Below are 113233 nucleotides of genomic sequence, written 5' to 3'. Positions count from 1 at the left end.
TGATGAAGCAGCTCAATGTCATTAAGCGCTTTTTACATGACGCAAGCGAAGTGATTCACGCGGGAGACCCGGATCGCGAAGGGCAACTGCTGGTGGACGAGGTGCTGGATTATCTGCAACTGTCCCCGGAAAAACGCCAGCAGGTGCAGCGTTGCCTGATCAACGATCTTAACCCGCAGGCGGTGGAGCGTGCGATTTCCCGGCTGCGCGCCAACAGCGAATTTGTGCCGCTGTGCGTCTCCGCGCTGGCGCGTGCACGCGCCGACTGGCTGTACGGCATTAACATGACCCGCGCGTATACCCTTCTCGGGCGCAACGCGGGCTACCAGGGCGTGCTCTCGGTAGGGCGTGTTCAGACACCGGTTCTCGGGCTGGTGGTTCGCCGCGATGAAGAGATCGAGAACTTCGTCGCCAAAGATTTCTTTGAAGTGAAAGCGCATATCGTCACGCCAGCTGAGGAGCGGTTTACCGCCATCTGGCAACCCAGTGAAGCGTGCGAACCGTATCAGGATGAAGAGGGGCGTTTGCTGCATCGTCCGCTGGCGGAGCATGTGGTGAATCGTATTAACGGTCAGCCCGCGATCGTCACCAGCTATAACGATAAACGGGAATCAGAATCTGCCCCGTTGCCGTTTTCGCTGTCTGCGTTGCAGATTGAAGCGGCAAAACGCTTTGGCCTGAGTGCGCAGAACGTGCTTGATATCTGCCAGAAGTTGTACGAAACCCACAAATTAATTACCTATCCGCGTTCCGACTGCCGCTATCTGCCGGAAGAACATTTTGCCGGACGCCATGCGGTGATGAACGCCATTGGCGTACATGCCGCGGATTTGTTGCCGCAGCCGGTGGTTGACCCGGACACGCGAAACCGCTGCTGGGATGATAAAAAAGTTGACGCTCACCACGCGATCATCCCGACTGCGCGCAGTTCATCAATTTTCCTCAGCGACAATGAAGCGAAGGTGTACAACCTGATCGCACGCCAGTACCTGATGCAATTCTGCCCGGACGCGGTATTTCGCAAATGCGTCATTGAACTGGAGATTGCGAAGGGGAAATTCGTCGCCAAAGCGCGTTTTCTGGCGGAGGCCGGATGGCGAACGCTGTTGGGCAATAAAGAGCGTGACGAAGAGAACGACGGTACGCCGTTACCGGTGGTGGCGAAAGACGACGAACTGCTGTGCGAAAAGGGCGAGGTCGTTGAGCGTCAGACCCAGCCGCCACGCCATTTTACCGATGCTACGCTGCTGTCCGCCATGACCGGGATTGCCCGTTTCGTGCAGGATAAAGATCTGAAAAAGATCCTGCGAGCGACTGACGGACTGGGAACCGAAGCGACGCGCGCGGGCATTATCGAACTGCTATTCAGGCGCGGATTCCTGACCAAGAAAGGGCGTTACATTCATTCAACGGATGCCGGGAAAGCCCTGATTCACTCGTTACCGGAGATGGCTGCCCGACCGGATATGACGGCGCACTGGGAGTCTGTCCTGACGCAAATCAGTGAAAAGCAGTGCCGCTATCAGGATTTTATGCAGCCGCTGGTCGGCACGCTTTTTCAGTTGATCGATCAGGCTAAACGCACGCCGGTACGTCAGTTCCGGGGCATTGTCGCGCCAGGCGGTGGCGGCGAGAAGAAAAAGAGCGCGCCCCGTAAGCGAGCGGCGAAAAAAAGCCCGCCGTCAGAAGAGGCGAGCGTATAACGCACAGGCCGGATAAGGCACTTACGCCGCCATCCGGCAATGCCTGATGGCGCTGCGCTTATCAGGCCTACAACGCTTATCAGGCCTGCATGCCACGGAAAATCAAATCACACCCTGCGCCAGCATCGCGTCGGCCACTTTGACGAAGCCTGCGATGTTCGCCCCGCGAACATAGTTGGTATGTTTGTTTTCGCCGCCGTATTCCACGCAGGCATGATGAATATCCAGCATGATGTGGTGCAGACGCGCATCCACTTTCTCGGCTTTCCAGCTCATTCGCGCGGCGTTCTGCGCCATCTCCAGACCGGAGGTCGCCACGCCGCCAGCGTTGGCCGCTTTACCCGGCGCGAACAGCACGCCAGCTTCGAGGAACAGATCGGTGGCTTCAATGGTGGTTGGCATATTGGCGCCTTCCGCCACTGCTTTCACGCCGTTGGCGATTAGCACGCGCGCGGCGTCCACGTCGAGTTCGTTCTGCGTTGCGCACGGCAGGGCGATATCAACCGGCACTGACCACGGCTGTTTGCCTTCCATATAGGGCAGGCCAAACTCGCGGGCGTAATCCGCCACGCGACCGTCACGGCTGGCTTTGATTTCGCACAGGCGCGCCAGTTTTTCTTCGGTGAAGCCGCTCTCATCAACGACGGTGCCGCTGGAGTCCGAAGCCGTCACCACACGAGCGCCGAACGCCATTGCTTTCTCGATAGCGTACTGCGCCACGTTGCCGGAACCGGACACCGCCACACGCATACCCTCAAAACCCAGACCGTGGCGTTTGAGCATCGCTTCGGTAAAGTACACCAGGCCATAACCGGTGGCTTCCGGGCGAATCAGGCTACCGCCAAACGAGAGGCCTTTCCCGGTGAACACGCAGGCGCTGTTGTTGGAGAGCTTACGCATCATGCCGGCCATAAAGCCCACTTCACGTCCGCCCACGCCGATATCGCCAGCAGGTACGTCAGTGTCTGGCCCTAAATGGCGATAGAGTTCTGTCATCAGCGCCTGACAGAAACGCATCACTTCGCCTTCGCTCTTGCCTTTAGGATCGAAATCGCTGCCGCCTTTACCGCCGCCCATCGGCAGCGTGGTCAGCGCATTTTTAAACGTCTGCTCGAAGCCGAGGAATTTCAGTATTGAGAGGTTAACGGAAGGATGAAAACGCATCCCGCCCTTATACGGGCCGATGGCGGAATTAAACTGTACGCGCCAGGCACGGTTAACCTGCACCTGGTTACGATCGTCCACCCACACCACGCGGAACTGGATCACGCGTTCTGGCTCAACCAAACGTTCCAGCAATGACATCTGACGATAACGAGGATTTTGCTCAAGGAAAGGCCACAGCGTGGTCATTACTTCACGAACGGCCTGCGCGAACTCGGTCTGATTGGGGTCACGCTGTTGAACATGGTTTAGAAACGACTCCAGAGAACATGTCTGATCCATAGATATAAGAACCTCTTATGTATTGATATGGTTATATTTATAATGTTGTGTTTCGTGTTTATGCAGTTTTTGACTATACCACCAGCTGTGTGACGGTAAGCAAGAAAAAAAAATGGCGTGCCAGGGAAATTAATAACGGCGCGCGCGTCATAATAAAAAGCGATGGATGGAGTGGCTAAAGTTTCAGTCGCTTACGACCGTTATACTGAAGGTAGGCTTCATAACAAGGAAACGCTATGCATCGTTTATTTATCGCGGCAGCAGCGGCGATGGTCTCTTTTGCCGCGCTGGCGAATCAGCATTATCGCCCGGATGTGGAGGTTAACGTCCCGCCCGAAGTGTTCAGCTCCAGCGGGCAGCGTGCGCAGCCCTGCAATCAGTGCTGCGTCTACCAGGATCAAAACTATTCGGAAGGGGCGGTGATTAAAGCCGAAGGCGTGCTGCTGCAATGCCAGCGCGACGAAAAAACGCTCAGTACGAATCCGTTGGTCTGGCGTCGCGTAAAGCCATAAACGCCTCTAACAGCGGAATGTCCGCAGGCGCAAGCGGGTAACGCAGCGCCTCTTTTGGCGAACACCAGATCATGTTCTGGTGATAATGCGCGGTGACGGCGCCGGTAAACGCCGGGACGTGCCAGGCGTGCAGATGGATCAGCCGGCCAGAGACTTCGCGCTGATGGCTGGCGATATAGCGCCCGACAACCGCTTCAATACCCAACTCTTCACGCAGTTCGCGAATCAACGCCTGAGGTTGCGTCTCACTGGACTCCACTTTGCCTCCGGCAAACTCCCACATACCCGGCTGATCGGCGTGTTCCGGGCGTTGAGCCAGCAATATTTTGTCGTCACGCTCAATGATTGCGGCGACGACATCAATGGTTTTCATCATATTCATCAAGATTCAACAACGGAAAGTGACATACTATCCTTATCTTTGCGTGACCTAAAGTCTTCAGGAGCAAGCGTTGAACGATCCACAACCCTGGGTTAGCCCATTGACCCATATCCCTTCCAGTCTGAAACCTCTCGTCGCTACGCAGAAAAAACATTACGGCGACGTTCTGCACCCCACGCGCTGGTGGGGGCGAATGCCGTTTCTGTTCTGGCTGGTGGCGCTGTTTGTCGGGTTTCTGGAACGTAAGCGCGCGCGGGTAACGCCGGTGATGCGCGCGTTGTTGATGACGCGCGTTTCGCAGGTGTGCCATTGCGCCTTCTGTGTGGATGCCAACAGTTTACGTCTGGCCGAACGGTGTGGGGCGCTGGATAAAGTACAGGCCGTTGCCGGGTGGCAATCGTCCACGCTATTCAGCGAGGAGGAGCGTGTCGCACTGGCTTATGCCGAGGCCGTGACCGCCACGCCGCCGCAGGTTGATGAGGCGCTCAAGGCGATGATGAAACGCTATTTTACTGACGACGCGATTACCGAAATGACGGCGCTGATCGCCTTTCAGAACCTGTCGGCGCGTTTTAATGCCGCGCTGGATATTCCTTCGCAAGGGCTGTGTGACGCATTGAAAGGGGCGCCACATGTTTGATCGGCATCTGCACCCACGGGTTAAACCGCTCCTGCACCGCGGTGCTGCGTATCTCGATAAACCGGCGATCACCCCGGACGGCCTGACGCTGTTCGGATTTGCCATTGGTGTGCTGGCGCTGCCGTTTCTGGCGCTGGGCTGGTATCTGGCCGCGCTGGCGGCCATTGTGCTGAATCGCCTGTTCGACGGGCTGGATGGCGCGCTGGCGCGGCGCAGAGGGTTAACCGATGCGGGGGGATTTCTTGATATCACCCTCGACTTTCTGTTTTACGCGCTGGTTCCGTTTGGCTTTATTCTGGCCGCACCGGAACAAAACGCGCTGGCAGGGGGCTGGCTGCTGTTTGCGTTTATCGGTACGGGCAGCAGTTTTCTGGCGTTTGCGGCGCTGGCGGCGAAGCATCAGATTGATAATCCGGGCTATGCGCACAAATCGTTTTACTATCTGGGCGGGTTGACCGAAGGCGCCGAGACAATATTGCTTTTTGTTCTGAGCTGCCTGTTTCCGCGCTATTTTCCCGTTCTGGCGTGGGTATTTGGCGCGTTTTGCTGGATGACCACCCTGACAAGGGTCTGGAGTGGCTACCTGACGCTGAAGGTTATCCGGCCTGGAAAAAGATCCTCCCTGTAGGCCTGATAAGCGTAGCGCCATCAGGCATCAGTATGGCACGGCGCTTTCCCGTAGGCCTGATAAGCGCAGCGCCATCAGGCGCATTACGACTACTTACTGCTGTCCGGGCCGCGCTCGCCGGTGGACACCGGATTTTTCGGATCGCTGCTCCATTCGTACCAACCGCCGTCATACACGGCGACGTTTTTCCAGCCCATCGCCCGCGCGTACATAAACGTTTCGGAGGCGCGCCAGCCGGTGCCGCAATAGAAGGCAACGTGCTGATCCGGCAGGATATCCCACTGCTTCCACATGGCGGCGATATCCTCTGCGCTGCGCATGGTGCCGTCCGGGTTATGGAAATCCTCCATATGCGTGGAGTCGCTGCCCGCATGTCCCCAACGCGCGCCGGCAATTTCGCCTTTTGGCTTGATATAGCTGTATCCGCTGGTGGTGCCGATAAATTCCGGCCAGGAACGGATACTGACCAGCGATGCGTCTTGACGGTGCAGCAGGGCGCGGGCCTGTTCCATATCCAGCATTAACTGCGGCTGCGCTGGGATCGCCACGCCAAAGTCGGGTTCCGGCTTCACGTCAGCGGGCATGCCGCGTTCAACCGGCAGGCCCGCATCGGACCAGGTTTGCCAGCCGCCGTCGAGCAGACGAACGTCCTTCACGCCCGCATAGAGCATAATCTGCGCAACGCGCGCCGCAGCGTATACGTCGCGGCCATACAGAATAACCGTCGTGTCATGGCGAATACCGTGTTTCGCCAGCATCGCTTTCAACTGCGCGTCAGAGACTTTATTCCACAGCGGTTCGCTTTCCACCTCATTGGTGTCGATGTATCCGGCGCCGGGAATGTGGCTGAGTAGATAATATTTCGGCGCGCCCCAGCCTGCTTCAATCACCTTCCAGTCTCCCGCTGGTTTAGCCGTAACCGGCTGGTTTTGTTGAAGGGCATGCAACCACTGTGGGTATGCTAATTGCTCGAAGTGAGGGAGCTTTTGCAGTCGGGAAGGATCGGTCAGCGCATCGCTCAGCGTAGCAATCTGGCTGAAGCCTGTCTTCTGTAAACGTGATTTCACCGCCTGTACGCCACTGTCATTGCCATACAGCGCCAGCGGGGCGTCTTTCCTGAGCTGATGCCGTTGCAGCCAGGCGGCGAGCTGCTCGTCGCTCATTTTATCGAGCCAGGAGGCTGACAGATTCAGTGCGGAAGGTTCGTGACCGGAAGGGCCATTAAGGGTTTGCGGCCAGCCGTTGTAGAAAGCGCTCTGGCGCGTATCAATTGCGGCGCCCTGTTTTTGCTGTAGCTGGCTGAAGGTAAGCGACTGCGCCATATCAGCAGCCCAGGAGGAAGCGCAGGCGAGTCCTGAAGCCAGTGCCAGCGCGGTTATTTGAGAAACACGTTTCATCGAATAGCCCGACGTTAAAATAAGAGGGCGCCATTCTCTGCTGGCTGGCAGGGAAAAACTTTGCGTTAACGCAGTTTGTCGGCATATTCACGCCCACGCCTCCATCTGGAGCACCGTGCCGCCGGGAGGGACATCCTGGATATCGTGCGTCACCTGTACCACCGGAATATTTTGTTGCCGTACTTCGGCAAAGACCCACCGGCGGAAGGTGTCGCGGCGCCCGGCGTCCAGTCGGCTGAACGGCTCATCCAGCAGTAATGCCTGCGGTTGCGCCAGCAGCGCGCGAAGCAGGGCCACCCTGGCGCGCTGGCCGCCGGACAATGACGCCGGATCGCGGCGGCTGAACCCGTCCAGCCCGGCGCGCTCAAGAGCATGCCGCACTTCCGTTTGTCTGGCCGCCCCTTTTATTGCGGCAGGCAGCGCCAGCAGTAGGTTCTGCCCGACGCTGAAATGGTCAAACAGCAGGGCATCCTGAAACAAAATACCGATTTGACGTTGCGCGGTGGGGAGCGTATCGATGCGTCGTTCGTTGAGCCAAAGCTCGCCGGAGGCCTGAAACTGAGACGGCAGTACGCCGACCATCCACGAAAACAGCGAAGACTTTCCGCTACCGGAAGGCCCCATTAACGTGACAATGTCACCTTTTTTGACCTGAAAGGCGACCTGATTCAATAAGCGATGATTGCCCAGGCGCAGCGTGAGATGTTGAACGATGAGCATTAGCGGAGTCCTTGACGATAGTGGCCAATGACGCGTGAACATAGCGCCGTCAGCACGAAAACCAGCAGGGGTAACAGCAGTTGCCATAGCGCCTGCGACGCAAGAATTGTGGTACTGCCGCCGCTGCTGAGCGCCACGGCTTCTGTGGTGAGCGTAGGATAGCGTCCGGCGCCCAGCCAGAGTGTCGGCATATATTGGGCGATGCTGACGGAAAAGCCTACCGCGAAGGCAAACAATGCGGGGCGCAGTAAAAGTGGGCACTTGATGCGCCAGAAGATACGAACCCGCGTCCAGCCCAGCGTTTGCGCGATCAGCACCAGCCGTGGGTCAATGCGCTGCCAGGCGGGTTTGAGGACGAATAACATCCACGGGATAACCCATAGCAGGTGCCCCCAGATAACGGTAGCGTACTGGCCGTCTTGCCCGGTGAGCAGCGCCAGGGTGTATTGCCCGGCGACCAACGGCAGCGCAGGCAGCAATATTGGCAGCCAGACCCAGCGGTGCCCGGTTTGCGGCCCCCATTCCAGCCATAAGAACAGCGTCATCAACCCCAGCACGGCGGACGCCAGCCCCATTTGCAGGCTGTTCACCAGCGCTTCGCGGTTCACCGACGCGGGTTCAGCCATACAAGCCAGCAGCGCCACGCATAGTATGCCGCTTAACGGCAGCGTTAGCGCCAACGTTTTTCCGCTTCTGCCTGATAAGCGCTGGCGGCGAAGACCGTTGATGGCAGGAAGGGTACGTTGCCATCCCCGCCAGATGAGATAGCCGAACAGAGCAAAAAGCATAAGCAACGCCACGAGCAGTAAACTGGCGAGAGCGCCTTTGGCCTGTTGGTCGGCGTCGCCCTGGCTCAGCCATTGCCAGCTTAACACTGCCAGCGTAGGTGGATTGCCCGGCCCCAGAATCATCGCGACATCCACTGCCGATAATGACCAGGCGACAATCGCCAGCATCACCGCGCCTAATCCTGGCGCAACGGCGGGTAACAGCAGCCAGCTCAGGCATTGCAGACGGCTGTAGCCCAGGGTATCCAGCACGATGACCTGCTGCGAAAGCTGTTTTTCACTTAATAATGCCGACAGGACCCAGAGCAGAAAGGCGCTCTCTTTGACGGCCAGCGTGAGCCCAAGCCCGATGCCATAGCGATCCATCTGCGGCGTGAGCGAGGGGAAAAGGCGATAAAGCATCCCGCCTTCGGCAAAAAGCAGCAGGGCGCTGGCGGCAAAGGCCACATGAGGAATGGCCAGTAGCCAGGGGAGGCGGGCGCAAAGACGCGCCCATTTTGCGCCAGGCCACAACGCGACGACGATCGTCAGCGCAATAGCCAGCGCGCCGGTTGCCGCCAGGGTGACGGAGACCAGCGTTGCCCGCAGCGCCTGCGGAAGCTGTGGATCGCTAAACAGCGCCAGCCAGTGCGTAGCGGAGAACGCGGGCGTGATAAGCGTGAATGCGGCAGGAACCAGCGGCAACCAGATGACCGCCATCACGCCCCAGACCAGCAGGGTTACTGCGTACCGTAGCGGCGTAGCCATGCCTGTTCCAGCGCGTTCACCCATGCGGAATGCGGTTCCGCCAGCGTAGGCGGCAACCCGTCAGGAATGCGCGACCGTAACGCTTCCCGCTGCCCGGCGGGCAGCTTATGCGGGTCAAGCACGGAAGGATCGCCCCAGAACGCCGGATCGGCTTTGCGCAACTGCGCATCGGGGGAAAGCAGGAAATTGGCAACCACCTTTGCGCCTGCGCTGGCGCGGGCGTTCGCCGGGATCGTGACAAAATGCACGTTGCCAATCATGCCTTGTGAAAAACCGAAACTGTAGCTGGTTTTGGGCAGTTCGCCGCTGGCGATCTTTTGCTGCGCATGAGCGGGATTAAACGTCAGAGACAGGCGCAGCGAACCGGCTTGCAGCAGCGCGTCCATCCGGGCGGGAGAGGGAGGGAAGTCTTTTCCCTTCCGCCACAGGCTGGGATGCAGCGCATCAAGATATGCCCATAGCGGCGCGGTGACGGAATTGAACGTCGCGTCATCCGGCGCGACCTTGAGCGCATCCGGTTGAGGGGTTAACGCCAGTAACAGCTGTTCCAGAAACGCCGTCCCGGTAAAATCCGGCGGCCGTGGGTAGGTGACAGTACCGGGATGGGCTTTCGCAAAAGCGAGTAGCGCCTGCGGGCTTTGCGGCGGCTGCGGCGTAATATCCCGGTTAGCAATGAAGGTTAACTGCGCGCCGCCCCAGGGTGACTCCGCCCCTTGCGTCGGCATGGAAAAATCCTCGCGTACCGGTTTGCGCGTATCGACATAGCGCCAGTTTGGCAGCGTTTCCGCCCAGTGGGTTTGCAGCAGTCCGGCTTCTTTCAGCGTGCGGAAGTTTTCGCCATTTACCCACAGCAGATCGACGGAACCATCGGTTTTACGCCCGGCGGCGGACTCAGTCTGAATGCGTTTCACGGCATCGGCGGCATCCGCAAGCCGGACAATCCTGAGGTTAATGGCGTAATGCGTTTTCATCTCGCCGCTGACCCAGTCGAGATACTGATTAACGGCATTGTCGCCGCCCCAGGCGTTAAACCAGACGGTCTGGCCTTTGGCTTCATCTTTCACCGCCTGCCAGTTTTCGACGGCTTGCACATGGCCCGTCAACAGCAGACCCGCCAGTAATAGAGTACGACGCATGATCGCTCCTGAAATTAGGATCGTAAAAAACGCTTAACCAGCCAACGGGAGGCCAGTGGTAACAGCCCCAGCAGGGCAAAGGCCGCCAGCATACCGGGGGAAATGATGTCGCGTATTGATGTCAACTGGCTGAGCTGGCGTCCGGCGTTGAGATAAATCACCGTTGCCGGAAACATGCCCGCCTGACTGATCCACCAGTATTGACGTACGCGGATTGACGTCAACCCGGCGAGTAAATTAACGAGAACAAAGGGAAACAGCGGCATTACGCGTAGCGCAAACAGATAAAAGGCGCCGTCGCGCGCCATACCATGATTTACGGTTTGCATCTGGCGTGCGAACCGGCGGGAGATCCACTCCCGCAGCAGGTAGCGGCTGGCCAGCATGGCGAGCGTAGCGCCGAGGGTTGACGCGAAGGAGACCAGCAGCGTTCCTTGCCAGAGTCCGAATAGCGCGCCGCCGAGCAGCGTCAGCAGCGCAGCGCCGGGAATCGATAAGGCCGCCACCAGCGTATAGACCAGAAAATAGAGACCGGCGCTCAGGAATGGCGACTGTTGCTGCCAGGCCGCCAGCATCGTGTGATAGCGTTTCAGGGTATCAAGGGAGAGAAAACCGGGGGGCAAAGCCCACACCACCCCGGCGATACAGATGATTAAAAAACCTGAGAGCAGTCGTTTTTTCGCGTTCACCTGCGTTTATCAGACCCGGAATTTTGCCCAGACGGGCGCATGGTCGGACGGTTTTTCCATGCTGCGGATTTCATAGTCAATGCCGGTTTCAACGCAGTGTTCGGCCAGCGGATTGCTCGCCAGCAGCAGGTCGATGCGCAGCCCCCGGTTGTCGTCGAAACCTTTTGAGCGGTAATCAAACCATGAAAATTTATCGACCGTTTCCGGGTGCGCGTGACGGAAGGTATCCACCAGCCCCCAGTTAATCAGGCGATCCATCCACTCGCGCTCTTCCGGCAGGAAGGAGCACTTACCGGTACGCAGCCAGCGTTTGCGGTTCTCTTCGCCAATGCCGATATCCAGATCGGTTGGGCTGATATTCATATCCCCCATGATCAGCACCGGATTGTCGCGTTTCAGTTCGTTGTCCAGGTAGTTTTGCAGGTTCTGATAAAACTGCGCTTTTGCCGGAAATTTCAGCGGGTGGTCACGGCTTTCGCCCTGCGGGAAATAGCCGTTAATGACGGTGATACTGCCCAGCGGTGACGGGATCTCCGCCATGATGATACGGCGCTGCGCCTCTTCGCCGTCGTCGGGAAAACCACGGCGCACAGAAACAGGCGTCTCTTTGGTCAGTAGCGCGACGCCGTAATGGCCTTTCTGTCCGTGATAGAAGACGTTATAGCCGAGCTTTGCTACCTCTTCGAGAGGAAACATATCGTCGTGAACTTTTGTCTCCTGCAAGCCGATCACGTCAGGCTGGTGCTTGTCGACAATGGCTGACAGTTGATGAGGACGGGCGCGCAGGCCGTTGATATTAAAAGAGACAAATTTCATAGTCGCTGCCACTTTGCAAGGTGAATAGTGCAAGGATGGTAGCAGAAATTAGACGGGCTGACTGCCACTTGTCGCGGGAATCAAACGATAACTGCCAATGGCCTTAACGATGGAGCAAAAACTGCACTGTTTCAGGGCGGAGTGCGTCATAACGATGCAATAATTTCCGATAAATTTCGTCTACGATCACAATTCCAGAATTATATTTGGCAACTGAATAATATTTCGATTTTTCCTCTTATTTGTTCTTTTCTTCGCAAATATATTCACTTTTTATGCAGTAATAGTGAATGCCGTCGGGTTGTAACCCGTTGATTTTTCGTTTCCAAAACCGGTTTATGCATTTTTTCCTCTGGCTGGCACGAACAGTGCAATCTACATTTACAGCGCAAACACTCATTTTATTAACATATAAATAACTTTTTATTTACCGGAAGAGGTCGCTATGTCTCTGTCAATTACGCGTGAAAATTTTGATGAATGGATGATGCCGGTCTATGCCCCGGCACCTTTTATTCCGGTTCGTGGAGAAGGCTCACGCCTGTGGGATCAGCAGGGGAAAGAGTATATCGACTTCGCCGGGGGAATTGCGGTGAATGCGCTCGGCCATGCGCACCCGGCTTTACGCGAGGCGTTGAATGAGCAGGCGAGCAAATTCTGGCATACCGGAAATGGCTACACCAACGAGCCGGTGCTGCGACTGGCGAAAATGCTGATTGACGCCACCTTTGCTGAACGCGTCTTCTTCTGTAACTCCGGCGCGGAGGCCAACGAAGCGGCGCTGAAACTGGCGCGTAAGTATGCGCACGATCGTTTTGGCACGCATAAAAGCGGGATTGTGGCATTCAAAAATGCCTTTCATGGCCGCACGCTGTTTACCGTCAGCGCAGGCGGGCAGCCCGCGTATTCACAGGATTTCGCTCCGCTGCCGCCGGATATCCGCCATGCCGTGTATAACGATCTCAACGCGGCCAGCGAACTGATTGATGACACGACATGCGCGGTGATCGTGGAGCCCATGCAGGGCGAAGGGGGCGTGCTTCCGGCCACGAAAGCATTCTTACAGGGGCTGCGTGAATTGTGCGACCGACACAATGCCTTGCTGATTTTTGATGAAGTACAAACGGGGGTTGGGCGTACCGGCGAGCTGTATGCCTACATGCATTATGGCGTCACCCCCGATCTGCTCACCACTGCGAAAGCGCTGGGCGGCGGTTTCCCCATCGGGGCGCTGTTGGCCACTGAAAAATGCGCCTGCGTGATGACGGTAGGCACTCACGGAACCACCTACGGCGGCAACCCGCTGGCTTCTGCGGTGGCGGGAAAGCTGCTGGAAATCGTCAATACGCCGGAAATGCTGAACGGCGTTAAGCAACGCCATGACTGGTTTGTCGAACGCCTGAACGCCATAAATGAACGCTTCGGATTGTTCAGTGAAATTCGTGGACTGGGGCTGCTTATTGGCTGTGTTCTGGAGGCTGAGTTTGCCGGAAAAGCTAAACTTATTTCACAGGAAGCCGCAAAAGCCGGAGTGATGGTGTTGATTGCGGGCGCTAACGTGGTGCGTTTCGCACCTGCGTTAAACGTCAGCAAAGAGGAAGTGGCAACCGGGCTGGATCGCTTTGCGCTGGCCTGTGAACGCATCAAAGCAGGAGGTTCGTCATGATGGTGATCCGCCCCGTCGAACGACGTGATGTCAGTGCGTTGATGCAGCTTGCCAGTAAAACCGGCGGCGGCCTGACCTCTCTGCCAGCAGATGAAGCGACGCTGACGTCGCGTATTGAGCGCGCGCTAAAAACGTGGCGTGGCGAACTGCCGAAAAGCGAACAGGGTTACGTGTTCGTGCTGGAGGACAGCGATACGGGAAGCGTTGCGGGAATTTGTGCGATTGAGGTGGCCGTGGGGTTGAACGATCCCTGGTACAACTATCGCGTTGGCACGCTGGTGCATGCTTCTAAAGAGCTGAATGTCTATAACGCGCTGCCGACGCTGTTCCTCAGTAACGATCACACCGGGAGCAGCGAACTGTGCACGCTGTTCCTCGATCCCGACTGGCGTAAAGAGGGCAACGGCTATTTACTCTCTAAATCACGCTTTATGTTTATGGCGGCGTTTCGCGACAAATTTAATGAAAAGGTTGTGGCGGAAATGCGTGGCGTGATCGACGAACACGGCTACTCGCCGTTCTGGGAAAGCCTGGGAGAACGCTTTTTTTCTATGGAATTCAGCCGGGCAGACTATTTATGCGGCACCGGGCAGAAGGCGTTTATTGCTGAGCTGATGCCGAAGCACCCTATTTACACCCATTTCTTATCGGAAGAAGCGCAGGCGGTGATTGGCGAAGTACATCCGCAAACGGCGCCGGCCAGAACGGTACTGGAGAAAGAAGGTTTCCGCTACCGCAACTATATCGACATTTTCGACGGCGGCCCGACGCTGGAGTGCGACATTGATCGGGTTCGGGCAATCCGTAAAAGCCGCCTGCTGGACGTGGTGGAAGGCCAGCCCGCACCGGGCGAGTTTCCGGCGTGTCTGGTCGCCAATGAAAATTATCATCACTTTCGCGCCATGCTGATTCGTACCGACCCGGATACGCAACGTCTGGTGCTGACTGCGGCGCAACTTGATGCGCTCAAATGCCACGCGGGAGATCGCGTTCGTCTGGTACGTCTTTGCGCTGAGGAGAAAACCGCATGACTTTATGGATAAATGGCGACTGGGTAACTGGTCAGGGGGAGCGCCGGGTCAAAACGAATCCGGTGAATGGCGAAGTGCTCTGGCAGGGCAGCGACGCGGATGCGACACAGGTCGCTGAGGCAGGGCGTGCGGCGCGTGCGGCGTTTCCGGCCTGGGCCAGGCTGCCTTTCGCCGCGCGACAGGCCATCGTGGAAAAATTTGCAGCCTTGCTGGAGGTTCATAAAGCGGAGTTGACGGCAATTATTGCGCGAGAAACCGGGAAGCCTCGCTGGGAAGCGGCGACGGAAGTGACGGCGATGATCAATAAAATCGCTATCTCGGTGAAGGCATACCATGCCCGGACGGGAGAACAACAAAGCGAATTACCGGACGGGGCGGCGACATTGCGCCATCGACCGCATGGCGTGTTGGCGGTGTTTGGCCCATACAATTTTCCCGGCCATTTACCCAACGGCCATATCGTTCCGGCGCTGCTGGCCGGAAATACCCTGATTTTTAAACCGAGCGAGCTAACGCCGTGGACTGGCGAAGCAGTGATGAAACTGTGGCAACAGGCGGGGTTGCCGCCTGGCGTACTCAACCTGGTGCAAGGAGGGCGCGAAACGGGACAGGCGCTCAGCGCGCTGGACGCGCTTGACGGCCTGCTCTTTACCGGCAGCGCGAATACGGGATATCAGTTGCACCGTCAGTTATCCGGGCAACCGGAAAAAATCCTGGCGCTGGAAATGGGAGGGAATAACCCGCTCATCATTGAGAATCCAGAGGACATTGATGCGGCGGTACACCTCACGATTCAGTCGGCGTTTGTCACCGCCGGACAGCGCTGCACCTGCGCCCGCCGTTTGCTGGTGACACGCGGGGAACAGGGCGACGCGTTTCTGGCGCGCCTGCTGGAGGTGAGTCAGCGTTTAACGCCGGGTGAGTGGGATGATGAACCGCAGCCGTTCATCGGCGGGCTGATTTCCGAACCGGCTGCGCGTCATGTGTATGAGGCCTGGCAGCGTCTTGAGGCGATGGGTGGACGAACGCTGCTGGCCCCACGTATGCTGAAAGCGGGAACGTCCTTGTTAACGCCGGGCATTATCGAAATGACCGGCGTGAAGCAGGTCCCGGATGACGAGGTGTTTGGCCCGTTATTGAGCGTCTGGCGCTATGAGCGCTTTGATGAAGCCATTCGTATGGCGAATAACACCCGCTTCGGTTTGTCGTGCGGGCTGGTGTCTCCCGATCGTAAGCAGTTCGACCAGCTACTGCTGGAGGCGCGTGCGGGTATTGTTAACTGGAACAAACCGCTGACCGGAGCGGCCAGCACGGCGCCGTTTGGCGGCGTTGGCGCGTCGGGGAACCATCGCCCCAGCGCCTGGTATGCGGCAGATTATTGCGCCTGGCCGATGGCGAGCCTGGAATCGCCGACGCTTGTACTGCCCGATTCGCTCAGTCCGGGGCTGGACTTCTCTCGCGAGGAACCGGTATGAAAGCGCATGAAGTGAATTTTGACGGTCTGGTGGGGTTAACCCACCACTATGCCGGGCTGTCCTTTGGTAATGAGGCGTCGATACAGCACCGCTTTCAGGTGTCGAATCCCCGCCTGGCGGCGAAGCAGGGCTTACTCAAGATGAAAGCGCTGGCGGATGCGGGATTCCCTCAGGCGGTCATCCCCCCGCACGAGCGGCCGTTTATTCCCGTGCTTCGTCAGCTAGGTTTTAGCGGGCAGGACGAGCAGGTGCTGGAGAAAGTGGCGCGCCAGGCGCCTCACTGGCTCTCCAGCGTCAGCTCCGCTTCGCCGATGTGGGTGGCGAATGCGGCGACGGTATGTCCCTCAGCGGACGCGCTTGACGGCAAAGTGCATCTGACGGTGGCGAACCTGAACAACAAATTTCACCGCGCGCTGGAGGCGCCGACCACGGCGTCTTTGTTGCGGGCCATCTTCCGCGACGCGCAGTTTTTCGCAGTGCACGACGCGCTGCCGCAGGTGGCGCTGCTGGGGGATGAAGGCGCTGCCAACCATAACCGGCTCGGCGGTGATTATGGCGCGCCGGGCATTCAGCTGTTTGTCTATGGGCGTGAAGAGGGCGTCGACACGCGTCCGGTGCGCTATCCGGCGCGGCAAACCCGCGAGGCCAGTGAAGCGGTGGCGCGTCTTAACCAGGTGAATCCGCATCAGGTTATCTTTGCCCAGCAGAACCCAGACGTTATCGATCTCGGCGTATTCCACAACGATGTGATTGCGGTGTCGAACCGCCAGGTGCTGTTTTGCCATGAACAGGCGTTTGCAAAGCAGGGCGAGCTGATGCGCCAGCTCCGGTCGCGCGTGGCGGGATTTATGCCGCTTGAGGTGCCAGCCAGGGAGGTTTCCGTGCAGGATGCCGTCGCCACGTACCTGTTTAATAGTCAGCTTTTAAGCCGCGATGACGGCTCGATGGCGCTGGTTCTGCCGCAGGAGTGCCGGGAACATGCCGGTGTGTGGCGGTATCTTAACGCGTTGCTGGCGGCTGATAACCCCATCAGCGATCTGCGCGTGTTCGACCTGCGCGAAAGTATGGCGAACGGCGGCGGCCCGGCCTGTTTACGCTTGCGCGTGGTATTGACCGAGGATGAGCTGCGGGCGGTGAATCCGGCGGTGATGATGAACGATACCCTGTTCAGCACGCTCAATGACTGGGTGGATCGTTATTATCGCGACCGCCTCACCGCCGCCGATCTGGCCGATCCGCAATTGCTGCGTGAAGGGCGGGAGGCGCTTGATACGCTGACGCAACTGCTTAACCTGGGGTCGGTGTATCCCTTCCAGCAGGAGGGAGCAGGGAATGGATAACTTTCTGGCGCAGACGCTGGCAGGAATATCCCCCGATATTACGCAAGGGGAAACGGAGAGCTTTCACTGGCGCTGGCAGATGCCTGGTGTGCTTGAACTTACGCCTGCCGTTGAGGTTGACTGCGCTCTGGTGCTCTCTGCGGGCATCCACGGCAATGAAACGGCGCCTGTGGAAATGCTGGACGCACTCCTTTCGGCGCTGTTTGAAGGGAAAATCCCCCTGCGCTGGCGATTGCTGGTGATTCTGGGGAATCCTCCGGCGCTGGCCGAGGGGGTACGCTATTGCCATAGCGATATGAACCGTATGTTCGGCGGGCGCTGGCAGATGTTCGAGGAGAACGGGGAAACGCTGCGCGCCCGCGAGCTGGAACAATTGCTGGAGGATTTTTATTCCCGCCGCAAAACGCGGATACGCTGGCATCTTGATCTGCATACTGCGATTCGCGGCTCCCGCCACGTTCGGTTTGGCGTTTTGCCGCAACGGTCGATCCCCTGGGATGAACACTTTTTGTCATGGCTGGGGGCGGCAGGGCTGGAGGCGCTGGTTTTTCATCAAACGCCGGGCGGCACCTTTACGCATTTTAGCTGTGAGCATTTTGGCGCGTTGTCCTGCACGCTGGAGCTGGGCAAAGCGCTGCCGTTTGGGCACAACGATCTGACGCAATTTACCCCCACCGCGCAGGCGCTGGCGACGTTGCTGGCGGGAGAAAAGCTGATGGAAGGGGGAACGAGGCCGGTTCACTATCGCGTGGTGGCGCAAATTACACGCCGCAGCGATGCGTTTGTTCTCTATATGGATAACCAGACGCTGAATTTCACGCCGTTCAAAGAAGGAACGCTACTGGCGCAGGATGGCGATGAGCGGATGATCGTTACCCATGATGTTGAATATGTTCTCTTTCCTAACCCTAATGTGGCCTGTGGTTTACGTGCTGGCCTGATGCTGGAAAAACTCGCGTAATTATTTCCCCCTCAGGCGAACGTCTGAGGGTCTTATTTTTGTGTGCTATCGCGATTTATTACGGATTAATCCTGGTAAACTGCTTTATTAATAGTCACCGGTCAGGTATAGTTCTTCATATTTCCTGCAAAATCATCCGCTTGCAATAAAATATTGCAACTCTCCTCGATTTATTCTTTTTTTCTTCATAATTGACGAAAAATTGTTTTTTACACTTTCATTGTTTTACCGTTGCTCTGACTAATTGACGATTAAGGCGGTAAAGTTTATCTCGTCAACACGGCGCTACGCCGAAAGAATAACTGAAAGGAAGGACATAGATTATGCGTAAATTAACTGCACTGTTTGTTGCCTCTACCCTGGCGCTGGGCGCTGCGAACCTGGCTCACGCGGCTGATACCACTACCGCTGCTCCGGCAGATGCGAAGCCGATGATGCACCACAAAGGCAAATTCGGTCCGCATCATGACATGATGTTCAAAGATTTGAACCTGACCGACGCGCAGAAGCAGCAAATCCGCGACATCATGAAAGGTCAGCGTGACCAGATGAAACGTCCGCCGCTGGAAGAGCGCCGCGCAATGCACGATATCATCGCCAGCGACAGCTTCGATAAGGCGAAAGCCGAAGCGCAGATTGCGAAGATGGAAGAACAGCGCAAAGCCAATATGCTGGCGCACATGGAAACGCAGAATAAGATCTACAACATTCTGACGCCGGAACAGAAAAAACAGTTTAATGCCAATTTTGAGAAGCGTCTGACAGAACGTCCGGCGCCGGAAGGTAAAATGCCAACACCACCTGCTGAGTAATCCCTCAGCGTTACGCTAACGCATTCAAGACCGCCGGTCCTGTTCACAACATCTCTTCTCGATGTGGACAGGATCGGCGGTTTTTCTTTTCTTCTCGTTAAGGTAAATCTTCACTGCTGCCGATAACAACAATGTGCCATATTATGGCGCTGCGTCCTTCTCGGGAGTGATAATGGAATACTTTGATATCCGTAAAATGCCGGTAAACCTCTGGCGCAATGGTGCGGGCGAAACGCGCGAGATTTGTTGTTTTCCTCCGGCGACGCGGGATTTTCACTGGCGCGCCAGTATTGCGTCTATCGCCGGGAACGGGGAGTTTTCCCTTTTTCCAGGGGTTGAGCGCGTTATTACGTTACTGGAAGGCGGAGAGGTGATGCTGGAAGGCGTGAATACGTTTACCCATACCCTCAAGCGACATCAGCCGTTCACGTTTGCAGGCGATAGCGTTGTGAAAGCCACACTGTCGGAAGGGCAAATGTCGATGGATCTCAATATCATGACCCGACGCGATCGCTGTAAGGCGAAGGTCAGGGTTGCCGATCGCACGTTTACGACCTTCGGTTCGCGCGGTGGCGTTGTGTTTGTTATTAGCGGCGCCTGGCAACTGGGAGACAAGCTCCTGACCGCCGATCAGGGCGCCTGCTGGCATGACGGGAAACACACGTTACGGTTGTTGAAGCCAGAAGGACAGCTGTTGTTTAGCGAGATTACGTGGTTGCCGGGTTATACGCCGGACACCGTCCAGTAAATGCAACAGGACAGCGCCCGATGGCGCTTCGCTTATCGGGCCTACGGGAGTTATGCAGCGATGTAGGCCGGATAAGGCGGTACGTTCGCGCCCGATGGCGTTTCGCTTATCGGGCCTACGGGCGTTATGCAGTGATGTAGGCCGGATAAGACGGTACGTTCGCGCCCGATGGCGCTTCGCTTATCGGGCCTACGGGAGTTATGCAGCGATGTAGGCCGGATAAGACGGTACGTCGCCATCCGGCGATTATGATCTCTTCCAGAAATCGTCAAATACCGTAATGGGTGTGCGACGCTTGTGTTCCGTTCGGATATACCAACCTTCGATGATTTTCGCGATGCTGGCATCCAGCGTTTTCCCTTCCAGATAATCATCAATGTTGTCATAGGTGACGCCCAGCGCCGCTTCGTCCGGCAGAGAAGGGCGATCGTCTTCGAGATCCGCCGTTGGCGCTTTCTTATATAAATGTTCCGGGCAACCCAACGCGGCGAGCAGCTGTTTTCCCTGGCGCTTGTTCAGACGGAAAAGCGGGTTAATATCGGTACCGCCATCGCCATATTTCGTGAAGAAGCCCGTCACCGCTTCGGCGGCATGATCGGTGCCGACCACCACACCGTTGGTCATTCCGGCGATACTGTACTGCGCCTTCATGCGTTCGCGGGCTTTTTCGTTGCCGCGAACAAAATCGCTTAACTCAATGCCTGCTTCACGCAACGCCTGCTCGCTGGCCAGAACGGCGCCTTTAATATTGACGGTCAGGACTCTGTCCGGCTGAATAAACGCGATCGCATCCTGACAATCCTGCTCGTCGGCCTGCACGCCGAATGGCAGACGCACGGCAATAAATTGCAGAGCGTCGTTCCCTGTCTCTTCACGCAGTTCAGTAATTGCGGTCTGGCACAATTTGCCCGTTAGCGTCGAATCCTGCCCTCCGCTGATACCCAGTACCAGGGATTTCAGGAAGGGATATGTTTTCAGGTACGCTTTCAGGAAATCTACGCTGCGGCGAATTTCCTCTTCTGCATTAATGTGCGGTTTTGCGCCAAGCGCCCGGATTATCTCTTGCTGTAGCGTCATTTAACCCCTCCGAAGATTTTCAGAATAAATATACTGCGTTAAAGCTAACGCTTTGCTCTCTAAACGACAAGACTCCACGGCCTGAGTGGCGCAATTTACGGCATTAAAACGACATCGTTTTGTTTAATTGGAATTTTCTGAAAGATTTGTTGCATCGATTGTGGGCTTGAAAAAAGCTCTGATGTATTCCAGGCTTATATAACACGCTGATAAACAAGAGGACGGAAAATGAACAAGAATATAGCAGGAATTCTGAGTGCAGCGGCGGTAATGACTATGCTGGCAGGGTGTACGGCGTATGATCGTACAAAAGACCAATTTGTCCAGCCTGTAGTAAAAGATGTGAAAAAAGGGATGAGCCGGTCGCAAGTTGAGCAGATTGCCGGTAAGCCATCATCTGAAGTGAGCATGATTCATGCGCGCGGTACTTGCCAGACCTACATCCTGGGTCAACGTGATGGTAAAGCTGAAACCTATTTTGTCGCGCTGGATGATACTGGACATGTGATTAACTCCGGCTACCAGAGCTGTGCAGAGTATGACACCGATCCGCAGGCTCCGAAGCAGTAACAACTGTATATTGCCTGAGCATATGTATGAACCGGCCTGTGTGCCGGTTTTTTTGTTCCTGGGATAATCTTATTTATTGTCGCGAAATATTTGCCTGAAATGTGAGAGGGGTCATAACACCAGGTCAATGAGAGACAATTTTGTTAGTCAAAGAAATACCATCCGCCAGTTCTATCCCGTATACTCATTTCAGACACCTAAAAAAGTAAATTCGGTTACGCAAGTTGTCCAGTGCATGGATGCAGGTTAAGGCTTGCGGAATGGCTGGCTAACAGATAATCGCATATGAGGATCGTTTTTATGGAAAAGAAACACATTTATCTGTTTTGTTCTGCGGGCATGTCGACTTCTTTACTGGTATCGAAGATGCGCGCTCAGGCTGAGAAATATGAAGTGCCGGTTATTATTGAAGCATTTCCTGAGACGCTGGCAGGAGAAAAAGGTCTTTCAGCGGATGTCGTGTTATTAGGCCCACAAATTGCTTATATGTTACCCGAAATTCAACGTTTGTTACCCAACAAACCTGTGGAAGTGATTGACTCGCTGCTGTACGGCAAAGTCGATGGTTTAGGCGTGCTTAAGGCTGCTGTCGCAGCAATTAAAAAAGCCGCCGCAAATTAATTTTTTGTTTTAATTTTTCCCGTCAAAGAGTTATTTCATAAACATTCACCGCAATATTTTATTGCGGTATTTAAGGGTATTTTTCTATGAGTAACGTCATTGCTTCACTTGAAAAGGTACTCCTTCCTTTTGCTGTTAAAATAGGAAAGCAGCCGCACGTTAATGCAATCAAAAACGGCTTTATTCGCTTAATGCCGTTAACCCTTGCGGGGGCCATGTTTGTATTAATCAACAACGTTTTCCTGAGCTTTGGGGAGGGGTCGTTTTTTTATTCTTTAGGCATTCGGCTTGATGCTTCCACCATTGAAACATTGAATGGTTTAAAAGGCATTGGCGGAAACGTCTATAACGGTACGCTCGGTATTATGTCGTTAATGGCGCCGTTCTTTATCGGAATGGCGCTGGCGGAAGAGCGTAAAGTTGATGCGCTGGCGGCGGGGCTGTTATCCGTGGCGGCATTTATGACCGTTACGCCATATAGCGTAGGCGAAGCTTATGCGGTTGGCGCGAACTGGCTGGGCGGTGCGAATATTATCTCCGGTATTATTATTGGTCTGGTCGTGGCGGAAATGTTTACCTTTATTGTGCGCCGCAACTGGGTCATTAGATTACCGGACAGCGTCCCGGCGTCGGTTTCCCGTTCATTCTCGGCGTTAATTCCTGGCTTTATTATTCTCTCCATTATGGGGATCATTGCGTGGGCGCTGGCGAACTACGGTTCTAACTTCCACCAGATCATTATGGATACCATTTCTACGCCGCTGGCATCGCTGGGCAGCGTGGTTGGCTGGGCCTATGTGCTGTTTGTTCCGCTACTGTGGTTCTTTGGTATTCACGGCTCGTTGGCATTGACCGCGCTGGACAGCGGTATTATGACCCCGTGGGCGCTGGAAAACATCGCCATCTATCAGCAGTTTGGTTCCGTGGATGCGGCGCTGGAAGCCGGGAAGACGTTCCACGTCTGGGCGAAACCGATGCTCGATTCCTATATTTTCCTCGGGGGGAGTGGCGCGACGCTGGGTCTGATTATCGCTATCTTCCTGGCCTCGCGTCGTGCGGATTACCGCCAGGTAGCAAAACTGGCGCTGCCGTCCGGTATCTTCCAGATTAACGAACCGATTCTGTTCGGCCTGCCGATTATTATGAACCCGGTGATGTTTATCCCGTTCATTCTGGTTCAGCCGATTCTGGCCGCCATTACGCTGATTGCGTATTACCTGGGGATTATCCCGCCGATTACCAACATCGCGCCGTGGACGATGCCAACCGGTCTGGGCGCGTTCTTTAACACCAACGGCAGCGTTGCCGCTCTGCTGGTCGCACTGTTCAACCTGGGCGTCGCGACGCTGATTTATCTGCCTTTCGTGGTTGTCGCCAACAAAGCGCAGAATGCAATTGAGCAAGAAGAAAGCGAAGAAGAAATCGCTAACGCACTGAAATTTTAAATTTAATCCGGCATGGTCTTCCCATGCCGGGCTGAACCAGAGGAAAACGTATGTTGGATCTCGAAAACGTAGCGGGTACGCCGTCAGAGGCTGAAGAACTCGAAGAAGTGGTGATGGGGCTTATCATCAACTCCGGTCAGGCGCGCAGCCTGGCTTATGCGGCGCTGAAACAGGCCAAGCAGGGCGATTTTGCTGCGGCAAAAACGATGATGGAGCAGTCGCGGATGGCGCTCAATGAAGCGCATCTCGTGCAGACGAAACTGATTGAAGGCGATCAGGGCGAAGGTAAAATGAAAGTCAGCCTGGTGCTGGTTCATGCTCAGGATCACCTGATGACGTCGATGTTAGCGCGGGAACTGGTTACAGAGTTAATCGAGCTTCACGAGAAGCTGGAACAGTGAGGGATAAATGATGCAGCTACAGGTTAACGCACCGGAGATCGCCACTGCTCGTGAGCAACAGCTTTTTAACGGCAAGAATTTCCATGTGTTTATCTATAACAAAACTGAGAGCATCAGTGGGCTGCATCAGCATGATTATTATGAATTTACCCTGGTGTTAACGGGGCGCTACTATCAGGAAATCAACGGTAAACGTGTGCTGCTGGAGCGTGGTGATTTCGTGTTTATCCCGTTGGGATCGCACCACCAGAGTTTCTATGAGTTCGGCGCCACGCGTATTCTTAACGTTGGTATCAGTAAGCGTTTTTTTGAACAACACTATCATCCTTTATTACCGTTTTGTTTTGTTGCGTCTCAGGTATACCGGGTCAACAGCGCTTTTCTGACTTATATTGAAACGGTTATCGCGTCGCTGAACTTCCGGGGAAACGGGTTAGATGAGTTTGTAGAAGTGGTCACCTTCTACATCATTAACCGACTGCGCCATCACCGTGAAGAGCAGGTGATTGACGATATTCCGCAATGGCTGAAAGCGACCGTGGAGACAATGCACGACAAAACGCAGTTTGGTGAAAACGCGCTGGAAAATATGGTGCACCTGTCCGCAAAATCTCAGGAGTATCTGACCCGCGCAACGCAGCGTTATTACAGCAAAACGCCAATGCAGATTATTAATGAGATCCGTATTAATTTTGCGAAAAAACAGCTGGAAATGACCAACTACTCCGTAACGGATATAGCGTATGAGGCGGGTTACAGTAGCCCAAGTCTGTTTATTAAAACGTTTAAAAAGCTGACCTCATTTACACCGAACAGTTATCGTAAAAAATTAACTGAATTTAATCAGTAAACAATATTGACCTGACAACACGATTTTATCGCTTGCCCTGAATAGCGCGGGACGCCCGCGCCATACCTGACGAACGGGCAGAGCGTAATACACGCCAGTGTTTTTACACTGAAGGGAGAAAGTATGAGCCAGAAATTAAAAGTCGTCACGATTGGTGGCGGGAGCAGCTACACCCCTGAATTACTGGAAGGTTTTATTAAGCGTTATCATGAATTGCCGGTTTCTGAATTATGGCTGGTGGATGTTGAAGACGGAAAAGAGAAACTGGATATTATTTTTGACCTCTGCCAGCGCATGATCGACAAAGCCGGTGTCCCGTTGAAATTATACAAAACGCTGGATCGTCGCGAAGCTTTGCAAGGGGCAGATTTCGTCACTACGCAACTGCGCGTGGGCCAGCTGAAGGCCCGTGAACAGGATGAACGCATTCCGCTAAGTCACGGGTATCTGGGGCAAGAGACCAACGGCGCAGGCGGCCTGTTCAAAGGGCTGCGCACCATCCCGGTTATCTTTGATATCGTGAAAGATGTTGAAGAACTGTGCCCGAACGCGTGGGTCATTAACTTCACGAACCCGGCAGGCATGGTGACAGAAGCGGTTTATCGCCACACCCACTTTAAGAAATTCATCGGCGTATGCAATATCCCTGTGGGGATGAAAATGTTCATCCATGACGTGCTGGCATTGCAAGACAGCGACGATCTGTCGATCGACCTGTTTGGCCTCAACCACATGGTGTTTATTAAAGACGTACTGGTGAATGGCGAATCGCGCTTTGCTGAACTGCTGGATGGCGTGGCGTCCGGGCAGTTAAAAGCGTCAACGGTGAAAAATATTTTTGACCTGCCGTTTAGCGAAGGGCTTATTCGCTCGCTGAATATGCTGCCGTGTTCCTATCTGCTTTACTACTTCAAGCAAAAAGAGATGCTGGCGATTGAAATGGGCGAATACTATAAAGGCGGCGCGCGCGCTCAGGTGGTGCAGAAGGTTGAGAAACAGCTCTTCGATCTTTATAAAAATCCAGAGCTGAACATCAAACCGAAAGAGCTGGAGCAGCGCGGCGGGGCTTACTATTCCGACGCCGCATGTGAAGTGATTAACGCTATCTATAACGATAAGCAGACGGAACACTACGTTAATATCCCACATCATGGTCATGTGGATAATATCCCTGCTGACTGGGCGGTGGAGATGACCTGCACATTAGGGCGGAATGGGGCGACGCCGCACCCGCGCATCACGCATTTCGATGAAAAAGTGCTGGGCCTCATCTATACCATCAAAGGGTTTGAAGTCGCAGCCAGTAAGGCGGCGCTGAGCGGCGAGTTCAATGATGTGCTGTTAGCGCTTAACCTGAGCCCGCTGGTGCACTCCGATCGCGATGCGGAAACCCTGGCGCGGGAGTTGATTCTGGCTCATGAGAAGTGGCTGCCGAATTTTGCGGAATGCATCGAGAAACTCAAAGGCGCACAACACTGACAGAGGTTGGGTATGGAACGCTTATTGATTGTGAATGCGGATGATTTTGGCCTGAGCAAGGGACAAAACTACGGCATTGTCGAGGCTTGTCGGAATGGCGTTGTGACGTCCACAACGGCGCTGGTCAATGGTGAAGCCATCGACCATGCGGCGCAATTGTGCCGTGACGTGCCGAAACTGGCGGTGGGGATGCATTTTGTACTCACCTTAGGGAAGCCGCTGACGGCGATGCCGGGCCTGACGCGTGAAGGGCTGCTGGGAAAATGGATCTGGCAAATGGCCGAGGAAGAGACCTTGCCGCTGGATGAAATTTCGCATGAGCTGGAGTGTCAGTATCAGCGTTTTATCGACCTTTTTGGCCGTGAGCCAACGCATCTGGACAGTCATCACCATGTGCATATGTTCCCGCAAATTTTTCCCATTGTGGCACAGTTTGCGGCAGAACGCGGCGTTGCTCTGCGTATCGATCGTCAGTCGGTGCTTAATGCTGACGATCTGCCGGTAGCGTTACGCAGCTCGCAGGGATTCAGCAGCGAGTTTTACGGCGACGCTATTTCAGAAGCGCTGTTTCTTCAGGTGCTGGATGCCTCTGCTGACAGAGGCGAAAAGTCACTGGAAGTGATGTGTCATCCGGCGTTCATCGACAATATCATCCGTCAGAGCGCCTATTGTTACCCCCGCTTGACTGAGCTTGACGTGCTGACGTCTGCGTCGCTGAAGTATGCGATTGCGGAACGTGGGTATCGTCTCGGCAGTTTTCTTGATGTCTGACTCCTGAGTTTGCGGCGCATTGCTGCGCCGCATTTTTTATGCCGTCAGCCTGACGGCGCTTGTTTTACCCGCCCGTGACCAGACGCGGTGCGTCGCCATCAGTGTAAACCGCACATGCAAGGCGGGACGAACGGGGGCAAAATCAGCTAAGATAGTGTTTTTCTGATTTTTAGCATTTGCCTTTAGTGAAACAACTGATGATGAAACCTCTTCGCCAACAAAATCGCCCGGTTATCAGCTATGTTCCACGCGTGGAGCCCGCGCCGCCAGAACATGCGATAAAAATGGACGCGTTTCGTGACGTATGGATACTGCGCGGAAAGTATGTCGCCTTTATCTTAATGGGGGAGGCATTTCAGCGATCGCCTGCATTTACCGTTCCTGAGTCGGCGCAGCGATGGGCGAATCAGGTTCGCCAGGAAAATGAGATAGCCGAATAATTCGCATAAAAAAACCGCCTGATTAAGGCGGTTTTTTCATCACGCGGGATCAATGATGTGCCAGTTCGGCATCGTCTTCACTGTCCAGAAGGGTTTTGTCCGTCTGCTTCAGCCACTGGCTGGTCAGCGTACCGGCAGTCATTGAGCCGCTCACGTTCAGCGCGGTACGACCCATATCGATCAGCGGTTCAACGGAAATCAGCAGCGCGACCAGCGTGACCGGCAGGCCCATCGCAGGCAGGACGATCAGCGCAGCGAAGGTGGCGCCGCCGCCGACGCCCGCGACACCGGCAGAGCTGACGGTCACAATACCGACCAGGGTGGCAATCCAGACCGGATCAAGCGGGTTAATACCGACAGTCGGCGCAACCATCACCGCCAGCATAGCCGGGTACAGGCCTGCACAACCATTCTGACCAATCGTCGCGCCAAAAGAGGCGGAGAAGCTGGCGATGGATTCCGGTACGCCCAGACGACGCGTTTGCGCTTCCACGTTCAGCGGAATGGACGCGGCGCTGGAGCGGCTGGTAAAGGCGAACGTCAGAACCGGCCATACTTTACGGAAATATTTCAGCGGGCTGACGCCGTTGACGCCCAGCAGGATACCGTGCACCACAAACATGATGATCAGGCCAAGATAAGACGCGACCACGAAGCTACCCAGTTTGATGATGTCCTGTAGGTTAGACCCTGCGACGACTTTGGTCATCAGCGCCAGTACGCCATATGGCGTCAGTTGCATTACCAGGCGCACCAGCTTCATCACCCAGCTTTGCAGGGTATCGATAGCGATTAACACGCGTTCGCCTTTCGGCGCGTCGTCTTTCAGCAGTTTCAGCGCCGCGACGCCGAGGAATGCCGCGAAGATCACCACGCTGATGATGGAGGTCGGGTTTGCGCCGGTCAGGTCAGCAAACGGGTTTTTCGGCACAAACGACAGCACCAGTTGCGGCACGCTGAGGTCGGCGACTTTGCCGACATAGTTGGTTTCGATGGCGTTCAGACGCGCGGTTTCCGCGCCGCCCTGCACCAGACCTTCCGCCGTCAGACCGAACAGGTTGGTGACCAGTACACCCACCAGTGCGGCAATCAGGGTAGTGAAAAGCAGCGTGCCAATGGTCAGAAAGCTGATCTTACCCAACTGAGACGCGTTATGCAGACGCGCAACGGCGCTGAGAATAGACGCGAAGACCAGCGGCATGACGATCATTTGCAGCAGTTGTACATAGCCGTTGCCGACGATGTTGAACCACTGAACGGAGTCTTTTAGTACCTGGCTGTCAGACCCGTAAACGGTGTGCAGGGCGAGACCGAAGATCACGCCCATCACCAGACCGACCAGCACTTTTTTTGCCAGACTCCACTGTTTGTGGCGAGTTTGCGCCAGCACGAACAGCAGTGCAACGAACACCACGATGTTCGCGATTAATGGAAAATTCATCCCCGTTCTCCTGATTTTTTTATACGTATCGCCGTGTGACAGCGATCCTGTTGGCGCAAGGTTAGCAGAACTGTGACCGACCTCTTATATTCAAATGGAATTGTTTATGCCAAAAATGACATTTATGCTGGTTTACTCAGCAATCTGGTGATTTATAAAGCGATCGAACTGCATTTGCAGCATATTAATCATCTGCGACGACCAACGCACTGCACTGTTTTCGGGCATTGTCTGCGGCATCCAGATAGCCCACACGAATAACGCCATGCATAAAAAACGCTCCAGTTGATTGCCTTTTTGCGGAACGAGGATCGGCAGACGGAAGCGCCAGCGGCAGGGCCAGAGCAGGGGAACGCCCGCCGGGGTCAGCATATCGGCCAGAATATGGCTTAAATAACCGAGCACCATTCCTTGCAGGGCATCGGCCGGAATAATCCAGCTCTCCGGCACTTTCAGGTAGAAAAGGGCAAGCATAGCGAACACGGCGAACAGGCTGTGCGTAAACCCGCGATGGCCGAACGCGCGCGCGACAGGTTTTGATATCCATTTCAGACGCTGGCCAAGAAATGATTTTGGATGATCAATATCGGGCAGCAGGCAGGTCAGGATGGCCGAAGGGACAATATGCCACCAGTCGCCCTGAGCGAGAACCGGCGTCAATTCCGCATTTTTGGCAAACACTGCGCAGGCAATGGAAAAAAGAAGGTGGCCTTCCGCCGTCATGATAAAACCCAATAAACTGTCAATTCATACAGTATAGGGTTTTTATACAGTAGGCGGAAGAGGTGACGTTGTAACTCTATGTCACAAATGACATGAATTAGCGCGCCAGCCAGCCGCCATCGACGGCGAGGGTATAGCCGTGAACGTAATCAGACGCCGAAGAAGCGAGAAAGACAACCGGGCCTTGCAGATCGGCAGGTGTGCCCCAGCGTCCGGCCGGAATGCGGTCAACAATCTCTTTGCTGCGTGCGGCGTCATCCCGCAGCTGCTGCGTATTGTTCGTCGCCATATAACCGGGAGCGATGGCGTTCACGTTGATGTGGTGCTCCGCCCATTCGTTCGCCAGCAACCGCGTGATGCCCAATACGCCGCTTTTCGACGCAGTATAAGAAGGAACGCGAATGCCGCCCTGGAATGAAAGCATTGAGGCGATATTAATAATCTTCCCGCCATCACCTTGCTTCAGGAATTGCCGTGCGACGGCCTGAGAGAGAAAGAACACGGATTTGAGATTCAAATTCATCACATCGTCCCAGTCTTTCTCGCTAAACGACAGCGCGTCTTCGCGGCGGATCGTCCCGGCGTTGTTCACCAGAATGTCGATTCGGTCAAACTGTTCGACCGTTTGCGCGACAATAGCCGGGATAGCGCGTTGCTGGCTCAGGTCGGCCTGGATCGCCATAAAACGGCGTCCGAGCGCCGCCACTTTTGCTGCCGTATCGTGGGGGACTTTGCGATTAACGCCGACGATGTCGCAGCCTGCTTCCGCCAGCGCCAGCGTCATTCCCTGCCCAAGCCCGGTATCGCATCCGGTCACTATCGCGACTTTACCTGCAAGACTAAACGCATCCAGAATCATGTTCACCTCGGCTATCGGTTTTTATCAGTTTTTTGCCCTGAGAAAAGGATAGAAGAGGCGGTGAAGGAATACAATAAAAAATGAAACAGTGTTTTATAAAACAGATGTGCGTAGCAAAACGGGCAATGTCGCCACCGCCCGTCGCTATTTAACCGCGCAGATGCGCTGCGGTCAGTTCAGCCAACGAAGTCAGTTTGACGTTGGCAAGGGCAAAGCGCGGGTCGTGCTGGCCTTCTTCCGCCGGAACAACAATTGAGCGCATTCGCGCCGCTTTTGAGGCGACCATGCCGTTGACGGAGTCTTCCAGCGCAACGCAGGTTAACGGGTCAACGCCCAGTTTGGCCGCGCAATCGAGGTATACCTGCGGATGCGGCTTGCTGTAAGGCAGTTTTTCCGCAGAGGCCAGGGCATCGAAACTTTCACGCAGATCAAACATGGTCAGCACCTTTTCCAGCATATGCAGGGGGGAAGCGGAGGCCAGACCGACCATTAACCCCTGAGATTTGCACAGCGCAACCGCTTCGCGCACGCCGGGGAGCAGCGGGCGAGTTTCTTCAACCAGTGAGATGGCGCGGGTAATGATTCGGTCAGTAACCGCCTGACGGTCTGGCCCATTCCACGGTTGTTGGGCGTACCAGAGGTCAACAACCATATCGATGCGTAAACCCAGCGTATCCGGGAGTTCATGGCGGCGGGTAATATCTACGCCTAAACTTGCCATGACCTCCAGTTCAGCTTGATCCCAAAGCGGTTCGGAATCGATCAGTAGTCCATCCATATCGAAAATTGCAGCAAGAATCTGACGCGGGGTTGACATTACAACCTCTCCTTTTGAGGTAAGAACACAATGGATTAAGCGCTTATTATGGCTAATGACGTATCATAGCGCCTTTAAAGAACAGGCGAAATTGGTTATCAGCAGGTAGACTTAGGCCAAAACGACGCGTCTTTATCAAGGGGAACTCATGACGTATCAACAAGCTGGACGCATTGCTGTCTTAAAAAGGATTCTGGGATGGGTGATTTTTATCCCCGCGCTTATTTCCACACTGGTTTCATTGCTGAAGTTTATGTATGAGCACAGCGAAAAGCAGGAAGGGATTAACGCGGTGATGCTTGATTTTACTCACGTTATGATTGATATGATGCGGGCGAATACCGCGTTCCTGAACCTGTTCTGGTATAACTCGCCGACGCCGGATTTTCAACACAGTCTGAACATTGTTTTCTGGGTGATTTTTGTGTTGATTTTCGTTGGCCTGGCATTGCAGGACTCAGGCGCCAGGATGAGCCGCCAGGCGCGTTTTCTTCGCGAAGGGGTTGAAGATCAGCTTATTCTGGAAAAAGCGAAAGGCAGCGAGGGGTTGTCACGCGAGCAAATTGAGTCGCGCATCGTGGTTCCGCATCACACGATCTTCTTACAGTTTTTCCCGCTTTATATCCTGCCGGTGATTATCATCGTGTTGGGCTACGTTTTCTTTTCGCTTCTTGGATTTGTGTAGCAATGAAAAATGCCCGATAGCGCTTCGCTTATCGGGCCTGTGGTTCAGTGCATTTGTAAGCTGTCATCCGGCACAATGGCTATGCCGCCAGCAACCTTTCCATCGCTTTTTGCGCCACCACCAGGTGTTGCCCGCCAAACAGTCTCGCCCGATTGAGCAGGGTATAGAGCTGATAAATCGGCTGGCGATCCAGAAAATCCAGCGGTAGTGGAGAAACAGACTGGTAGCCATCATAGATCTGCGGAGGTTGGTCGGTATGCAGCGGCAGCATGGCCAGATCGCACTCCCTGTCGCCCCAGTAACAGGCGGGATCGAAAATGTAGGGGCCATCAGGCCCAAGCGCGCAGTTTCCTGACCATAAATCGCCGTGCAGCAGCGAAGGCTGCGGCTGATGCGAGGCCAGACGCTGCTGAACATGCTCAACGATCGCATCGATATTGCCAAATGCGATGCCTTTTTCTGCCGCCAGTTCGAGCTGCCAGCCAATGCGTTGTTCGGCAAAAAATGTTGACCAGCGTCGTTGCCAGGCATTGGGTTGAGGCGTGGTGGACAGGGCGTTATCAAAATCAAGGCCAAACTGGGGCTGGTCGCTCCATTCATGTAAATGGGCAAGTTGCTGACCGAGGATAAAGGCGTTGTGGGCATCCAGAGGACGGGGAGGAAGATAATCCATCACCAGAAAACTGTAGTCTCTGTCTGAGCCCTGCGCCCAGACTTTCGGGACGGTGACGGTTTTACTGCGCGAAAGCAGTTCCAGTTGGTCAGCTTCCGCCGTAAAGCCGGGAAGGAGCTCTCTTTCATCACATTTGACGAAAAAATCGCGTCCCGCATAGCGTAAATGCCATGCGGCATGGATCTCTCCGCCGGGCAGTTCATTACGCAGTTCGATTTCGCCTTCACCTAATTGCTCGCTTAAAAGACGACTGATAGCCTGCCACATGATGTCTCTCCCCATGTTGTCTGCCAGATCATAAGGTTAGCGCATAAATGCGGTGAAAAAACACGAGCTAACGCACACCGTAGACGCGTTTTTGCACAATGGCACTGATATTATCGGTCTTTAGTCCACTCCTCCCATGTCATGACCGATATTTCTGGTTTCTTATCTAAAGCGCTTTCCGCCAGCCCGGCGGTAAGCGCGGCGATCTCATCTTCGCTCAGGGCGCTGATAAAACCAAATGTATTGGTACCCAGTTCATGTACATGCCCTTGCTCGTCGGTCATGGTGAGCAGAAAACCGCACCGCGTCAGATGGTTGTTCAACTCGTTAATTTCTGTCAGCGAGTCTTCATGAAATTTCACGGTTATGACATAGCGGATGACATCACCACTGGCCATAAATCACCTCTTTGTAATCACATGATTTTTTAGCATAGTCGGTTAATTCGTATGCTGATAGCTTTGCCGCTGAAACCCCCTCGTAATAAGGAGGGGGATGGCCCGATCACTGAGAAAGCCAGGCGTAGATTTTCTGCGTATCGTCCCGGGAACACAGACGTGTTCCTTGATTCAACGTCGCCGCGCTGCCTGCCGAGACGCCGAAACGCACCATCTCTTCCAGCGAGGCGTTTTCCGCCAGTTTTAGCGTCATTGCGCCAACCATGCTGTCGCCCGCGCCGACGGTACTTTGACTTCTGACGGGAGGGGGAACAACCTGGACGCAGCTTTCGCTATCTACCGCCAGCGCCCCCTGCGGCCCCAGAGACACAACGACGCGGCGCGCTTTGCCGCTCTTCACGATTTCCTGCGCCGCTTGGCGCACATCGTCAGGCTGCGTGAGTTCGCGATTAACCAGCGCGCTCAGCTCTTTTTGGTTCGGTTTGACCAGTTCAATATTGCCGAGAGATAACGCCGCGTTGAGCGCATCGCCCGAACTATCAATAATGCAGCGGATGCCCTGTTTCTGCGCGGCGGCAATAAGCTGCGTCAGTTTTTCCAGCTTGACGCCGGGCGGCAGACTCCCGCTGATAACCAAAATGGCGCCGGATTCGATCTCCAGAACCTGTTCTTCAATCTGGCGAAATTCGTCATCGTCGAGTGCGGCGCCGGGCATGACAAAGCGATATTGTTCCCCGCTGGACTCCACATGAACATGCAGGTTTTGTCGCGTCCAGTCTTTGGCGTCGATGGTGACGACGGGGACGTTTTCATCGGCCAGAAGTGCGACCAGATGTTCGCCGGTCGCGCCGCCTGCGGGGAAAATCGCGGTTGCGGTTCCGCCAAGATGGGCAATCGCGCGGGCAACGTTGATTCCGCCGCCGCCGGGTTCAAAAACGGGTGATGAACAGCGAAGTTTCCCTTCGGGATAGAGTTGTGGGGTGATTGTTGCGCTATCGAGAGAGGGCGCAAGTGTTAACGTATAGATACGTATCATCTTTACCTCCTGTTAGGCTGACTTCAGTCTGGCACTGAATGCCCGGAAAGGGAAGTAATTAACAATATGATTTACTGGATATTTATTTAAAATTACCGGGAGAAAGATATATAAATAAATATCTGCTTTGGGAACTCTCTTATTCAAAAAATGAAATAAGAATTCATTGCTATGTTATTCGAGCCTTTTTATAATTTGTTACCTTTCCTGGATCGTTTGTCATTGATCCTTATGAAAGTTTCCGGGACCGTAACGGTCTCTTTTTTTGTTGTACGGACTCTTTATAAATGAAGCTTTTGAAGACAGTACCCGCTGCATTAATGTTGGCAGGGGGCGTATTTGCGTCAATGCATGCCGCTGCTGATGATTCCGTTTTTACTGTCATGGATGATCCCGCCACTGCGAAGAAACCCTTCGAAGGTAACCTGAATGCGGGCTACCTTGCTCAGTCAGGCAACACGAAAAGTTCTTCTTTAACGGCTGACACCACGATGACCTGGTACGGTGCAACCACCGCCTGGTCGCTGTGGGGGAATGCCAGCAATACATCCTCCAACGATGAGCGCTCTTCGGAGAAATACGCGGTAGGCGGCCGTAGCCGTTTCAATATGACCGACTATGATTACCTGTTTGGCCAGGCAAGCTGGCTGACAGATCGTTACAATGGTTATCGTGAGCGTGACACACTGACCGCCGGTTATGGCCGTCAGTTCCTCAACGGGCCGGTGCACAGCTTCCGTTTTGAATTCGGTCCTGGCGTACGCTATGACGAACATACCGATGGCAAAACCGAGACCCAACCGCTGGGCTACGCTTCCGGTAGCTACGCCTGGCAGATGACGGATAACACCAAATTTACGCAGGGCGTGTCCGTTTTCGGCGCTGAAGATACCACCCTCAACTCAGAGACGGCGTTGAATGTCGCGATCAACGAGCATTTTGGTTTAAAGGTGGCTTATAACCTGACCTGGAACTCCGAACCGCCCGCAACGGCGCCGGAACATACCGATCGCCGCACGACGGTATCGTTAGGGTATAAGATGTAATCGCCTGCCGGGTTGTTTTAAACACGACCCGGCTTTTTAAATTAGCGTTTTTATCGCGATTGCGCGCTAAGTGAAATTATATTTATATTTTCCGTGGCGAATGCCATTCATAAAAACGCGTTGAACGTGCATATTATTGATGCTTTCTATTCATTCGCAGGAATTAACTTTCGGCGAACGCTTCGGATATTAGCCCCAAATCATCGCCGCCCAGCGGAGCAGCAACATTGCGCCGCAAATGAGGAGCAATACGACAACCATCTTCCAGTGTTTTTTGGCAAAGCGGTTTGTTGGCATTTTCTCTCTTCCTGTCAAAATCGGACTGATGCTCCCAGTGTAACAAAAGCGATGGCGCGTCAGGGAATTGATTTACATCATACAGTTCGGCGTGATTGCGGCTTTGATCGGCAGTCAATGCCGTGTACACTGTCAAACGGTGTTATCAAAAAACGGGTGTAGGTCCAGTCTCGCCATTCAGGCGGGCCGTGACATATTTCGCAGAGTGAAGCGGGAATCAGCCCATAACTTTTTGATAATTTTAAATATTGAAACTTTGTATGTGATCTTTCGTGTGGGTCACCACTGCAAATAAGGATATAACATGCCTGTTATTACTCTTCCTGATGGCAGCCAACGCCATTACGACCACGCTGTAAGCCCCATGGATGTTGCGCTGGACATTGGTCCAGGACTGGCGAAAGCCTGTATCGCAGGTCGCGTTAATGGCGAACTGGTTGATGCGTCCGATCTCATTGAACACGACGCTCAACTGGCAATCATCACCGCGAAAGATGAAGAAGGTCTGGAGATCATTCGTCACTCCTGCGCGCACCTGTTAGGGCACGCGATTAAACAACTTTGGCCGAACACCAAAATGGCTATCGGTCCGGTTGTCGATAACGGTTTTTACTATGATATTGATCTCGACCGTACGTTAACCCAGGAAGATGTCGACGCGCTCGAAAAACGGATGCACGAGCTTGCTGAGAAAAACTACGACGTCATTAAGAAGAAAGTGAGCTGGCACGAAGCGCGTGAAACCTTCGTGAAGCGTGGCGAAACCTATAAGGTTTCTATTCTTGATGAGAATATTGCGCATGATGACAAGCCGGGCTTGTATCATCATGAAGAATATGTCGATATGTGCCGTGGCCCGCACGTGCCGAACATGCGTTTCTGCCATCACTTCAAACTGATGAAAACCGCAGGGGCATACTGGCGTGGCGACAGCAACAACAAGATGCTGCAACGTATTTATGGTACGGCGTGGGCGGATAAAAAATCCCTGAACGCCTATCTGCAACGCCTTGAAGAAGCCGCCAAGCGCGACCACCGTAAAATCGGTAAGCAGCTTGACCTGTATCATATGCAGGAAGAAGCGCCGGGTATGGTGTTCTGGCATAACGACGGCTGGACTATCTTCCGTGAACTGGAAGTCTTTGTGCGTTCTAAGCTCAAAGAATATCAGTATCAGGAAGTTAAAGGCCCGTTCATGATGGACCGTGTGCTGTGGGAAAAAACCGGGCACTGGGAAAACTACAAAGATGCGATGTTCACTACCTCTTCAGAGAACCGTGAATACTGCATCAAGCCGATGAACTGCCCGGGCCACGTGCAGATCTTCAACCAGGGTCTGAAGTCCTACCGCGATCTGCCGCTGCGTATGGCGGAATTCGGTAGCTGCCACCGTAACGAACCGTCAGGCGCCTTGCATGGCCTGATGCGCGTACGTGGTTTCACCCAGGATGATGCGCATATCTTCTGTACTGAAGAACAGATTCGCGATGAAGTGAACGCCTGTATTCGTATGGTCTACGATATGTACAGCACCTTTGGCTTCGAGAAAATCGTCGTCAAACTTTCCACTCGCCCCGAAAAACGTATCGGTAGCGATGAAATGTGGGATCGTGCTGAGGCGGATCTGGCCGTTGCGCTGGAAGAAAACAACATCCCGTTTGAGTATCAACTGGGTGAGGGCGCATTCTACGGTCCGAAAATTGAATTTACCCTGTATGACTGCCTCGATCGTGCATGGCAGTGCGGTACGGTACAGCTGGACTTCTCTCTGCCGTCTCGTCTGAACGCCTCTTATGTTGGCGAAAACAACGAGCGTCAGGTGCCGGTGATGATTCACCGCGCGATTCTTGGGTCAATGGAACGTTTCATCGGTATCCTGACTGAAGAGTTCGCGGGCTTCTTCCCGACCTGGCTTGCGCCGGTTCAGGTAGTGGTGATGAACATTACCGATACTCAGTCTGAATACGTTAACGAATTGACGCAGAAACTACAAAATGCGGGCATTCGTGTAAAAGCAGACTTGAGAAATGAGAAGATAGGCTTTAAAATCCGCGAGCACACTTTACGTCGTGTCCCTTACATGTTGGTCTGTGGCGACAAAGAGGTAGAAGCAGGCAAAGTAGCCGTGCGTACCCGTCGTGGCAAAGACTTGGGCAGCCTGGACGTAAATGAAGTTATCGAGAAGCTGCAACAAGAGATTCGCAGCCGCAGTCTTCAACAACTGGAGGAATAAAGTATTAAAGGCGGAAAACGAGTTCAAACGGCGCGTCCTAACCGTATCAATGGCGAAATTCGCGCCCAGGAAGTTCGCTTAACAGGTCTGGAAGGCGAGCAGCTTGGTATTGTGAGTCTGAGAGAAGCTCTGGAAAAAGCTGAAGAAGCTGGAGTAGACTTAGTCGAAATCAGCCCTAACGCCGAGCCGCCGGTTTGTCGTATAATGGATTACGGCAAATTCCTCTATGAAAAGAGTAAGTCTTCTAAGGAACAGAAGAAAAAGCAAAAAGTTATCCAGGTTAAGGAAATTAAATTCCGTCCTGGTACAGATGAAGGCGACTATCAGGTAAAACTCCGCAGCCTGATTCGCTTTCTCGAAGAGGGCGATAAGGCCAAGATCACGCTGCGTTTCCGCGGTCGTGAGATGGCCCACCAACAGATCGGTATGGAAGTGCTTAATCGCGTGAAAGAAGATCTGGCTGAACTGGCAGTTGTCGAATCCTTCCCTACGAAGATCGAAGGCCGTCAGATGATTATGGTGCTCGCTCCTAAGAAGAAACAGTAAGGCCTTCAAGTAGCAATTCCTGTGGAGCCTTCGGGCTTCACAGATTTTGTTCGCCTGGGTTTCGTTTATTAACAATGCGAAGTGGAAGTTATTAAAATGCCAAAAATTAAGACCGTACGCGGTGCTGCTAAGCGCTTCAAAAAAACCGGTAAAGGTGGTTTTAAGCACAAGCACGCTAACCTGCGTCATATTCTGACCAAAAAAGCGACCAAGCGTAAACGTCACCTGCGCCCGAAAGCCATGGTTTCCAAAGGCGATCTGGGTCTGGTAATCGCGTGCCTGCCGTACGCATAAGCCGTTAACGTTTTTTTTAACTTTTTTATGCCCGATAGATTTCGCATGTCGCAAGGCGGTTAACGCCGCGAAAATGTGAAAGATGAAGGGCGAATCAGAATAGATACAGGAGAGCACTATGGCTCGCGTAAAACGTGGTGTAATTGCACGCGCACGTCACAAGAAAATTTTGAAACAAGCCAAAGGCTACTACGGTGCGCGTTCTCGCGTATACCGCGTTGCCTTCCAGGCAGTTATCAAAGCTGGTCAGTATGCTTACCGTGACCGTCGTCAACGTAAGCGTCAGTTCCGTCAACTGTGGATTGCGCGTATCAACGCAGCAGCACGTCAGAACGGTATTTCTTACAGCAAATTCATCAACGGCCTGAAAAAAGCCTCTGTTGAAATCGACCGTAAGATCCTGGCTGACATCGCAGTATTCGACAAAGTAGCGTTCACCGCTCTGGTTGAAAAAGCGAAAGCAGCTCTGGCATAAGCCAGTGAAAAGAGGGAGCCTGGCTCCCTCTCTTTTATTTGTAGTGCAATCAATCAGTTGACAATTTATCCGTAACCCTTTTCAATAAAGGTTGTCCGGTTTTACCACACAAGGTAACGCAAGCATGAATGCTGCTATTTTCCGCTTCTTTTTTTACTTTAGCACCTGACTCCAGGAGGCTAGCGCGTGAAAGAAGAAACGAAAAACAGCGCGAAAAAGCCTCCTGATGGAGGCTTTTTTTGTACCTGAAATCGAGAGATTAAGTCCAACGAACCGGTGTCTTCACCGACACAATGAGGAAAACCATGTCACATCTCGCAGAGCTGGTTGCCAGTGCGAAGGCAGCCATTAACCAGGCGTCAGATGTTGCCGCGTTAGACAATGTACGCGTCGAATATTTGGGCAAGAAAGGGCATTTAACCCTTCAGATGACGACCCTGCGTGAATTGCCGCCAGAAGAGCGTCCGGCAGCCGGCGCGGTTATCAATGAAGCAAAAGAGCAGGTACAACAAGCGCTGAACGCGCGCAAAGCGGATTTAGAAAACGCGGCGCTGAATGCACGTCTGGCGGCGGAAACCATCGACGTTTCTCTGCCTGGGCGTCGTATTGAGAACGGTGGTCTGCATCCGGTAACACGTACCATTGATCGTATTGAAAGTTTCTTCGGTGAGCTTGGTTTTACCGTGGCGACTGGCCCGGAGATCGAAGACGATTACCACAACTTCGATGCGCTGAACATTCCAGGCCATCACCCGGCCCGCGCTGACCACGACACTTTCTGGTTTGATGCCACCCGTCTGCTGCGTACGCAGACTTCCGGCGTGCAGATTCGTACCATGAAAGAACAGCAGCCGCCGATCCGTATTATTGCGCCGGGCCGAGTGTACCGTAACGACTACGATCAAACGCACACCCCGATGTTCCATCAGATGGAAGGGCTGATTGTTGACACCAACATCAGCTTCACCAACCTGAAAGGCACGCTGCACGACTTCCTGCGTAACTTCTTTGAAGAAGACCTGCAAATCCGTTTCCGTCCTTCTTACTTCCCGTTCACGGAACCGTCCGCAGAAGTGGATGTAATGGGCAAAAACGGCAAATGGCTGGAAGTGCTGGGTTGCGGGATGGTGCATCCGAACGTTCTGCGCAACGTGGGCATCGACCCGGAAATCTACTCTGGCTTCGCGTTTGGTATGGGGATGGAGCGTCTGACCATGCTGCGTTATGGCGTGACCGATCTGCGCTCATTCTTCGAAAACGATCTGCGTTTCCTCAAACAGTTTAAATAAAGGCAGGGTAAAACAATGAAATTCAGTGAACTGTGGTTACGCGAATGGGTGAACCCGGCAATCGACAGCGATGCGCTGTCGGATCAGATTACGATGGCGGGCCTGGAAGTGGATGGCGTTGACGCCGTCGCCGGTGAGTTCAACGGCGTGGTTGTGGGTGAAGTGGTGGAGTGCGGCCAGCACCCGAACGCAGATAAACTGCGCGTTACGAAAGTGAACGTGGGCGGCGAACGCCTGCTGGATATCGTCTGTGGCGCGCCTAACTGCCGTCAGGGGCTGAAAGTAGCCGTTGCAACTATCGGCGCGGTTCTGCCGGGCGATTTCAAAATCAAAGCCGCTAAACTGCGCGGCGAGCCGTCGGAAGGGATGCTGTGCTCCTTCTCCGAACTGGGGATTTCCGACGACCATAGCGGCATCATCGAATTGCCGGCGGATGCGCCGATCGGAACCGATATCCGCGAATACCTGAAGCTTGACGATAACACCATTGAAATCAGCGTGACGCCGAACCGCGCCGACTGCTTAGGGATCATCGGTGTGGCGCGTGATGTCGCTGTCCTGAACAAAATCGCGCTGGTTGAGCCGGAGATCGCACCTGTTGCAGCCACCATCAATGACACGCTGCCGATCGCGGTTGAAGCGCCGGATGCCTGCCCGCGTTACCTGGGGCGCGTGGTGAAAGGCATTAATGTTAAAGCGCCTACGCCGCTGTGGATGAAAGAGAAGCTGCGTCGCTGCGGCATTCGTTCCATTGATGCTGTCGTTGACGTCACCAACTATGTACTGCTTGAACTGGGTCAGCCGATGCATGCCTTTGACAAAGACCGTATTGAAGGCGGTATTGTCGTGCGTATGGCCAAAGAGGGCGAAACCCTGGTGCTGCTGGACGGCACAGAAGCGAAGCTGAGCACCGATACGCTGGTGATCGCGGATCACCACAAAGCGCTGGCGATGGGCGGTATCTTTGGCGGCGAGCATTCCGGCGTGAATGAGGAAACGCAAAACGTGCTGCTGGAATGCGCGTTCTTTAGCCCGCTGTCTATTACCGGTCGTGCGCGTCGCCACGGTCTGCATACCGATGCTTCCCACCGCTATGAGCGTGGTGTGGATCCGGCGTTGCAGTACAAAGCAATGGAGCGCGCCACCCGCCTGTTGATCGACATTTGCGGCGGCGAAGCCGGCCCGGTTATCGACGTCACGAATGACGCCACGCTGCCGAAACGCGCGACCATTACGCTTCGTCGTAGCAAGCTGGATCGTCTGATCGGGCATCACATTGCCGATGAACAGGTGAGCGATATTCTGCGTCGTCTGGGCTGCGAAGTGACTGAAGGTCAGGACGAGTGGAAAGCGGTCGCGCCGAGCTGGCGTTTCGACATGGAGATTGAAGAAGATCTGGTCGAAGAAGTGGCCCGCGTGTATGGCTACAACAACATTCCTGATGAGCCGATTCAGGCGGGTTTAATCATGGGGACTCACCGTGAAGCCAACTTGTCGCTGAAGCGTGTGAAAACCATGCTCAATGACAAAGGCTACCAGGAAGTGATCACCTATAGCTTTGTCGATCCGAAGGTTCAGCAACTGCTGCATCCGGGCGAAGAAGCGCTGTTGCTGCCAAGTCCGATCTCCATTGAGATGTCGGCGATGCGTCTCTCACTGTGGACCGGCCTGCTGTCAACGGTGGTCTATAACCAGAACCGTCAGCAGAACCGCGTTCGTATCTTCGAAACCGGTCTGCGTTTCGTGCCGGATACCCAGGCAAATCTGGGCATTCGTCAGGATTTGATGCTGGCAGGGGTGATTTGCGGCAACCGTTATGACGAGCACTGGAATCTGGCGAAAGAGACCGTTGATTTCTATGATCTGAAAGGCGATCTGGAAGCGGTGCTGGATCTCACCGGCAAACTGGCCGACATTCAGTTCAGGGCGGAAGCGAATCCGGCGCTGCATCCTGGGCAGTCCGCGGCGATTTATCTGAAAGGTGAACGCATTGGTTTTATTGGGGTTGTTCATCCTGAGCTGGAACGTAAACTGGATCTGAACGGTCGCACTCTGGTGTTTGAACTGGAGTGGAATAAGCTCGCAGACCGCGTGGTGCCTCAGGCGCGCGAGATTTCGCGCTTCCCGGCTAACCGTCGCGACATCGCGGTGGTGGTCGCAGAAAACGTTCCCGCAGCGGATATTTTATCCGAGTGTAAGAAAGTTGGCGTAAATCAGGTAGTTGGCGTAAACTTATTTGACGTGTACCGCGGTAAGGGTGTTGCGGAGGGTTATAAGAGCCTCGCTATCAGCCTGATCCTTCAGGATACCAGCCGTACACTCGAAGAAGAGGAGATTGCCGCTACCGTCGCCAAATGTGTAGAGGCATTAAAAGAGCGATTCCAGGCATCATTGAGGGATTGAACCTATGGCGCTTACAAAAGCTGAAATGTCAGAATATCTGTTTGATAAGCTTGGGCTTAGCAAGCGGGATGCCAAAGAACTGGTCGAGCTGTTTTTCGAGGAGATTCGTCGTGCTCTGGAAAACGGTGAGCAGGTGAAACTCTCTGGTTTTGGTAACTTCGATCTGCGTGATAAGAATCAACGTCCGGGACGTAACCCGAAAACGGGCGAAGATATTCCCATTACAGCACGGCGCGTGGTGACCTTCAGACCCGGACAGAAGTTGAAAAGCCGGGTTGAAAACGCTTCGCCCAAAGAAGAGTAATCTGATCTAACTAAAAAGGCCGCTTTGCGGCCTTTTTTCTTTCCTGCGATGGTTACGCACCGTAAAATCAACATCATCCCTTTTCAGCTGAATGGAAAACATGCTGACTTTTGCCTGCCAACAACAGCGCCGTAATGTGCGCTGGTTATCCAGTCTGTCGGTGCTTATGCTGCTGGCAGTGGTATTAAGCCTGTGCGCCGGAGATCAGTGGATAGGCCCTGGCGACTGGTTCAGCGCCCGTGGTGAACTGTTTGTCTGGCAGATACGACTCCCTCGCACGCTTGCTGTTCTGCTGGTAGGCGCCGCGCTGGCGCTGTCAGGCGCGGTAATGCAGGCGTTATTTGAAAACCCGCTTGCCGAGCCCGGATTGCTTGGCGTCTCCAACGGCGCTGGCGTGGGCCTTATTGCCGCGGTGCTACTGGGGCAAGGTCAGTTACCCGGCTGGGCGCTGGGGTTTTGCGCTATTGCCGGCGCGCTTATCATCACACTTATTCTCCTGCGATTTGCCCGTCGACATTTATCAACCAGCCGCCTGCTGCTGGCGGGCGTTGCGCTTGGCATTATTTGCAGCGCGATGATGACGTGGGCCATCTATTTTTCAACCTCCTTCGACCTGCGCCAGTTGATGTACTGGATGATGGGCGGATTCGGCGGGGTGGACTGGCAGCAGGCCTGGCTGATGATTGCCCTGATCCCGGTTTCACTCTGGATTTGCTGCCAGTCGCAGCCGATGAATATTCTGGCGCTGGGCGAAACGTCCGCGCGTCAGCTGGGGCTGCCGCTGTGGTTCTGGCGCAATTTGCTGGTGGTCGCCACGGGCTGGATGGTCGGCGTTAGCGTTGCGCTCGCGGGTTCAATTGGGTTTATCGGCCTGGTGATCCCACATATCTTACGGCTTTGCGGTCTGAGCGATCATCGCGCTTTGCTGCCGGGCTGCGCGCTGGCGGGGGCGATAGCTCTGCTGCTGGCGGATGTTATCGCCCGTCTGGCGCTGGCGTCGGCGGAACTGCCTATCGGCGTAGTGACGGCGACGATGGGGGCGCCGGTCTTCATCTGGCTATTATTAAAATCCAGGCGCTAGCCAAAATGAGAAACGAGGAAGTCATTAGTATGTGGCAACGGATGAAATGGGGTCTGTGTGTGCTGGCAGCACTCAGCGGTTCTGCGATGGCCGCACCGCTGACGGCGCAATACGTGTCGGCTATCGCGACGCAGGAAGAACAGCGTCTTCATGCCCGGATTGGCATTGCGGTACTTGATACGGCGACCAACAGTATCACCCATTATCGGGGAGAAGAACGGTTCCCGTTAAACAGTACGCACAAGCCGCTGTTATGCGCAGCGTTATTACGCGAAGTCGACAGGAAGGCGCTGGCGCTTTCTGCTTCAACGCAGTTTGAACCCTCACAACTGGTGGAGTATTCGCCGATTACTGAAAAACATGTGGCGCCAGACGCCATGAGCTGGGCGCAATTGTGCAGCGCGGCGGTAAGCTACAGCGATAACACGGCCGCCAATCTCATCGCCAGGAAGCTCAACGGGCCGCAGGCCGTCACGCAGTTTTTGCGTGATTCGGGGGATACAATAACCCGCCTCGATCGCTATGAGCCTGAACTGAACAGCGCCATTCCCGGCGATGAACGCGACTCCACGACGCCTGTCGCGATAGCGCAGACGCTCAATACGCTACTGCTGGGGAACGTGTTGCAGCCATCCTCAAGAGAGCAGCTTATGCAATGGATGCGGGACGACAAAGTGGCTGACAGTCTGCTGCGTTCGGTCTTGCCGGACGGCTGGAAAATCGCGGATAAAACCGGGGCGGGCGACAACGGCTCGCGTTCTATTGTTAGCGTTGTCTGGCCGACATCACAAAAACCTCTGCTCGTGGTTATCTATATTACACAAACTCCGGCGACAATGGCGCAGCGTGACGCCGCGATTGTCCGCATCGGGGAGTCGCTGTTTTCAACACTCGCAGTCTATGATTAAAAGCTGATATTTGATCACTCACATCCGCCTGTTATATGGGAGACGCTATGCAAGATACCATTCTCAACACTGAAGTGACGACGATCGACGGGGATGTCACCACGCTTGAGAAGTACGCCGGAAACGTACTGCTGGTGGTTAATGTGGCCTCGAAATGTGGCTTAACGCCACAATACGAACAGCTGGAGAATATTCAGAAAGCCTGGGCCGACCAGGGCTTTACGGTGTTAGGTTTTCCCTGCAACCAGTTTCTTGGTCAGGAACCTGGCACTGAAGAGGAGATTAAAACCTATTGCAGCACCACCTGGGGCGTCACATTCCCGATGTTCAGCAAGGTTGACGTCAATGGTGAGAACCGCCATCCACTGTATCAGAAGTTGATTGCCGCAGCGCCTGCCGCCGTTGCGCCGGAAGGTAGCGGTTTCTATGAGCGCATGGCGAGTAAAGGCCGCGCGCCGCTTTACCCGGACGATATTTTGTGGAACTTTGAGAAGTTTTTAATCGGCAGGGATGGACAGGTCGTACAGCGTTTCTCACCGGACATGACGCCTGAAGATCCGGGGATGGTGGAAAGTATCAAAATCGCGTTGGCAAAATAATGATCTCGTTGATGCAGTTACAGGATGTTGCCGAAACGACGCGTCTGGGGCCGCTTTCCGGCGACGTTAAGCCTGGCGAGATTCTTCACCTCGTGGGGCCGAATGGGGCAGGGAAAAGTACGCTGCTGGCGCGTATGGCGGGCTTAACCTTCGGGGAAGGCACTGTCATATTCGACGGCGCGTCGCTGGAGACATGGCCTGCGGCGAAACTGGCTCAACATCGGGCCTATCTCGCGCAGCAGCAGAATCCCCCATTTTCAATGCCGGTCTGGCATTTCCTGATGCTGCATCAACCTGATAAAACGCAAACGAACCTGCTGAATGACGTTGCGCAGGCGCTTGGGCTGAGCGACAAGCTGGGGCGGAGCGCGAATCAACTCTCCGGCGGCGAGTGGCAGCGTGTACGTCTGGCGGCGGTGATATTGCAAATTCACCCTCACGCTAACCCGCACGGGCAGCTTCTGCTACTGGATGAACCGATGAACAGTCTGGACGTTGCGCAACAAAACGCGCTGGATAGGCTGCTGAGCCAGCTATGCAGCCAGGGTATCGCCATCGTGATGAGCAGCCATGACCTTAACCATACTCTGCGCCACGCGCATCGCGCCTGGTTGCTGAAACAGGGGAAATTGATCGCCAGCGGGCGGCGTGACGAGGTGCTGACGCCGCCAAATCTGGCCCGGGCATACGGCATGAACTTCCGTCGGCTGGACGTTGAAGGCCACAGAATGCTCATATCAACCACTTAAGTTAAATGGGTTCTTGAAAAACACATAATTTCCACGCTAAATAGAAGCAAGAATAAAAAGATAGAGGATTCGTCCTGAATGCGCTTTTGGCTTCTTCTTATCGCAGCACTGTTTTTGGCAGGGTGTAGCAGCCATCGTGCGCCAGCACCTAACGCCAGGCTTTCGGATTCCATTATGGTTATCGCGGGCCTGAACGATCAGCTACAGTCCTGGAGAGGTACACCGTATCGCTATGGCGGAATGAGCCGTAGCGGGGTGGACTGCTCGGGATTTGTGTTGATGACGATGCGCGACAAATTTGATTTACAACTGCCGCGTGAAACGCGCCAACAGTCAAAAATTGGTACGGAAATCGACAAAGATGAACTGCTGCCCGGCGACCTGGTCTTTTTTAAAACCGGATCGGGGGAAAGTGGTTTGCACGTCGGCATTTATGATACCAACAATCAATTTATTCATGCGTCTACCAGCCGCGGCGTGATGCGCTCATCGCTCGACAATGTCTACTGGCGGAAAAATTTCTGGCAGGCGAGACGTATTTAATGCTATCGATGGTAAAGCGGATACCCAGCGGCCGCTTCATCATCTATATTTAAGAAATTGATTTTTCATTGTCTGAATGCCAGGGCTATCGTGAGTTATCAGAAATAGTTTTAACCCTACATTTTGCAAAAGTATTTTTAGTCAAAATGATTTATCCGGCGTCTTGCGGAAAATGCAAAACTGGATATTGGTTTATAATCGAGATAAGCTAAAAAAAGGACCCGGTTTACCGGCTAAAAAGGAAAAAATGAAAGCACCTCCAGTCGTATCAGAAATGACATCTTTCTTCGTTCTTTCTTACAGGATGCCGGATTACACCCATGCAGCGGGGCTGGCACAATGATTGTTTCACTGGATAACTTTTATCATTCTCACCTTTATTTTGTTCCTGCCCGAACCGAGAAAGAGAAACTCGTCGGCCTGGAGATTGTTGCAAACTTTGTCACTGAAGACGGTAATGTCCGTATGCCGACGGAGCTGGTCATGCCGCGCCTGTCAGCAGAAGAACAGCGTTGTCTGTTCGAAGAAAAACTCGCATTGCTGGAAACGTGCCAACATTTTTTTATTCAACATAAACTTATTGCCTGGATTAATTTAACGCCAGCCGTCGTCGCATCATTATTATCGGACGGCGAGTTTGTATCCCATGTAAGGCGCTTTCCATTTTTGGAACTGATGATTAATGAGAATTATCCTGAATTAAGTCTCGGGAAAGAGAATCAAATTCTGGCTGAGTTAGCCGGACGATTTCCCCTCATCCTTGCCAATTTCGGCGCTGGCGATACATCGATAAAAGCGATCTTTGATGGTCTCTTCAAACGCGTCGCGCTGGATAAAAACTTTGTCCAGCAAAGATCCGCAAGTCTTTCTTTTGAACCCTTTATGCAGGCTATTATTTCGCAGATATCACCGTGCTGTGATTCGATAATGATTGCGGGTATTGATACTGAAGAGATGCTGGCGCGGATATCATCAATGGGATTTAGCGCGCTGCAAGGATGTTTATGGCCTGCCGTACCAGCGAGCCAGGTTACGACGCTGGTTCAGGGATAACCTTTTTATTTGCTGGTGTTTAAGCGGGTATTAACCGTCTACACTACAGGCAGGAGGCCCTATGACCCTGTCTTTTACATCCCGCTGGCGTGACGAACTGCCAGCCACATATACAGCACTTTCTCCAACTCCTCTGAGTCATGCCCGCCTGATTTGGCATAACGATGCGCTGGCGCAGCAGCTGGCGATACCACCTTCGTTGTTTGCTATGGAAAACGGCGCAGGCGTGTGGGGCGGCGAGTCATTACTGCCCGGCATGTCGCCTCTGGCTCAGGTTTATAGCGGCCATCAGTTTGGCGTCTGGGCCGGCCAGCTCGGTGATGGACGCGGTATTCTGTTAGGCGAACAACTGCTGGCGGACGGCAGTACGCTTGACTGGCACCTGAAAGGCGCCGGACTAACGCCATACTCCCGCATGGGCGACGGGCGAGCAGTGCTGCGCTCAACGATCCGTGAAAGTCTGGCCAGCGAGGCGATGCACTATCTTGGCATCCCCACAACGCGGGCGCTGTCTATCGTCACCAGCGACACGCCTGTTTACAGGGAAACGGTTGAATCCGGCGCGATGCTCATGCGTCTGGCGCAAAGCCATATGCGTTTCGGTCATTTCGAACATTTTTACTATCGGCGTGAGCCGGATAAAGTCCGTCAGCTGGCCGATTTTGCGATTCGCCATTACTGGCCGCAATTTCAGACGGAAGAGGACAAGTATGCGCTCTGGTTCCGGGACGTAGTGGCGCGCACGGCGAGGTTGATTGCTGACTGGCAAACGGTAGGTTTTGCGCATGGCGTGATGAACACCGATAACATGTCTGTACTGGGGCTGACGATAGATTATGGTCCTTTCGGTTTCCTGGATGATTATCAGCCAGGGTTTATCTGTAACCACTCCGATCACCAGGGGCGCTATAGCTTCGATAATCAACCGGCTGTCGGATTGTGGAATCTGCAACGCCTGGCGCAAACCCTGTCGCCGTTTATGCCGGTCGATACGCTGAATGATGCGCTGGATGGCTATCAGCTGGCGTTGCTCACGCACTACGGGCAGCGCATGCGGCAAAAACTGGGCTTCTTTACCGAACAAAAAGAGGACAACGCGCTTCTCAACGAGCTTTTCGCCCTGATGGCACGCGAAGGCAGCGATTATAGCCGAACGTTCCGTATGTTGAGTCAGACTGAGCAACAGAGCGCGGCATCGCCGCTGCGTGACGAATTTATCGATCGCGCGGCCTTTGACGGGTGGTTCAGCCGTTACCGGGCGCGTTTACAGCAGGAGCAGGTGGATGATGCAACGCGTCAACAGCACATGCAGCGCGTGAATCCTGCGGTGGTGCTGCGCAACTGGCTGGCGCAACGCGCGATAGCCAGCGCTGAGCAGGGGGATATGGGCGAATTACATCAACTGCATCAGGTTCTGCGCGACCCCTTTACCGACAGAGATGACGATTATGTCAACCGTCCGCCGGACTGGGGTAAACGGCTGGAAGTCAGTTGCTCAAGCTGATTGCTACTTGGTCAACAGCAACTTACCTGCCTGCGTCTTGCGCAGCAGGTATTCCTGGCCGTCATGATCGATGATGACTTTGCCTTCAGGGCCTAACAATGTCTGGCTGCTGATACGCCGCTCGGCAGCAGGGGAAGGGGGCACGCTGTCTCTTTCCTTAAAATGAAGTAACTCAATGTCGTCCATAAGTGGCATATCGATAATTAATAATAATCAGTTTAACAATGATTATTATTATCAATATTGTGTATGGCGACAGCAAGTGTTAATTCTGGTAGCAAATCAGGCGAGTGGGGAATGCGTGGAGGGGAAAGAAGCGCGCCCATCCCCGCGAGGATGGGCATGATGTCAAAAACGGCTATCAACCGCTGAGGCAAGTTTTTCTAACAGTAATTCAGTATCTTCCCAGTTCAGGCAAGGGTCGGTAATGGACTGACCGTACACCAGCGGCTGACCACTGACGATTTTCTGCGTACCTTCACGCAGGAAACTTTCGGCCATGATCCCGGCAATTGCGGTAGAACCGTTACGGATTTGCTGGCAGATATCATCACAAACTTCTAACTGGCGGCGATGCTGCTTCTGGCAGTTACCGTGGCTGAAGTCCACCACCAGGTGTTCCGGCAGACCAAACTCATGCAGCGTATCGCAGGCGGCAGCGATGTCTTCCGCGTGGTAATTCGGTTTTTTACCGCCGCGCATGATGATATGGCCGTACGGGTTCCCGCTGGTCTGATAAATCGTCATCTGGCCAGTTTTATCCGGCGAGAGGAACATATGGCTGGCGCGCGACGCGCGAATCGCATCAACGGCGATGCGCGTGTTGCCATCGGTCCCGTTTTTAAACCCAACCGGGCAGGAGAGCGCGGAAGCCATTTCACGGTGAATCTGGCTTTCCGTCGTGCGCGCGCCAATGGCGCCCCAGCTGATCAAATCGGCAATAAACTGGCCGGTGACCATGTCGAGAAATTCGGTGGCGGTGGGGACTCCCAGCTCATTGACCTGCAACAGCAGCTTGCGCGCCAGTTCGAGGCCATGATTTACGCGGTAACTGCCATTTAAATCGGGATCGGAGATGAGGCCTTTCCAGCCCACAACCGTGCGCGGTTTTTCAAAATAGGTGCGCATAACGATTTCCAGACGCGCCTGATGCGTGTTGCGCAACGTTTGCAAGCGCGTTGCGTATTCCATCGCAGCGTCCAGATCGTGAATCGAGCAGGGGCCGATGATCACCAGCAGGCGGCGATCTTCACCATTTAATATTTTTTCAATCCGGCGTCGGGAGTCAGTAACGTGGCTGGCGACGGAGGATGATACAGGATGACGTAGCGCTAGCTCAGCAGGGGTGACCAGGCTGTCAATACGCGCGGTACGCAGTTCGTCGGTTCTGTTCATTACAAGTCTCAGAAATTTGTTGCTTCAACGGCAGGACTACCGGGAAGTGATGGGCATCACAATAACACACTTCAACCTTCACCTGCTGATTTCAAATGCGAGGCGTTTCACACCTCGCAAGCAGAGCGGCATGATAGCAAAAAATTGAACTCTTGCACTAGTTTGTTAGTACATTCGACGATTCAGCCCCATGATGTCGAGAATCTTGGTGGCAATTTCTTCTACCGAATAGTTAGTACTGTTCAGGCAAGGGATCTGATTTTTACGGTAGAGCGCTTCAACTTCCGCAACCTCCATCCGGCACTGGCGTAGCGATGCGTAGCGGCTGTTTTCACGGCGTTCCTCGCGGATTGCCGCCAGACGTTCCGGGTCAATGGTCAGGCCAAAAAGCTTATGCTGTAGCGGTTTAAGCGACGTGGGCAACACCAGGTTATCCATATCGTCAGCAATAAAGGGGTAGTTCGCCGCCCGGATGCCAAACTGCATCGCCAGATAGAGGCTGGTCGGCGTTTTTCCGCAGCGTGAAACCCCCAGCAGGATCACCTGCGCCTGATCCAGATTGCGCAAGGAGATCCCATCGTCGTGCGCAAGGGTATAGTCGATTGCCGCGATACGCGCGTCATACTTGTTGAGGTTCCCGGGGTTAAGCCCGTGGGTGCGATGCGCGATTGGCGTTGGGTCGAGCTTCATTTCCTGCTGTAGCGGCGCCACCAGCGCCTGCACGATGTCCTGACAGAACCCTTCGCTTTGTAAGATGATGGCGCGAATTTCTGGCAGAACAATCGAATAGAACACCAGCGGACGCACGCCAGTTTGCTGATAAATCGCGTCGATCTGATCTTTCACGGCCCTGGCGCGGCTCTCGTTTTCAACGAACGGCAGCGTAATGCTGCTGATGGTCACAGGGAATTGCGACATCACCGCGTGACCCAAAACCTCGGCGGTGATGGCCGTACCATCGGAAATATAAAAAACATGGCGATCAACAACATTATCCATTTTGTTTATCCTGAGGAGCAAACATAATTATCTGAAAGCATAAATTAAAATTTGCCAGAAGCGTATATCACAGTGCTTATTTTATAAAATGAAACGCTATTTTTATATTAAGTGAAAAGTGCATTTCATTTTTCGGAACTTATGTTTATACCGACAGTTTTTGGGGAGATCGCCCGTCGCCCGTGGGTTTGCGCAAATGCGTAAACAATCTGAAAAAATAAAAAATAAATCTGCTTGAACGATTCACCGTTTTTTTCAGGGGTTTAAATATGCAAAGATAAATACGCAATAATGTAGTTTCTAAACTCGTTCATTTATCACAAAAGGATTGTTCGATGTCCAACAATGGCTCGTCACCGCTGGTGCTTTGGTATAACCAACTCGGCATGAATGATGTAGACAGAGTTGGGGGCAAAAATGCCTCCCTGGGTGAAATGATTACTAACCTTTCCGGTATGGGTGTTTCCGTACCGAATGGTTTTGCAACGACCGCCGATGCGTTTAACCAGTTTCTGGATCAAAGCGGCGTAAACCAGCGTATTTATGAACTGCTGGATCAAACGGATATTGACGATGTCACCGCGCTGGCGAAGGCCGGCGCGCAGATCCGCCAGTGGATTATCGACACTCCTTTCCAGCCAGAGCTGGAAAACGCGATTCGCGATGCCTATGCACAGCTCTCTGCGGATGATGCGCAGGCGTCTTTCGCCGTGCGCTCGTCCGCAACGGCTGAAGACATGCCGGATGCCTCTTTCGCCGGTCAGCAGGAAACCTTCCTCAACGTGCAGGGTTTCGATGCGGTGCTGGTGGCGGTGAAACATGTTTTTGCCTCGCTGTTTAATGACCGCGCTATCTCTTATCGCGTTCACCAGGGGTATGACCATCGCGGCGTCGCGCTCTCCGCTGGCGTACAGCGGATGGTGCGCTCCGACCTGGCCTCGTCCGGGGTTATGTTCTCTATTGATACCGAGTCCGGTTTCGATCAGGTGGTGTTTATCACTTCAGCCTGGGGTCTGGGCGAGATGGTAGTGCAGGGCGCAGTCAACCCGGATGAATTCTACGTGCATAAACCGACGCTGGCGGCGAATCGCCCGGCGATCGTTCGTCGCACGATGGGGTCGAAAAAAATCCGAATGGTTTACGCGCCAACCCAGGAGCACGGCAAGCAGGTCAAAATTGAAGATGTGCCGCAGGAACAGCGCGACATCTTTTCGCTGACCAACGAAGAAGTGCAGGAACTGGCGAAACAGGCCGTACAGATTGAGAAACACTACGGTCGCCCGATGGATATCGAATGGGCGAAAGACGGTCATACCGGCAAACTGTTTATTGTACAGGCTCGCCCGGAAACCGTCCGTTCTCGTGGTCAGGTAATGGAGCGCTACACGCTGCATGCGCAGGGGAAAGTGGTCGCGGAAGGCCGCGCCATCGGACATCGCATTGGCGCGGGGGCGGTTAAAGTCATCCACGACATTAGCGAAATGAACCGTATCCAGCCTGGCGACGTGCTGGTGACTGACATGACCGACCCGGACTGGGAACCGATCATGAAGAAAGCGGCGGCCATCGTGACCAACCGTGGCGGTCGTACCTGCCACGCGGCCATTATTGCCCGTGAACTGGGTATTCCGGCGGTTGTCGGCTGCGGCGACGCGACGGAACGCATGAAGGATGATGAAAACGTCACCGTTTCTTGCGCCGAAGGCGATACCGGCTATGTCTACGCAGACCTGCTCGACTTCAGCGTCAAAAGTTCAAGCGTGGACACCATGCCCGATCTGCCGTTGAAAGTCATGATGAACGTCGGTAACCCGGATCGCGCCTTTGACTTCGCCTGCCTGCCGAATGAAGGCGTTGGCCTGGCGCGTCTCGAATTTATTATCAACCGAATGATTGGCGTGCATCCTCGCGCACTGCTGGAATTTGATGACCAGGATGCGAAACTGCAAAACGAAATCCGCGAGATGATGAAAGGCTTCGATTCACCGCGTGAGTTCTATGTCGGTCGTCTGACAGAGGGCATTGCGACGCTGGGCGCGGCATTTTATCCGAAACGCGTTATCGTGCGCCTGTCGGATTTCAAATCGAACGAATACGCCAACCTGGTGGGCGGCGAGCGTTACGAACCCGATGAAGAGAACCCGATGCTGGGCTTCCGTGGCGCCGGTCGCTATGTCTCTGACAGCTTCCGTGATTGCTTCGCGCTGGAATGTGAAGCGGTGAAACGCGTGCGCAACGATATGGGACTGACCAACGTGGAGATCATGATCCCGTTCGTACGTACCGTTGAGCAGGCGAAAGCGGTAGTTGACGAGCTGGCGCGTCAGGGGCTGAAGCGGGGTGAGAACGGGCTGAAGATCATCATGATGTGTGAGATTCCGTCCAACGCCCTGTTGGCTGAACAATTCCTGGAGCACTTTGACGGCTTCTCGATTGGTTCTAACGACATGACGCAGCTGGCGCTGGGTCTGGATCGCGACTCCGGCGTGGTTTCTGAACTGTTCGATGAGCGTAACGAGGCGGTGAAAGCGCTGCTGTCGATGGCGATCCGCGCCGCGAAGAAACAAGGCAAGTATGTTGGCATCTGTGGTCAGGGGCCGTCCGATCACGAGGACTTCGCCGCCTGGCTGATGGAAGAGGGAATCGACAGCCTGTCGCTGAACCCGGACACCGTCGTACAGACCTGGTTGAGTCTGGCTGAACTGAAAAAATAAGCGTCAGTGCTGATCCTAATCCGCAACGGCTCCCGTAAAAAGGAGCCGTTTTTTTTTGCGATGCGCGCTATCCCGCCCGACGTCATGCGTGGGCATATCAGAATTGTTGGCGGTGGAGAAAAGGGGTGTGAGGGCAGGCACTTAAAAAAAGGCCCATCGTGGGAGATGGGCAAAGACTACACACAGCAATTCGTTGTTTCACTCAGGGGATTTCCATGCTTATAAATCAAGGCGTTGATTTATAACCGTGCCCTAATAGTAGGCGTGGAGATTTTTTGCGTCGATCAGATTCGTCCCAATAGTTTAAAAACTATGAAGAATTTGCGACGTAAATGAATTACGTAAGGAGGATTACGCCATAAGGCAGGTTGGTCAGGATGCTAATTGATGAGCAATGCTAAAGTATCGGCCGACCGAATGCGTCGATCGGCCGATGGGGTTTATTTATGGCTGTCCTCAATCTCCCCCAGTTCTTCGAGGAGTTCGTCAGGGTCGTTTCCCGGCGCGGGCACTTCATGCACCCATGCGGAGAACAGACGCCAGGAAACCGCCAGCAATACCGGGCCGATAAACAGACCGATCATTCCAAAGGCAATCAGCCCGCCGATAACGCCAGAGAGAATCAGGATCAGCGGCAGGTCAGCGCCCATACGAATCAATACCGGGCGAATCACGTTATCCAGCGTACCGACCACGCAGCTCCACACCAGCAGCACCGTGCCCCAGGTCGTATCGCCCGTCCAGTACAGCCAAATGATTGCCGGGATTAACACCGGTAACGGCCCCAGTTGCACCAGGCAGGAGAGGATCATGACGACCGTCAGCAGCGTTGCGTAAGGCACGCCGGAAATGGCGAGGCCAATCCCGCCAAGAATTGCCTGAACCAGCGCGGTGACAACCACACCCAATGCAACGGCGCGGATGGCCTGGGCCGCCAGCAGCACGGCGGCATCGCCGCGTTTCGCGGCCAGACGACTGGCGAAGTGGCGGATGCCCAATGCCACCTGTTCGCCGCGCCAGTACAGCAGGGCGCTGAACAGCAGCATCAGACCACAGTGCATCATAAAGCGACCGATATGCGCGGCCTGACCCACAAACCAGGTCGTGGTGGTGCCAATATAAGGACGCACTTTCGCCATAATCGCCGTGCCGCCCATATCCAGCAGGTTGTGCCACCCGGCATACAATTTGGCGCCAATCAGCGGAATACTGTTTAACCAGGCCAGGTCGGGCAACGTCATGTCGCCGGCGGTGACGGCGTGGATGAGCGGGCCGCTACCGTCCACGATGCTGTTGACCAGCAGGGCGATGGGAATAATGAACAGCAGAACCAACAACAGCGTCATAACCAGAACGGCCAAAGAACGGCGGCCCCAGAGTATTTTCTGTAAACGTAATAAAACGGGCCAGGTCGCAATAACGATCGTTCCCGCCCATGCAAAACCAAGGACAAAGGGACGCACAATCCACAAGCAGGCCACGATCATGATGGCTAAAAACAGCACCGACAGCAGCACTTGCGCGATATCCCTGGGCTGACGAAGATTTACCATAAATACCTTTTCACCTTTTCTGTGCGTCAGAACGTTGACGCGACGCGAACATGCGAACCTTACCCCATAATGATGAGCAATTTCAGCGGTTTTTAACAGGCGGATTCTGCCTGTAATTCTGCTGGGCGTGTAAGAAAAAAATGTGATACAACAAACAGAGCAACACGCAAACGATTAAATTCACAATACAGACCGCAGGAAAGGGTCACTATAATGATTCCACAGATTTCTCAGGCACCTGGCGTCGTTCAGCTGGTGCTCAATTTTTTGCAGGCGCTGGAGCAGCAAGGGTTTACCGGCGATACGGCAACGAATTACGCCGATCGTCTGACAATGTCGACAGATAACAGTATCTATCAGCTTCTTCCTGATGCTGTGGTTTTCCCGCGTTCAACGGCGGATGTGGCGCTTATCGCCCGTCTGGCGGCAGAGTCGCGCTTCGCCTCATTGATTTTTACCCCGCGCGGCGGTGGCACCGGCACCAATGGTCAGGCGCTGAACCAGGGCATTATCGTTGATATGTCCCGCTATATGAGCCGCATTATTGAAATTAACCCGGAAGAGGGCTGGGTGCGGGTCGAAGCCGGGGTGATCAAAGATCAACTCAATCAGTATCTGAAGCCGTATGGCTACTTCTTTGCCCCGGAGCTTTCGACCAGCAACCGTGCGACCCTCGGGGGCATGATCAATACCGATGCGTCCGGTCAGGGGTCGTTAGTTTACGGTAAGACATCCGATCATGTGCTGGGCGTTCGCGCGGTATTGCTGGGGGGCGATATTCTGGATACCCAGGCAATGCCGGTCGAACTTGCGGAAACGCTTGGTAAAAGCAACACCGCGATCGGTCGCATCTATAACACCGTATACCAGCGTTGTCGGGAAAACCGACAGCTGATTATTGATAAGTTTCCCAGACTCAACCGCTTCTTAACGGGCTACGACTTACGCCATGTCTTTAACGATGAGATGACGGAGTTCGACTTAACGCGCGTGCTGACCGGTTCTGAAGGCACACTGGCGTTTATCACGGAAGCGCGTCTGGATATTACTCCACTGCCTAAAGTTCGCCGTCTGGTGAACGTCAAATATGACTCTTTTGATTCCGCGTTGCGTAACGCGCCCTTTATGGTCGAGGCGCGGGCGCTCTCGGTGGAAACCGTCGATTCTAAAGTGCTTAATCTGGCGCGGGAGGACATCGTCTGGCATTCCGTCAGTGAGCTGATTACTGATGTGCCTGATAAAGAGATGCTGGGCCTGAACATCGTCGAGTTCGCCGGGGATGACGAAGCGGCTATTGATGCTCAGGTGAGCGCGTTGTGCCAGCGTCTGGATGAGCTGATTGCTCGCCAGGAAGCCGGAGTGATCGGCTGGCAGTTGTGCGCGGAGCTGGCGGGCGTGGAGCGTATCTATGCCATGCGGAAAAAAGCGGTTGGTCTGTTGGGTAATGCCAAAGGCGCGGCCAAACCGATTCCGTTTGCGGAAGATACCTGCGTGCCGCCGGAACATCTGGCCGACTATATTGCTGAATTCCGCGCGCTGCTCGACGGTCATGGCTTAAGTTATGGCATGTTCGGGCATGTTGATGCCGGGGTGCTGCACGTCAGACCCGCGCTGGATATGTGCGATCCGCAACAGGAAATTCTGATGAAGAGTCTTTCCGATGATGTGGTGGCGCTCACCGCGAAATATGGCGGTCTGCTGTGGGGCGAGCACGGTAAAGGTTTTCGCGCTGAATATAGCCCGGCGTTTTTTGGCGAGCAGCTTTATGGCGAACTACGCAAAGTGAAGGCGGCGTTCGACCCGCAAAACCGCCTGAACCCCGGAAAAATTTGTCCGCCGGAAGGCATTGATGCGCCGATGATGAAGGTCGATGCGGTGAAACGCGGTACTTACGATCGGCAGATTCCACTGGCGGTGCGTCAGGTCTGGCGCGGGGCGATGGAGTGTAACGGCAATGGCCTGTGCTTCAACTTTGACGCCAAAAGTCCGATGTGCCCGTCAATGAAAATCAGCCTGAATCGCATTCACTCTCCCAAAGGGCGTGCGACGCTGGTGCGTGAATGGTTGCGCCTGCTGGCCGACCGTGGGGTTGATCCGCTACAGCTGGAAAAAGATCTGCCGGAAAAACGCGCCAGTCTGCGGACGTTAATTGCCCGTACCCGCAACAGCTGGCACGCTCGTAAAGGCGAATATGATTTCTCCCATGAGGTGAAGGAGGCGATGTCGGGTTGCCTGGCGTGCAAAGCCTGCTCGACACAATGTCCGATTAAAATAGACGTGCCGGAGTTCCGCTCACGCTTCCTGGCGCTTTACCACACGCGCTACCTGCGTCCGCTGCGCGATCATATGGTGGCGACGGTCGAAAGCTATGCGCCATTAATGGCGCGGGCGCCGAAAACCTTTAACTTCTTTCTCAATCAGCCGTTGGTGCGAAACCTCGCGAAGAAACATATCGGCATGGTGGATTTGCCGCTACTTTCGACGCCGTCGCTGCAACAGCAAATGGTCGGGCACCGTTCCGCCAATATGACGCTGGAACAGCTTGAACTCCTGAGCCAGGAGCAAAAAGAGCGTACGGTGCTGGTGGTGCAGGACCCGTTTACCAGTTACTACGATGCGCAGGTGGTGGCGGATTTTATCCGGCTGGTGGAAAAGCTCGGCATTCAGCCTGTATTGCTGCCGTTCTCGCCAAATGGCAAGGCCCAGCACATCAAAGGGTTCCTTAACCGATTTGCGAAGACGGCGAAGAAAACGGCCGAATTTCTCAATCGGGTGGCGCAGTTGCGTATCCCGATGGTCGGTGTCGACCCGGCGCTGGTGCTTTGCTATCGTGATGAATACAAACAAACCCTCGGCGAACAGCGTGGTGATTTCCACGTACAGCTGGTGAATGAGTGGCTGCCGACGGTGCTGGCGTCCCGACAGCCTCTTGCCGTGAGCGGTGAGCCCTGGTATTTCTTTGGGCATTGTACCGAAGTGACGGCATTGCCTGGCGCACCGGCGCAGTGGGCGGCCATTTTTGCGCGCTTAGGGGCGAAGCTGGAGAGCGTCAGCGTAGGCTGCTGCGGCATGGCGGGTACTTACGGCCATGAAGTGAAAAATCATGAAAATTCGCTGGGGATCTATGCGCTGTCGTGGCAACAGGCGATGGCGCGACTGCCGCGCAATCGCTGCCTGGCGACCGGTTACTCTTGCCGCAGCCAGGTAAAACGCGTTGAAGGCACCGGGGTTCGCCATCCGTTACAGGCACTACTGGAGATTATTGGATGATCTGGAAACGTAAAGTCACGCTCGAAGCGCTGAACGCTCTGGGCGAAGGGAACATGGTGGGGCTACTGGATATTCGCTTTGAGCATATTAGCGACGATACGCTGGAAGCAACAATGCCGGTGGATAGCCGTACAAAGCAACCTTTTGGTCTGCTACACGGCGGCGCGTCCGTTGTGCTGGCTGAAAGTATCGGCTCGGTTGCGGGCTATCTGTGCACGCAGGGCGAACAGAAAGTCGTGGGGCTGGAGGTGAATGCCAACCACGTTCGCTCAGCGCGCGAAGGGCGCGTCAGAGGGGTGTGCAAAGCGCTGCATACCGGCTCTCGTCATCAGGTCTGGCAGATCGATATTTTTGATGAGCAGGGGCGGCTGTGCTGTTCTTCACGTCTGACAACCGCCGTTGTGTGACATTGTCACAAAATATCTTTATCGCAGACTGCTTTTGGTCAAAATGTGTGCAGAAAAAAGTGTTATACTGTGCACGTTTTGAACATAAGCGAGGATGATATGTCTACCGATTTAGACCCAACCCAACTGGCAATTGAATTTTTACGCCGTGATAAAACCGAGCTTTCTCCAGCCCAGTATTTGAAGCGCTTAAAACAATTAGAGCTGGAATTTGCCGATTTACTCACGCTCTCTTCCTCTGAGCTAAAAGAAGAGATTTACTTTGCCTGGCGTCTGGGCGTTCATTGATTCCGCACTGTTTTATCGCTCGGTGAATTAACACTAACAGAAAACCCCGACACGCTCTGCCGGGGTTATTTTTTGGGCTATGAGCGGCGGTTTACCACTTCATTTCACCGGTATTCACTTTCGCACTCAGCGTCAGGGAACTTTCGTCAGCGAGGCCAGGCCAGGCGGCGGTCATCGTTTTGATGACATACTCTGACCCTTTTTTCGCCTCAAGCGCTTGCTCAAAGGATTGCAGGTAATCCTGCGTGAAGCGTATAGCGGCGTCGCCTGCTGGACGTTCACCGATATAGTGACCCGGAATCACCTGGGTCGGCTGCAAACTGTGCATCTCTGTCAACACATGACGCCAGGCCGCACGCTGCTCAGGAGACTGGGTATCCGCCGTCCAGACATGGATACCGGATGCGATTCCCGTTCCGCCAAGTATTGCGCGGTTAGCCGGGACCCAGACGTAAGCGGCGTAATCGTTCGGGTGGCGCAGTTCCAGCGTTTCCCCATCAATCGTAAATTGTGTCTCGGTGGTTGCCTGCGGGATGGTGAGCGCCGCTGGCGCGCCATCTTTCATTTGCGGGCCCCAGTATTGCAGTTTGGCGTCTTTCGTTGCGCGAATGTGTTCCACCACATGCGGCGTCGCCAGAACTTTCACGTTCGGGAAGGCTTTTACAATCGGTTCCAGACCAAAATAGAAATCTGGATCGCCGGAGGTAATCACGATGGCTTTCAGCGATTTGCCGCTCTTTTTAATCATTTCGACCAGCTTTTCCCCGTCTTTGGTACTGAACTGTGCGTCGAATAAAATGGCTTCTTTAGGGCCAGAGACCAGCGTGGAAGAGACCGGGAAAATCGCGTTTTCCTGCGGATTATAGACGTCGAGTTGCAGCGGGGCGGCGAACAATGGCGCGCTAGTCAGCGACAGCAGAAGTGCCAGCGTTTTGATTTTCATTCTGAGTGACCTTATCGGCAGATGATGTTGATTTATTTACGTGGCTTATTTTAAGCAAATCTCGATCTGTTAAAATTCCTCTATCAGGACATGCTGAGTTTCATAAAACGATCGGATGGAAGGTTATGGACAGAGTGATGGCGGCAACGGTGTTTAACCATATCTGCGATTTGGGTAGCCTGAGCGCGGCTGCGCGCGCATTAGGGATCTCCAGGCCGATGGTGAGCCGTTATCTGGATGAAATGGAGAAATGGGCCGGAGCCAGACTTATTCATCGTTCGTCGCGCCGCCTGACGATCACGCCTGCCGGAGAAGACGCGTTGATGAAAACGCGAACGCTGGCGCGGCTTTCCCTGGATATTGCGGGGGCGACCGGGCGAGAGGTGCCGTCCGGCACGTTGCGCGTCGCCTGCGCCCATTTCACCGCGATGCATATTCTTGCCCCGATGCTGCCCGCTTTTTTAGCGCGTTATCCTGAATTGCGCATTGAAGTGGAGATTAATAATCAGCCTGTCAGTTTAGTGGGGGAGCGTATTGATGTGGCGATACGCATTACCGATAACCCTGAGCCAGGGACAATTGCGCGTCGGCTTGGTGACTGTGAGTCTGTGCTCTGCGCGTCTCCTGACTATCTGCATCGCTATGGCACACCGCAGACGCCGGAGGCGCTGGCGCAACACAATTGCCTCTATTACAGCGGATTTGCTGGAAAATCCTGGCATTTTCTGGATGAGCAGGGAGAACCTATCTCCGTTGCGATCAAGGGCAACCTGAGCGCCGGAATCTCTTCGCTTTTGTGTGAAGCGGCGCTGGCAGGGATGGGGATTGCGCTGGTGCCGGAAAAAGAGGCGCGAGAGGGGCTGGCGCAGGAGAAACTGGTTCGTTTGTTGCCCCATCTACAACCGCGGCAATTGGCCGTATACGGGTTATACCTTTCCCGTGAGCATCAGCCCGCCGCGCTACGCCTGTTTCTTGAGGCGGTGCAGGGCGCGATGCGCGACGGTGAAGCCTGTTCCTGACGCAGCATAAGGCGTATAAAAATTGTGCAGAAAGCAAGATCTGTTAAATACGCGATGCAAACTTATGAGAATATTCTTACACCCCTTCAAGAGCTAAGCCTGAAATGAGTGCCGGAGATAAGCGCCGGGTGGGGCAACGAACGATCGGTGTTATGCATACAACACCGATCGTTCGTTGTTAATTACTCCGTTCTTTCTTTTTCACGTTAGTGGATTTGTTAATCCGACGGCTGTTTGAGCTATTGTTTAGCACCGTCATCGTCCGCTTTTGATCCCCATTTTTATTGATAACCCTATCTCAAAAATAGGCATTTTCGATACATATTTAATTTTTTAACCTGCCGCGCTGTTTACTCTTCTTAAATGCTTTATCTATCAATGTATTGAATAAAATAATCCATCACTGATAACCCTCGTAACAAGGTCTATGCTTAGTAAAAGTGGTCAAAAAGGGCGGTTAACCCGAATGACCCTTCTGTCAGAGGGTTGAAGTGATAATCATTATCACTAACATGGTGTTATGCCCTGGTGGCTCATTACACGAGGTGGACCTATGGAATTGCATTCAGGAACATTTAATCCAGACGATTTTGCATGGCGTGGCCTGACGCTAACGCCTGAGGCGGCGGCGCATATTCGTGACCTGGTCGCGAAGCAACCCGGTATGCTTGGCGTACGTTTAGGCGTGAAGCAGACGGGGTGCGCGGGATTTGGTTACGTGCTGGATACCGTCAGCGAGCCGGAAAAGGACGATCTGTTGTTTGAAACGGAGGGCGCGAGGTTGTACGTGCCGCTTCAGGCCATGCCGTTTATTGACGGGACAGAGGTCGATTATGTGCGCGAAGGATTAAACCAGTTATTTAAATTTCATAACCCGAAAGCCCAGAACGAATGCGGCTGTGGCGAAAGCTTCGGGGTATAGGCGGTACTATGTCTCGTAATACTGAAGCAACTGACGATGTCAAAACCTGGACCGGTGGTCCACTGAATTATAAAGAAGGCTTCTTCACCCAGTTACAGACTGACGAGCTGGCAAAAGGCATCAGCGAAGAGGTCGTGCGTGCGATTTCCGCCAAGAGAAATGAGCCGGAGTGGATGCTGGAGTTTCGCCTTAATGCGTACAAAGCCTGGCTTGAGATGGAAGAGCCGCACTGGTTGAAAGCGCACTACGATAAGCTGAATTATCAGGATTACAGTTATTACTCTGCGCCATCGTGCGGTAACTGCGATGAGACGTGCGCGTCAGAACCGGGTGCAGTACAGCAAACCGGTGCGAATGCGTTTCTCAGCAAAGAGGTGGAAGACGCCTTCGAACAGCTTGGCGTACCGGTACGTGAGGGTAAAGAGGTGGCGGTGGATGCCATTTTCGACTCCGTTTCCGTTGCCACTACCTACCGGGAAAAGCTGGCGGAACAGGGCATCATCTTCTGTTCGTTTGGCGAGGCGATTCACGATCACCCTGAGCTGGTGAAGAAATATCTGGGCACCGTGGTGCCGGGTAATGACAACTTTTTTGCTGCGCTGAACGCTGCGGTAGCGTCTGACGGCACCTTCATTTATGTGCCGAAAGGCGTTCGTTGCCCGATGGAGCTGTCAACCTATTTCCGAATCAACGCGGAAAAAACAGGGCAGTTCGAACGCACCATTCTGGTGGCGGATGAGGGCAGCTACGTCAGCTACATCGAAGGGTGTTCTGCGCCAGTGCGCGACAGCTACCAGCTGCACGCGGCGGTGGTAGAGGTGATCATCCACAAAGATGCCGAAGTAAAATATTCCACCGTGCAAAACTGGTTCCCCGGCGATAACAACACCGGCGGGATACTGAACTTCGTCACCAAGCGCGCGCTGTGCGAAGGTGAAAACAGCAAGATGTCGTGGACGCAGTCCGAAACGGGGTCGGCCATCACCTGGAAATACCCGAGCTGCATTCTGCGCGGCGATAACTCCATCGGTGAGTTTTACTCTGTGGCGCTGACCAGCGGTCATCAGCAGGCCGACACCGGCACCAAAATGATCCACATCGGTAAGAACACCAAATCAACCATTATTTCAAAAGGGATCTCCGCCGGGAATAGCCAGAACAGCTATCGCGGGCTGGTGAAGATTATGCCGACGGCAACCAACGCCCGTAACTTTACCCAGTGCGACTCAATGCTGATTGGCGCGGACTGCGGCGCGCACACCTTCCCGTATGTCGAGTGTCGTAATAACAGCGCCCAGCTTGAGCACGAGGCGACGACGTCGCGGATCGGTGAAGATCAGCTCTTTTACTGCCTGCAACGCGGCATCAGCGAAGAGGATGCCATCTCGATGATTGTTAATGGCTTCTGTAAAGACGTCTTCTCTGAACTGCCGCTGGAATTTGCCGTTGAAGCGCAAAAATTGCTGGCAATCAGCCTTGAACACAGCGTCGGTTAAGTATTAAGGAAAGCACATGTTAAGCATTAAAGATTTACAGGTCAGTGTGGAAGATAAAGCGATTCTGCGCGGTCTGGACCTCGACGTCAGACCCGGAGAAGTGCATGCCATTATGGGGCCGAATGGTTCCGGGAAGAGTACGCTTTCCGCGACGCTGGCGGGCCGTGAAGATTATGAAGTGGTTGGCGGCTCTGTCGAATTTAAAGGCAAAGATTTACTGGAACTGTCGCCAGAGGATCGGGCGGGCGAAGGCATCTTTATGGCGTTCCAGTATCCGGTAGAAATTCCTGGCGTCAGCAACCAGTTTTTCCTGCAAACAGCGCTGAATGCCGTGCGCAGCTATCGTGGTCAGGAGTCGCTGGATCGTTTTGATTTTCAGGATCTGATGGAAGAGAAAATCGCGCTTTTGAAGATGCCGGAAGATTTGTTGACCCGTTCGGTAAACGTGGGCTTCTCCGGCGGTGAGAAGAAACGTAACGATATTCTGCAAATGGCGGTGCTGGAGCCGGAACTGTGCATTCTTGATGAGTCTGACTCCGGGCTGGATATTGATGCGCTGAAAATTGTCGCGGAAGGCGTCAACTCGCTGCGTGACGGTAAACGTTCGTTCATTATCGTGACGCACTATCAGCGTATTCTGGACTACATCAAACCTGATTACGTCCACGTCCTGTATCAGGGGCGGATTGTGAAGTCCGGCGATTTCACTCTGGTCAAACAACTGGAGGAGCAAGGATATGGCTGGCTTACCGAACAGCAGTAACGCGCTGCAACAATGGCACCATCTGTTTGAGGCGCAGGGCGAATCCCGCTCGGCGCATGCGCAGCAGCATTTACAACAGATGCTGCGCCTGGGGCTGCCGACGCGTAAGCATGAAAACTGGAAATACACGCCGCTGGAAGGGTTGGTCAGTAGCCAGTTTGTCAGCCGTTTTGCCGAGGTTACTCAGGAACAGCGCGACGCACTGGCGCTGGATATCGACGCTGTGCGTCTGGTGTTTGTTGACGGCCAGTTCAGCCCGCAGCTTAGCGACAGCGCTACAGACAGCGGTTTCGACATTGCGATCAACGACGAACGTCAGGCGCTGGCCGCACCGGTTCAGCCGGAGGTTTTCCTGCATCTGACGGAAAGCCTGGCGCAGAGCGTGACGCACATCAGCGTTAAGCGCAACCAGCGGCCCTCTAAGCCGTTGCTGCTGATGCACATTACGCAGGGGCTGGAAGGCGATGAGGTCAACACTGCGCACTACCGCCACCACCTGGAACTGGCGGAAGGGGCAGAGGCGACGGTGATAGAGCACTATGTCAGCCTTAACGCGGCACGGCATTTCACCGGGGCGCGTCTGACCATGAACGTGGCGGCGAATGCGCATCTGCACCACATCAAACTGGCGTTTGAAAACCCGGTGAGCCACCACTTTGCCCATAACGACATTCTGCTGGCGGCGGATGCAAGCGCGCACAGTCACAGTTTCCTGTTGGGCGATGCCGTGCTGCGACATAACACCAGCACCCAGTTAAACGGTGAAAACACCACGCTGCGGATTAACAGCCTGGCGATGCCGGTGAAAAACGAAGTGTGTGATACCCGTACGTGGCTGGAGCACAACAAGGGTTACTGCAACAGCCGTCAGTTGCATAAAACCATTGTCAGCGATAAAGGTCGGGCGGTATTCAATGGCTTGATCAACGTGGCGCAGCACGCCATTAAAACCGACGGACAAATGACCAATAACAATCTGCTGCTCGGTAAACTTGCCGAGGTGGACACCAAACCGCAGCTGGAGATTTACGCCGATGACGTGAAATGCAGCCACGGGGCGACGGTAGGACGGATTGATGACGAGCAGATGTTCTACCTGCGTTCACGCGGGATTGGAGAGCAGGATGCCAGACAGATGATTCTCTACGCGTTTGCCGCTGAGTTGACGGAAGCCCTCGGCGATGACGCGCTTAAACAACAGGTGCTGGCGCGAATAGGGCTTCGCCTGCCGGGAGGCATAGCATGACATTTCCCATCGAAAAAGTGCGGGCTGATTTTCCCGTCCTGACGCGTGAAGTCAACGGGCTGCCGTTGGCGTATCTGGATAGCGCGGCCAGTGCGCAAAAGCCCAACCAGGTGATTGACGCTGAGGCAGAGTTTTACCGTCATGGCTATGCGGCGGTGCACCGGGGCATCCATACGCTGAGCGCGCAGGCTACCGAGAAGATGGAAAATGTGCGTAAACAGGCATCGCTGTTCATTAACGCCCGTTCAGCGGAAGAGCTGGTGTTCGTGCGCGGGACGACAGAGGGCATCAACCTTGTTGCCAACAGCTGGGGGCCGGAGAATGTTCGGGCTGGCGATAACATCATCATCAGCGAGATGGAGCACCACGCCAATATTGTCCCCTGGCAGATGCTGTGCGCGCGTACAGGGGCGGAACTGCGCGTCATTCCGCTCAATACGGACGGCACGTTGCAGCTGGATACGCTCCCGTCGCTGTTTGATGAGCGTACCCGACTGCTGGCTATCGCGCATGTGTCGAACGTGCTGGGAACGGAAAACCCGCTTCCTGAAATGATCGCGCTGGCGCATCAGTATGGCGCGAAAGTGCTGGTTGATGGCGCGCAGGCGGTAATGCACCATGCGGTGGATGTTCAGGCGCTGGATTGTGATTTTTACGTTTTCTCCGGGCATAAGCTGTATGGCCCCACCGGTATCGGCGTGCTGTATGTCCGGGAGGAACTGCTTCAGGATATGCCGCCGTGGGAAGGCGGCGGTTCGATGATTGCGACCGTTAGTCTGACGGAAGGGACGACCTGGACCAAAGCGCCCTGGCGTTTTGAGGCGGGGACGCCGAACACGGGCGGGATTATCGGCCTTGGCGCCGCCATTGAATACGTTTGCGCGTTAGGGCTGGCGGAAATCAGCGAATATGAACAAAACCTGATGCACTATGCGCTGGAACAGCTGGCGGATGTGCCGGAGTTGACGCTATATGGCCCGGCTAACCGGCTGGGGGTCATCGCCTTTAATCTGGGCAAACACCACGCCTATGACGTGGGCAGCTTCCTCGACAATTACGGTATCGCCGTACGAACCGGCCATCACTGCGCAATGCCGCTGATGACGTATTACAACGTTCCCGCCATGTGCCGGGCGTCGATAGCAATGTATAACACCCATGAAGAAGTGGATCGTCTGGCAACCGGGCTAAAACGTATTCATCGCTTACTGGGATAACAGGGAGACGCTATGGCTGCGCTACCAGATAAAGAAAGATTGCTGCGTAATTTTCAGCGTTGCGCCAATTGGGAAGAAAAGTATCTGTACATTATTGAACTGGGGCAGCGTCTGGCGGAATTAAATGAGCAGGATCGTCGCCCGGAAAATAGTATTCAGGGATGTCAGAGTCAGGTATGGATTGTTATGCGTCAGAACGCTGATGGCGTTATTGAATTGCAGGGCGACAGCGATGCAGCAATAGTAAAAGGGTTAATTGCCATCGTCTTCATTTTGTATCATCAGATGACGCCACAGGATATTGTGAATTTTGATGTGCGGCCGTGGTTTGAAAAAATGGCGCTGACGCAACATCTCACGCCCTCCCGTTCACAAGGACTGGAAGCAATGATTCGCGCGATCCGCGCCAGAGCCGCAACTCTTAGCTAAACTGAAAAGACGTAGAACGCCAGATGGCGTACAGCTCTACGTGACTCGTAGGCCGGATAAGGCATTTAACCGCCATCCGGCAAAACGCCAGGGGGGTGGATATGAAACGTGCGTCTCTCATTGCAGTTACACTTTTCGGCGCTTACAGCGCATTTCAGGCGGCCTGGGCAGTGGATTACCCCTTGCCGCCAGCAAACAGTCGCCTTGTCGGGCAGAATCAAACCTATACCGTGCAAGCGGGGGATAAAAACTTACAGGCGATTGCCCGGCGTTTTGATACTGCCGCAATGCTGATCCTGGAGGCAAATAATACCATCGCACCGGTCCCTAAACCGGGGACGCCGATTATCATTCCATCTCAACTGTTATTACCCGATGCGCCGCGTGAAGGCATTATTGTGAACCTGGCGGAGTTACGACTCTATTATTTCCCGCCGGGTGAAAATAGTGTTCAGGTTTACCCTATCGGTATTGGTTTAGAGGGGCTGGAAACGCCGGTAATGGCGACGCGCGTCGGGCAAAAAATCCCGAATCCGACCTGGACGCCGACGGCAGGTATCCGCAAACGCTCGCTTGAACGCGGCATTACGCTGCCGCCGGTGGTGCCCGCCGGGCCAAATAACCCGTTAGGACGCTTCGCCCTGCGCCTGGCATACGGCAACGGTGAGTATCTCATTCACGGCACCAATGCCCCGGACAGCGTCGGGTTACGCGTCAGTTCCGGCTGTATTCGGATGAACGCGCCGGACATTAAAGCGCTGTTTGCGCAGGTCAGAACGGGAACGCCAGTACGGGTGATTAACGAACCGGTGAAATTCGCCGTGGAACCAAATGGAATGCGTTACGTTGAGGTACATCGCCCGCTGTCGCCTGAAGAGGAGCAAAACGTACAGACGATGCCGTATGTGCTGCCAGCAGGCTTTACGCAGTTTAAGGCGACTCAGGAGGTGGATGAACGTCTGGTGGAAAACGCGCTGTATCGCCGGGCGGGATATCCGGTTGCCGTTACATCAGGGCAGGCGCCGATAGCTTCTGGTCGCTCTGTGGTGGAGTCCGCGCAAAACAGCCAACCCGGAAGCGGCGTTGAAACCCGGGCAACGCAGTAGCAGGGAAGGGAAAACACAGGCAAAAAAAATGGCGCACAATGTGCGCCATTTTTATTACACAGGTACTATTACTTACGGTATTTAGTAGCCTGGTTGTCCAGACGCTGGTTAGCGCGAGCTGCGTCGTCTTTAGCAGCCTGAACGTCGGAACGCATTGCGTTCACGTCGTTGCTCAGCTGGTCAACTTTAGCGTTCAGAGTCTGAACGTCAGAAGACAGCTGATCGATTTTAGCGTTGCTGGAGCAACCAGCCAGCAGAGTAGAACCCAGGATTACCGCGCCCAGTACCAGTTTAGTACGATTCATTATTAATACCCTCTAGATTGAGTTAATCTCCATGTAGCGTTACAAGTATTACACAAACTTTTTTAGGTTGAGAATATTTTTTTGACGGGAATGCACTTATTTTTGATCGTTCGCTCAAAGAAGCATCGAATTGAGCTAAAATGGCTAAAAAACCGAGTGAAAACAGAATCCTTCCATCGGATTCGTCTTAGATAATCTGCGATTAGATAGTGAAATCCGATTTGATTTTTTATTAAGAGTGGCTATCGATTAAATAAAAAAAGCGCCGCGAGGGCGCTTTTTATTCAGAAAATTAATTCACACAGGAATTATTACAGGACGTGAACAGATGCGGTGTTGGTCGTGCCGCTCGGTACCAGCGCGCCGGAAACCATGACCACAACGTCGCCTTTCTGGCCCAGACCGCTCTGTAGAGCGACTTCTTTACCCAGACGGTAGAAGTCGTCAGTAGAGTTAATTTCTTTCACCAGCTGCGGCACAATGCCTTTGCTCAGCACCAGCTGACGCGCGGTCACTTCGTTGGTGGTCAGCGCCAGGATAGTGGCGTCCGGGAAGTATTTACGCACTGCGCGAGCAGATTTACCGCCCTGAGTCGCAACGACAATGACCGGCGCTTCCAGTTTTTCGGCAGTTTCAACCGCGCCGCGGCACACCGCTTCGGTGATGCGCAGTTTACGGCTGTCGTTATTGAAGTCCAGACGGCTGGTCATCACGCGGTCAGTACGCTCGCAGATGGTCGCCATGATGGTGACGGCTTCCAGCGGGTATTTTCCTTTTGCGGATTCGCCGGACAGCATCACTGCGTCGGTGCCGTCGAGGATGGCGTTCGCCACGTCGCCAGCTTCTGCGCGGGTCGGACGCGGGTTCTTGATCATGGAATCCAGCATCTGAGTCGCGGTGATAACGACTTTACGTGCGCGGATACATTTTTCGATGATCATCTTCTGCGCGAAGATAACTTCTTCAACCGGGATCTCAACGCCCATGTCGCCACGAGCAACCATGATGCCGTCAGACGCTTCGAGGATCTCATCGAAGTTGTTCAGGCCTTCCTGGTTTTCGATCTTGGAGATGATCTGGATGTTCTCGCCGCCGTGCGCTTTCAGGTGCTCACGGATTTCAACAACGTCAGAACGCTTACGGATAAAGGACGCGGCAACAAAGTCAACGCCTTGTTCGCAGCCGAAGATCAGATCCTGTTTGTCTTTTTCAGCCAGTGCTGGCAGCGCGATGGAAACGCCCGGCAGGTTAACGCCTTTGTTTTCGCCCAGGTCGCCGTTGTTCAGCACTTTACAGATAACCTTGTTACCTTCGATCGCGGTGACTTCCATGCCGATCAGACCATCGTCGACCAGTACGGTGTTGCCTACGGACAGGTCAGAAGTGAAACCTTCGTAAGTGACGGCAACCATTTCGCTGTTGCCGATAACGGATTTGTCCGTTGTGAAAGTGAAGGTCTGGCCCGCTTTCAGGGAGACGTCATTACCACCTTCCAGCTTAATGGTACGGATTTCCGGGCCTTTGGTATCGAGCAGGATTGCGGCTTTTTTACCGGTTTTGCTCATTACGTTGCGCAAATTCTTGATGCGCTGACCGTGTTCTGCATAGTCACCGTGAGAGAAGTTCAGACGCATAACGTTCATGCCTGCGTCCAGCATTTTGGTTAACATCTCTTCAGATTCGGTTTTCGGACCGATGGTGCAAACAATTTTCGTCTTTTTCATGACAGTCTTAGTCTTTAAGTTGAGAAGGATATGGAAATCTGGCTTCAGGGGCGCACGGCCTTGAAGCTAAACCTGTGTTGCGAAAGTGGTGTTGCCTCGCTCTAAGGATAGGTGACATCGAAAGAGCGTGCAGAGGAATGTGTGCTCGTGTTTCAGCCCAACGGGATGGCGTGTTTTTTAGTCGTTGAGTTTTGCAGTCCAATGCGCTGAAACCATTCAAGAGACAATTGGCGCGCATTATACGCTGAAATTTACACAAAAGGAAAATGAAAACAGCGTTTCAAAAAACATCTGTGCAGATTCACAACAAATTGTTATTAAAGCGTTAATTATGATCCTTGCGTTGTGCCGCCCGGGAAAGGGCGGCGTTGCGCAACTACCCGGCGAGCGCCTGAGCTAAATCGTCCTGCAAATCCTGAACATCTTCAATGCCCACTGACAGGCGAATCAACTGTGGGGTGATGCCATTCGCCAGACGCTGCTCAAGCGGAATAGAGGCGTGAGTCATGGTAAACGGCTGGCTGACGAGGCTTTCAACACCGCCCAGGCTTTCCGCCAGGGTGAATAATTTCAGCCGCGTGATAACGTCAGTGGCGCGCTGGTCATCGCCTTTTATGACGATAGAGATCATCCCGCCGAACTGTGACATCTGCTGGCGCGCAAGGGCGTGCTGAGGATGCGACGCCAGCCCCGGATACCAGACGTGTTCTACCGCCGGATGTTTTTCCAGCCATTGCGCCAGCGTCAGCGCATTGCCGCTGTGCCGCTCAATTCGCAGGGCCAGCGTGCGAATACCGCGTAATGTCAGAAAACTGCTAAATGGGTCCAGTACGCCGCCGACGGCGTTTTGCAGATAACCCAACTGTTGTGCGAGCGCCGGGTTGTCCCCGACGACCGCCAGTCCGGCGACGACGTCTGAATGGCCGTTCAGGTATTTCGTCGCGGAATGCACCACGATATCGAACCCCAGATCAAGAGGACGATGGATCAACGGCGAAGCGAAGGTGTTATCGGCCACGCTGATAAGCTGGTGGCGACGCGCGATATCGGCAATGGCCGCCAGATCGGCCAGTTTTAGTAACGGATTTGTCGGCGTTTCTACCCAGATCATGCGGGTATCAGGACGAATCGCGGCTTCAATACCGGCCAGATCGTCAGGTTTTACCCAGCTAACCTGTAGTCCGGCGCTGCGACGACGCACATTTTCAATCAGTCGATAGGTGCCGCCATAGACATCGTCAATCGCCACCAGATGGCTGTCTTTATCGAGAAGTTCAAGCACGGTAGCGATGCCCGCCAGACCGGACGCGAAGGCATAACCTTGCGTACCGCCTTCCAGCTCGGCAATGGCGGTTTCCAGCGCATGGCGCGTCGGGTTGCCGCTGCGTGAATATTCATATCCGGTATGCTGACCCGGCGCGGGTTGCGCAAACGTCGATGTCGCATAAATCGGCGGCATAACGGCGCCGTGCGCGTCAGAAAAGGTTCCGCTATGGACGCTAAGTGTGGAATACGATTTCATGAGAGTTCCTTATTTATCCAGGCGGTTGCGCCAGTGGGTGAGCACATCGCTACGGGTGACCAGACCGAGGAACTGGTCGTTGTCGACAATCACAGCCACCTGGCCGCGATCAAAAATAGGTTTCAGCGCGCTTTCCGGTTCACGTTTATCAAGCCGGACTACCTCGCGCGTCATCGCTTCTTTTACCGGGAGGGAAAAACGCGGGTTATCGCCCTGAATATGCGTAATCAGGTCCCATTCGTCGATAATGCCGATAAGCTGATCCTCCTGAAGAACCGGCAACTGCGAAATATCGTACAGGCGCATACGCGCCAGCACGGTCGCCAGCGTATCGTCCGGCGCGGCGGTTACGGTTGCCCCTTCGTCATGACGTAAGGCGATGAAGTCGCTCAGATCGCCAGCCTGTGGCCGGGTGATGAGCCCTTGCTGGCGCATCCAGTCATCGTTAAACATTTTCGAGAGATACTTATTGCCGCTATCGCAGGCAAAGGTCGCCACGCGCTTTGGCTGCGTCTGCGCCTGGCAGTAGCGCAGGGCGGCGGCGAGCAGCGTACCGGTCGATGAACCGGCAAGGATGCCTTCGGTTCTGAGCAACTCGCGCGCCGTGGCGAAGGCGTCTTTATCGCTGATGCGAAAGGCCTGTGAAACGGATTCGATGTGGGCGAGCGGCGGAATAAAGTCCTCGCCAATCCCTTCAACCAGCCAGGAACCGGCGGTGCCGAATGTGCCTGTCTCGACCTGATCGGCAAGGATTGAACCGGCGGGGTCGGCCAGCACGAACTCCGTGTGCGGGGAGTGTTCGCGAAACCATGCCTGTAAACCGCCCAGCGTGCCGCCGGAACCGACGCCGACCACGATGGCGTCAATGCGGCCATCCATCTGGGCAAACAATTCGGGGGCGGTGGTGGAAGCATGCGCCAGCGGGTTCGCGGCGTTGTTGAACTGATCAATATAGAAGGCGCCGGGCGTCTCCTGCGCCAGACGGCGTGCGTAATCCTGATAATAGGCCGGATGACCTTTGTTGACGTCTGAGCGGGTTAATACCACCTGTGCGCCAAGCGCGCGTAAATGGAAGATCTTCTCACGGCTCATTTTGTCCGGCACGACCAGCGTCAGGGCATAACCTTTTTGCGCGGCGATCAGCGCCAGACCCAGCCCGGTGTTGCCCGCCGTCGCTTCAATAATCGTGCCGCCGGGCTTTAGCAGCCCCTGTCTTTCCGCTTCATTGATCATAGAAAGTGCGACGCGATCTTTAATCGAACCGCCCGGATTCTGGTTCTCCAGTTTCAAAAAGAGTTCGCTTACGCCGCTATTCAGCTTATGCAACTGAAGCAGCGGCGTATTGCCAATCAGTTCTGTTATGGAGTGAAACGTTGTCATGGTGAATATCCGTCAGTGAATAACATGACGAAATAATAGGGTTGCCAAAATGCACGCCTAAAGAATGTTTGTCTGTGAATAAGAACAGAATGGAATATAAAACGCTATTTGGATGGCAGGACGTTTAGCCGTGCAGTCGTCTGGCGGTGTTGATGGCCGAATTACCCTGTTTTTGTCGATTAATTCAACAGTTTACGCTGCTCGCGTTAAGGATAATGCCGCTCCCCGCATAAAGGTTGCCGAAATTGTACTAAAGCCATTTTCCCGCGCTGCGCCTCTCTTATTCCTTGTGGATATATCAAATTCCTTTTTGGTCATTTAAAAGCAGAAACACCCTGATTACACTCATTTGGACATCCATACTGCTAAACAGCTAAAAGCACTGGCAGGATAACCATAAGCAGCAGCGGATACGATAACGATATGATCGTCCTGAAAAATATTTCGAAAGTTTTTACGCCCGGCAAGCTGTCGATTACCGCAGTGGATAACGTTAATCTGACGGTTGAACAGGGACAAATTTACGGGATTATTGGCTACAGCGGCGCCGGAAAGAGTACGTTGATTCGTTTGCTGAACGGTCTGGAAAAACCGACCGTGGGCAGCGTGACCATCAATGGTCATGATATTTCAGCGGCGACAGGAGAGTCCCTGCGCCAGGCGCGGCTGAAAATCAGCATGGTGTTTCAGCACTTCAATTTGCTGTGGTCGCGTACCGTCAGCGAAAACATCGCTTTTTCTATGCAAATCGCGGGCGCGCCAAAAGCAAAAATCAAGGCGCGGGTGGCGGAGCTGATCGACCTGGTGGGATTAACCGGGCGTGAGAATGCTTACCCATCCCAGCTGAGCGGCGGGCAAAAGCAACGTGTGGGGATTGCCCGTGCGCTGGCAAATAACCCGGATGTGCTGCTCTGCGACGAGGCGACTTCCGCGCTGGACCCGCAAACCACCGATCAGATTCTGGATCTGCTGCTCGATATTAATCGCCGCTTCCAGCTCACGATTGTGCTTATTACCCACGAGATGCATGTGGTGCGCAAAATCTGCGATCGCGTTGCGGTGATGGAAAACGGCAGAGTGGTGGAGGAAGGCGATGTGCTGAACGTCTTTACTCATCCGCAACAGCCGATTACCCGGCAGTTTGTCCGCCAGGTAAGTCAGTATGCCGAAGAGGAGGCGTTTAACCCGCATCTGGCGAGCGAGCTGGGCGGGACGGTGATTAAGCTGACCTTCACCGGGCACAGTACGCATCAGCCGATCGTAGGGGAGCTTACCCTGCGTTACGGCCTGCCTTTCAATATCTTACACGGCAAGATGACGCAAACCGCACATGGCGTGTTTGGCCAACTGTGGCTGCACGTCGTGGCGACGGAAGAACAACTGAATAATATTCTGGCGGATTTGCGGCAGAGCGATATTGAAGGTGAGGTAGTACAACATGGTTGAGAATCTGTTTCCCCATCTGAAATGGGAACAACTTTTTGCGGCAACGCAGGAAACGCTCTATATGACGGCGCTTTCCGGTATCGCGACGTTTGTGCTGGGGATTGTACTGGGGCTGGCGCTGTTTTTGACCGCGCGCGGCGGGCTGTTTCAGAACCGCACGCTGTATAGCGTCATTTCGCTGGTGGTGAATATTTTTCGCTCGATCCCGTTCATCATTTTGATCGTCTTGCTGATCCCGTTTACCAAAGCGCTGGTCGGCACCATTCTCGGCGCGAACGCTGCGCTGCCAGCGCTGATTGTCGGGGCGGCGCCGTTTTATGCGCGTCTGGTTGAAATCGCACTGCGCGAGGTTGACAGAGGCGTGATTGAAGCCACGCGTTCGATGGGCGCACGTCTCAGCACACTTATTTTTCGGGTTTTACTGCCTGAATCATCACCCGCACTGGTGTCCGGGATCACCGTGACGCTAATTGCGCTGGTCAGTTACAGCGCGATGGCCGGAGTGATTGGGGCAGGCGGTTTAGGGAACCTGGCTTATCTGGAAGGATTCCAGCGCAACCACAACGACGTCACGCTGGTGGCGACGGTGACTATCCTGATCATCGTCTTCATTATCCAGTTCTGCGGCGATGTGATCACCTCTCTGTTAGATAAACGCTAATAAAATACGGAAACCATTATCATGAAAAAATCACTGACATTACTCGCCGCAGCAACCTTAAGCGCCCTGAGCTTCGCCTCCTGGGCGGATACGCTGACCGTTGGCGCCTCTAACGTACCGCATGCGGAAATCCTTGAGCAGGCGAAACCGATTCTGGCGAAACAGGGGATCGATCTGGAGATTAAACCTTTCCAGGATTACATTCTGCCGAATACCGCGCTGGCCGGTCGTGAAATTGACGCCAACTACTTCCAGCATATCCCGTACCTGAATAGCGTGCTGAAAGATCATGCGGGTGATAAAACCTATGATTTCGTCAGCGCCGGGGCGATTCATATTGAGCCGATCGGCATCTACTCTAAAAAATACAAATCGCTGAAAGATCTGCCGGAAGGCGGCAGGATCATTATGCGTGACGCGGTCTCTGAAGAGGGACGTATTCTGTCGATTTTTGAAAAAGAGGGCGTGATCAAACTGAAGCCGGACGTGGATAAGGTCAGCGCGCGCATCAGCGACATCGTGGATAACCCGAAAAAACTGAAGTTCCTGCCGAACGTGGAAGCGGCGCTGTTACCACAGATGTACAACAACGATGAAGGCGATGCGGTGGTGATTAACGCCAACTACGCTATCGACGCAGGTCTGGACCCGGTTAACGATCCGATCGCCGTTGAGAGCGGTGAAAACAATCCGTACGCCAACATCATTACCGTACACCGTGGCGACGAGAAGAAAAAAGACATCGTGGCGTTGGTTGACGTTCTGCACTCAAAAGAGATTCAGGACTGGATCCGCACGAAGTACAAAGGCGCGGTGATTCCGGTCAATAACTAATACCACCTAGTGCCGGATAGCGTGACGCTTATCCGGCCTATAAAAGAGCCTGGCCGAACGGGTGAGCAAGTTACAGAGTGTGAGGTGCCGGATATCGGTTAAGTTGAATAGTCACTCTGTTTATTTGTTTGATTTATTTGAGTTTTGTCTTCATCGTTAGAGTGATATATGCTGTTTGTTTGTGCTGGCGATGAGAGACAATAATGGGAAACCTGACAAAAGACGACGAACTGTACCGTGAGATGTGCAGAGTGGTTGGCAAAGTGGTTCTGGAGATGCGCGACCTGGGGCAAGAGCCGAAGCATATCGTGATTGCGGGAGTGTTACGAACCGCCATGGCGAACCAGCGACTCCAGCGCAGCGAACTTGAAAAACAGGCGATGGAAACGGTTATCAAAGCCCTGGCAGGATAATTCTCTCAGGGATGGCGCTCGCTTCGTCATCCCTTATTCCCGGTATTTAAATTCTTCACCTTGTAAATAATCAGATATCGCGTTTATATTAATATCGATATGTATATTAATATATAACGAAGGCGATTGATATTAATAATGGGAACGAGGTCACATTTATAATTATTAATAGATTGCCGTGTTTTATTTCCCCTAAATGATAATAAATATCACTCCGCTTTTATTATTTCACTTCCGGTTTTTAATTGATAACGATCAAAGTTAATAGCACTGAATAACCACATTATTTATGTGCCTAACTCTTTAGGATTAGTCTATTTGTATTTAATGATATGACGTATGCGATCCGGTTAGGGCAAAACATCGGGTGTTGTCAGCACTGTGTTTGCGAAGAGGATGCGAAATAAATGAACCAGGTCGAACGTCCAATATTAGATTTTGGCTTAACGCGGCTCGAATTTCTGCGTATATCAGGAAAGGGTCTGGCAGGATTAACTATCGCTCCCGCGCTGCTGTCACTTTTTGGCTGCAAACAGGAAGACGTTGATAGCGGTACGGTAGGACTGATAAACACGCCCAAAGGGGTATTAGTGACTCAACGCGCCCGCTGCACAGGCTGCCATCGCTGCGAAATCTCCTGCACCAATTACAACGATGGCGCCGTGGGCTCGTTCTTCTCCCGCATTAAGATTCACCGTAATTACTTCTTTGGCGACAACGGCGTCGGCTCCGGCGGCGGCCTGTATGGCGATTTAAACTACACCGCAGATACCTGTCGCCAGTGTAAGGACCCGCAGTGCATGAAGGTCTGCCCAATCGGCGCAATTACCTGGAAACAGGACGATGGCTGCATCGCGGTTGATCATAAGCGGTGTATTGGCTGTAGCGCCTGCACCACTGCCTGCCCCTGGATGATGGCTACCGTAAACAGCGAAACGAAAAAATCGTCAAAATGTGTTTTATGCGGCGAGTGCGCCAGCGCCTGTCCAACAGGGGCGCTGAAAGTTATCGAGTGGAAAGATATTACTGTTTGAATCTTGCAAAGGAAAACATTATGGCTAACGGTTGGACAGGTAATATATTACGGGTCAATCTTACAACAGGCGATATTACCCTCGAAGATTCCAGTAAATATAAAAAATTTGTCGGCGGAATGGGGTTCGGCTACAAAATTATGTATGACGAAGTCCCGCCTGGCACGAAACCTTTCGATGAAGGAAATAAACTGGTATTTGCCACCGGCCCGCTGACCGGATCTGGCGCGCCCTGTAGTTCCCGCGTCAATATCACTTCGCTCTCTACGTTTACTAAAGGTAATTTGGTTGTCGATGCGCATATGGGCGGCTTCTTTGCGGCACAAATGAAATTTGCCGGGTACGACGCGATTATTATTGAGGGTAAATCCGCTTCGCCTGTGTGGATCAATATTAAAGATGACAAGGTCAGCCTCGAAAAAGCAGATTTTCTGTGGGGCAAAGGGACGCGCGCCACGACCGAAGAGATCTGCCGTATGACCAGCCCGGAGACCTGCGTGGCGGCCATTGGTCAGGCGGGTGAAAACCTGGTGCCGCTCTCCTGTATGCTCAACAGCCGTAACCACAGCGGCGGGGCGGGAACCGGCGCGGTGATGGGGGCGAAAAACCTCAAGGCCATTGCCGTTGAGGGCACCAAAGGGGTCAATATTGCCGATCGCAAAGAGATGAAGCGGCTGAATGACTACATGATGACGGAGCTGATTGGCGCCAATAATAATCATGTTGTGCCGAGCACCCCGCAGGCATGGGCGGAATTTTCCTCACCGGCCTCGCGCTGGACGGCGCGTAAAGGCTTGTTCTGGGGGGCCGCAGAGGGCGGGCCTGTTGAAACCGGCGAGATCCCGCCGGGTAATCAAAATACGGTCGGCTTTCGCACCTATAAATCCGTGTTTGACTTAGGTCCGGCGGCTGAAAAATACACCGTGAAAATGAGCGGTTGCCACTCATGTCCGATCCGCTGCATGTCGCAGCTCAATATTCCACGGGTAAAGGATTTTGGCGTACCGAGCACCGGGGGGAATACCTGCGTGGCAAACTTTGTCCATACCACGATCTTCCCGCACGGCCCGAAAGATTTTGACGACAAGGACGATGGCCGCGTTATCGGCAATCTGATCGGCCTGAACCTGTTTGACGACTACGGTATCTGGTGTAACTACGGGCAGTTGCACCGTGACTTCACGTATTGCTACAGCAAAGGCGTGTTCAAGCGCGTGCTGCCGGCTGAGGAATATGCGGAGATCCGCTGGGATCAACTGGAAGCGGGCGATCCCAACTTTATCAAGGATTTCTACTATCGCCTGGCGCATCGCAAAGGAGAGTTGAGCCATCTTGCGGATGGTTCATACGCCATTGCCGAGCGCTGGAATCTGGGTGAGGAATACTGGGCGTACGATAAAAACAAACTGTGGTCGCCGTTTGGCTATCCGGTACACCATGCTAACGAAGCGTCGGCGCAGGTGGGGGCAATTACCAACTGCATGTTTAACCGTGACTGCATGACCCACACCCACATCAACTTTATTGGTTCTGGTTTACCGCTGAAGCTACAGCGAGAGGTCGCGGCGGAACTGTTTGGTTCTGAAGACGCCTACGACGAGACTAAAAATTACACGCCGATCAACGCGGCGAAAATCAAGTATGCCAAATGGACGCTGCTCAAAGTTTGCCTGCATAACGCCGTGACGCTGTGCAACTGGGTCTGGCCGATGACCGTTTCGCCGTTGAAGAGCCGAAATTATCGTGGGGATCTGGATCTGGAAGCGAAATTTTTCCAGGCGGTGACCGGGGATGAAACCACCCAGGCGAGCCTTGATTTAGCCGCAGAACGTATCTTCACGCTCCATCGCGCCTATACCGTCAAACTGATGCAGACCAAAGACATGCGCAATGAACACGATCTCATCTGTTCGTGGGTTTTTGACAAGGACCCCAACATTCCGGTGTTCACTGAAGGGACTGACAAAATGGATCGCGACGATATGCGTGAATCCCTGACGCTCTTTTATACCGAGATGGGCTGGGACCCTGAACTGGGATGCCCGACGCGAGAAACGTTGCATCGCCTCGGTCTTGAGGATGTCGCCGCCGATCTGGCCGCGCAGAATCTGCTGCCAGCGTAAGGAAGGTGAGATGAGTCATTCAGAGGGCGAACACTCCACGCCTGAGGTGGATATTGAAAAGCGGCAGTGGCTGCAAGGCTTACATCAGCATGAAAGGCGAGTGGATGAACCAACGCCTCCCGCGAGTCCGGCAGAGATCATGGCGGAGTTCATCCGCCAGCATTCTGCTTCAGGCCAGCTAGTGGCTCGCGCGCTTTTCCTGCAACCGCCGTATTCAGTGGAGGAAGAGGCGTTAATGCCGCTGCTGGAGACGCTGCTTCAGAGCGAGACAGGGGCGGATATCGCCTGCGTACAGGGTGCTCAGGATGATTATTACTACTCGACGCAAACCATGACCGCTAACTATGCCGACATGTGCGTGCAGGTGGTGGAGAACGATATTTGCCGGGCTATCGCACAGGCGGTGCGTTTTGATTGCCAGACCTATCCGCGACCCTACAAGGTCGCCATGCTGGAACAACCGCCATACCGCTTTGCGCCGCAGCAAATAGAGACAGCTCTTGCCGCGATCGACACGCACCCGGATTACGCGGATATTCGCCGTGTGGCGTCGTCCAACGACGTACCGTATCTGTTTAGCGAACGTTTTATGAGCTACGGCAAGGCATATGGCTTATGCGAATGGCTTGAGGTTGAGCAGTTTCAGAATCCCTGATTGTTCAGGGTGATGTCATGGAAAGCGTGGGCGATCGCTGCCACCGGATTAGAGGATAACCAGATGTCCTTCACTCGACGAAAATTTGTGCTTGGTATGGGGACGGTGATTTTTTTCAGCGGGCCCGGCCAAAATTTGTTAGCGAACACGAAGAATAGCAACGCGGTGCGTTATGCCATGATTCATGATGAATCCCTGTGTAACGGCTGCAATCTCTGCGCCCGGGCGTGTCGCAAGACCAACCATGTTCCGGCTCAGGGCAGTCGTTTATCCATCGCGCATATTCCTGTTTCGGATAATGAAAACGAAACCGTTTATCACTATTTCCGCCAGTCCTGCCAGCACTGTGAAGATGCGCCCTGTATTGATGTTTGCCCGACCGGCGCCTCCTGGCGTGATGAGCGCGGTATTGTGCGGGTAGACGAATCGCGCTGTATCGGCTGTAGCTACTGTATAGGCGCTTGTCCGTATCAGGTGCGTTATCTCAATCCACAAACCAAAGTGGCGGATAAATGCGACTTTTGCGCCGAATCTCGCCTGGCAAAGGGGTTCCCGCCGATTTGCGTGAATGCTTGCCCGGAGCACGCATTGATTTTTGGTCGTGAAGACAGCCCGGAAATTCAGACCTGGCTGAAGGAGAACAAATTCTATCAACACCAACTCGCAGGCGCCGGAAAACCGCATCTGTATCGCCGGTTCGGTCAACATTTGATTAAAAAGGAAAATGTATGAACGCGTCGCAGAATGCTGAACAGTTCCATGTCCAACTGGCGAACTATGTCCCCGTGTTTTCTCCCGAATACTGGCCTGTCTGGTTAGTCATCGCCGGACTGATGCTGGTAGCGATGTGGCTGGTGTTGGGGCTGCATGCCATGCTGCGGTTTCGCGCCGCCAACAAAGCCGCGGCCGGTCACGGTGAAAAGGTTTACCTGTACTCAAAAGCGGTGAGATTGTGGCACTGGTCGAACGCGCTACTGTTTGTGCTCCTGCTCGGCAGTGGGCTGATCAATCATTTCTCGCTGGTTGGCGCGTCGGTGATGAAGAGTCTGCTGACGGTGCATGAGATCTGCGGTTTTCTGCTGCTGGCGTGTTGGCTGGGTTTTGTTTTGATCAACATGCTGGGCGGCAACGGACACCATTATATTATTCGCCGCGAGGGCTGGATTGGCCGGGCGATGAAGCAGACCCGCTTCTATCTGTTCGGCATTATGCAGGGTGAGGAACATCCGTTTCCCGCCACCACACAGTCTAAATTCAACCCGTTACAGCAGGCCGCTTATCTCGGGGTGATGTACGGCCTGGTGCCGCTGTTGCTGATAACCGGACTACTGTCGCTTTATCCGCAGGCGGCGGGCGATCTGTTCCCCGGCGTGCGTTACTGGCTGTTGCAGGCGCATTTCGCGCTGGCGATCGTTAGTCTCTTTTTTATCTTCGGTCATCTTTACCTTTGCACGACAGGTCGTACGCCCGGTGAGACCTTCCGCTGCATGGTTGATGGCTATCATCGGCACTAACGGATGATCATTACGCGAGAGGATTTACGTACCTGGCGAGTCGGGCCCGTCATCTATCGTTGGTTTGTCCGTCGCTTTCCGAATGGCGGCAGCTACGCCGACGTGCATCGGGCGCTGAGCAGTGAAGGCTATCTCGACTGGGCAAATAGCCTGGTGGAATATGCCTGGTCGCGCTGGCTGGATGAGGAGAGCTTTGCGCGTCAGGATATCAGCGCGATGGACAGCCTGGTGAGTGCGCAATCGCACCACGGTAATAGCGAACACATTGCCTGCGCGGACGATAACGTTCATCTGGGATGTGCGGGCGATAACGTCAAAATTGCCAGCGTGGGGTACGCTTCGCAGATTGCCAGCGCGGGGTACTGCGCGCGCATTGGCAGCGCAGGCTACAACACGCATATAGGTTGTTCCGGCGATCGCGCGCGGGTGGCGGTGGCAGGGAACTCAACCCGCGTAAGCTGCGCCGGTGACGGGAGTCGTATTGCCAGCGCGGGAATGCGGGTGCGCATCAGCACGCTGGGTGACAGGAGCAATATTGCCAGCAATGGCGATCTGGCGCAGGTTGTCAGCTTTGGCGCCAATGCCAGAATTGCCAACAGCGGAGAGAATGTCCATCTCGTTACCAGCGGTGACAATGCGGTCATCGCCAGCACCGGGCACGTTGACTCCCTGATACTGGGGCCCGGCGGCTGTGCTGCGCTGGCGTATCACGATGGCGAACGTACCCGTTTCGCCGTTGCCATTGAAGGCGAGAACAACATACGCGCCGGGGTAAAATATCGCCTCAACGAACAACATCAGTTTGTTGAGTGTTGAGCCGTTTATCGGATAGCGAATCGTCGACGGGTGAATCTCTCCAGGCCAAAACAGAGCAGGTAATAGACCAGTCCGGTAAAGATAAAAATGGCCGCCGGGTAAATCTGTACCCGGTTATTCACCTGACCGGCGACGGTAGTTAGTTCAGGAACATTGACGATAAACGCCAGCGACGTGTCTTTCAGCAGGCCGATAAAAATGCCGGTCAATGACGGCATTACATTGCGTAGCACCTGGGGAAGCAGAATGAGCCATAATGCCTGAAACGGGCGAAATCCCTGCACTACCGAGGCGTCGTACTGCCCGGCAGGAAGCGCGGTTATGCCGGCATAAACGGAGTGCATCACCGATGCCGCAGTAAACCAGGCCAGCGCCAGCGTGACGGTAACGGCGCCGGGAAGATCGCTTCCGGTAAGCATTGGCAGCAAATACCACATCCAGAAGATCACGAAGATCAGCGGAATGCCGCGAATAAATTCTGCCCAGAGAAACAGCCCATTACGGATAACGCCCGGAAATCGCCAGGCAAGACAGGCGAGAACCACCCCGCCGGGAAGCGCCAGCACGCTAGCACCCAGCGCCATCAACAATGTGAGGAGCACGCCGCCGGGTTGACCATCAGCAGCGCGTCCCCACAGCAGGTAATCCAGATTGTCGGTAATGACCGAAATATTAGCGATCATGGTGTGGACTCCTGAGGCTGAAAATACGCGTTTTGGGCTTCACTCTTTTGGTCGGGGCGGGGTTTAGCCGCGCCAGTAGCAGACCCAATACAATGCCGGTCAGCAAATAGAGCGCGGTGCCGACGGCAAAGGCTTCCAGAGCATGGGCGTTATAGCTTTCAATTTGTCGCACCTGATAGGTCAGTTCGGCAAAGCCGATACCGCTGGCAAGCGATGAGAGTTTCATCAGATTAAGGTATTGCCCCACGATGGGTTGCCAGGCGTTTGCCAGCCCCTGGGGGAGCAGAATATGGCGGAGGGTCGTCCACGCGGAAAAACCTTGCGATACAGCGGCCTCTCGCTGCCCGGCGGATACCGCCTGCAACCCCGAGGCGATCTCCTCAACCAGAAAGGCCGATGTGAATACCCCCAGCCCCCATGCGGAGCAGAGAAATTCTGGCGTCAGCCACCAGACATCGCCAGGCAGGATCGACCAAAAATGATCGGTATTAACGAAATCAATCACGCCACGGGGCAGAAAATTCCACGCTGCGAAGTACCAGAACATCAACTGCACAAGCAGAGGAGTATTGCGAAACAGCGAGACCCAGGCGGCGACCAGACGGCGACCGAATGCGTTGCCGGAGAGACGTAGCGCGAGCAGGATAATCGCCAGCAGTGTCGACAGCAAAACGCCTGCCAGCGTGACCCAGAGCGTGGTCAAAAAACCCGAGATGACCCATTGCAGAGGTTGCCCGCTCAGCACCCCCTGCCAGTCCAGAGTAAGCATTATAACGATGACTCCTGGTGTAACGGATCGAGCACTTTCTTCAGGAAGCGCTGGGTTCTGGGGTGCTGCGGACGGGTAAAAAATGCTTCAGGCGAGGCGACTTCCAGAATATCGCCGCCGTCGATAAACACGACACGGTCGGCAATTTTGCGCGCGAAGTGCATCTCGTGCGTAACGACGATCATGGTGATCCCGCTGTGGGCAAGGTTCTTCATGACCTGTAAGACTTCGCCGATCATTTCCGGGTCCAGCGCGGATGTTGGCTCATCAAAAAGGATAATTTGCGGGGAGGAGGCCAGCGCGCGGGCAATGGCGACGCGCTGCTGCTGTCCGCCAGAGAGCTGGGCGGCAAATGCGTCGGCTTTTTCAGCCAGACCCACCTGATCCAGCAACTCGCGGGCTCGCTGCCGGGCGGCCTCTTTATTCCAGCCATGCACATATTCCAGTGCCAGCGTAATGTTCTGCTGCGCCGTCAGATGGGCGTAAAGGTTGAATTGCTGGAATACGAATCCAATGCGGCTGCGTAACTGGCGCAGCGCTGCGCCCTTGAGCTGACCAATGGGCTTATCATCGATAAAAATATCGCCGCCGCTTAATGACTCAAGCTGGTTGATGAGTCGAATAAGCGTGGATTTTCCCGAACCGGATGGCCCAAGGATGGTAACGACTTCTCCGGGTTCCACCGTCAGATTGACACCGTTTAATACCCGGTGCCCGTCGTACTGTTTGATCACATCGCGCAGTTCAACGCGCGCCTGACGCAAATGCGTAAAATCCGCAGCCGAAGCTGCGGAGCGGGTAAACAAACCTGAGAGCATATTACTTCGCTTCTATCTTAAAGGCGCGCGGCTGTGGATTTTTGGTTTCGGGGCCGAACCAGACGTCATAGATTTTGGCCGCCTGTCCGGTGGACTCGAGCTTCAGCAGTTCATCGTTCACCGCCTTTAACAGCGCGGGTTCGCCTTTTTTCACCCCGACGCCGATTTCCTCTTTACTCAGCAGGTCGGGTAGGATTTTAAAGTTGGCTTTGTCCGGCGCCCCGCTTAACAGGCCCGCCAGAATGGTGCTGTCCTGGGTGATCGCCTGAACGTTGCCATTACGCAGCGCAGTCAGCGCCAGCGGGATATCATCATAGGCCAGCACGCGGGATTGCGGGAAACGCTGGTGCAGCGCCTGTTCCCCCGTTGTTCCTTTCACCGCGCCAATTCGCGCGCGGCTGTACTCATCCAGCTTGTCGGGTGAGGTCGCCGGAACCAGGAATTGTTGCCCGGTGATAAAATAGGGAACGGAAAAGTCGATAACCTGGGCGCGCTCCGGGGTGATGGTAATATCCGCGACGATCAGATCGGCCTTACCCGATTGCAGTAACGGGATACGGTTGGCTGGGTTGGTGGCGACCAGTTCTAGTTTGACTCCCAACGATTTGGCCAGCGCTTCAGCAAAATCAACGTCGTAACCAACGATTTTATGCGTTTGCGGATCGACGGAGCCAAACGGCGGGTTCGCATCGAACGTGGCCACTTTCACTACGCCGGCGGCTTTAATATCCGCCAGTTGATCGGCCTGGGCGGGTAATGCGGCAATACCGGATGCGAATAGCGCACTTAATGCCAGTAATGTTTTTTTAGTGCTGTGAATTGTCGTTGCCATCATCTTCTTTGATATCCCTGTAGAGACGCTAAATAATTCATGTCGCGGTCAAAAAGGCCGCTGCATTCGCGACATGATTGGGTTTGTCTTTTTACGCTCCCACAACTCGCCGTCGTCACCAAATAAGAAAAGATTCTTATCTATATACAAAAAGATATTAGTAAAACAGATGTTAATGGTCGGTGAATTAAGATGGGATGGTCTAATGCAATAAATGCACAAGGATGGCAGGATTTCGTATTTCATTTTTTCACGCGAATGCGCTGCAATAAAACGCATCCAGCATACAGACAGAGGGGCGGAGAAGATGAATGGGTTTAAACGTCTTTGGCATACTGTGGTGAAAGCACGTCCACAGACCCGACAGTACGATGCGGAGCCTCATCTTCAGCGTATTGTTGAGTCTGTTCTTCCTGTCGCCAGCCTGTATGGCGTGGATATCGCCAACATTGATCCGGAGTGGTTCCGTGATAAAACAGAACGCTGAACATCGACAAACGCGCGAGGCATACTGGAACGAAATCTGCGCGCTTTCTGCGGCTTAATCCTGAATAAAAAAACCGGCATTACGCCGGTTCTGTCGTTATATTTTGCAGGCATCGCCGCAATCATCATCCGCAATAACCGCCTGGGCTTTTTTATCTGCGTCTTCCACACGTTCAGCGTTACGCTCTTGCGCTTCCTCCAGCCCGTCAAAGACCAGATTGTCGAGATCAATATCCATCAATCACCTGTTTAGTTCAGTGTTTGCCAGCTTTCCAGTATAGGGCAAAATCTGTGATTGATGCACCTTGCGCTATTGGCGATCGGTGCGGTTGCCAGCAGGGAAAGCGGAAATCCCGCCATCCCTGCCAATAGGTTACTGCTCGGTGAGTTCCATATCCGCGATAAAGGGGAGATGATCGCTTGCCGACGACCAGGTGAAAGCAGGGGAGTTATGCGGAATGTCTATCTTCTTCACATCCCATTTTTGCCCCTTGAAAGTGAAGATGTGGTCAATATCAATCGCCGGGTTAACCGCAGGCCATGTACGATAATCCGTCCCCTGTTTCTCAACCGGATTAAAGAAATAGCCAATTTCTTTTAACGGCTGTTCGTCACGGGTAGAGTTGAAATCGCCAGCCAGAATTTTTATTGAAGAGGCGATATCTTTAAAATCGGATGACGCATCGCCAATACTGACATCCAGCAGATGGCGGACTTGCTCAATTCGCATGGTGGGATCTTTTTGCCAGTCAAGGTGGGTAACCATGACCAGTACCGGCGTATCGAAACCCGGAACCTCAATTTGCGCCAGTAATGCTACCCGTTGTTCTGCATCGCCTGAGGGTAAATTGATAACCTGAGTATGCTGAATTTTGTATTTCGATAAAATGCCGAGCCCGTATTCACCACCGTCAAAATCCAGCGCCTTACCAAAGGCATAGTGATAGTTATTTGCATCAGCGATCGTTTTCAATTGATCAATCTTTTGGCTTCTTGCGGTTTTATTATCAACCTCTGGAACCGCAATGATATCGGCTGCAATTTTTTTGATAGCGGCATTAAGCGACGTGAAATCAGCTACATTTTCGGACGCTTCATTTTTGCCGATGTTATAGGTCGCAATTCTTAAATGAGGCTTGTTGTTTTCATAAACCTTATCCGGGACACCGCCTTTCTGAACGGCGAGAATTTCATTACCGGCAAGTTTTTCACTGGCTATAGCGTGCGTGGAAAGGCAGCTTAGCGCGAGGAATGTCAGTGTAAAGATGTTTTTCATAACGAATAGAGGCCTTGTTTATTTGCTGTTATCGCCACTATAACGTGCATAAAAATAGGTTACTGTGAGACTTTGCACAAACTTATATTGTTTTGCGAAATAAGTGATTAAAGTACATTCACCAGAATTTTAAATGTGAATGAAGGCCGTAACGGTTTACTTGACCCGCAGAGCCTTTCGGGTAACTGTATGTAATGTTGTAAAAATCTGAATTTCACCTGTAAAAAAAGGAATAACGAAGAGATGTATGGCCGTGAGTATCGAAACGGGCGTCGTCGCATGGCGCCGTTTTTAGCGATCTCTTGTATTACTTTGCTGTATGGCGCGAAAGGGTATGCCAGGCCGGATATGGAGCCGCTGGGGCCGAATATCGCCGATCGGGGTTCCGCGTTTTACCATTTCAGGGTTGAAAATTTCGACTCCGCCGACGGAAAAAGGCATTACAAGGTCTGGACCGGCATTCCTGATAAAACGCCGCCAGCGTCGGGTTATCCGGTTCTGTATATGCTGGATGGCAACGCGGTGATGGACCGCCTGACGGAGGACTTGCTGAAACAACTGGCGGAAAAAACGCCCCCCGTTATTGTCGCCATCGGCTACCAGACCCACTTACCCTTTGATCTGAACGGCAGAGCCTATGATTATACGCCCGCGCTGGAAGTGAAAAGCGGGGCGGAGGGGCGCTACCGTCGACCGGGTGGCGGCAGTGGGGACTTCCGTCGACTGCTGGAGACGCGTATCGCGCCGCAAACGGAACAAGGACTCAACATCGATCCTGAACGACGCGGCGTATGGGGACACTCCTACGGCGGCTTATTCGTCCTTGATTCGTGGCTGTCGTCGTCATTTTTTCGGTTTTACTACAGCGCCAGCCCATCGCTGGGAAGAGACAATTTCTCGTTGTTAACCCGGTTAACCACAATGGATGCCGCGAAAAATTGCCATAAGCGTTTATTTTTCATGGAAGGTTCCGCTTCACCGGGGAAAAACGCGCAGACTCCGGTTTCCGATATCCTGAATAAAACCCGCGACGCCGTTTCCGCCCTGCAAAAAGACGGGCTTGCGGTTGCCTGGTGGAATTACCCGGGGTTGACGCACGGGCCGATGTTCACCGCCTCTTTTCAGAGCGCGTTACTGAATATGAGCGCGGAGGAGACTCCCGGGGCAGCGCGCTGCGATTAACCGGGCAGTGAGTGAAGAGGGCGGCGGGAAGCCGCCCTTAGCCATTACGCTATGATGCGTGTCTGGTGGTCGTCAGAAGTGCAGCCCCACCTGCATGTAGTAGGTGCGTCCAGGTTCGTTATAGGTGTTCGCACCAGCTCCCCACAGATACGCGCCCGTGGTGGCGTTACCGGTGGTCTGGGCATTCCCTTCACGGAAGTGGCGCTTGTCGAACAGGTTATCGATCCCTGCGGTCACATCCACATATTTCGTCACCGCGTAAGTCGCACTCATGCCCACCAGCGCATAAGGCGATACCTGTCGGGTTTCGCTGCCCGAAGTGGGGTTCCCTTGATAAGTGTATTTTTTCGGTTTCTGGCGGCCGTACCACGTCAGCGTACCCTGCACCGACAGATCGTTGGCGGCCTGCCACTCCAGCGTTGAGTTGATGGTGTATTTGGGAATAACCGACAGGTAATCTCCACTCTTCTTATTCTTGTTCTCGATGATATAGGTGAAGTTATTTTTCATCTTCAGCGTATCGGCGAGCGGGAAATTGAACGTCCCTTCCAGCCCCTGAACGACGGCTTTTGGCACGTTTTCCCATTGATAAATATTTGCGGAGGTGGCTTTGCCCGCAACCGAGTCACCGGCTGCAATCTTGTCATGGTAGTCGTTGCGATACCAGGTCAGCCCGGCCTGCACTTCATCATGATTATATTCAATCCCTACCTCTTTATTGACGCTGGTTTCTGCTTTCAGGTCGCGGTTGCCTTGCAGATAGCAGGCGCCGCCGCCGTAGCATCCCTGGCCTTTACTGAACAACAGGTAATTGGGGTTGGTCTGATACAGATTTGGTGCTTTCCATGCGCGGGCAATACCCAGTTTTAACGTGAAGTCACCGCCCAGTTCCTGGGAGAGGTTCAGTGACGGACTCCAGTTACTGCCGCTAATACTCTGGTGGTTGAAGCGAACGGCAGGGGTCAGACGAGTGCTGTCCGTCAGTTCAAGGTTATCTTCCGCAAAGATGCCGTAAATATCCGCTGAGCTGTATTTGCTGCGCCCGGTATCGGCAATCCCCGGAACCGAGCCTCCGCCGGTAGTGGATTCGGTATTCGACGACGGATCTTTCATCGCCTGGTGGTTAAATTCCGCGCCAAAGGTCAGTGTCTGGCTAACCCACAGGTCAAGCGGGATATTCACTTCCGAGTGCAGGTTGGTGTCATACAACGAAATGGTCGAGAACCCTTCATTTGACGGGCTGAAAATCCCCGAGATGCCGCCAGAGAGGCCTTCATTGAGGCGGGTATTACGCGTTTTTTCAAACTGCACATAGTTATTGGTGGTGACGCCGCTGTCCCAGGCGCCGGTATATTTCAGGCTGAGCGTCTGGCGGTAGAGAACGTTTGTTTCTTTGCCATAATATTTTTTTACCAGCGCGTTGCTGTTGGTGTTTTGCGTATCACCGGCATACAGGTTGCCGTGGCGACTGTAGCCGGCCCCCAGTTCCAGCGTCTGCATCGGCATAAATTCCCAGCGCAGAGCTGAATTGATGTCTTTATTGATAAAACCTTCACGGCCAGCGGGGTAGCTACCGGCATAAGAACCGATACGCGGGGTCGTGTGGTTTTCGTTGATATCCTGGGCATCAGCCTGCGTTTTATTCCAGTTACCGTAGACTCGCAGGGTCAGATTATCCGCCAGCGCGCCGCTTAAACTGCCGTTATAGCGTTTGGTGCTGCCTTCGGATTTGTGCTGTGGAAAGTTGTAATAGGTATTTAAACTGCCGTGCCATTCGTCCGTCGCCGGTTTGGTGATGATATTGACGACCCCGCCCATTGCGCCACTGCCGTACATCGCGGCGGCCGGGCCACGGATGACCTCAATGCGCTCGATCATTTCTGGCGGCACCCAGTTGGTGTCGCCACGGGTATCACGCTCATCGCTCCAGCCATAGCGTACCGAGTTGCGGCTGGAGACAGGCATACCGTCAATCAGAATCAGGGTGTTCTCCGGCCCCATGCCGCGGATATCAATCTGGCGGTTATTCCCGCGTTGTCCGCTGTTAGAGTTCCCGGTGAGATTGACGCCCGGCATGGTGCGAATGATCTCAGCGACGTCGCGCTGTATTGGCCGTTTTTTAATGGCCTCGCTGTCAATGATAGAGACGCCAGGGGCCTGGAGCGTCTGTTCTTTGGCCGTCACGACCATGGTTTCGCCGCTGTTTATTTCTTTGTCGCGGGCAGCCTGTTTCTCCGGTGGGTTACTGGCGTTTGTTTGTTCTGCTTTCTGGTTTGCCGCTGTTTTGATGTCGTCAGCCTGTACCGCAGGAATTGCCAGACTCCCTGCAATAAGCGAACTCAAAAGCGATAATTTATATGCCTTTTTTATCATGATATTAATCACTTGCCATTGTTAAAAGAGAAATTGCGTGAAATAACTTATTAGCAATATTTCTCATTTGCAACACAATAATGATTATCATTTACATTTTTAGTCGTGCGAGCGCGCTGCCGTTAGCGGCAATTTCAGGTTATTAAATAGAATAAAATCAGTAAGATAATTAATATCAGGGCAGCAGGCGTGAAGGGACAGTTGCGGTTGTTGGTCTGTACAACGGTCAAACCATGAATTCAGGAAAGATTTGTGGGAACAATGCGCTGTGGGAACAGTGTGCTGTGTGGATAAAGAATGGTGCGTCTGAATGGACTCGAACCATCGACCCCCACCATGTCAAGGTGGTGCTCTAACCAACTGAGCTACAGACGCAGGATGGTGCGTTCAATTGGACTCGAACCAACGACCCCCACCATGTCAAGGTGGTGCTCTAACCAACTGAGCTATGAACGCAATGTTGCAGATGACAACGGGGACGAATATTAGCGGCAGAGCCGGAATGAGGCAAGAGGGAAAACGTAATTTTCTTCCTGATTTCACTCGATTGCAGAGGAAACGCGCAAAATGTCGAGAGAATAGCCGCCGTCCGGCGGCTATTGCTGATTTATCGCGCAGCGCGCTGCAAAATAATCGCTGATGACTGGCGTTGCAGGTATCGCATACGCAGCATCATCATAATAGCCGCAGACGTCAGGCCGATAATAAAGCCCATCCAGAACCCGGCCGGTCCCATGCGATCCACCACCAGATCGGTCAGCGCGAGGATATAACCGCTCGGTAATCCCAGCACCCAGTAAGCTGTAAAGGTAATAAAGAAAATCGACCGCGTATCTTTATAACCACGCAAAATACCGCTGCCGATAACCTGGATCGAATCGGAAATTTGATACACCGCCGCCAGCAGCATCAGTTGCGCGGCGAGCGTGACCACTTCAGGATTGTCGTTATAGAGCAGGGCGATAGGCTCACGCAGCGTCACGGTAAAAATTGCGGTGATAACGGCCATGCAAACCCCGACGCCCAGTCCGGTTCTGGCGGCTGTCTGGGCATCCAGCGTTGAGCCCTGGCCAAGTCGATAGCCCACGCGGATGGTAACCGCAGCCGCCAGCGACATCGGCAATACGAACATCAGCGAACTGAAGTTCAGGGCAATCTGGTGGCCTGCGACATCCACAATACCCAGCGGTGAAACCAACAGCGCCACCACGGCAAACAGGGTGACTTCAAAAAACAGCGCCAGGGCGATCGGCAAACCTAGCTGTACCAGACGTTTCACGACCGCCGTATCCGGCTTGCTGAATCCGCGCTCGTTGCGGATATCGCGCATTGAACGCGCACGTTTCACATACGAGGCCATCGCGATAAACATCACCCAATAGACCGCCGCCGTGGCAACGCCGCAGCCCACGCCGCCGAGTTCCGGCATACCGAAGTGGCCATAGATGAATATATAGTTCACCGGAATGTTGACCAGCAGGCCAAGGAAGCCCATGACCATGCCGGGTTTGGTTTTTGCCAGACCTTCGCACTGGTTACGCGCAACCTGAAAGAACAGGTATCCCGGCGCGCCCCACAGGAGCGCGCGAAGATAGCCCACGGCTTTATCCGCCAGCGCAGGATCAATGTTATGCATAGAACGGATAATGTATCCGGCATTCCATAGCACAAACATAATGAGAACGGACACACAGCCCGCCAGCCAGAAGCCTTGTCGCACCTGGTGAGCGATGCGTTCGCGGCGGCCAGAGCCGTTGAGCTGCGCGATAACCGGGGTCAGAGCCAGTAACAGCCCATGACCAAACAGAATGGCGGGCAGCCAGATAGATGTGCCGATAGCGACGGCAGCCATATCCGTGGCGCTGTACCCGCCAGCCATCACGGTATCGACGAATCCCATCGCGGTTTGGGCGATTTGCGCAAGAATCACCGGTATTGCCAGAGCTAATAACTGACGCGCTTCACTGATATACTTCTGCACGTATACACCTATTATTTGTTGTTATTTGAGAGACTAAAAAAGCCGCCTTAAATGGCAGCAAGAAGAAAATGCAGGGGAAATTTCAGTCTATTGTAGCGAGGAATACGTAATTCTCCAGTGAAAAAACAGGTGCTTTTAGCGCTTTGCTGGCAACCTGATTTTCCACCTGCTATTGTGCTGGGCAGAGATGTATTAACTGATTTCAGGAGTTGCAGGTATGTTTACAGGTATTGTGCAGGGCACCGCGAAACTGGTGTCGATTGATGAAAAACCGAATTTCCGCACGCATGTCGTGGAATTACCTGAACACATGCTGGACGCGCTGGAGACTGGCGCATCGGTGGCGCACAACGGCTGTTGCCTGACCGTCACTGAAATAAACGGTAATCAGATCAGCTTTGACCTGATGAAAGAGACGTTACGCATTACCAATCTTGGCGATCTGAGCGTCGGCGATCTCGTTAACGTGGAGCGTGCGGCGAAATTCAGCGATGAGATTGGCGGGCATTTAATGTCGGGTCACATTATGACCACGGCTGAAATTTCGAAAATTCTGACCTCTGAGAATAATCGTCAGGTCTGGTTTAAAGTTCAGGACCCGCAGCTGATGAAATATATCCTGTATAAGGGATTCATCGGCATCGATGGCATCAGTCTGACGGTAGGGGAAGTGACGCCAACGCGCTTTTGCGTTCATCTGATCCCGGAGACGCTGGAACGCACCACGCTGGGTAAGAAAAAACTGGGCGCTCGCGTCAATATCGAAATTGATCCGCAGACCCAGGCGGTTGTTGACACCGTCGAGCGCGTGCTGGCGGCACGGGAAAGCGCGGCGAATCTGCATGCAGGCGACGCGTAACCCGACGTAAAAACCCCCGCAGCGCGGGGGTTATCAGGATTAGCGGGGAATACGCAGGCCGTGTTCGACGCCGCGAGAAAAAACCACCTGCCATAGCTGTATATCACGGGCGCGAAACGCCCCGGCGCATGCATTCAGATAATAACTGAACATGCGTTTAAACCGTTCGGTGTAATTATCTGCAATTTCCGGCCAGCCGTTGATAAAGCGAGAATACCAGGCCATCAGGGTGGTGTCGTAATCTGCGCCAAAGTTGTGCCAGTCTTCCATCACGAAATGCGATTCGCTGGCATTCGCAATCTGGCGAACAGACGGCAGGCACCCGTTCGGGAAAATATACTTATTGATCCACGGGTCGACATTATTATCCGTCTTTTTGGAACCGATAGTGTGGAGCAGGAAAATACCGTCCGGTTTCAAATTACGGTCGACCACTTCAAAATAGGTTTTATAGTTCTTCGGCCCGACGTGTTCAAACATACCAACAGATACAATGCGATCAAACTGATCGTTAAGGTCGCGATAATCCTGTAGCCGAATAGAAACGTCCAGACCTGCGCAACGTTCCTGGGCCATCTTTTGCTGCTCGGCGGAAATCGTGACGCCAACGACGCTGACGTCATAACTGGACGCCATAAACTGGGACAAGCCACCCCAGCCGCATCCGATATCCAGCACGCGCATACCCGGCTGCAACTGTAGTTTTTCACAAATGAGCTTCAGCTTCGCTTGCTGGGCGGATTCCAGTGTGTCGGCATCTTTCCAGTAAGCGCAGGAATATTGCATATACGGGTCGAGCATGCGGGAGAAAAGATCGTTGCCGAGATCGTAATGTTCTTTCCCGACTATCCAGGCGCGTTTTTTACTTTGTAAGTTGAACAGGCGTGCGCCCGCGATACGCAGCGTATCTTTGAAATGGTGGGGGAGTTGGTTTTCGAGACCGGCTCGTAAGACTTTACTAAAAAACATGTCCAGTCGGTCGCATTCCCACCAGCCATCCATATAACTTTCACCTAACCCCAGCGATCCTTCCTGTAATACACGTTTGAAAAAATCGGGGTTTTTAACACGAATATCCGCCGGGGCAGTGCCATTGATGGCGATACCCGCACGGCCCAGCAATTCGTTGGTGATACGATACCAGTCATCATCTGGTACGCTGACTTCTTCTATACACGATGAACTCATAGCTTCTCCATCACTTGGTCGGTGATCAGAACCTTAAAACAGCGTAGACGCTTTTTGGGCTTTGTGAGAAATCTCACGGAATAATTCCGCGAGTCTATTATCCGACGTAGAACAGAGGAAGGGAGGAACCCTTACCGAAAAGGCCATCCGTGGTGAAACGGGAACGCTCCGGTTCCCGTTAACGCATAATAATTATCGTAATATTAACAACCGAAATTTAGTATAGGCCTCAAAATTCGATGATACAACCGAAAATTGTTAGCGAGCTAATTACCTGTTGTTGAACATTTTTAGTGAGATTCGCTGTGCGCAACTTCGGTGTTTGCTGCGCGCGCGGCCGGTTCCTGCGCCTGAAGTTGCAGCCAGTATCCCAGCGCCGCCAGAGCCACCGTCGACAGCATTACGCTGGTGGTGGTAAGCAGCGGCGTGCTGATCAGCCACGAAACGACCAGGCTTGCCAGGAAACACAGACCCAGTTGCAGCGTGTTCTGTAAGGCTGCTGCGCGTCCGGTCGCTTGCGGGAAGGGGCGCAGCGCCTGGGCGACCACGATAGGGTAGATCGCGCCGTTCGCGATAGCCATCACACAGAATGGAATCAGGATCTCCGTCAGCGAAACATGGCTGATGAAGCTGGCGCCCCAGGTGGCGACCACGCTCAGCGCATAGAGAACCAGTAACCAGGGCAACAGCTGTTGACCCTGCCATTTTTGCAGCGCCGCGCGGCAACCGTAACCGCCCACCAGGAACGCGATGGTCTGCGGTACATAGCTCAGGCCAATCACCGCCGGGCTATAGCCCATTTCGCTGAGGATAAACGGGGAACCCGTCAGCCAGGCAAAAAAGCTGGCGGAGCAGGCGGCGTAAATCAGGACGTTGCCGCGATAAGTTTGTGAACGCAGCAGGCTGGCGAAGGTCAGTTTTTCCTGGCTGTGGTCATGTGCTTTTGTTGTTGGCTTTAAGCGTAAGGCGGGCAGCATCAATATCAGCGTAATGATGAACAGCGTGGCAAAAATGGCCTGCCAGGAAAAATGCGTCAGGATCCAACTGCCGAGTAAAGGCGCAAGGGCGGGCGATAAACCGACCAGCGGCATAATGGTGGCGAAGATGCGATTAATTTTTTGCGTTGGATAATAATCCGTCACCAGCGCCTGCCAGATCACCGTAGCGGCACAAACCCCCACCGCCTGAATAAAACGCAGTACCAGCAGCCCGGTAGCGCTTTCGACCCACATCATCCCCAGACTGCCCAGCGCAAAGATGGAGAGACCCAGCAGCAAAATGGGTTTACGCCCGTAACGGTCTGACAGCGGCCCCCACAGCAGTTGCGCGACGGCGAAACCGGCCAGGAACAGACTGAGACTGGCGCTGACAGCCGCCGCCGGTGTTTGCAGGTCGGCCTGAATTGCCGCGAACGCGGGCAGATACATATCTGTTGCCAGAAAGCCCAGCACGCTGAGACCCGCCAGCCAGACTAAAAAACCTTTTCCGGGTTGCATAATTGTTTCTCTTTTCCAGAAGTAAGACATTGCCGCTGAGTGTAGGGAGTGAAATTCTGCTTGTGAAACGCTAATATTTGGCTACTGGATTCAAAATTTTTGCAGGCAGAATATGTGGTCAGAATATTCACTCGAAGTGGTTGATGCCGTTGCCCGTAATGGCAGTTTTAGTTCTGCGGCGCAGGAGTTGCACCGCGTGCCTTCTGCGGTGAGCTACACCGTCCGTCAACTGGAAGAGTGGCTGGCGGTGCCGCTTTTCGAACGACGCCATCGGGATGTTGAACTGACCCCCGCCGGGGCATGGTTTTTAAAGGAAGGGCGCTCTGTTATCAAAAAAATGCAGATCACCCGGCAGCAGTGCCAGCAGATAGCCAACGGCTGGCGGGGTCAACTGGCGATTGCGGTCGACAATATTGTTAAGCCGGAGCGCACCCGGCAGATGATTGTTGATTTTTATCGTCATTTTGATGATGTGGAATTGCTGGTCTTTCAGGAGGTATTTAACGGCGTCTGGGATGCGCTGTCGGACGGGCGCGTGGAGCTGGCTATCGGCGCGACGCAGGCCATTCCGGTTGGAGGACGCTACACCTTTCGCGATATGGGGATGCTGAGCTGGAGCTGCGTGGTCGCCCGCCATCATCCGCTGGCGTCAATGGCTGGCCCGCTCAGTGACGATACGTTGCGCAACTGGCCGTCGCTGGTCCGGGAGGATACCTCGCGTACGCTTCCGAAGCGCATCACCTGGCTGCTGGATAACCAAAAACGCGTGGTGGTGCCGGACTGGGAATCTTCAGCGACCTGCCTCTCAGCGGGACTGTGTGTGGGAATGGTGCCGACCCACTTTGCTAAGCCGTGGATCGACAGCGGGAAATGGGTGGCGCTACAGCTTGAGAATCCGTTTCCTGATGCGGCGTGCTGTCTGACGTGGCAGCAGAATGACACGTCGCCCGCGCTGGCCTGGCTACTGGACTATCTGGGCGACAGCGAAACGCTGAATAAAGAGTGGTTACGGGAGCCGGAAGAGGCTCCCGCAGAAGGGGATTAACGGCGATAGTCGCGGAACGGGCCATCGGCGACAGAGCGACGCTCAATCAGACGCGGATGCACCTCAATGGACTGCGACTCTTCGCGTTTATTGACGATACGGTCAAGCAGCATATTGAAGGCCGTTTCACCCAGAGAATCTTTCGGCTGGTGAATCGTCGTCAGCGCAGGCGTAAAGTAACGCGCGTTGCGCACGTTGTCGTAGCCGATGACCGAGATATCCTGCGGTACGCGCAGCCCCATCTCGTCAGCGGCGCACAACGCGCCCATCGCCATAATGTCGCCACCGCAGAATACGGCCGTCGGGCGGTGAGACTGGGAGATCATTTGCTGCATCGCGCGGTAGCCTGATTCCGGCTCGAAATCACCCTGAACGATCCAGTTTTCCGGCACGTTTATCAGCGCTTCTTCCATCGCTTTCATAAAGCCAGCCAGACGACCTGCGCCGGTGTTGCGTTCCATCGGGCCGGGGATCACGCCAATTTCACGGTGGCCGCGTTCAACCAGATAACGACCGGCCATATAGCCGCCTGCAAAGGCGTTATCAATGACCGTATCGGTAAAGTCCGCTTTGGCTTCGCCCCAGTCCATCACCACCATCGGGATATGGCGATACTCTTCAAGCATAGAGAGCAGGGACTCAGGGTATTCGGAACACATGACCAGCAGGCCATCCACGCGTTTTTGCGCCATCATGGAGAGGTACGCGCGCTGTTTTTCCAGGTTGTTCCAGGCGTTGCCCAGAATCAGCGTATATCCTTTCTGGAAACAGTTCTTTTCAACGGCTTCGATAATTTCAGCAAAATAGGCGGCTTCGCTGCTGGTCGCCAGCAAACCAATCGATTTGGTGTGGTTAACCTTCAGGCTGCGGGCAACCGCGCTGGGAGAGTAGTGCAGCTCTTTAATGGCTGCCCATACCGCGTTGCGCGTCTCTTCCGCAACGAAGCGCGTTTTGTTAATTACGTGTGATACGGTTGTAGTGGAAACGTTTGCTCGCTTCGCCACATCTTTAATTGTTGCCATTACATCTCACTCCAGACCATATCCTGAACTCCTGAAAATACTGTAAGTAAACGTTTGCCTTTACACACCTTGATCGCAACGTCAGGGTTGCGGCACGCCGGGAAAACGACACGGAACATCAGGAAGGGGGCAATGGCCGGTACGCTAATCAAGTAAGCGTGGAATTTTGTCTGATCTTGACGAAAAGGGGAAGAGTTAAAAGCGCTTATCAATATAAATCATGGGAGATTTTTGCATTCAAGTGTGTAAAAATGCGCAATATCACTTTTTGTGTGGGAATAAAAAGGAGAAAACTTGATGAGCACCGATCTGAAATTTTCGTTAGTGACCACCATTATTGTGCTGGGCCTGATTGTCGCAGGCGGTCTGACTGCCGCACTGAACTGATTTACCTCTGAGGGAGAGCATTCTCCCTCTGTCTTTCCTCTCTCTTCTTCCTCATTTTTAACCAAATCGTAAAAGTCTTTTGCTATTTTGCTTACTTTATTAGTTTTGTGATTGATGTCATGCTTTTGACTCTTTTGCGTGCCCCGTGACGGCACGAAGCTGCGGAGTCGATGTATGAAAATAAATTATCCCTTACTGGCGCTGGCAATTGGCGCATTTGGTATTGGAACCACCGAGTTCTCTCCGATGGGCTTGTTGCCCGTTATCGCTCGCGGCGTGGATGTCTCGATTCCTGCGGCCGGAATGCTAATCAGCGCGTATGCCGTTGGTGTGATGGTCGGCGCGCCGTTGATGACGCTGCTGCTTTCCCATCGCGCACGTCGTAATGCGCTTATTTTTTTGATGGCGATTTTTACTCTCGGAAATGTGCTGTCGGCCATCTCGCCGGATTACACTACGTTGATGCTGTCGCGGATTCTGACCAGCCTGAATCACGGCGCTTTCTTCGGTCTGGGGTCGGTGGTGGCGGCCAGCGTCGTCCCCAAACATAAACAGGCCAGCGCGGTCGCCACCATGTTTATGGGGCTGACGATCGCCAATATTGGCGGTGTTCCTGCGGCGACCTGGCTGGGGGAAACCATTGGCTGGCGTATGTCCTTCATGGCGACGGCGGGGCTGGGCGTAATTTCAATGATTAGCCTCTTTTTCTCGTTGCCGAAAGGCGGTGCGGGAGAGCGCCCTGAGGTGCGCAAAGAGCTGGCGGTGCTGTTGCGACCACAGGTGTTATCGGCATTACTGACCACCGTTTTGGGCGCAGGCGCGATGTTTACGCTCTATACCTATATCGCCCCGGTGCTGCACAGCATTACGCATGCAACGTCTGCTTTCGTTACCGGTATGCTGGTACTGATTGGCGTTGGCTTTTCTATCGGCAACTATCTGGGGGGAAAACTGGCGGATCGTTCGGTTAACGGCACCCTGAAAGGATTTTTGCTGCTGCTGATGGTGATTATGCTGGCGATCCCGTTCCTGGCGCGCAATGAAGTGGGCGCCGCTATCAGCATGGTGGTATGGGGGGCGGCGACATTCGCGGTGGTTCCGCCTTTACAAATGCGCGTCATGCGGGTTGCCAGCGAAGCGCCAGGCCTCTCTTCATCGGTCAATATCGGTGCCTTTAATCTCGGTAATGCGCTTGGCGCAGCGGCGGGGGGCGCAGTGATTTCCGGTGGTTTGGGCTACAGTTTCGTACCGGTGATGGGGGCGATTGTGGCAGGGCTTGCGCTGTTGCTGGTCTTTGTCTCTGCGCGCAGACAGCCTGAAGACGTTTGCGTGGCGAGCTAAGCGCAGCATTAAAACGCAGAAGGGGCTCCCTTCTGCGTTATTCTCTTTATGCCGCGAAGTTTTTCGCCACAAAGTCCCAGTTTACCAGCGCCCAGAAGTGCTCCAGGTAGCCAGGACGGGCATTGCGGTAGTCGATATAGTAGGCATGTTCCCACACATCAACGGTCATCAACGGCGTGGCGTCGGTGGTCAGCGGCGTACCGGCATTCGACGTAGAGACGATAGCCAGTTTCCCATCCGTCCCTTTCACCAGCCAGGTCCAGCCGGAACCGAAGTTCTTAATTGCGGCGTCGGTGAACTGCGCTTTGAAATCGGCAAAGCTGCCGAAGGACGCGACAATGGCGTCAGCCAGTTTACCCGTTGGTTCGCCGCCAGCATCTGGTGCCAGGCAGTTCCAGTAGAAGGTGTGGTTCCAGACCTGGGCCGCGTTATTGAAGACGCCGCCTTCAGCGCTGCGAACGATCTCTTCCAGTGATTTCCCCTCAAACGGCGTGCCTTTGATCAGGTTGTTAAGGTTGGTCACATAGGTCTGATGATGTTTGCCGTAATGATATTCCAGCGTCTCAGCAGAAATGTGCGGTGCAAGAGCATCTTTGGCATACGGTAATGCAGGTAATTCAAACGACATTGCTTCTCTCCTTATATTTATATTAGGTGCGCACAATAACCTTATTGTACGTAAGGATAGGGTAGCAAATTGAAAGGTGATACAAAAGAAGAACTTACCCTGTAGCCATACTACAGGGTAACGTTTTATCGAATGGTTTTCGGCGTCATGACCCGGCGTGCGCCCACGTAATGGCGCTGCCAGTAATCTTCGCTAAGAGAGGTAATCTGTATTTCCTGACCGCTGCGCGGCGACTGAATAAATTTGCCGTTGCCAACGTAAACGCCAACGTGATCGGCAGTACCGCGACCCTGAGTACGGAAGAACACGAGATCGCCATTTTTCAGTTCGCCACGTTCAATCGGCGCGGCATCGCGCAAATGATACATTTCATTTGCAGTACGCGGGATGCGGAATTTCACCAGATCCTTATATGCGTAATAAACCAGACCGCTGCAATCAAAACCGGTTCGTGGAGACGTTCCGCCCCAACGATACGGTTTGCCAATCTGATTCATTAATTTATTCATCGCCGTGTTGGTGGCTTTCTGCATTTTCGCTTTATGCGCATCGGCAATGGCAAGCGGGGCGCCTTTTACTTTGACACAATGCGGCTTACGACCCTTGCGCGGCGTACATTTTTCCGTCCAAATTACGGCGGCGGTTTGTGTGGTGGCGGGTTTGCTACGACGGCTTGCGGTTTTGCTGGTTTTCGCAGGGGAGGTAATACGTTTTTTCGATGTGGAGGCCGTTTTACTTTGGGTTTTACTCACGGCTTTTTTTGCAGTCTTCGTTTTTTTCTTGCTGGTCGCGGTGTTCTTCTGCTTATCTGCCGTTTTCGTGACATGCGCGGCAGGCGTCGCCCTGGCTTGCCGGGAAGCATGCGCCATTGACGTAAAAGGGAGCGTGGTAAAAAGCAAAGCACAGAGCGTGATCGAGATCCGGTTTATCCGCGCCACTGAGCAATCCTCTGGTTAAGGGCAGGTCGAATTCATGCCTGCGTATGATTTACAAAACGCATCGATTCTAATCTATAAAATCCCCGGAAGTTAATAGCTTTTGTCATCTAAAATCGCGTTTCGTTATTGAGTGCAAAAAAAAGCAGCAACAAAAGCGGAAACGGGTCAACAGATAAACAATTCCATACTGTTTAAGTGGATAAGAGATATTTAGAATGCAACTTCAGGCTTCAGACGATAAAATAGTAAAGCGTGATGAAAATGTTATTTTCCGTTGCCAGCCTGACCCGCTACAATGTCAGACTACTGCCGTAAAGAAGTTTAAGGAAGCAAGACAATGAGCACCACTATCGAAAAAATCCAGCGCCAGATCGCTGAAAACCCGATTCTCCTGTACATGAAAGGCTCTCCAAAACTGCCAAGCTGCGGTTTTTCCGCGCAGGCTGTTCAGGCGCTTTCTGCCTGTGGTGAACGTTTTGCCTATGTCGATATTCTGCAAAACCCGGACATTCGCGCCGAGCTGCCGAAATATGCAAACTGGCCGACCTTCCCGCAACTGTGGGTGGACGGTGAGCTGGTTGGCGGCTGCGATATCTTAATTGAAATGTACCAGCGCGGTGAGTTGCAGCAGTTGATCAAAGAGACTGCGGCAAAATACAAAACCGAAGAGCCTGACGCTGAGTAATTCAGCTGAAATAAAAAAGCGACCATCTGGTCGCTTTTTTTTTGCTGAAAACGCGGTTGCCTGATGGCACATCGCTTATCAGGACGCGCGGGCATCGCCACCCGACACGATTATGCCTCTTCTGGTACTGGCAACGGCCAGCCGCCAAGACGCTTCCAGCGGTTAACGATTTCGCAAAACAGAACGGCCGTTCGTTCGGTGTCGTATAGCGCAGAGTGCGCCTGCGTTCCATCAAACTCCATTCCCGCCGCCAGACACGCTTTTGACAGCACGGTCTGTCCCAGCGCCAGGCCGCTCAGGGCCGCAGTGTCAAAGGTCACGAAGGGGTGGAAGGGGTTACGTTTCAGCGAAGCGCGCTCAGCGGCGGCCATCATAAAACTGTGATCGAACGTGGCGTTATGGGCCACCATGATCGCACGATTGCAACCGCTGTCTTTAATTCCCTTGCGCACCATTTTGAAAATAGCATGCAGCGCATCGTACTCGCTGACCGCGCCGCGCAGCGGGTTAGAAGGATCGATTCCGTTAAAGGCAAGCGCTTCGGGCTGTAAGTTTGCGCCTTCGAACGGCTCAACATGGAAATGCAGCGTCGTGTCCGGCATCAGCCAGCCTTGTTCATCCATTTTCAGCGTGATGGCGGCAACCTCAAGCAGCGCATCGGTTTTGGCATTGAATCCCGCCGTTTCGACATCAATGACGACAGGATAAAAACCACGAAAACGGTCGCACAGACCGGAAAGTTGAGCGTTATCGGACATCTGGGTCTCTTAATACGGAAAAATTGCAGCGCGCATTATGGCAAATTTTACGCTGAGATGCAGTAAAACAACGGGCACAGAGAGTCTGTGCCCGGCGGGAGATTAGTTGCCCAGACCGCGACCAGCGTCTTTGGCTTCAATCAGCTCAATTTTGTAGCCATCAGGATCTTCAACAAACGCGATGACGGTGGAGCCGCCTTTTACCGGACCCGCTTCACGCGTGACGTTACCACCGTTCTGGCGAATGCGCTCGCAGGCTTCGGCAGCATTGTCGACGCTCAGGGCGATATGGCCATAGGCCGTACCCAGCTCGTACTTATCAACGCCCCAGTTGTAAGTTAACTCGATCACCGCTTCTTCGCTTTCCGGGCCGTAACCCACGAATGCCAGAGAGTATTTGTATTCCGGGTTTTCGCTGGTGCGCAGCAGCTTCATGCCCAGTACGTTGGTATAGAATTCGATGGAACGCTGCAAGTCGCCAACACGCAGCATGGTATGAAGTAAACGCATCTTTTTCCCCTCAAAAGTACTGAATGGTCAATACATTCAAAATGTTGTTCTAGTATAGCGGCGTTTTTACGCCGCTACCAACGCAGGATTACAGGGTAGGATAGTCCGTGTAACCTTCAGCGCCGCCGCCGTAGAAGCTTTCTGCGCGTTGTGTGTTAAGTTCTGCTTTGCGTTGCAGACGAGCCACCAGATCCGGGTTAGCAATATACGCCCGGCCAAACGCGACGGCGTCGATCAGGCCCTTATTGAGCAGGTCTTCCGCTTTTTCCGGCGTATAGGCGCCCGCGCCAATGATTGGGCCGTGGAAGCGGGCGCGAACTTTCTCACGGAAGGCGTCAGTATACGGTTCGCCGCCAGCCCAGTCAGGTTCGGACATGTGCAGATAGGCAATGCCGCGTTTACCCAGTTCCTCAATCAGATAGAGCGCATCGGCTTCTTCATTCGGGCCATTGTCGACATTCTGGAATGTGCCGATAGGGGAAACACGGATACCAATTCGATCTGCCCCCCATTCCTGAATACCGGCATCGACGACTTCCAGCACCAGACGCGCGCGGTTCTCAACGCTACCGCCGTACTGGTCAGTACGATGGTTTGACGTCGGGGAAAGGAACTGGTGCAGCAGATAGCCGTGGGCGGAATGCAGTTCTACCAGGTCGAAACCGGCTTCACGCGCATTGGCGATAGCCTGACGGAAATCGTTGACGATGCCTGGGATCTCGTCGGTTTCCAGCGCGCGCGGCATTGAGGTGTCGACACGAATGGCCTGGCCGTTTTCATCGCGCAGCGAGGTACGGGTGCCAGCGCCGATCGCAGACGCGGAGACGGGAGGCTGGCCGCCGGGTTGCAGGCTGGAATGAGAGATTCGACCGGTATGCCAGAGTTGAACAGCAATGTGCCCTTGTTCGGCATGAACGCCAGCGGTAATTTTTTTCCATGCCTCGATCTGCTCCGCGCTGTGCAAACCCGGCGCGCCCGCATAGCCTTTCGCCTGTGCGGAGATCTGCGTCGCTTCGCTGATGATTAGCCCGGCGCTGGCACGTTGACGATAATACTCGGCCATTAACGGGGTGGGAATGTCGCCCGGTTCAATGCTGCGCAAACGCGTCAGAGGGGCCATGAACACACGGTTTGCTGCCGTAATTGCGCCCACTTTCAGCGGGGTAAACAGTTTTTCAGATGACATAATGGCTCCTGGTATAAGTAGACCGGTCGTCTAGTGATAAGGAAAATAAAAACGCCCGTTAAGCCGCAGGCGTTGCGATAATCGTTTTTACATGTGCCAGCGCGCTTTCAAGCGGGGCGGCACTGCGAGAAATTTTGGCGTGCAGATTCGCGCCTAACCACAGCGCATACAGGATCTGCGCCTGTTGCAGCGGCTCGCCAGCAAAAGAGAGACAGCGGGCTTCGCGTCCTTTTTCCAGCGCTTGCGCTAACAGCGTAATAATATGCCGCGCGCCTTTGTCCATCGCAGTGCGCATATCTTCTGAGAGATCGCACACTTCGGCGGACAGCTTTACGGTCAAACAGCCGCTGATAGTGCCTTGCTGGCAAAACTGATTCAGGGTTTCCTGATAGTAAGCCAGAATGCGGTCACGGTAGTTGCCCGCTCCGGCGTCAAAATGCGTTGCCAGCCGCTGATGATATCCGGCGTAATGCCGTTCCAGCATGGCGACGCCAAACGCTTCTTTGGAACGAAAATAGTGATAAAACGACCCCTTCGGCACTTCGGCGGTTTTGAGCAGCTCGCTCAATCCCATTCCGGTGAAGCCACGCTGCATACAAAGCTGCTCGCCGGTAGCCAGAAGATGTTCGCGGGTATCATGTTCAGTCTGTTTGTTCATGCCGCCGAGTGTAATAGACCAATCGGTCTAATGCAAGTCAGGTTGCCAGAAAGCCAGTTAGCGTCTTCAATAAGCATAAGTGCTTTCGTTGAGGAGAGAGTGTGGCCGAGCAGTTAGAGTTTTTTCCCGTCCCAAGCCCGTGCCGGGGGATCTGTCAGTCGGATGAGCGCGGATTTTGTCGCGGCTGTCTGCGCAGTCGGGATGAGCGTTTCAACTGGCAAAAAATGAGCGACGCCGAGAAGCAGAACGTGTTGCGGCTTTGTCGTCAGCGTCTTATGCGCAAATTACGCGCAAACAAACCGAACCTGCAGGAAGAACCTCAACAACCCTCACTCTTTTGAAACCGTAATTGCGTATACTCGCTAAACATCTATATATGAGGAAGCGGTTATGGTTCAGCGTATCACTATTGCCCCGCAAGGCCCGGAATTTTCGCGCTTCGTGATGGGTTACTGGCGTCTGATGGACTGGAATATGTCTGCGCGTCAGCTGGTCAGCTTTATTGAAGAGCATCTTGATCTGGGCGTCACGACCGTTGACCATGCGGATATCTACGGCGGTTATCAATGTGAGGCCGCGTTTGGCGAAGCGTTGAAACTGGCACCGCACCTGCGTGAGCGGATGCAGATCGTAACGAAGTGTGGTATCGCCACGACCGCCCGGGCTGAAAATGTACTCGGCCATTACATCACTGACCGCGACCACATTGTTGCCAGCGCTGAACAGTCCCTGAAAAATCTGGCGACCGACCGTCTTGATCTGCTGCTCATCCATCGTCCCGACCCGCTAATGGATGCGGACGACGTCGCGGAAGCATTCCAGCATCTCCACCAGAGCGGAAAAGTGCGCCATTTTGGCGTCTCTAACTTTACCCCGGCCCAGTTTACGCTACTGCAATCGCGTCTGCCGTTTACCCTTGCCACGAACCAGGTTGAGATTTCACCGGTTCATCAGCCGCTGCTACTGGACGGCACGCTGGATCAGCTACAGCAACTGCGTATTCGACCGATGGCGTGGTCCTGTCTTGGCGGCGGTCGTCTGTTTAATGATGATGAATTCGCGCCGCTGCGCAACGAACTTGCCGCGATTGCGGAAGAGCTGAACGCGACCACGATTGAGCAGGTGGTATATGCGTGGATTTTACGCCTGCCGTCTCAGCCGTTGCCGATTATCGGCTCCGGTAAAATTGAGCGCGTACGCGCAGCGATTGAGGCGGAGTCTCTGACGATGTCGCGTCAGCAATGGTTCCGCATCCGCAAAGCGGCGTTAGGTTACGACGTGCCGTAATACTCCGTTTTCGGCTTTCCGTTCAAAATTGTGTCACTGGTTTACACTTAACCGGGTAAACACATCTGACGGAGGTCTTATGAAGCGTTTGAGTCTGGCAATGTTAACCCTGCTGGCCTGTGCGGGTGCACAGGCCGCCAGTGAAGAAGTGACGATGAATCTGGTGACTTCGCAAGGCGTCGGGCAGTCGATTGGCAGCGTAACTATTGCCGAAACGGATAAAGGGCTGGAGTTTACTCCCGATCTGAAAGCGCTGCCGCCGGGTGAACATGGTTTTCATATCCATGCTAACGGCAGTTGCCAGCCTGCGATTAAAGAGGGTAAAGCCTCGGCGGCAGAAGCGGCGGGCGGGCATTTCGACCCGCACAATACCGGGAAGCACGAGGGGCCGGAAGGCGCCGGGCATATGGGCGATCTTCCCGTGCTGGTGGTCAATAATGACGGGATAGCCACCACGCCTGTTACTGCGCCGCGCCTGAAATCTCTTGATGAAATCAAAGATAAAGCGCTGATGATCCATGTCGGCGGCGATAACATGTCCGATCAGCCGAAACCGCTTGGCGGTGGTGGCGAGCGTTACGCCTGCGGCGTCATCAAATAGTCAGGATGTCAGTGAACCCTGCGGGGGCGCTTGCTCAAGCTGCGACAGCGAGCAGTGTAATCGCCAGATGAGCGCCGCCAGTTCCTGAGCCGCAGGTTGATGATGATGCGACAGCGTGTTGCAAATACGCTGTAGCTCCTGGAGCGTGGCCGCCAGCGGTCGTTGCTGTACGCCGCGCTCACTCATCACGTCGCGCAACAAGGCAATACAGATATCCCGGACGCGCGAAAGCGGGTCGGAGCGGGTTTCCCAGGCACGCAGTTGCCACACCACATGTGAACAATTCAGCAGTACCACTCCCCAGCGTAACAGCCAGCGTCGCGCCAGCGCATCCTGGCTATTGCTGAGTTGACTGACGTGATGATAAGTCAGCGATTCAAACTCATTCTCGCTGTGCGATGGATGACGACTGAGCTGATCGACAAAATCTCTGCGCAATGCGCGGATATGGCGACGGCTTTTGCGGGCATCCGAACCCGGACGCAGGATCGCAAAGGCCAGCCACGACAGCGCGACCCCGGCAATTTTAGCCGTATTGTCATTAAGAAAATCAGCAAAGTCATACACGGGGGGATTGGTGACGGCGATAAACGATCCCATAAAAACGATCAACTGCCCCCAAAGTCCGGCGAGTTTCGGCATTTGCAGCTTCAGCAGTTGCATCGTGGCCAGCAAAGGAAACAGAAACAGCAAAAACTGCCAGAGATCGGTTATCTGCACCATCAAACCGAATTTGACGACGAAGCTGAACAACGAGAGCAGAATCAGCGTGCGCATCAATAAAGAGAGTGATTTAAACGGCGTGGCGACGGCGGAATAGAGCACGCAACTGATGGCCGCCAGCGTTAATGCCCCTGAACCGGATTCCCATTGTGAACCGATACTCCACGCGCCAATCACCATGAGGGTGGTAAATGTGCGCAATCCGCTCCATATCGCTTCGGCGTTGTCCGTATGGCGGGCCAGACCGGGGCTGTGTGTTACTTTGATCTCATCGACTGCGGCGCCGTTTTCCAGCAACCGTAGCTGATGGCTGTTGTGTAAGTAGAGCTGGCAGAAATAGCGCAATCGCTGCCAGAAGGCGACGTGGCGGTAATCTTGTCGGTTTTTCGGATGTAGCGGGGCAATAATGCGCGCGACGGTATAACTGTCGGTATGCGGATTAGCCAGCGCGGCCAGCAGTTGTTCAATCACATCGCGGGTCTGCTCCGGCGGGTTGGGCCAGTTCAACAACATCCTGCGGAGGCTGGAAATGACGCTGGTCAGGCGAAGCTGCTGATGTAGCAGAGCGTTAAGCAGCGCGTTCTGGCGACGAAAACGGTAGTGACTCCAGAATGCCTGAATGCGCAGCAGGTTCATCGTCAAAATTTGGCCGATAACCCCTTCATGGGCGGAACGTATTGCATCGGTGGTTTCCGGCTGCCAGAGCAGGCTGGCGTGCTCCAGCAGCCGTGCGTGCATATTTTTCAGCGCGGTCAACAGCGCCGTGCCGTCAGAGGTGCTGGGCAGGATCATCATCATCATGCCGCCGCAAAGAATACCAACGATCACCTCGCAGACCCTGGCCTGGGCGATATCCCACAACTGTGTGACCTCGATGATGTTGACCATGGGAAAGGCGATGATGGCGGCCGTGTAACCCGCCAGCTGGAAGGCGTAGGCGACGTTATTGGTGAAATGGGCGCAGGCCCAGGTGCAAAAGCCAATCCAGGCCGCCATGCTTAATAAAAAGAGCCAGGGTTCGTTTAGCGTGTGACCTGCGATGATGAGCGCGGCGGTGGCGCCAAGTAAACTCCCGGCAATACGCCCCAGACTTTTACTGATCACGCCGCCTACCGTCGGAAAACTTACCACGGCGGCAGAGGTCATCGCCCAGTATGGCTCATCCAGATTGATGTAGTAGGCGAACGTCAGCGCCAGGCACATGGCGAGGGTATTGCGCAATGCATAGCGCCATTGCCCAGAGGTCGCTTTGAACCAGGGCGTATCGCGCCAGGTCAGGTGAGGGAGCTTCATTAGCGCTGACCGATAGCCACGCTGCATGTTGTGCCCGAAACCAGCGTGACATCATGGGGTAACGCATCAAATTCGATACGCACCGGTACGCGCTGCGCCAGACGAACCCAGGGAACGTTAGGTTTAATGTCAGGAACCAGGCCGGAATCGCTCTCCACGCTTTGATCATAAATCGCCCGGCCAATACTGGCGACGTGACCCTGTAACTTTACGTTGCCGCTGTAGAGGGTGATCTGCGCCGGAGCGCCTTCGCGAATATGGCGCAGTTTCGTCTCTTCGAAATATCCCATGACGTAGAACGAGTGGCTGTCGACCAGCGCAAACAGCGGTTGGCCGGTGGCGGCGTAATCCCCCGTGCGCGTTGAGAGGTTTGTCACCCAGCCCGCGACCGGCGCGCGAACGTCGGTCTGGGCTAATTGCCATTGCGCCTGTTTTAATGACGCTTCCGCCGCTTCGACGCTGGCCTGCATCGCTTTAACGTTCAGGTTTGCGGTGTCCATATCTTCGGCAGAGATGTAATTTTGTGATAAATGGCGACGCCGGTTGGCTTCATTATTGGCTTTCGCTAAATCGGAGCGGGCTTTAGCCAGTTCTGCCTGCGCATTAAGCTCAGCGATGTGAAAAGGGGTCTTATCGATAGAAAAGAGCAGATCGCCTGCATTCACGAACTGGTTATCTTTTATATTGAGTTTGGTGATGCTGCCGGAGACTTGAGGCGTAATGCTCACCTGTTCCGCCCGTACTTTACCGTCGCGCGTCCACGGAGACTGCATGTAGTAATTCCATAGCCACCAACCGGCCAGAACCGCAATGGCCGCAACCACAATCGTTGAAAAGTATTTCATTGTTTTAAGCGACATAATCACCACGCAATCAGCAAAATAAGGCTCAGGCACACGCAAAGTGCAAATATCGACAGATCCATCAGCAGGGGATGCCAGATTTCACCCGAGTAAATCCAGTCGCGTAGCAGGCGATGCGCCAGCAGCCAGATAACAAATCCAAGCGCGAATGCTTTGAAAAGCGGAGGGAAATAGACAGATGCGCCGATCACCAGATCTTGTAGGGGCAATCCTGTTGCAGTGGGTATAAACGTCACAAGCAAGAATCCTTTGCGTTAAACAGCGTTGCTATAGGTTTAGTAAAAACCGAGGTACAGCACGTCTTTTCCGCATAATGTCTGAAAAAATGTCTACCTGTAAGCAAATTTAGCAATACATTTGTTTTGAGCATATAAATGCTGCACACTATTCTAAAATCAGTATAATATCTTAGCAAGCTAATTATAAGGAGATGAAATTGGAATCGCCACTAGGTTCTGATCTGGCACGGTTGGTGCGCATTTGGCGTGCTCTGATTGACCATCGCCTGAAACCTCTGGAGTTGACGCAGACACACTGGGTAACGCTGCATAATATTCACCAACTTCCGCCGGATCAGTCGCAAATACAGTTAGCCAAAGCGATTGGCATTGAACAACCGTCTCTGGTGCGTACGTTGGATCAGCTGGAAGACAAAGGGCTTATCTCACGACAAACCTGCGCCAGCGATCGTCGCGCCAAGCGAATTAAGCTGACGGAGAAGGCGGAACCGCTCATCACAGAGATGGAAGCCGTGATCAATAAAACGCGTGGAGAGATTCTGGAAGGGATTTCGCCGCAGGAACTTGAGCTGTTAATTAAGCTGATTGCGAAACTTGAGCACAATATTATTGAGTTGCAGTCTCAGAACTAAGACCAGAAGAAAGGCGTGTGGCCAGAGGCTGACCACACGTCTGTTGGATTAGCGCGGAGAAACAGTAACCTGGCTGCCGTTGCTGGCCAGAACAACACGCTGACCTGCGGAGAAACGGGTATCGCCCTGTTTCTGTACCACCATGATGGTGTTGCCGTCATCCTTACGGATTTCCAGTTCCACACCCTGAGTTTTGTTCATCGCGCCCTGGACGCCTTGTCCCGCTACGCCGCCAGCGACTGCGCCAGCGGCCGTCGCCAGTGAACGACCCGTCCCGCCACCGATGGTATTACCGAGGAAACCACCGAGCACTGCACCACCGATAGCGCCGATCACGTTGGAATCATCACCGCCCTGGATTTGCACCGGACGAACGTTAACGACAGTGCCGTATGTGACATTCTGCACTTGTTTCGCCTCGGACGCGGTATAGACATCACCGGAAAGGCTATCGTTATTCACACAACCCGCTAAAGATAAGCCCATCAGTGAAACGATCAGCACACGTTTAATCATCTATAAATCTCCTGTTCACCATGAAACGCCACAAAGCATCCCTCATGGTTAAATTATATGGCATATACGACCGTAAAGGCACATGTTCTGCTGGAACAATGTGAAAATCATAATCAGATTTGGGTTAACCAAGTATAAACGAATCATCCATGAGATTTATCAGAACAGAGTGTCAGCGTCTGCATCGAAGGGTAAAAATGCTTAATGAAGCATGGTATTAGCGGAAACTTTGTGGTTGAGTGGTAACGCTAAAATCATGCTTAACACGCT

Annotated in this window: 116 protein-coding genes, 2 tRNA genes, 1 other RNA gene, 1 pseudogene and 1 other annotated feature (1 of these 121 cut by a window edge); of the genes and pseudogenes, 69 read left to right on the top strand and 51 right to left on the bottom strand. The window is 53.8% G+C overall.

The window, feature by feature from the left end; all coding sequences use genetic code 11:
* Window positions 1-1703 carry the 3' portion of a DNA topoisomerase III gene (topB, locus tag OGX80_RS09190; protein ID WP_115181702.1) on the top strand. Its footprint begins 241 nt before the window's first position, so only the last 1703 of its 1944 coding nucleotides appear in the window; its start codon lies off the left edge, out of view; its stop codon occupies window positions 1701-1703.
* A gap of 102 nt (window positions 1704-1805) precedes the next feature.
* Here topB and gdhA read toward each other — a convergent pair whose 3' ends face one another.
* Window positions 1806-3149 (bottom strand): NADP-specific glutamate dehydrogenase, encoded by a 1344-nt coding sequence (gdhA, locus tag OGX80_RS09185; RefSeq protein WP_012132655.1) that lies wholly within the window; start codon window positions 3147-3149, stop codon window positions 1806-1808.
* A gap of 269 nt (window positions 3150-3418) precedes the next feature.
* Here gdhA and OGX80_RS09180 point away from each other — a divergent pair, with 269 nt between their 5' ends.
* Window positions 3419-3661, top strand: a complete 243-nt coding sequence (locus OGX80_RS09180; protein WP_172773950.1) for a YnjH family protein — start codon at window positions 3419-3421, stop codon at window positions 3659-3661.
* On the opposite strand, the gene OGX80_RS09175 is transcribed toward OGX80_RS09180, so the two are convergent.
* Window positions 3621-4034 carry a pyrimidine (deoxy)nucleoside triphosphate diphosphatase gene (locus OGX80_RS09175; RefSeq protein WP_111925695.1) on the bottom strand — a complete coding sequence of 138 codons (414 nt, stop codon included), beginning with the start codon at window positions 4032-4034 and terminating at the stop codon, window positions 3621-3623. The two genes, OGX80_RS09180 and OGX80_RS09175, sit on opposite strands and share 41 nt — an antisense overlap.
* Window positions 4035-4113: 79 nt before the next feature.
* Here OGX80_RS09175 and OGX80_RS09170 point away from each other — a divergent pair, with 79 nt between their 5' ends.
* Both OGX80_RS09170 and OGX80_RS09165 read left to right on the top strand, forming a co-directional pair.
* Window positions 4114-4683: a carboxymuconolactone decarboxylase family protein gene (locus OGX80_RS09170; RefSeq protein WP_047457415.1), complete on the top strand. Its 570-nt coding sequence runs from the start codon at window positions 4114-4116 to the stop codon at window positions 4681-4683.
* Complete coding sequence (locus OGX80_RS09165) at window positions 4676-5311, top strand: CDP-alcohol phosphatidyltransferase family protein (RefSeq protein ID WP_115181701.1); 636 nt, start codon at window positions 4676-4678, stop codon at window positions 5309-5311. The genes OGX80_RS09170 and OGX80_RS09165 overlap by 8 nt, the downstream gene beginning before the upstream one ends.
* Before the next feature lie 89 nt (window positions 5312-5400).
* Here the strand turns inward: OGX80_RS09165 and OGX80_RS09160 are convergent, their stop codons facing one another.
* The 6 genes from OGX80_RS09160 to xthA all read right to left on the bottom strand — a co-directional run bounded on the left by OGX80_RS09160 (window position 5401) and on the right by xthA (window position 11604).
* Window positions 5401-6708: a sulfurtransferase gene (locus OGX80_RS09160; RefSeq protein ID WP_115181700.1), complete on the bottom strand. Its 1308-nt coding sequence runs from the start codon at window positions 6706-6708 to the stop codon at window positions 5401-5403.
* Window positions 6709-6795: 87 nt separating this feature from the next.
* Window positions 6796-7428: an ATP-binding cassette domain-containing protein gene (locus OGX80_RS09155; RefSeq protein ID WP_115181699.1), complete on the bottom strand. Its 633-nt coding sequence runs from the start codon at window positions 7426-7428 to the stop codon at window positions 6796-6798.
* Entirely contained in the window at window positions 7428-8963 is a 1536-nt protein-coding gene (locus tag OGX80_RS09150; RefSeq protein ID WP_115181698.1) for an ABC transporter permease family protein, read from the bottom strand. Before OGX80_RS09150 ends, OGX80_RS09155 begins: the two co-directional genes overlap by 1 nt.
* Complete coding sequence (locus OGX80_RS09145) at window positions 8936-10099, bottom strand: ABC transporter substrate-binding protein (RefSeq protein ID WP_071258198.1); 1164 nt, start codon at window positions 10097-10099, stop codon at window positions 8936-8938. Before OGX80_RS09145 ends, OGX80_RS09150 begins: the two co-directional genes overlap by 28 nt.
* A 14-nt stretch (window positions 10100-10113) precedes the next feature.
* On the bottom strand, window positions 10114-10788 hold the full coding sequence (locus tag OGX80_RS09140) for a TVP38/TMEM64 family protein (protein WP_012132644.1): 675 nt from the start codon (window positions 10786-10788) through the stop codon (window positions 10114-10116).
* Window positions 10789-10797: 9 nt separating this feature from the next.
* A complete protein-coding gene (xthA, locus tag OGX80_RS09135) occupies window positions 10798-11604 on the bottom strand; it encodes an exodeoxyribonuclease III (RefSeq protein ID WP_012132643.1) in 807 nt (268 codons plus the stop codon).
* 445 nt (window positions 11605-12049) lie between these two features.
* Here xthA and astC point away from each other — a divergent pair, with 445 nt between their 5' ends.
* The 7 genes from astC (at window position 12050) to ves (ending at window position 19637) form a co-directional block, all read left to right on the top strand.
* Entirely contained in the window at window positions 12050-13270 is a 1221-nt protein-coding gene (astC, locus tag OGX80_RS09130) for a succinylornithine/acetylornithine transaminase (protein ID WP_115181697.1), read from the top strand.
* Window positions 13267-14301 carry an arginine N-succinyltransferase gene (gene astA / locus OGX80_RS09125; protein ID WP_012132639.1) on the top strand — a complete coding sequence of 345 codons (1035 nt, stop codon included), beginning with the start codon at window positions 13267-13269 and terminating at the stop codon, window positions 14299-14301. Before astC ends, astA begins: the two co-directional genes overlap by 4 nt.
* Window positions 14298-15776, top strand: coding sequence for a succinylglutamate-semialdehyde dehydrogenase (gene astD / locus OGX80_RS09120; RefSeq protein ID WP_115181696.1), 1479 nt, complete (start codon window positions 14298-14300; stop codon window positions 15774-15776). The genes astA and astD overlap by 4 nt, the downstream gene beginning before the upstream one ends.
* Window positions 15773-17116, top strand: a complete 1344-nt coding sequence (gene astB / locus OGX80_RS09115) for an N-succinylarginine dihydrolase (protein ID WP_104868734.1) — start codon at window positions 15773-15775, stop codon at window positions 17114-17116. Before astD ends, astB begins: the two co-directional genes overlap by 4 nt.
* Window positions 17109-18077 (top strand): succinylglutamate desuccinylase, encoded by a 969-nt coding sequence (gene astE / locus OGX80_RS09110; RefSeq protein ID WP_115181695.1) that lies wholly within the window; start codon window positions 17109-17111, stop codon window positions 18075-18077. Before astB ends, astE begins: the two co-directional genes overlap by 8 nt.
* Before the next feature lie 323 nt (window positions 18078-18400).
* Complete coding sequence (spy, locus tag OGX80_RS09105; RefSeq protein ID WP_047457387.1) at window positions 18401-18889, top strand: ATP-independent periplasmic protein-refolding chaperone Spy; 489 nt, start codon at window positions 18401-18403, stop codon at window positions 18887-18889.
* A gap of 172 nt (window positions 18890-19061) precedes the next feature.
* The gene (gene ves / locus OGX80_RS09100) at window positions 19062-19637 is read left to right on the top strand and encodes an environmental stress-induced protein Ves (RefSeq protein WP_047457383.1); all 576 of its coding nucleotides are present in this window, start codon (window positions 19062-19064) and stop codon (window positions 19635-19637) included.
* 246 nt (window positions 19638-19883) lie between these two features.
* Here ves and nadE read toward each other — a convergent pair whose 3' ends face one another.
* On the bottom strand, window positions 19884-20714 hold the full coding sequence (nadE, locus tag OGX80_RS09095; RefSeq protein WP_012132631.1) for an NAD(+) synthase: 831 nt from the start codon (window positions 20712-20714) through the stop codon (window positions 19884-19886).
* 228 nt (window positions 20715-20942) lie between these two features.
* Here nadE and osmE point away from each other — a divergent pair, with 228 nt between their 5' ends.
* From osmE to cedA, 8 genes are all read left to right on the top strand, one after another.
* A complete protein-coding gene (osmE, locus tag OGX80_RS09090) occupies window positions 20943-21284 on the top strand; it encodes an osmotically-inducible lipoprotein OsmE (protein WP_012132630.1) in 342 nt (113 codons plus the stop codon).
* Window positions 21285-21584: 300 nt separating this feature from the next.
* A complete protein-coding gene (gene chbB / locus OGX80_RS09085) occupies window positions 21585-21905 on the top strand; it encodes a PTS N,N'-diacetylchitobiose transporter subunit IIB (RefSeq protein WP_024130389.1) in 321 nt (106 codons plus the stop codon).
* An 86-nt stretch (window positions 21906-21991) separates the two neighbouring features.
* Window positions 21992-23350 (top strand): PTS N,N'-diacetylchitobiose transporter subunit IIC, encoded by a 1359-nt coding sequence (gene chbC, locus OGX80_RS09080; RefSeq protein ID WP_012132628.1) that lies wholly within the window; start codon window positions 21992-21994, stop codon window positions 23348-23350.
* A gap of 50 nt (window positions 23351-23400) precedes the next feature.
* Entirely contained in the window at window positions 23401-23751 is a 351-nt protein-coding gene (gene chbA / locus OGX80_RS09075; RefSeq protein WP_012132627.1) for a PTS N,N'-diacetylchitobiose transporter subunit IIA, read from the top strand.
* A 7-nt stretch (window positions 23752-23758) separates the two neighbouring features.
* Window positions 23759-24601, top strand: coding sequence for a transcriptional regulator ChbR (chbR, locus tag OGX80_RS09070; protein WP_012132626.1), 843 nt, complete (start codon window positions 23759-23761; stop codon window positions 24599-24601).
* 123 nt (window positions 24602-24724) lie between these two features.
* The gene (locus OGX80_RS09065; RefSeq protein ID WP_012132625.1) at window positions 24725-26080 is read left to right on the top strand and encodes a 6-phospho-beta-glucosidase; all 1356 of its coding nucleotides are present in this window, start codon (window positions 24725-24727) and stop codon (window positions 26078-26080) included.
* Between the two features lie 12 nt (window positions 26081-26092).
* On the top strand, window positions 26093-26851 hold the full coding sequence (gene chbG, locus OGX80_RS09060; protein WP_047457377.1) for a chitin disaccharide deacetylase: 759 nt from the start codon (window positions 26093-26095) through the stop codon (window positions 26849-26851).
* Between the two features lie 176 nt (window positions 26852-27027).
* Entirely contained in the window at window positions 27028-27291 is a 264-nt protein-coding gene (gene cedA, locus OGX80_RS09055) for a cell division activator CedA (RefSeq protein ID WP_196050445.1), read from the top strand.
* A 49-nt stretch (window positions 27292-27340) separates the two neighbouring features.
* Here cedA and tcyP read toward each other — a convergent pair whose 3' ends face one another.
* The 4 genes from tcyP to hxpB all read right to left on the bottom strand — a co-directional run bounded on the left by tcyP (window position 27341) and on the right by hxpB (window position 31131).
* Window positions 27341-28732, bottom strand: coding sequence for a cystine/sulfocysteine:cation symporter (gene tcyP / locus OGX80_RS09050; RefSeq protein ID WP_012132621.1), 1392 nt, complete (start codon window positions 28730-28732; stop codon window positions 27341-27343).
* A gap of 132 nt (window positions 28733-28864) precedes the next feature.
* Window positions 28865-29467, bottom strand: coding sequence for a metal-dependent hydrolase (locus tag OGX80_RS09045; protein WP_077956894.1), 603 nt, complete (start codon window positions 29465-29467; stop codon window positions 28865-28867).
* 85 nt (window positions 29468-29552) lie between these two features.
* On the bottom strand, window positions 29553-30314 hold the full coding sequence (kduD, locus tag OGX80_RS09040) for a 2-dehydro-3-deoxy-D-gluconate 5-dehydrogenase KduD (protein ID WP_112002382.1): 762 nt from the start codon (window positions 30312-30314) through the stop codon (window positions 29553-29555).
* 148 nt (window positions 30315-30462) lie between these two features.
* Window positions 30463-31131, bottom strand: a complete 669-nt coding sequence (hxpB, locus tag OGX80_RS09035) for a hexitol phosphatase HxpB (RefSeq protein ID WP_012132618.1) — start codon at window positions 31129-31131, stop codon at window positions 30463-30465.
* 148 nt (window positions 31132-31279) lie between these two features.
* On the opposite strand from hxpB, the gene OGX80_RS09030 reads away from it, so the two are divergent.
* Entirely contained in the window at window positions 31280-31816 is a 537-nt protein-coding gene (locus OGX80_RS09030) for a YniB family protein (protein WP_012132617.1), read from the top strand.
* 79 nt (window positions 31817-31895) lie between these two features.
* On the opposite strand, the gene OGX80_RS09025 is transcribed toward OGX80_RS09030, so the two are convergent.
* The 3 genes from OGX80_RS09025 to pfkB form a co-directional block, all read right to left on the bottom strand.
* A complete protein-coding gene (locus tag OGX80_RS09025; RefSeq protein ID WP_024130386.1) occupies window positions 31896-32756 on the bottom strand; it encodes a fructosamine kinase family protein in 861 nt (286 codons plus the stop codon).
* A gap of 110 nt (window positions 32757-32866) precedes the next feature.
* Window positions 32867-33154 carry a type V toxin-antitoxin system endoribonuclease antitoxin GhoS gene (locus OGX80_RS09020; protein ID WP_012132615.1) on the bottom strand — a complete coding sequence of 96 codons (288 nt, stop codon included), beginning with the start codon at window positions 33152-33154 and terminating at the stop codon, window positions 32867-32869.
* 106 nt (window positions 33155-33260) lie between these two features.
* Window positions 33261-34190: a 6-phosphofructokinase II gene (gene pfkB, locus OGX80_RS09015; RefSeq protein ID WP_012132614.1), complete on the bottom strand. Its 930-nt coding sequence runs from the start codon at window positions 34188-34190 to the stop codon at window positions 33261-33263.
* Between the two features lie 287 nt (window positions 34191-34477).
* Here pfkB and OGX80_RS09010 point away from each other — a divergent pair, with 287 nt between their 5' ends.
* Window positions 34478-35236 (top strand): DUF481 domain-containing protein, encoded by a 759-nt coding sequence (locus tag OGX80_RS09010; RefSeq protein ID WP_012132613.1) that lies wholly within the window; start codon window positions 34478-34480, stop codon window positions 35234-35236.
* Window positions 35237-35425: 189 nt separating this feature from the next.
* Here OGX80_RS09010 and yniD read toward each other — a convergent pair whose 3' ends face one another.
* Window positions 35426-35533, bottom strand: a complete 108-nt coding sequence (yniD, locus tag OGX80_RS09005) for a small membrane protein YniD (protein WP_096753848.1) — start codon at window positions 35531-35533, stop codon at window positions 35426-35428.
* Between the two features lie 304 nt (window positions 35534-35837).
* Here yniD and thrS point away from each other — a divergent pair, with 304 nt between their 5' ends.
* The 15 genes from thrS (at window position 35838) to selO (ending at window position 49514) form a co-directional block, all read left to right on the top strand.
* Window positions 35838-37766, top strand: a complete 1929-nt coding sequence (thrS, locus tag OGX80_RS09000) for a threonine--tRNA ligase (RefSeq protein ID WP_060816194.1) — start codon at window positions 35838-35840, stop codon at window positions 37764-37766.
* Window positions 37767-37769: 3 nt separating this feature from the next.
* Window positions 37770-38312, top strand: a complete 543-nt coding sequence (gene infC, locus OGX80_RS08995) for a translation initiation factor IF-3 (protein ID WP_047457361.1) — start codon at window positions 37770-37772, stop codon at window positions 38310-38312.
* Window positions 38313-38408: 96 nt separating this feature from the next.
* The gene (rpmI, locus tag OGX80_RS08990; RefSeq protein ID WP_001124225.1) at window positions 38409-38606 is read left to right on the top strand and encodes a 50S ribosomal protein L35; all 198 of its coding nucleotides are present in this window, start codon (window positions 38409-38411) and stop codon (window positions 38604-38606) included.
* A gap of 118 nt (window positions 38607-38724) precedes the next feature.
* On the top strand, window positions 38725-39081 hold the full coding sequence (gene rplT, locus OGX80_RS08985) for a 50S ribosomal protein L20 (protein ID WP_000124850.1): 357 nt from the start codon (window positions 38725-38727) through the stop codon (window positions 39079-39081).
* Between the two features lie 119 nt (window positions 39082-39200).
* Window positions 39201-39324 (top strand) — a sequence feature (Phe leader region).
* A complete protein-coding gene (gene pheM, locus OGX80_RS08980; RefSeq protein ID WP_001386830.1) occupies window positions 39206-39250 on the top strand; it encodes a pheST operon leader peptide PheM in 45 nt (14 codons plus the stop codon). It overlaps the preceding feature by 45 nt.
* A gap of 62 nt (window positions 39325-39386) precedes the next feature.
* Window positions 39387-40370: a phenylalanine--tRNA ligase subunit alpha gene (gene pheS / locus OGX80_RS08975; protein ID WP_024130384.1), complete on the top strand. Its 984-nt coding sequence runs from the start codon at window positions 39387-39389 to the stop codon at window positions 40368-40370.
* A gap of 15 nt (window positions 40371-40385) precedes the next feature.
* Window positions 40386-42773 (top strand): phenylalanine--tRNA ligase subunit beta, encoded by a 2388-nt coding sequence (gene pheT, locus OGX80_RS08970; protein ID WP_104868726.1) that lies wholly within the window; start codon window positions 40386-40388, stop codon window positions 42771-42773.
* A 4-nt stretch (window positions 42774-42777) separates the two neighbouring features.
* On the top strand, window positions 42778-43077 hold the full coding sequence (ihfA, locus tag OGX80_RS08965) for an integration host factor subunit alpha (RefSeq protein ID WP_001229266.1): 300 nt from the start codon (window positions 42778-42780) through the stop codon (window positions 43075-43077).
* A gap of 100 nt (window positions 43078-43177) precedes the next feature.
* Entirely contained in the window at window positions 43178-44158 is a 981-nt protein-coding gene (btuC, locus tag OGX80_RS08960; RefSeq protein WP_114848542.1) for a vitamin B12 ABC transporter permease BtuC, read from the top strand.
* A gap of 29 nt (window positions 44159-44187) precedes the next feature.
* Complete coding sequence (bla, locus tag OGX80_RS08955; RefSeq protein WP_115181694.1) at window positions 44188-45066, top strand: class A beta-lactamase; 879 nt, start codon at window positions 44188-44190, stop codon at window positions 45064-45066.
* Between the two features lie 47 nt (window positions 45067-45113).
* Entirely contained in the window at window positions 45114-45665 is a 552-nt protein-coding gene (locus OGX80_RS08950; RefSeq protein WP_024130381.1) for a glutathione peroxidase, read from the top strand.
* Window positions 45665-46414 carry a vitamin B12 ABC transporter ATP-binding protein BtuD gene (gene btuD, locus OGX80_RS08945; protein WP_114848541.1) on the top strand — a complete coding sequence of 250 codons (750 nt, stop codon included), beginning with the start codon at window positions 45665-45667 and terminating at the stop codon, window positions 46412-46414. The genes OGX80_RS08950 and btuD overlap by 1 nt, the downstream gene beginning before the upstream one ends.
* A gap of 78 nt (window positions 46415-46492) precedes the next feature.
* Window positions 46493-46957: a C40 family peptidase gene (locus tag OGX80_RS08940; protein WP_012132602.1), complete on the top strand. Its 465-nt coding sequence runs from the start codon at window positions 46493-46495 to the stop codon at window positions 46955-46957.
* A gap of 339 nt (window positions 46958-47296) precedes the next feature.
* Window positions 47297-48010, top strand: a complete 714-nt coding sequence (locus OGX80_RS08935) for an EAL domain-containing protein (protein ID WP_012132600.1) — start codon at window positions 47297-47299, stop codon at window positions 48008-48010.
* Window positions 48011-48071: 61 nt separating this feature from the next.
* Complete coding sequence (selO, locus tag OGX80_RS08930; protein ID WP_115181693.1) at window positions 48072-49514, top strand: protein adenylyltransferase SelO; 1443 nt, start codon at window positions 48072-48074, stop codon at window positions 49512-49514.
* Between the two features lie 3 nt (window positions 49515-49517).
* On the opposite strand, the gene hemP is transcribed toward selO, so the two are convergent.
* From hemP to ppsR, 3 genes are all read right to left on the bottom strand, one after another.
* A complete protein-coding gene (hemP, locus tag OGX80_RS08925; protein WP_012132598.1) occupies window positions 49518-49709 on the bottom strand; it encodes a hemin uptake protein HemP in 192 nt (63 codons plus the stop codon).
* A gap of 153 nt (window positions 49710-49862) precedes the next feature.
* Complete coding sequence (aroH, locus tag OGX80_RS08920) at window positions 49863-50909, bottom strand: 3-deoxy-7-phosphoheptulonate synthase AroH (RefSeq protein ID WP_012132596.1); 1047 nt, start codon at window positions 50907-50909, stop codon at window positions 49863-49865.
* A gap of 165 nt (window positions 50910-51074) precedes the next feature.
* Window positions 51075-51908, bottom strand: coding sequence for a posphoenolpyruvate synthetase regulatory kinase/phosphorylase PpsR (gene ppsR, locus OGX80_RS08915; protein WP_012132595.1), 834 nt, complete (start codon window positions 51906-51908; stop codon window positions 51075-51077).
* A 335-nt stretch (window positions 51909-52243) separates the two neighbouring features.
* Between ppsR and ppsA the strand changes: the two genes are divergently transcribed.
* Window positions 52244-54622, top strand: a complete 2379-nt coding sequence (gene ppsA / locus OGX80_RS08910; RefSeq protein WP_012132593.1) for a phosphoenolpyruvate synthase — start codon at window positions 52244-52246, stop codon at window positions 54620-54622.
* A gap of 141 nt (window positions 54623-54763) precedes the next feature.
* Here ppsA and rprA read toward each other — a convergent pair.
* Together rprA and ydiK are read right to left on the bottom strand one after the other, a co-directional pair.
* An RNA gene (gene rprA, locus OGX80_RS08905) (antisense sRNA RprA) lies at window positions 54764-54871 on the bottom strand.
* A gap of 191 nt (window positions 54872-55062) precedes the next feature.
* Entirely contained in the window at window positions 55063-56175 is a 1113-nt protein-coding gene (ydiK, locus tag OGX80_RS08900; RefSeq protein WP_047457341.1) for an AI-2E family transporter YdiK, read from the bottom strand.
* A 213-nt stretch (window positions 56176-56388) separates the two neighbouring features.
* Between ydiK and ydiJ the strand changes: the two genes are divergently transcribed.
* From ydiJ to OGX80_RS08885, 3 genes are all read left to right on the top strand, one after another.
* On the top strand, window positions 56389-59445 hold the full coding sequence (gene ydiJ / locus OGX80_RS08895) for a D-2-hydroxyglutarate dehydrogenase YdiJ (protein ID WP_047457338.1): 3057 nt from the start codon (window positions 56389-56391) through the stop codon (window positions 59443-59445).
* The gene (gene menI / locus OGX80_RS08890) at window positions 59442-59852 is read left to right on the top strand and encodes a 1,4-dihydroxy-2-naphthoyl-CoA hydrolase (RefSeq protein ID WP_012132590.1); all 411 of its coding nucleotides are present in this window, start codon (window positions 59442-59444) and stop codon (window positions 59850-59852) included. The genes ydiJ and menI overlap by 4 nt, the downstream gene beginning before the upstream one ends.
* Before the next feature lie 99 nt (window positions 59853-59951).
* Window positions 59952-60140: a YdiH family protein gene (locus tag OGX80_RS08885; protein ID WP_024130379.1), complete on the top strand. Its 189-nt coding sequence runs from the start codon at window positions 59952-59954 to the stop codon at window positions 60138-60140.
* A 91-nt stretch (window positions 60141-60231) separates the two neighbouring features.
* On the opposite strand, the gene OGX80_RS08880 is transcribed toward OGX80_RS08885, so the two are convergent.
* Window positions 60232-61083 (bottom strand): Vmh family MBL fold metallo-hydrolase, encoded by an 852-nt coding sequence (locus tag OGX80_RS08880; RefSeq protein ID WP_012132588.1) that lies wholly within the window; start codon window positions 61081-61083, stop codon window positions 60232-60234.
* Window positions 61084-61208: 125 nt separating this feature from the next.
* On the opposite strand from OGX80_RS08880, the gene OGX80_RS08875 reads away from it, so the two are divergent.
* From OGX80_RS08875 to ldtE, 8 genes are all read left to right on the top strand, one after another.
* A complete protein-coding gene (locus OGX80_RS08875; RefSeq protein WP_012132587.1) occupies window positions 61209-62102 on the top strand; it encodes a LysR family transcriptional regulator in 894 nt (297 codons plus the stop codon).
* Window positions 62103-62655: 553 nt separating this feature from the next.
* Complete coding sequence (gene sufA / locus OGX80_RS08870) at window positions 62656-63024, top strand: Fe-S cluster assembly scaffold SufA (RefSeq protein ID WP_012132586.1); 369 nt, start codon at window positions 62656-62658, stop codon at window positions 63022-63024.
* An 8-nt stretch (window positions 63025-63032) separates the two neighbouring features.
* Window positions 63033-64520, top strand: coding sequence for a Fe-S cluster assembly protein SufB (sufB, locus tag OGX80_RS08865; protein WP_012132585.1), 1488 nt, complete (start codon window positions 63033-63035; stop codon window positions 64518-64520).
* A gap of 16 nt (window positions 64521-64536) precedes the next feature.
* Window positions 64537-65283, top strand: coding sequence for a Fe-S cluster assembly ATPase SufC (sufC, locus tag OGX80_RS08860; RefSeq protein WP_012132584.1), 747 nt, complete (start codon window positions 64537-64539; stop codon window positions 65281-65283).
* A complete protein-coding gene (sufD, locus tag OGX80_RS08855) occupies window positions 65258-66529 on the top strand; it encodes a Fe-S cluster assembly protein SufD (protein ID WP_115181692.1) in 1272 nt (423 codons plus the stop codon). Before sufC ends, sufD begins: the two co-directional genes overlap by 26 nt.
* Window positions 66526-67746, top strand: a complete 1221-nt coding sequence (sufS, locus tag OGX80_RS08850) for a cysteine desulfurase SufS (RefSeq protein ID WP_012132582.1) — start codon at window positions 66526-66528, stop codon at window positions 67744-67746. The genes sufD and sufS overlap by 4 nt, the downstream gene beginning before the upstream one ends.
* 12 nt (window positions 67747-67758) lie before the next feature.
* Window positions 67759-68175 (top strand): cysteine desulfuration protein SufE, encoded by a 417-nt coding sequence (gene sufE, locus OGX80_RS08845; RefSeq protein WP_049011812.1) that lies wholly within the window; start codon window positions 67759-67761, stop codon window positions 68173-68175.
* 101 nt (window positions 68176-68276) lie between these two features.
* Window positions 68277-69281, top strand: a complete 1005-nt coding sequence (gene ldtE, locus OGX80_RS08840; protein ID WP_115181691.1) for a L,D-transpeptidase LdtE — start codon at window positions 68277-68279, stop codon at window positions 69279-69281.
* Between the two features lie 68 nt (window positions 69282-69349).
* On the opposite strand, the gene lpp is transcribed toward ldtE, so the two are convergent.
* From lpp to OGX80_RS08815, 5 genes are all read right to left on the bottom strand, one after another.
* Window positions 69350-69586 carry a murein lipoprotein Lpp gene (lpp, locus tag OGX80_RS08835; RefSeq protein ID WP_001082307.1) on the bottom strand — a complete coding sequence of 79 codons (237 nt, stop codon included), beginning with the start codon at window positions 69584-69586 and terminating at the stop codon, window positions 69350-69352.
* A gap of 311 nt (window positions 69587-69897) precedes the next feature.
* On the bottom strand, window positions 69898-71310 hold the full coding sequence (gene pykF / locus OGX80_RS08830; protein ID WP_012132579.1) for a pyruvate kinase PykF: 1413 nt from the start codon (window positions 71308-71310) through the stop codon (window positions 69898-69900).
* A 7-nt stretch (window positions 71311-71317) separates the two neighbouring features.
* Window positions 71318-71512, bottom strand: coding sequence for a protein YnhH (gene ynhH, locus OGX80_RS08825; RefSeq protein WP_244264181.1), 195 nt, complete (start codon window positions 71510-71512; stop codon window positions 71318-71320).
* A 174-nt stretch (window positions 71513-71686) separates the two neighbouring features.
* Window positions 71687-72832, bottom strand: a complete 1146-nt coding sequence (locus tag OGX80_RS08820) for a trans-sulfuration enzyme family protein (RefSeq protein ID WP_012132577.1) — start codon at window positions 72830-72832, stop codon at window positions 71687-71689.
* A 9-nt stretch (window positions 72833-72841) separates the two neighbouring features.
* Window positions 72842-74212 (bottom strand): pyridoxal-phosphate dependent enzyme, encoded by a 1371-nt coding sequence (locus tag OGX80_RS08815; RefSeq protein WP_047457321.1) that lies wholly within the window; start codon window positions 74210-74212, stop codon window positions 72842-72844.
* Window positions 74213-74635: 423 nt separating this feature from the next.
* Here OGX80_RS08815 and OGX80_RS08810 point away from each other — a divergent pair, with 423 nt between their 5' ends.
* The 10 genes from OGX80_RS08810 to ydhT all read left to right on the top strand — a co-directional run bounded on the left by OGX80_RS08810 (window position 74636) and on the right by ydhT (window position 83708).
* Window positions 74636-75658, top strand: a complete 1023-nt coding sequence (locus tag OGX80_RS08810) for a methionine ABC transporter ATP-binding protein (protein ID WP_115181690.1) — start codon at window positions 74636-74638, stop codon at window positions 75656-75658.
* Window positions 75651-76319, top strand: a complete 669-nt coding sequence (locus OGX80_RS08805) for a methionine ABC transporter permease (RefSeq protein WP_012132573.1) — start codon at window positions 75651-75653, stop codon at window positions 76317-76319. The genes OGX80_RS08810 and OGX80_RS08805 overlap by 8 nt, the downstream gene beginning before the upstream one ends.
* A gap of 21 nt (window positions 76320-76340) precedes the next feature.
* Window positions 76341-77153 (top strand): MetQ/NlpA family ABC transporter substrate-binding protein, encoded by an 813-nt coding sequence (locus tag OGX80_RS08800; protein ID WP_012132572.1) that lies wholly within the window; start codon window positions 76341-76343, stop codon window positions 77151-77153.
* 203 nt (window positions 77154-77356) lie between these two features.
* Complete coding sequence (gene fumD, locus OGX80_RS08795) at window positions 77357-77566, top strand: fumarate hydratase FumD (RefSeq protein ID WP_012132570.1); 210 nt, start codon at window positions 77357-77359, stop codon at window positions 77564-77566.
* A gap of 407 nt (window positions 77567-77973) precedes the next feature.
* Complete coding sequence (locus tag OGX80_RS08790; RefSeq protein ID WP_012132569.1) at window positions 77974-78600, top strand: ferredoxin-like protein; 627 nt, start codon at window positions 77974-77976, stop codon at window positions 78598-78600.
* Window positions 78601-78620: 20 nt separating this feature from the next.
* Window positions 78621-80723 carry an aldehyde ferredoxin oxidoreductase gene (locus OGX80_RS08785; RefSeq protein WP_024130378.1) on the top strand — a complete coding sequence of 701 codons (2103 nt, stop codon included), beginning with the start codon at window positions 78621-78623 and terminating at the stop codon, window positions 80721-80723.
* 10 nt (window positions 80724-80733) lie between these two features.
* Window positions 80734-81378, top strand: coding sequence for a YdhW family putative oxidoreductase system protein (locus OGX80_RS08780; protein WP_115181689.1), 645 nt, complete (start codon window positions 80734-80736; stop codon window positions 81376-81378).
* A gap of 63 nt (window positions 81379-81441) precedes the next feature.
* A complete protein-coding gene (locus tag OGX80_RS08775) occupies window positions 81442-82110 on the top strand; it encodes a 4Fe-4S dicluster domain-containing protein (RefSeq protein ID WP_071818897.1) in 669 nt (222 codons plus the stop codon).
* Window positions 82107-82892 (top strand): thiosulfate reductase cytochrome B subunit, encoded by a 786-nt coding sequence (gene phsC / locus OGX80_RS08770; protein ID WP_047457305.1) that lies wholly within the window; start codon window positions 82107-82109, stop codon window positions 82890-82892. The genes OGX80_RS08775 and phsC overlap by 4 nt, the downstream gene beginning before the upstream one ends.
* 3 nt (window positions 82893-82895) lie before the next feature.
* Complete coding sequence (gene ydhT, locus OGX80_RS08765; protein WP_047457302.1) at window positions 82896-83708, top strand: protein YdhT; 813 nt, start codon at window positions 82896-82898, stop codon at window positions 83706-83708.
* A gap of 5 nt (window positions 83709-83713) precedes the next feature.
* Here ydhT and OGX80_RS08760 read toward each other — a convergent pair whose 3' ends face one another.
* Genes OGX80_RS08760 through OGX80_RS08745 form a run of 4 tightly spaced genes read right to left on the bottom strand, consistent with a single transcriptional unit; the run spans window position 83714 to window position 86813 of the window.
* The gene (locus tag OGX80_RS08760; RefSeq protein WP_115181688.1) at window positions 83714-84391 is read right to left on the bottom strand and encodes an amino acid ABC transporter permease; all 678 of its coding nucleotides are present in this window, start codon (window positions 84389-84391) and stop codon (window positions 83714-83716) included.
* Window positions 84381-85160 (bottom strand): amino acid ABC transporter permease, encoded by a 780-nt coding sequence (locus OGX80_RS08755; RefSeq protein WP_060816190.1) that lies wholly within the window; start codon window positions 85158-85160, stop codon window positions 84381-84383. The genes OGX80_RS08760 and OGX80_RS08755 overlap by 11 nt, the downstream gene beginning before the upstream one ends.
* Window positions 85160-85978 (bottom strand): amino acid ABC transporter ATP-binding protein, encoded by an 819-nt coding sequence (locus OGX80_RS08750; RefSeq protein ID WP_286471171.1) that lies wholly within the window; start codon window positions 85976-85978, stop codon window positions 85160-85162. Before OGX80_RS08750 ends, OGX80_RS08755 begins: the two co-directional genes overlap by 1 nt.
* A 1-nt stretch (window position 85979) precedes the next feature.
* Complete coding sequence (locus OGX80_RS08745; RefSeq protein WP_012132560.1) at window positions 85980-86813, bottom strand: ABC transporter substrate-binding protein; 834 nt, start codon at window positions 86811-86813, stop codon at window positions 85980-85982.
* 304 nt (window positions 86814-87117) lie between these two features.
* On the opposite strand from OGX80_RS08745, the gene OGX80_RS08740 reads away from it, so the two are divergent.
* Window positions 87118-87297 carry a hypothetical protein gene (locus OGX80_RS08740; protein WP_024130375.1) on the top strand — a complete coding sequence of 60 codons (180 nt, stop codon included), beginning with the start codon at window positions 87118-87120 and terminating at the stop codon, window positions 87295-87297.
* A 96-nt stretch (window positions 87298-87393) separates the two neighbouring features.
* On the opposite strand, the gene OGX80_RS08735 is transcribed toward OGX80_RS08740, so the two are convergent.
* On the bottom strand, window positions 87394-87534 hold the full coding sequence (locus OGX80_RS08735) for a hypothetical protein (RefSeq protein ID WP_096753850.1): 141 nt from the start codon (window positions 87532-87534) through the stop codon (window positions 87394-87396).
* 135 nt (window positions 87535-87669) lie between these two features.
* Entirely contained in the window at window positions 87670-88572 is a 903-nt protein-coding gene (locus OGX80_RS08730) for an endonuclease/exonuclease/phosphatase family protein (protein WP_115181687.1), read from the bottom strand.
* Window positions 88573-88815: 243 nt separating this feature from the next.
* On the opposite strand from OGX80_RS08730, the gene OGX80_RS08725 reads away from it, so the two are divergent.
* A complete protein-coding gene (locus OGX80_RS08725; protein WP_286471169.1) occupies window positions 88816-89754 on the top strand; it encodes an alpha/beta hydrolase in 939 nt (312 codons plus the stop codon).
* 72 nt (window positions 89755-89826) lie between these two features.
* On the opposite strand, the gene OGX80_RS08720 is transcribed toward OGX80_RS08725, so the two are convergent.
* From OGX80_RS08720 to mdtK, 4 genes are all read right to left on the bottom strand, one after another.
* Window positions 89827-92127, bottom strand: a complete 2301-nt coding sequence (locus tag OGX80_RS08720) for a TonB-dependent siderophore receptor (protein ID WP_233644111.1) — start codon at window positions 92125-92127, stop codon at window positions 89827-89829.
* Window positions 92128-92425: 298 nt separating this feature from the next.
* Window positions 92426-92502: transfer RNA gene (locus OGX80_RS08715), tRNA-Val, on the bottom strand.
* Window positions 92503-92506: 4 nt separating this feature from the next.
* Window positions 92507-92583: transfer RNA gene (locus OGX80_RS08710), tRNA-Val, on the bottom strand.
* 151 nt (window positions 92584-92734) lie between these two features.
* A complete protein-coding gene (mdtK, locus tag OGX80_RS08705; protein WP_047457282.1) occupies window positions 92735-94108 on the bottom strand; it encodes a multidrug efflux MATE transporter MdtK in 1374 nt (457 codons plus the stop codon).
* A 217-nt stretch (window positions 94109-94325) separates the two neighbouring features.
* Between mdtK and OGX80_RS08700 the strand changes: the two genes are divergently transcribed.
* Entirely contained in the window at window positions 94326-94967 is a 642-nt protein-coding gene (locus OGX80_RS08700) for a riboflavin synthase (protein WP_012132549.1), read from the top strand.
* Between the two features lie 39 nt (window positions 94968-95006).
* Here OGX80_RS08700 and cfa read toward each other — a convergent pair whose 3' ends face one another.
* A complete protein-coding gene (gene cfa, locus OGX80_RS08695) occupies window positions 95007-96155 on the bottom strand; it encodes a cyclopropane fatty acyl phospholipid synthase (protein ID WP_115181684.1) in 1149 nt (382 codons plus the stop codon).
* Between the two features lie 290 nt (window positions 96156-96445).
* Complete coding sequence (punC, locus tag OGX80_RS08690) at window positions 96446-97651, bottom strand: purine nucleoside transporter PunC (RefSeq protein WP_024130373.1); 1206 nt, start codon at window positions 97649-97651, stop codon at window positions 96446-96448.
* Between the two features lie 112 nt (window positions 97652-97763).
* On the opposite strand from punC, the gene punR reads away from it, so the two are divergent.
* The gene (gene punR / locus OGX80_RS08685) at window positions 97764-98696 is read left to right on the top strand and encodes a DNA-binding transcriptional activator PunR (protein WP_012132545.1); all 933 of its coding nucleotides are present in this window, start codon (window positions 97764-97766) and stop codon (window positions 98694-98696) included.
* Here punR and purR read toward each other — a convergent pair.
* A complete protein-coding gene (purR, locus tag OGX80_RS08680; protein WP_012132544.1) occupies window positions 98693-99718 on the bottom strand; it encodes an HTH-type transcriptional repressor PurR in 1026 nt (341 codons plus the stop codon). The genes punR and purR overlap by 4 nt on opposite strands.
* A 297-nt stretch (window positions 99719-100015) precedes the next feature.
* Here purR and cydH point away from each other — a divergent pair, with 297 nt between their 5' ends.
* Both cydH and OGX80_RS08670 read left to right on the top strand, forming a co-directional pair.
* Window positions 100016-100105: a cytochrome bd-I accessory subunit CydH gene (gene cydH / locus OGX80_RS08675; protein ID WP_096753851.1), complete on the top strand. Its 90-nt coding sequence runs from the start codon at window positions 100016-100018 to the stop codon at window positions 100103-100105.
* A gap of 174 nt (window positions 100106-100279) precedes the next feature.
* On the top strand, window positions 100280-101446 hold the full coding sequence (locus tag OGX80_RS08670) for an MFS transporter (protein WP_115181683.1): 1167 nt from the start codon (window positions 100280-100282) through the stop codon (window positions 101444-101446).
* A gap of 46 nt (window positions 101447-101492) precedes the next feature.
* Here OGX80_RS08670 and sodB read toward each other — a convergent pair whose 3' ends face one another.
* Together sodB and OGX80_RS08660 are read right to left on the bottom strand one after the other, a co-directional pair.
* Entirely contained in the window at window positions 101493-102074 is a 582-nt protein-coding gene (gene sodB / locus OGX80_RS08665) for a superoxide dismutase [Fe] (protein WP_110494293.1), read from the bottom strand.
* 125 nt (window positions 102075-102199) lie between these two features.
* A complete protein-coding gene (locus tag OGX80_RS08660; protein ID WP_115181682.1) occupies window positions 102200-103012 on the bottom strand; it encodes a C40 family peptidase in 813 nt (270 codons plus the stop codon).
* A 337-nt stretch (window positions 103013-103349) separates the two neighbouring features.
* On the opposite strand from OGX80_RS08660, the gene grxD reads away from it, so the two are divergent.
* The gene (gene grxD / locus OGX80_RS08655; RefSeq protein ID WP_003832760.1) at window positions 103350-103697 is read left to right on the top strand and encodes a monothiol glutaredoxin 4; all 348 of its coding nucleotides are present in this window, start codon (window positions 103350-103352) and stop codon (window positions 103695-103697) included.
* A 110-nt stretch (window positions 103698-103807) separates the two neighbouring features.
* On the opposite strand, the gene rnt is transcribed toward grxD, so the two are convergent.
* From rnt to OGX80_RS08635, 4 genes are all read right to left on the bottom strand, one after another.
* Entirely contained in the window at window positions 103808-104455 is a 648-nt protein-coding gene (rnt, locus tag OGX80_RS08650) for a ribonuclease T (RefSeq protein ID WP_012132536.1), read from the bottom strand.
* 102 nt (window positions 104456-104557) lie between these two features.
* Window positions 104558-104965 (bottom strand): lactoylglutathione lyase, encoded by a 408-nt coding sequence (gene gloA, locus OGX80_RS08645; protein WP_024130371.1) that lies wholly within the window; start codon window positions 104963-104965, stop codon window positions 104558-104560.
* A gap of 88 nt (window positions 104966-105053) precedes the next feature.
* Window positions 105054-106151: an alkene reductase gene (locus tag OGX80_RS08640; RefSeq protein ID WP_115181681.1), complete on the bottom strand. Its 1098-nt coding sequence runs from the start codon at window positions 106149-106151 to the stop codon at window positions 105054-105056.
* 58 nt (window positions 106152-106209) lie between these two features.
* A complete protein-coding gene (locus tag OGX80_RS08635) occupies window positions 106210-106809 on the bottom strand; it encodes a TetR/AcrR family transcriptional regulator (protein WP_047457263.1) in 600 nt (199 codons plus the stop codon).
* A gap of 101 nt (window positions 106810-106910) precedes the next feature.
* Between OGX80_RS08635 and OGX80_RS08630 the strand changes: the two genes are divergently transcribed.
* The 3 genes from OGX80_RS08630 to sodC all read left to right on the top strand — a co-directional run bounded on the left by OGX80_RS08630 (window position 106911) and on the right by sodC (window position 108697).
* A complete protein-coding gene (locus OGX80_RS08630; protein WP_115181680.1) occupies window positions 106911-107150 on the top strand; it encodes a DUF1289 domain-containing protein in 240 nt (79 codons plus the stop codon).
* A gap of 49 nt (window positions 107151-107199) precedes the next feature.
* Window positions 107200-108096, top strand: coding sequence for an aldo/keto reductase (locus OGX80_RS08625; protein WP_012132531.1), 897 nt, complete (start codon window positions 107200-107202; stop codon window positions 108094-108096).
* Between the two features lie 79 nt (window positions 108097-108175).
* Window positions 108176-108697 carry a superoxide dismutase [Cu-Zn] SodC gene (gene sodC / locus OGX80_RS08620; protein ID WP_012132530.1) on the top strand — a complete coding sequence of 174 codons (522 nt, stop codon included), beginning with the start codon at window positions 108176-108178 and terminating at the stop codon, window positions 108695-108697.
* On the opposite strand, the pseudogene OGX80_RS08615 reads toward sodC, so the two are convergent.
* The 3 genes and pseudogenes from OGX80_RS08615 to OGX80_RS08605 all read right to left on the bottom strand — a co-directional run bounded on the left by OGX80_RS08615 (window position 108673) and on the right by OGX80_RS08605 (window position 111812).
* Window positions 108673-110713: pseudogene (locus tag OGX80_RS08615) on the bottom strand (FUSC family protein). The gene sodC and the pseudogene OGX80_RS08615 overlap by 25 nt on opposite strands.
* Window positions 110713-111573 carry an efflux RND transporter periplasmic adaptor subunit gene (locus tag OGX80_RS08610; RefSeq protein WP_058669073.1) on the bottom strand — a complete coding sequence of 287 codons (861 nt, stop codon included), beginning with the start codon at window positions 111571-111573 and terminating at the stop codon, window positions 110713-110715. The pseudogene OGX80_RS08615 and the gene OGX80_RS08610 overlap by 1 nt, the downstream one beginning before the upstream one ends.
* 2 nt (window positions 111574-111575) lie before the next feature.
* On the bottom strand, window positions 111576-111812 hold the full coding sequence (locus OGX80_RS08605) for a DUF1656 domain-containing protein (protein WP_012132527.1): 237 nt from the start codon (window positions 111810-111812) through the stop codon (window positions 111576-111578).
* A gap of 194 nt (window positions 111813-112006) precedes the next feature.
* On the opposite strand from OGX80_RS08605, the gene slyA reads away from it, so the two are divergent.
* A complete protein-coding gene (gene slyA / locus OGX80_RS08600) occupies window positions 112007-112447 on the top strand; it encodes a transcriptional regulator SlyA (RefSeq protein WP_012132526.1) in 441 nt (146 codons plus the stop codon).
* Between the two features lie 48 nt (window positions 112448-112495).
* On the opposite strand, the gene slyB is transcribed toward slyA, so the two are convergent.
* A complete protein-coding gene (slyB, locus tag OGX80_RS08595; RefSeq protein ID WP_012132525.1) occupies window positions 112496-112963 on the bottom strand; it encodes an outer membrane lipoprotein SlyB in 468 nt (155 codons plus the stop codon).
* Window positions 112964-113233: the final 270 nt, after the last annotated feature.

Source organism: Citrobacter sp. CK194 (assembly GCF_030333395.1).
Classification (GTDB): Bacteria; Pseudomonadota; Gammaproteobacteria; order Enterobacterales; family Enterobacteriaceae; genus Citrobacter_B; species Citrobacter_B koseri.
The sequence above is the reverse complement of the archived record's forward strand: the minus strand, read 5'-3'. Positions and strand labels throughout refer to the sequence as shown.

What these genes read in the sequence shown, in the direction of transcription:
- OGX80_RS08815 (WP_047457321.1), bottom strand. Translation starts at nt 74,212, where the DNA reads ATGACAACGTTTCACTCCATAACAGAACTGATTGGCAATACGCCGCTG.
- OGX80_RS09145 (WP_071258198.1), bottom strand. Translation starts at nt 10,099, where the DNA reads ATGCGTCGTACTCTATTACTGGCGGGTCTGCTGTTGACGGGCCATGTG.
- selO (WP_115181693.1), top strand. Translation starts at nt 48,072, where the DNA reads ATGACCCTGTCTTTTACATCCCGCTGGCGTGACGAACTGCCAGCCACA.
- OGX80_RS08875 (WP_012132587.1), top strand. Translation starts at nt 61,209, where the DNA reads ATGGACAGAGTGATGGCGGCAACGGTGTTTAACCATATCTGCGATTTG.
- thrS (WP_060816194.1), top strand. Translation starts at nt 35,838, where the DNA reads ATGCCTGTTATTACTCTTCCTGATGGCAGCCAACGCCATTACGACCAC.
- OGX80_RS08700 (WP_012132549.1), top strand. Translation starts at nt 94,326, where the DNA reads ATGTTTACAGGTATTGTGCAGGGCACCGCGAAACTGGTGTCGATTGAT.
- xthA (WP_012132643.1), bottom strand. Translation starts at nt 11,604, where the DNA reads ATGAAATTTGTCTCTTTTAATATCAACGGCCTGCGCGCCCGTCCTCAT.
- OGX80_RS08735 (WP_096753850.1), bottom strand. Translation starts at nt 87,534, where the DNA reads ATGGATATTGATCTCGACAATCTGGTCTTTGACGGGCTGGAGGAAGCG.
- chbC (WP_012132628.1), top strand. Translation starts at nt 21,992, where the DNA reads ATGAGTAACGTCATTGCTTCACTTGAAAAGGTACTCCTTCCTTTTGCT.
- OGX80_RS09175 (WP_111925695.1), bottom strand. Translation starts at nt 4,034, where the DNA reads ATGAAAACCATTGATGTCGTCGCCGCAATCATTGAGCGTGACGACAAA.
- OGX80_RS08950 (WP_024130381.1), top strand. Translation starts at nt 45,114, where the DNA reads ATGCAAGATACCATTCTCAACACTGAAGTGACGACGATCGACGGGGAT.
- tcyP (WP_012132621.1), bottom strand. Translation starts at nt 28,732, where the DNA reads ATGAATTTTCCATTAATCGCGAACATCGTGGTGTTCGTTGCACTGCTG.
- kduD (WP_112002382.1), bottom strand. Translation starts at nt 30,314, where the DNA reads ATGATTCTGGATGCGTTTAGTCTTGCAGGTAAAGTCGCGATAGTGACC.
- bla (WP_115181694.1), top strand. Translation starts at nt 44,188, where the DNA reads ATGTGGCAACGGATGAAATGGGGTCTGTGTGTGCTGGCAGCACTCAGC.
- sufE (WP_049011812.1), top strand. Translation starts at nt 67,759, where the DNA reads ATGGCTGCGCTACCAGATAAAGAAAGATTGCTGCGTAATTTTCAGCGT.
- ydiJ (WP_047457338.1), top strand. Translation starts at nt 56,389, where the DNA reads ATGATTCCACAGATTTCTCAGGCACCTGGCGTCGTTCAGCTGGTGCTC.
- OGX80_RS08640 (WP_115181681.1), bottom strand. Translation starts at nt 106,151, where the DNA reads ATGTCATCTGAAAAACTGTTTACCCCGCTGAAAGTGGGCGCAATTACG.
- aroH (WP_012132596.1), bottom strand. Translation starts at nt 50,909, where the DNA reads ATGAACAGAACCGACGAACTGCGTACCGCGCGTATTGACAGCCTGGTC.
- chbA (WP_012132627.1), top strand. Translation starts at nt 23,401, where the DNA reads ATGTTGGATCTCGAAAACGTAGCGGGTACGCCGTCAGAGGCTGAAGAA.
- astB (WP_104868734.1), top strand. Translation starts at nt 15,773, where the DNA reads ATGAAAGCGCATGAAGTGAATTTTGACGGTCTGGTGGGGTTAACCCAC.
- OGX80_RS08940 (WP_012132602.1), top strand. Translation starts at nt 46,493, where the DNA reads ATGCGCTTTTGGCTTCTTCTTATCGCAGCACTGTTTTTGGCAGGGTGT.
- astC (WP_115181697.1), top strand. Translation starts at nt 12,050, where the DNA reads ATGTCTCTGTCAATTACGCGTGAAAATTTTGATGAATGGATGATGCCG.
- ves (WP_047457383.1), top strand. Translation starts at nt 19,062, where the DNA reads ATGGAATACTTTGATATCCGTAAAATGCCGGTAAACCTCTGGCGCAAT.
- OGX80_RS09030 (WP_012132617.1), top strand. Translation starts at nt 31,280, where the DNA reads ATGACGTATCAACAAGCTGGACGCATTGCTGTCTTAAAAAGGATTCTG.
- OGX80_RS09010 (WP_012132613.1), top strand. Translation starts at nt 34,478, where the DNA reads ATGAAGCTTTTGAAGACAGTACCCGCTGCATTAATGTTGGCAGGGGGC.
- OGX80_RS08725 (WP_286471169.1), top strand. Translation starts at nt 88,816, where the DNA reads ATGTATGGCCGTGAGTATCGAAACGGGCGTCGTCGCATGGCGCCGTTT.
- btuD (WP_114848541.1), top strand. Translation starts at nt 45,665, where the DNA reads ATGATCTCGTTGATGCAGTTACAGGATGTTGCCGAAACGACGCGTCTG.
- OGX80_RS08820 (WP_012132577.1), bottom strand. Translation starts at nt 72,832, where the DNA reads ATGAAATCGTATTCCACACTTAGCGTCCATAGCGGAACCTTTTCTGAC.
- sufD (WP_115181692.1), top strand. Translation starts at nt 65,258, where the DNA reads ATGGCTGGCTTACCGAACAGCAGTAACGCGCTGCAACAATGGCACCAT.
- sufC (WP_012132584.1), top strand. Translation starts at nt 64,537, where the DNA reads ATGTTAAGCATTAAAGATTTACAGGTCAGTGTGGAAGATAAAGCGATT.
- astD (WP_115181696.1), top strand. Translation starts at nt 14,298, where the DNA reads ATGACTTTATGGATAAATGGCGACTGGGTAACTGGTCAGGGGGAGCGC.
- spy (WP_047457387.1), top strand. Translation starts at nt 18,401, where the DNA reads ATGCGTAAATTAACTGCACTGTTTGTTGCCTCTACCCTGGCGCTGGGC.
- ldtE (WP_115181691.1), top strand. Translation starts at nt 68,277, where the DNA reads ATGAAACGTGCGTCTCTCATTGCAGTTACACTTTTCGGCGCTTACAGC.
- OGX80_RS09020 (WP_012132615.1), bottom strand. Translation starts at nt 33,154, where the DNA reads ATGGCCAGTGGTGATGTCATCCGCTATGTCATAACCGTGAAATTTCAT.
- ppsA (WP_012132593.1), top strand. Translation starts at nt 52,244, where the DNA reads ATGTCCAACAATGGCTCGTCACCGCTGGTGCTTTGGTATAACCAACTC.
- OGX80_RS08805 (WP_012132573.1), top strand. Translation starts at nt 75,651, where the DNA reads ATGGTTGAGAATCTGTTTCCCCATCTGAAATGGGAACAACTTTTTGCG.
- OGX80_RS08750 (WP_286471171.1), bottom strand. Translation starts at nt 85,978, where the DNA reads ATGCTCTCAGGTTTGTTTACCCGCTCCGCAGCTTCGGCTGCGGATTTT.
- slyA (WP_012132526.1), top strand. Translation starts at nt 112,007, where the DNA reads ATGAAATTGGAATCGCCACTAGGTTCTGATCTGGCACGGTTGGTGCGC.
- hemP (WP_012132598.1), bottom strand. Translation starts at nt 49,709, where the DNA reads ATGCCACTTATGGACGACATTGAGTTACTTCATTTTAAGGAAAGAGAC.
- sufS (WP_012132582.1), top strand. Translation starts at nt 66,526, where the DNA reads ATGACATTTCCCATCGAAAAAGTGCGGGCTGATTTTCCCGTCCTGACG.
- sodC (WP_012132530.1), top strand. Translation starts at nt 108,176, where the DNA reads ATGAAGCGTTTGAGTCTGGCAATGTTAACCCTGCTGGCCTGTGCGGGT.
- ihfA (WP_001229266.1), top strand. Translation starts at nt 42,778, where the DNA reads ATGGCGCTTACAAAAGCTGAAATGTCAGAATATCTGTTTGATAAGCTT.
- cydH (WP_096753851.1), top strand. Translation starts at nt 100,016, where the DNA reads ATGAGCACCGATCTGAAATTTTCGTTAGTGACCACCATTATTGTGCTG.
- OGX80_RS09155 (WP_115181699.1), bottom strand. Translation starts at nt 7,428, where the DNA reads ATGCTCATCGTTCAACATCTCACGCTGCGCCTGGGCAATCATCGCTTA.
- rnt (WP_012132536.1), bottom strand. Translation starts at nt 104,455, where the DNA reads ATGTCCGATAACGCTCAACTTTCCGGTCTGTGCGACCGTTTTCGTGGT.
- OGX80_RS08740 (WP_024130375.1), top strand. Translation starts at nt 87,118, where the DNA reads ATGAATGGGTTTAAACGTCTTTGGCATACTGTGGTGAAAGCACGTCCA.
- OGX80_RS09025 (WP_024130386.1), bottom strand. Translation starts at nt 32,756, where the DNA reads ATGTGGCAGGCTATCAGTCGTCTTTTAAGCGAGCAATTAGGTGAAGGC.
- slyB (WP_012132525.1), bottom strand. Translation starts at nt 112,963, where the DNA reads ATGATTAAACGTGTGCTGATCGTTTCACTGATGGGCTTATCTTTAGCG.
- pheS (WP_024130384.1), top strand. Translation starts at nt 39,387, where the DNA reads ATGTCACATCTCGCAGAGCTGGTTGCCAGTGCGAAGGCAGCCATTAAC.
- OGX80_RS08880 (WP_012132588.1), bottom strand. Translation starts at nt 61,083, where the DNA reads ATGAAAATCAAAACGCTGGCACTTCTGCTGTCGCTGACTAGCGCGCCA.
- gdhA (WP_012132655.1), bottom strand. Translation starts at nt 3,149, where the DNA reads ATGGATCAGACATGTTCTCTGGAGTCGTTTCTAAACCATGTTCAACAG.
- OGX80_RS08790 (WP_012132569.1), top strand. Translation starts at nt 77,974, where the DNA reads ATGAACCAGGTCGAACGTCCAATATTAGATTTTGGCTTAACGCGGCTC.
- OGX80_RS09150 (WP_115181698.1), bottom strand. Translation starts at nt 8,963, where the DNA reads ATGGCTACGCCGCTACGGTACGCAGTAACCCTGCTGGTCTGGGGCGTG.
- pfkB (WP_012132614.1), bottom strand. Translation starts at nt 34,190, where the DNA reads ATGATACGTATCTATACGTTAACACTTGCGCCCTCTCTCGATAGCGCA.
- chbG (WP_047457377.1), top strand. Translation starts at nt 26,093, where the DNA reads ATGGAACGCTTATTGATTGTGAATGCGGATGATTTTGGCCTGAGCAAG.
- astE (WP_115181695.1), top strand. Translation starts at nt 17,109, where the DNA reads ATGGATAACTTTCTGGCGCAGACGCTGGCAGGAATATCCCCCGATATT.
- pykF (WP_012132579.1), bottom strand. Translation starts at nt 71,310, where the DNA reads ATGAAAAAGACGAAAATTGTTTGCACCATCGGTCCGAAAACCGAATCT.
- OGX80_RS08800 (WP_012132572.1), top strand. Translation starts at nt 76,341, where the DNA reads ATGAAAAAATCACTGACATTACTCGCCGCAGCAACCTTAAGCGCCCTG.
- phsC (WP_047457305.1), top strand. Translation starts at nt 82,107, where the DNA reads ATGAACGCGTCGCAGAATGCTGAACAGTTCCATGTCCAACTGGCGAAC.
- OGX80_RS08610 (WP_058669073.1), bottom strand. Translation starts at nt 111,573, where the DNA reads ATGTCGCTTAAAACAATGAAATACTTTTCAACGATTGTGGTTGCGGCC.
- sufB (WP_012132585.1), top strand. Translation starts at nt 63,033, where the DNA reads ATGTCTCGTAATACTGAAGCAACTGACGATGTCAAAACCTGGACCGGT.
- OGX80_RS09165 (WP_115181701.1), top strand. Translation starts at nt 4,676, where the DNA reads ATGTTTGATCGGCATCTGCACCCACGGGTTAAACCGCTCCTGCACCGC.
- ydhT (WP_047457302.1), top strand. Translation starts at nt 82,896, where the DNA reads ATGATCATTACGCGAGAGGATTTACGTACCTGGCGAGTCGGGCCCGTC.
- osmE (WP_012132630.1), top strand. Translation starts at nt 20,943, where the DNA reads ATGAACAAGAATATAGCAGGAATTCTGAGTGCAGCGGCGGTAATGACT.
- sufA (WP_012132586.1), top strand. Translation starts at nt 62,656, where the DNA reads ATGGAATTGCATTCAGGAACATTTAATCCAGACGATTTTGCATGGCGT.
- yniD (WP_096753848.1), bottom strand. Translation starts at nt 35,533, where the DNA reads ATGCCAACAAACCGCTTTGCCAAAAAACACTGGAAGATGGTTGTCGTA.
- rpmI (WP_001124225.1), top strand. Translation starts at nt 38,409, where the DNA reads ATGCCAAAAATTAAGACCGTACGCGGTGCTGCTAAGCGCTTCAAAAAA.
- chbR (WP_012132626.1), top strand. Translation starts at nt 23,759, where the DNA reads ATGATGCAGCTACAGGTTAACGCACCGGAGATCGCCACTGCTCGTGAG.
- punC (WP_024130373.1), bottom strand. Translation starts at nt 97,651, where the DNA reads ATGCAACCCGGAAAAGGTTTTTTAGTCTGGCTGGCGGGTCTCAGCGTG.
- ydiK (WP_047457341.1), bottom strand. Translation starts at nt 56,175, where the DNA reads ATGGTAAATCTTCGTCAGCCCAGGGATATCGCGCAAGTGCTGCTGTCG.
- nadE (WP_012132631.1), bottom strand. Translation starts at nt 20,714, where the DNA reads ATGACGCTACAGCAAGAGATAATCCGGGCGCTTGGCGCAAAACCGCAC.
- astA (WP_012132639.1), top strand. Translation starts at nt 13,267, where the DNA reads ATGATGGTGATCCGCCCCGTCGAACGACGTGATGTCAGTGCGTTGATG.
- OGX80_RS08755 (WP_060816190.1), bottom strand. Translation starts at nt 85,160, where the DNA reads ATGCTTACTCTGGACTGGCAGGGGGTGCTGAGCGGGCAACCTCTGCAA.
- rplT (WP_000124850.1), top strand. Translation starts at nt 38,725, where the DNA reads ATGGCTCGCGTAAAACGTGGTGTAATTGCACGCGCACGTCACAAGAAA.
- OGX80_RS08670 (WP_115181683.1), top strand. Translation starts at nt 100,280, where the DNA reads ATGAAAATAAATTATCCCTTACTGGCGCTGGCAATTGGCGCATTTGGT.
- OGX80_RS08935 (WP_012132600.1), top strand. Translation starts at nt 47,297, where the DNA reads ATGATTGTTTCACTGGATAACTTTTATCATTCTCACCTTTATTTTGTT.
- punR (WP_012132545.1), top strand. Translation starts at nt 97,764, where the DNA reads ATGTGGTCAGAATATTCACTCGAAGTGGTTGATGCCGTTGCCCGTAAT.
- sodB (WP_110494293.1), bottom strand. Translation starts at nt 102,074, where the DNA reads ATGTCGTTTGAATTACCTGCATTACCGTATGCCAAAGATGCTCTTGCA.
- gloA (WP_024130371.1), bottom strand. Translation starts at nt 104,965, where the DNA reads ATGCGTTTACTTCATACCATGCTGCGTGTTGGCGACTTGCAGCGTTCC.
- OGX80_RS08885 (WP_024130379.1), top strand. Translation starts at nt 59,952, where the DNA reads ATGTCTACCGATTTAGACCCAACCCAACTGGCAATTGAATTTTTACGC.
- pheT (WP_104868726.1), top strand. Translation starts at nt 40,386, where the DNA reads ATGAAATTCAGTGAACTGTGGTTACGCGAATGGGTGAACCCGGCAATC.
- OGX80_RS08745 (WP_012132560.1), bottom strand. Translation starts at nt 86,813, where the DNA reads ATGATGGCAACGACAATTCACAGCACTAAAAAAACATTACTGGCATTA.
- OGX80_RS08780 (WP_115181689.1), top strand. Translation starts at nt 80,734, where the DNA reads ATGAGTCATTCAGAGGGCGAACACTCCACGCCTGAGGTGGATATTGAA.
- OGX80_RS08785 (WP_024130378.1), top strand. Translation starts at nt 78,621, where the DNA reads ATGGCTAACGGTTGGACAGGTAATATATTACGGGTCAATCTTACAACA.
- menI (WP_012132590.1), top strand. Translation starts at nt 59,442, where the DNA reads ATGATCTGGAAACGTAAAGTCACGCTCGAAGCGCTGAACGCTCTGGGC.
- ppsR (WP_012132595.1), bottom strand. Translation starts at nt 51,908, where the DNA reads ATGGATAATGTTGTTGATCGCCATGTTTTTTATATTTCCGATGGTACG.
- OGX80_RS08810 (WP_115181690.1), top strand. Translation starts at nt 74,636, where the DNA reads ATGATCGTCCTGAAAAATATTTCGAAAGTTTTTACGCCCGGCAAGCTG.
- btuC (WP_114848542.1), top strand. Translation starts at nt 43,178, where the DNA reads ATGCTGACTTTTGCCTGCCAACAACAGCGCCGTAATGTGCGCTGGTTA.
- OGX80_RS09065 (WP_012132625.1), top strand. Translation starts at nt 24,725, where the DNA reads ATGAGCCAGAAATTAAAAGTCGTCACGATTGGTGGCGGGAGCAGCTAC.
- OGX80_RS08625 (WP_012132531.1), top strand. Translation starts at nt 107,200, where the DNA reads ATGGTTCAGCGTATCACTATTGCCCCGCAAGGCCCGGAATTTTCGCGC.
- OGX80_RS08775 (WP_071818897.1), top strand. Translation starts at nt 81,442, where the DNA reads ATGTCCTTCACTCGACGAAAATTTGTGCTTGGTATGGGGACGGTGATT.
- grxD (WP_003832760.1), top strand. Translation starts at nt 103,350, where the DNA reads ATGAGCACCACTATCGAAAAAATCCAGCGCCAGATCGCTGAAAACCCG.
- hxpB (WP_012132618.1), bottom strand. Translation starts at nt 31,131, where the DNA reads ATGTCAACCCCGCGTCAGATTCTTGCTGCAATTTTCGATATGGATGGA.
- OGX80_RS08730 (WP_115181687.1), bottom strand. Translation starts at nt 88,572, where the DNA reads ATGAAAAACATCTTTACACTGACATTCCTCGCGCTAAGCTGCCTTTCC.
- OGX80_RS08720 (WP_233644111.1), bottom strand. Translation starts at nt 92,127, where the DNA reads ATGATAAAAAAGGCATATAAATTATCGCTTTTGAGTTCGCTTATTGCA.
- OGX80_RS08635 (WP_047457263.1), bottom strand. Translation starts at nt 106,809, where the DNA reads ATGAACAAACAGACTGAACATGATACCCGCGAACATCTTCTGGCTACC.
- lpp (WP_001082307.1), bottom strand. Translation starts at nt 69,586, where the DNA reads ATGAATCGTACTAAACTGGTACTGGGCGCGGTAATCCTGGGTTCTACT.
- OGX80_RS08760 (WP_115181688.1), bottom strand. Translation starts at nt 84,391, where the DNA reads ATGATCGCTAATATTTCGGTCATTACCGACAATCTGGATTACCTGCTG.
- chbB (WP_024130389.1), top strand. Translation starts at nt 21,585, where the DNA reads ATGGAAAAGAAACACATTTATCTGTTTTGTTCTGCGGGCATGTCGACT.
- OGX80_RS09160 (WP_115181700.1), bottom strand. Translation starts at nt 6,708, where the DNA reads ATGAAACGTGTTTCTCAAATAACCGCGCTGGCACTGGCTTCAGGACTC.
- cfa (WP_115181684.1), bottom strand. Translation starts at nt 96,155, where the DNA reads ATGAGTTCATCGTGTATAGAAGAAGTCAGCGTACCAGATGATGACTGG.
- OGX80_RS09180 (WP_172773950.1), top strand. Translation starts at nt 3,419, where the DNA reads ATGGTCTCTTTTGCCGCGCTGGCGAATCAGCATTATCGCCCGGATGTG.
- purR (WP_012132544.1), bottom strand. Translation starts at nt 99,718, where the DNA reads ATGGCAACAATTAAAGATGTGGCGAAGCGAGCAAACGTTTCCACTACA.
- fumD (WP_012132570.1), top strand. Translation starts at nt 77,357, where the DNA reads ATGGGAAACCTGACAAAAGACGACGAACTGTACCGTGAGATGTGCAGA.